At 34.9% G+C, this 115,343-nt stretch carries 108 protein-coding genes, 2 tRNA genes and 1 pseudogene (2 of these 111 only partly in view); 69 read left to right on the forward strand and 42 right to left on the reverse strand.

Features of this window, described 5'->3' with window-relative positions:
* The 4 genes from PF026_RS02675 to hisD form a co-directional block, all read left to right on the forward strand.
* Positions 1-42 carry the 3' end of an OmpA family protein gene (locus PF026_RS02675; protein WP_270864228.1) on the forward strand. The gene continues 1,011 nt to the left of window position 1, outside the view, so 42 of the gene's 1,053 nt are visible here — the last part of the coding sequence; its start codon lies off the left edge, out of view; it ends in the stop codon at positions 40-42.
* Positions 17-934, forward strand: a complete 918-nt coding sequence (locus PF026_RS02680; RefSeq protein ID WP_270864229.1) for a 1-aminocyclopropane-1-carboxylate deaminase — start codon at positions 17-19, stop codon at positions 932-934. Before PF026_RS02675 ends, PF026_RS02680 begins: the two co-directional genes overlap by 26 nt.
* Before the next feature lie 96 nt (positions 935-1,030).
* The gene (locus PF026_RS02685; RefSeq protein ID WP_270864230.1) at positions 1,031-2,041 is read left to right on the forward strand and encodes a hypothetical protein; all 1,011 of its coding nucleotides are present in this window, start codon (positions 1,031-1,033) and stop codon (positions 2,039-2,041) included.
* Between the two features lie 199 nt (positions 2,042-2,240).
* On the forward strand, positions 2,241-3,527 hold the full coding sequence (gene hisD / locus PF026_RS02690; protein WP_270864231.1) for a histidinol dehydrogenase: 1,287 nt from the start codon (positions 2,241-2,243) through the stop codon (positions 3,525-3,527).
* Positions 3,528-3,583: 56 nt separating this feature from the next.
* Here the strand turns inward: hisD and lptB are convergent, their stop codons facing one another.
* Genes lptB through PF026_RS02705 form a run of 3 tightly spaced genes read right to left on the reverse strand, consistent with a single transcriptional unit; the run spans position 3,584 to position 4,953 of the window.
* Entirely contained in the window at positions 3,584-4,321 is a 738-nt protein-coding gene (gene lptB / locus PF026_RS02695; protein WP_270864232.1) for an LPS export ABC transporter ATP-binding protein, read from the reverse strand.
* Positions 4,302-4,724, reverse strand: a complete 423-nt coding sequence (gene tsaE / locus PF026_RS02700) for a tRNA (adenosine(37)-N6)-threonylcarbamoyltransferase complex ATPase subunit type 1 TsaE (protein WP_270861241.1) — start codon at positions 4,722-4,724, stop codon at positions 4,302-4,304. The genes lptB and tsaE overlap by 20 nt, the downstream gene beginning before the upstream one ends.
* Positions 4,696-4,953, reverse strand: coding sequence for an RNA-binding S4 domain-containing protein (locus PF026_RS02705; protein WP_270861263.1), 258 nt, complete (start codon positions 4,951-4,953; stop codon positions 4,696-4,698). Before PF026_RS02705 ends, tsaE begins: the two co-directional genes overlap by 29 nt.
* 846 nt (positions 4,954-5,799) lie before the next feature.
* On the opposite strand from PF026_RS02705, the pseudogene PF026_RS07950 reads away from it, so the two are divergent.
* The 17 genes and pseudogenes from PF026_RS07950 to PF026_RS02790 form a co-directional block, all read left to right on the forward strand.
* Positions 5,800-7,005, forward strand: a pseudogene (locus tag PF026_RS07950) (McrB family protein); the annotation flags it as partial.
* The gene (locus PF026_RS02715; RefSeq protein ID WP_270861239.1) at positions 6,998-8,245 is read left to right on the forward strand and encodes an McrC family protein; all 1,248 of its coding nucleotides are present in this window, start codon (positions 6,998-7,000) and stop codon (positions 8,243-8,245) included. The pseudogene PF026_RS07950 and the gene PF026_RS02715, both read left to right, overlap by 8 nt.
* Before the next feature lie 84 nt (positions 8,246-8,329).
* Positions 8,330-9,556 (forward strand): argininosuccinate synthase, encoded by a 1,227-nt coding sequence (locus PF026_RS02720; RefSeq protein WP_270861238.1) that lies wholly within the window; start codon positions 8,330-8,332, stop codon positions 9,554-9,556.
* A gap of 18 nt (positions 9,557-9,574) precedes the next feature.
* Complete coding sequence (gene rplI, locus PF026_RS02725; protein ID WP_270861237.1) at positions 9,575-10,018, forward strand: 50S ribosomal protein L9; 444 nt, start codon at positions 9,575-9,577, stop codon at positions 10,016-10,018.
* Positions 10,018-10,563, forward strand: coding sequence for an ATP-dependent protease subunit HslV (hslV, locus tag PF026_RS02730; RefSeq protein WP_270861236.1), 546 nt, complete (start codon positions 10,018-10,020; stop codon positions 10,561-10,563). Before rplI ends, hslV begins: the two co-directional genes overlap by 1 nt.
* A complete protein-coding gene (gene hslU, locus PF026_RS02735; RefSeq protein ID WP_270864233.1) occupies positions 10,564-11,883 on the forward strand; it encodes an HslU--HslV peptidase ATPase subunit in 1,320 nt (439 codons plus the stop codon).
* Positions 11,883-12,752, forward strand: a complete 870-nt coding sequence (era, locus tag PF026_RS02740; protein ID WP_270864234.1) for a GTPase Era — start codon at positions 11,883-11,885, stop codon at positions 12,750-12,752. Before hslU ends, era begins: the two co-directional genes overlap by 1 nt.
* A 263-nt stretch (positions 12,753-13,015) precedes the next feature.
* The gene (locus PF026_RS02745; RefSeq protein ID WP_270864235.1) at positions 13,016-14,329 is read left to right on the forward strand and encodes a hypothetical protein; all 1,314 of its coding nucleotides are present in this window, start codon (positions 13,016-13,018) and stop codon (positions 14,327-14,329) included.
* Positions 14,329-15,399, forward strand: a complete 1,071-nt coding sequence (locus PF026_RS02750) for a hypothetical protein (protein WP_270877195.1) — start codon at positions 14,329-14,331, stop codon at positions 15,397-15,399. The genes PF026_RS02745 and PF026_RS02750 overlap by 1 nt, the downstream gene beginning before the upstream one ends.
* On the forward strand, positions 15,377-16,945 hold the full coding sequence (mshL, locus tag PF026_RS02755; protein ID WP_270870490.1) for a pilus (MSHA type) biogenesis protein MshL: 1,569 nt from the start codon (positions 15,377-15,379) through the stop codon (positions 16,943-16,945). The genes PF026_RS02750 and mshL overlap by 23 nt, the downstream gene beginning before the upstream one ends.
* The gene (locus PF026_RS02760; RefSeq protein WP_270864238.1) at positions 16,938-17,777 is read left to right on the forward strand and encodes an ATP-binding protein; all 840 of its coding nucleotides are present in this window, start codon (positions 16,938-16,940) and stop codon (positions 17,775-17,777) included. The genes mshL and PF026_RS02760 overlap by 8 nt, the downstream gene beginning before the upstream one ends.
* Positions 17,770-18,756 (forward strand): tetratricopeptide repeat protein, encoded by a 987-nt coding sequence (locus tag PF026_RS02765; RefSeq protein WP_270864239.1) that lies wholly within the window; start codon positions 17,770-17,772, stop codon positions 18,754-18,756. The genes PF026_RS02760 and PF026_RS02765 overlap by 8 nt, the downstream gene beginning before the upstream one ends.
* Positions 18,753-19,292: a hypothetical protein gene (locus tag PF026_RS02770; RefSeq protein WP_270864240.1), complete on the forward strand. Its 540-nt coding sequence runs from the start codon at positions 18,753-18,755 to the stop codon at positions 19,290-19,292. The genes PF026_RS02765 and PF026_RS02770 overlap by 4 nt, the downstream gene beginning before the upstream one ends.
* A gap of 5 nt (positions 19,293-19,297) precedes the next feature.
* Positions 19,298-21,046, forward strand: a complete 1,749-nt coding sequence (locus tag PF026_RS02775) for a GspE/PulE family protein (RefSeq protein ID WP_270864241.1) — start codon at positions 19,298-19,300, stop codon at positions 21,044-21,046.
* Positions 21,043-22,290 (forward strand): type II secretion system F family protein, encoded by a 1,248-nt coding sequence (locus PF026_RS02780; RefSeq protein WP_270864242.1) that lies wholly within the window; start codon positions 21,043-21,045, stop codon positions 22,288-22,290. Before PF026_RS02775 ends, PF026_RS02780 begins: the two co-directional genes overlap by 4 nt.
* Positions 22,291-22,431: 141 nt before the next feature.
* Positions 22,432-24,561, forward strand: a complete 2,130-nt coding sequence (locus PF026_RS02785) for an FtsK/SpoIIIE family DNA translocase (RefSeq protein WP_270864243.1) — start codon at positions 22,432-22,434, stop codon at positions 24,559-24,561.
* Positions 24,562-24,682: 121 nt separating this feature from the next.
* Entirely contained in the window at positions 24,683-25,324 is a 642-nt protein-coding gene (locus tag PF026_RS02790; protein ID WP_270864244.1) for a hypothetical protein, read from the forward strand.
* A gap of 74 nt (positions 25,325-25,398) precedes the next feature.
* On the opposite strand, the gene rpoD is transcribed toward PF026_RS02790, so the two are convergent.
* Positions 25,399-27,261 (reverse strand): RNA polymerase sigma factor RpoD, encoded by a 1,863-nt coding sequence (gene rpoD, locus PF026_RS02795; RefSeq protein ID WP_373567001.1) that lies wholly within the window; start codon positions 27,259-27,261, stop codon positions 25,399-25,401.
* Between the two features lie 224 nt (positions 27,262-27,485).
* On the opposite strand from rpoD, the gene PF026_RS02800 reads away from it, so the two are divergent.
* From PF026_RS02800 to PF026_RS02865, 14 genes are all read left to right on the forward strand, one after another.
* Complete coding sequence (locus PF026_RS02800; protein WP_270864245.1) at positions 27,486-28,079, forward strand: LysE family translocator; 594 nt, start codon at positions 27,486-27,488, stop codon at positions 28,077-28,079.
* A gap of 58 nt (positions 28,080-28,137) precedes the next feature.
* Complete coding sequence (locus PF026_RS02805) at positions 28,138-28,614, forward strand: 3-isopropylmalate dehydratase small subunit (protein WP_270861221.1); 477 nt, start codon at positions 28,138-28,140, stop codon at positions 28,612-28,614.
* 11 nt (positions 28,615-28,625) lie between these two features.
* On the forward strand, positions 28,626-29,696 hold the full coding sequence (leuB, locus tag PF026_RS02810; protein WP_270861220.1) for a 3-isopropylmalate dehydrogenase: 1,071 nt from the start codon (positions 28,626-28,628) through the stop codon (positions 29,694-29,696).
* On the forward strand, positions 29,693-29,929 hold the full coding sequence (locus PF026_RS02815) for a hypothetical protein (RefSeq protein ID WP_270861219.1): 237 nt from the start codon (positions 29,693-29,695) through the stop codon (positions 29,927-29,929). The genes leuB and PF026_RS02815 overlap by 4 nt, the downstream gene beginning before the upstream one ends.
* Positions 29,926-30,939, forward strand: a complete 1,014-nt coding sequence (locus PF026_RS02820) for a CiaD-like domain-containing protein (protein ID WP_270870489.1) — start codon at positions 29,926-29,928, stop codon at positions 30,937-30,939. Before PF026_RS02815 ends, PF026_RS02820 begins: the two co-directional genes overlap by 4 nt.
* Positions 30,899-32,026 (forward strand): CCA tRNA nucleotidyltransferase, encoded by a 1,128-nt coding sequence (locus tag PF026_RS02825; protein WP_270861217.1) that lies wholly within the window; start codon positions 30,899-30,901, stop codon positions 32,024-32,026. Before PF026_RS02820 ends, PF026_RS02825 begins: the two co-directional genes overlap by 41 nt.
* Positions 32,027-32,240: 214 nt before the next feature.
* A complete protein-coding gene (locus PF026_RS02830; RefSeq protein WP_270861216.1) occupies positions 32,241-32,627 on the forward strand; it encodes a hypothetical protein in 387 nt (128 codons plus the stop codon).
* 59 nt (positions 32,628-32,686) lie between these two features.
* Positions 32,687-33,526 (forward strand): formyltetrahydrofolate deformylase, encoded by an 840-nt coding sequence (gene purU / locus PF026_RS02835; RefSeq protein ID WP_270861215.1) that lies wholly within the window; start codon positions 32,687-32,689, stop codon positions 33,524-33,526.
* Positions 33,527-34,000, forward strand: a complete 474-nt coding sequence (locus PF026_RS02840) for a tRNA (cytidine(34)-2'-O)-methyltransferase (protein WP_270861214.1) — start codon at positions 33,527-33,529, stop codon at positions 33,998-34,000.
* Positions 33,997-35,394 (forward strand): endonuclease/exonuclease/phosphatase family protein, encoded by a 1,398-nt coding sequence (locus PF026_RS02845; RefSeq protein WP_270870488.1) that lies wholly within the window; start codon positions 33,997-33,999, stop codon positions 35,392-35,394. The genes PF026_RS02840 and PF026_RS02845 overlap by 4 nt, the downstream gene beginning before the upstream one ends.
* Entirely contained in the window at positions 35,391-35,525 is a 135-nt protein-coding gene (locus tag PF026_RS02850; RefSeq protein WP_270864253.1) for a hypothetical protein, read from the forward strand. The genes PF026_RS02845 and PF026_RS02850 overlap by 4 nt, the downstream gene beginning before the upstream one ends.
* Positions 35,509-37,527, forward strand: a complete 2,019-nt coding sequence (gene glyS / locus PF026_RS02855) for a glycine--tRNA ligase subunit beta (protein WP_270864254.1) — start codon at positions 35,509-35,511, stop codon at positions 37,525-37,527. Before PF026_RS02850 ends, glyS begins: the two co-directional genes overlap by 17 nt.
* A gap of 21 nt (positions 37,528-37,548) precedes the next feature.
* Positions 37,549-37,938: a DUF4878 domain-containing protein gene (locus tag PF026_RS02860; RefSeq protein WP_270864255.1), complete on the forward strand. Its 390-nt coding sequence runs from the start codon at positions 37,549-37,551 to the stop codon at positions 37,936-37,938.
* 8 nt (positions 37,939-37,946) lie between these two features.
* Positions 37,947-38,612 (forward strand): YiiX/YebB-like N1pC/P60 family cysteine hydrolase, encoded by a 666-nt coding sequence (locus PF026_RS02865; RefSeq protein WP_270864256.1) that lies wholly within the window; start codon positions 37,947-37,949, stop codon positions 38,610-38,612.
* A 58-nt stretch (positions 38,613-38,670) separates the two neighbouring features.
* Here the strand turns inward: PF026_RS02865 and PF026_RS02870 are convergent, their stop codons facing one another.
* Positions 38,671-39,456 carry a lipid-binding SYLF domain-containing protein gene (locus tag PF026_RS02870; RefSeq protein WP_270864257.1) on the reverse strand — a complete coding sequence of 262 codons (786 nt, stop codon included), beginning with the start codon at positions 39,454-39,456 and terminating at the stop codon, positions 38,671-38,673.
* 108 nt (positions 39,457-39,564) lie between these two features.
* Between PF026_RS02870 and PF026_RS02875 the strand changes: the two genes are divergently transcribed.
* Positions 39,565-40,380, forward strand: a complete 816-nt coding sequence (locus tag PF026_RS02875) for a M23 family metallopeptidase (RefSeq protein WP_270864258.1) — start codon at positions 39,565-39,567, stop codon at positions 40,378-40,380.
* Between the two features lie 63 nt (positions 40,381-40,443).
* Here the strand turns inward: PF026_RS02875 and PF026_RS02880 are convergent, their stop codons facing one another.
* Positions 40,444-40,803 (reverse strand): diacylglycerol kinase, encoded by a 360-nt coding sequence (locus tag PF026_RS02880; protein WP_270861206.1) that lies wholly within the window; start codon positions 40,801-40,803, stop codon positions 40,444-40,446.
* Between the two features lie 112 nt (positions 40,804-40,915).
* Here PF026_RS02880 and PF026_RS02885 point away from each other — a divergent pair, with 112 nt between their 5' ends.
* The 3 genes from PF026_RS02885 to PF026_RS02895 are packed head-to-tail and all read left to right on the forward strand — an operon-like array spanning position 40,916 to position 43,256.
* Entirely contained in the window at positions 40,916-41,431 is a 516-nt protein-coding gene (locus tag PF026_RS02885) for a DUF1104 domain-containing protein (RefSeq protein WP_270864259.1), read from the forward strand.
* A 27-nt stretch (positions 41,432-41,458) separates the two neighbouring features.
* Positions 41,459-42,121, forward strand: coding sequence for a response regulator transcription factor (locus PF026_RS02890; protein WP_270861204.1), 663 nt, complete (start codon positions 41,459-41,461; stop codon positions 42,119-42,121).
* The gene (locus PF026_RS02895; protein WP_270864260.1) at positions 42,111-43,256 is read left to right on the forward strand and encodes a sensor histidine kinase; all 1,146 of its coding nucleotides are present in this window, start codon (positions 42,111-42,113) and stop codon (positions 43,254-43,256) included. Before PF026_RS02890 ends, PF026_RS02895 begins: the two co-directional genes overlap by 11 nt.
* Before the next feature lie 56 nt (positions 43,257-43,312).
* On the opposite strand, the gene PF026_RS02900 is transcribed toward PF026_RS02895, so the two are convergent.
* From PF026_RS02900 to PF026_RS02935, 8 genes are all read right to left on the reverse strand, one after another.
* Positions 43,313-43,801 (reverse strand): DUF805 domain-containing protein, encoded by a 489-nt coding sequence (locus tag PF026_RS02900; RefSeq protein ID WP_270864261.1) that lies wholly within the window; start codon positions 43,799-43,801, stop codon positions 43,313-43,315.
* A 22-nt stretch (positions 43,802-43,823) separates the two neighbouring features.
* A complete protein-coding gene (locus PF026_RS02905) occupies positions 43,824-44,951 on the reverse strand; it encodes a TM2 domain-containing protein (protein ID WP_270864262.1) in 1,128 nt (375 codons plus the stop codon).
* A gap of 106 nt (positions 44,952-45,057) precedes the next feature.
* Positions 45,058-45,588 (reverse strand): molybdopterin adenylyltransferase, encoded by a 531-nt coding sequence (mog, locus tag PF026_RS02910; protein ID WP_270864319.1) that lies wholly within the window; start codon positions 45,586-45,588, stop codon positions 45,058-45,060.
* On the reverse strand, positions 45,585-47,297 hold the full coding sequence (locus PF026_RS02915) for an AAA family ATPase (RefSeq protein WP_270864263.1): 1,713 nt from the start codon (positions 47,295-47,297) through the stop codon (positions 45,585-45,587). The genes mog and PF026_RS02915 overlap by 4 nt, the downstream gene beginning before the upstream one ends.
* Positions 47,260-48,501 (reverse strand): tRNA (N(6)-L-threonylcarbamoyladenosine(37)-C(2))-methylthiotransferase MtaB, encoded by a 1,242-nt coding sequence (gene mtaB / locus PF026_RS02920; protein ID WP_270864264.1) that lies wholly within the window; start codon positions 48,499-48,501, stop codon positions 47,260-47,262. Before mtaB ends, PF026_RS02915 begins: the two co-directional genes overlap by 38 nt.
* A complete protein-coding gene (locus PF026_RS02925) occupies positions 48,498-50,096 on the reverse strand; it encodes a mechanosensitive ion channel domain-containing protein (RefSeq protein WP_270864265.1) in 1,599 nt (532 codons plus the stop codon). The genes mtaB and PF026_RS02925 overlap by 4 nt, the downstream gene beginning before the upstream one ends.
* Entirely contained in the window at positions 50,093-51,127 is a 1,035-nt protein-coding gene (aroB, locus tag PF026_RS02930; RefSeq protein WP_270864266.1) for a 3-dehydroquinate synthase, read from the reverse strand. The genes PF026_RS02925 and aroB overlap by 4 nt, the downstream gene beginning before the upstream one ends.
* Before the next feature lie 30 nt (positions 51,128-51,157).
* Positions 51,158-52,594, reverse strand: a complete 1,437-nt coding sequence (locus tag PF026_RS02935; RefSeq protein ID WP_270870487.1) for a TrkA C-terminal domain-containing protein — start codon at positions 52,592-52,594, stop codon at positions 51,158-51,160.
* Between the two features lie 36 nt (positions 52,595-52,630).
* On the opposite strand from PF026_RS02935, the gene tgt reads away from it, so the two are divergent.
* The gene (gene tgt, locus PF026_RS02940) at positions 52,631-53,794 is read left to right on the forward strand and encodes a tRNA guanosine(34) transglycosylase Tgt (RefSeq protein WP_270864268.1); all 1,164 of its coding nucleotides are present in this window, start codon (positions 52,631-52,633) and stop codon (positions 53,792-53,794) included.
* A gap of 220 nt (positions 53,795-54,014) precedes the next feature.
* Here the strand turns inward: tgt and PF026_RS02945 are convergent, their stop codons facing one another.
* From PF026_RS02945 to glmS, 3 genes are read right to left on the reverse strand one after another with little or no spacing between them, the layout of a single operon-like run.
* Positions 54,015-54,539 carry a hypothetical protein gene (locus PF026_RS02945; protein WP_270864269.1) on the reverse strand — a complete coding sequence of 175 codons (525 nt, stop codon included), beginning with the start codon at positions 54,537-54,539 and terminating at the stop codon, positions 54,015-54,017.
* A gap of 4 nt (positions 54,540-54,543) precedes the next feature.
* Positions 54,544-55,533, reverse strand: a complete 990-nt coding sequence (locus PF026_RS02950; protein ID WP_270864270.1) for a hypothetical protein — start codon at positions 55,531-55,533, stop codon at positions 54,544-54,546.
* A gap of 11 nt (positions 55,534-55,544) precedes the next feature.
* Positions 55,545-57,362, reverse strand: coding sequence for a glutamine--fructose-6-phosphate transaminase (isomerizing) (gene glmS / locus PF026_RS02955; protein ID WP_270864271.1), 1,818 nt, complete (start codon positions 57,360-57,362; stop codon positions 55,545-55,547).
* Positions 57,363-57,506: 144 nt separating this feature from the next.
* Here glmS and mqnE point away from each other — a divergent pair, with 144 nt between their 5' ends.
* The 7 genes from mqnE to PF026_RS02990 are packed head-to-tail and all read left to right on the forward strand — an operon-like array spanning position 57,507 to position 64,116.
* Positions 57,507-58,598, forward strand: coding sequence for an aminofutalosine synthase MqnE (mqnE, locus tag PF026_RS02960; protein ID WP_270864320.1), 1,092 nt, complete (start codon positions 57,507-57,509; stop codon positions 58,596-58,598).
* A gap of 28 nt (positions 58,599-58,626) precedes the next feature.
* Positions 58,627-59,919 (forward strand): NCS2 family permease, encoded by a 1,293-nt coding sequence (locus tag PF026_RS02965; protein ID WP_270864321.1) that lies wholly within the window; start codon positions 58,627-58,629, stop codon positions 59,917-59,919.
* A gap of 11 nt (positions 59,920-59,930) precedes the next feature.
* A complete protein-coding gene (locus tag PF026_RS02970) occupies positions 59,931-60,386 on the forward strand; it encodes a phosphoribosyltransferase (RefSeq protein ID WP_270864272.1) in 456 nt (151 codons plus the stop codon).
* A gap of 12 nt (positions 60,387-60,398) precedes the next feature.
* Complete coding sequence (locus tag PF026_RS02975; RefSeq protein ID WP_442868021.1) at positions 60,399-61,562, forward strand: MFS transporter; 1,164 nt, start codon at positions 60,399-60,401, stop codon at positions 61,560-61,562.
* Entirely contained in the window at positions 61,537-62,751 is a 1,215-nt protein-coding gene (locus tag PF026_RS02980; RefSeq protein WP_270864274.1) for a hypothetical protein, read from the forward strand. The genes PF026_RS02975 and PF026_RS02980 overlap by 26 nt, the downstream gene beginning before the upstream one ends.
* A gap of 48 nt (positions 62,752-62,799) precedes the next feature.
* Positions 62,800-63,447, forward strand: a complete 648-nt coding sequence (locus PF026_RS02985) for a pilus assembly FimT family protein (RefSeq protein WP_270864275.1) — start codon at positions 62,800-62,802, stop codon at positions 63,445-63,447.
* Positions 63,448-63,474: 27 nt separating this feature from the next.
* Positions 63,475-64,116, forward strand: a complete 642-nt coding sequence (locus PF026_RS02990; RefSeq protein ID WP_270864276.1) for a pilus assembly FimT family protein — start codon at positions 63,475-63,477, stop codon at positions 64,114-64,116.
* Positions 64,117-64,149: 33 nt separating this feature from the next.
* Here PF026_RS02990 and truA read toward each other — a convergent pair whose 3' ends face one another.
* The 8 genes from truA to glmU form a co-directional block, all read right to left on the reverse strand.
* Positions 64,150-64,887 (reverse strand): tRNA pseudouridine(38-40) synthase TruA, encoded by a 738-nt coding sequence (truA, locus tag PF026_RS02995; protein ID WP_373567000.1) that lies wholly within the window; start codon positions 64,885-64,887, stop codon positions 64,150-64,152.
* On the reverse strand, positions 64,871-65,902 hold the full coding sequence (locus tag PF026_RS03000; protein ID WP_270864277.1) for an LptF/LptG family permease: 1,032 nt from the start codon (positions 65,900-65,902) through the stop codon (positions 64,871-64,873). Before PF026_RS03000 ends, truA begins: the two co-directional genes overlap by 17 nt.
* Complete coding sequence (locus PF026_RS03005; RefSeq protein ID WP_270864278.1) at positions 65,902-66,663, reverse strand: prepilin peptidase; 762 nt, start codon at positions 66,661-66,663, stop codon at positions 65,902-65,904. Before PF026_RS03005 ends, PF026_RS03000 begins: the two co-directional genes overlap by 1 nt.
* A gap of 134 nt (positions 66,664-66,797) precedes the next feature.
* Positions 66,798-67,880 (reverse strand): acyltransferase, encoded by a 1,083-nt coding sequence (locus PF026_RS03010; RefSeq protein WP_306558759.1) that lies wholly within the window; start codon positions 67,878-67,880, stop codon positions 66,798-66,800.
* Entirely contained in the window at positions 67,834-67,956 is a 123-nt protein-coding gene (locus PF026_RS03015) for a hypothetical protein (RefSeq protein ID WP_270864279.1), read from the reverse strand. Before PF026_RS03015 ends, PF026_RS03010 begins: the two co-directional genes overlap by 47 nt.
* Complete coding sequence (uppS, locus tag PF026_RS03020) at positions 67,956-68,633, reverse strand: polyprenyl diphosphate synthase (protein ID WP_270864280.1); 678 nt, start codon at positions 68,631-68,633, stop codon at positions 67,956-67,958. The genes PF026_RS03015 and uppS overlap by 1 nt, the downstream gene beginning before the upstream one ends.
* The gene (coaBC, locus tag PF026_RS03025) at positions 68,634-69,812 is read right to left on the reverse strand and encodes a bifunctional phosphopantothenoylcysteine decarboxylase/phosphopantothenate--cysteine ligase CoaBC (protein ID WP_270864281.1); all 1,179 of its coding nucleotides are present in this window, start codon (positions 69,810-69,812) and stop codon (positions 68,634-68,636) included.
* Positions 69,812-71,107 (reverse strand): bifunctional UDP-N-acetylglucosamine diphosphorylase/glucosamine-1-phosphate N-acetyltransferase GlmU, encoded by a 1,296-nt coding sequence (gene glmU / locus PF026_RS03030; RefSeq protein ID WP_270864282.1) that lies wholly within the window; start codon positions 71,105-71,107, stop codon positions 69,812-69,814. The genes coaBC and glmU overlap by 1 nt, the downstream gene beginning before the upstream one ends.
* Positions 71,108-71,311: 204 nt before the next feature.
* On the opposite strand from glmU, the gene PF026_RS03035 reads away from it, so the two are divergent.
* The 4 genes from PF026_RS03035 (at position 71,312) to PF026_RS03050 (ending at position 76,297) form a co-directional block, all read left to right on the forward strand.
* Positions 71,312-72,505 (forward strand): efflux RND transporter periplasmic adaptor subunit, encoded by a 1,194-nt coding sequence (locus tag PF026_RS03035; RefSeq protein WP_270864283.1) that lies wholly within the window; start codon positions 71,312-71,314, stop codon positions 72,503-72,505.
* Between the two features lie 2 nt (positions 72,506-72,507).
* Positions 72,508-74,436, forward strand: a complete 1,929-nt coding sequence (locus PF026_RS03040; protein WP_270864284.1) for a MacB family efflux pump subunit — start codon at positions 72,508-72,510, stop codon at positions 74,434-74,436.
* Positions 74,437-74,439: 3 nt separating this feature from the next.
* Entirely contained in the window at positions 74,440-75,903 is a 1,464-nt protein-coding gene (locus PF026_RS03045; protein ID WP_270864285.1) for a TolC family protein, read from the forward strand.
* A gap of 82 nt (positions 75,904-75,985) precedes the next feature.
* Complete coding sequence (locus PF026_RS03050) at positions 75,986-76,297, forward strand: hypothetical protein (RefSeq protein ID WP_270864286.1); 312 nt, start codon at positions 75,986-75,988, stop codon at positions 76,295-76,297.
* 107 nt (positions 76,298-76,404) lie between these two features.
* Here the strand turns inward: PF026_RS03050 and PF026_RS03055 are convergent.
* The 4 genes from PF026_RS03055 to PF026_RS03070 form a co-directional block, all read right to left on the reverse strand.
* A tRNA-Leu gene (locus PF026_RS03055) sits at positions 76,405-76,491 on the reverse strand.
* A gap of 127 nt (positions 76,492-76,618) precedes the next feature.
* Positions 76,619-76,909, reverse strand: a complete 291-nt coding sequence (locus PF026_RS03060; protein WP_270861176.1) for an HU family DNA-binding protein — start codon at positions 76,907-76,909, stop codon at positions 76,619-76,621.
* 166 nt (positions 76,910-77,075) lie between these two features.
* Positions 77,076-77,813 carry a peroxide stress protein YaaA gene (gene yaaA / locus PF026_RS03065; protein WP_270864287.1) on the reverse strand — a complete coding sequence of 246 codons (738 nt, stop codon included), beginning with the start codon at positions 77,811-77,813 and terminating at the stop codon, positions 77,076-77,078.
* 28 nt (positions 77,814-77,841) lie between these two features.
* Positions 77,842-77,918 (reverse strand) — tRNA-Arg (locus tag PF026_RS03070).
* Positions 77,919-78,087: 169 nt separating this feature from the next.
* Between PF026_RS03070 and PF026_RS03075 the strand changes: the two genes are divergently transcribed.
* From PF026_RS03075 to murG, 5 genes are all read left to right on the forward strand, one after another.
* Positions 78,088-79,530 carry an acetyl-CoA carboxylase subunit A gene (locus PF026_RS03075; protein WP_270864288.1) on the forward strand — a complete coding sequence of 481 codons (1,443 nt, stop codon included), beginning with the start codon at positions 78,088-78,090 and terminating at the stop codon, positions 79,528-79,530.
* A 1-nt stretch (position 79,531) separates the two neighbouring features.
* Positions 79,532-79,768 carry a hypothetical protein gene (locus PF026_RS03080; protein ID WP_270864289.1) on the forward strand — a complete coding sequence of 79 codons (237 nt, stop codon included), beginning with the start codon at positions 79,532-79,534 and terminating at the stop codon, positions 79,766-79,768.
* Positions 79,768-80,493 carry an arginyltransferase gene (locus PF026_RS03085; RefSeq protein ID WP_270864290.1) on the forward strand — a complete coding sequence of 242 codons (726 nt, stop codon included), beginning with the start codon at positions 79,768-79,770 and terminating at the stop codon, positions 80,491-80,493. The genes PF026_RS03080 and PF026_RS03085 overlap by 1 nt, the downstream gene beginning before the upstream one ends.
* Before the next feature lie 126 nt (positions 80,494-80,619).
* Complete coding sequence (locus tag PF026_RS03090) at positions 80,620-81,789, forward strand: FtsW/RodA/SpoVE family cell cycle protein (RefSeq protein ID WP_270864291.1); 1,170 nt, start codon at positions 80,620-80,622, stop codon at positions 81,787-81,789.
* A gap of 10 nt (positions 81,790-81,799) precedes the next feature.
* A complete protein-coding gene (murG, locus tag PF026_RS03095; RefSeq protein WP_270870486.1) occupies positions 81,800-82,813 on the forward strand; it encodes an undecaprenyldiphospho-muramoylpentapeptide beta-N-acetylglucosaminyltransferase in 1,014 nt (337 codons plus the stop codon).
* 12 nt (positions 82,814-82,825) lie between these two features.
* Here murG and PF026_RS03100 read toward each other — a convergent pair whose 3' ends face one another.
* The 3 genes from PF026_RS03100 to PF026_RS03110 all read right to left on the reverse strand — a co-directional run bounded on the left by PF026_RS03100 (position 82,826) and on the right by PF026_RS03110 (position 85,303).
* Positions 82,826-83,425 (reverse strand): DedA family protein, encoded by a 600-nt coding sequence (locus PF026_RS03100; RefSeq protein ID WP_270870485.1) that lies wholly within the window; start codon positions 83,423-83,425, stop codon positions 82,826-82,828.
* Between the two features lie 74 nt (positions 83,426-83,499).
* Positions 83,500-84,375: a peptidylprolyl isomerase gene (locus tag PF026_RS03105; RefSeq protein WP_270870484.1), complete on the reverse strand. Its 876-nt coding sequence runs from the start codon at positions 84,373-84,375 to the stop codon at positions 83,500-83,502.
* Positions 84,376-84,526: 151 nt separating this feature from the next.
* Positions 84,527-85,303, reverse strand: a complete 777-nt coding sequence (locus tag PF026_RS03110) for a MetQ/NlpA family ABC transporter substrate-binding protein (protein ID WP_270870483.1) — start codon at positions 85,301-85,303, stop codon at positions 84,527-84,529.
* A gap of 218 nt (positions 85,304-85,521) precedes the next feature.
* On the opposite strand from PF026_RS03110, the gene PF026_RS03115 reads away from it, so the two are divergent.
* Positions 85,522-86,166, forward strand: a complete 645-nt coding sequence (locus PF026_RS03115; RefSeq protein WP_270870482.1) for a ferritin family protein — start codon at positions 85,522-85,524, stop codon at positions 86,164-86,166.
* 65 nt (positions 86,167-86,231) lie between these two features.
* Here PF026_RS03115 and PF026_RS03120 read toward each other — a convergent pair whose 3' ends face one another.
* The 7 genes from PF026_RS03120 to pbpC all read right to left on the reverse strand — a co-directional run bounded on the left by PF026_RS03120 (position 86,232) and on the right by pbpC (position 99,731).
* Positions 86,232-86,996: a methionine ABC transporter permease gene (locus PF026_RS03120; RefSeq protein ID WP_270864297.1), complete on the reverse strand. Its 765-nt coding sequence runs from the start codon at positions 86,994-86,996 to the stop codon at positions 86,232-86,234.
* Positions 86,993-87,958: a methionine ABC transporter ATP-binding protein gene (locus tag PF026_RS03125; RefSeq protein ID WP_270864298.1), complete on the reverse strand. Its 966-nt coding sequence runs from the start codon at positions 87,956-87,958 to the stop codon at positions 86,993-86,995. Before PF026_RS03125 ends, PF026_RS03120 begins: the two co-directional genes overlap by 4 nt.
* 114 nt (positions 87,959-88,072) lie before the next feature.
* Complete coding sequence (locus PF026_RS03130) at positions 88,073-89,056, reverse strand: diaminopimelate dehydrogenase (RefSeq protein ID WP_270864299.1); 984 nt, start codon at positions 89,054-89,056, stop codon at positions 88,073-88,075.
* Positions 89,057-89,171: 115 nt separating this feature from the next.
* Positions 89,172-89,540, reverse strand: a complete 369-nt coding sequence (locus PF026_RS03135) for a DMT family protein (protein WP_270859445.1) — start codon at positions 89,538-89,540, stop codon at positions 89,172-89,174.
* A 42-nt stretch (positions 89,541-89,582) separates the two neighbouring features.
* Positions 89,583-92,201: a valine--tRNA ligase gene (locus PF026_RS03140; protein ID WP_270864300.1), complete on the reverse strand. Its 2,619-nt coding sequence runs from the start codon at positions 92,199-92,201 to the stop codon at positions 89,583-89,585.
* A gap of 145 nt (positions 92,202-92,346) precedes the next feature.
* Positions 92,347-97,479, reverse strand: a complete 5,133-nt coding sequence (locus PF026_RS03145) for an alpha-2-macroglobulin family protein (protein ID WP_270864301.1) — start codon at positions 97,477-97,479, stop codon at positions 92,347-92,349.
* Positions 97,480-97,553: 74 nt separating this feature from the next.
* The gene (gene pbpC / locus PF026_RS03150) at positions 97,554-99,731 is read right to left on the reverse strand and encodes a penicillin-binding protein 1C (RefSeq protein ID WP_270864302.1); all 2,178 of its coding nucleotides are present in this window, start codon (positions 99,729-99,731) and stop codon (positions 97,554-97,556) included.
* A 64-nt stretch (positions 99,732-99,795) separates the two neighbouring features.
* Here pbpC and PF026_RS03155 point away from each other — a divergent pair, with 64 nt between their 5' ends.
* The 5 genes from PF026_RS03155 to PF026_RS03175 all read left to right on the forward strand — a co-directional run bounded on the left by PF026_RS03155 (position 99,796) and on the right by PF026_RS03175 (position 105,528).
* The gene (locus tag PF026_RS03155; RefSeq protein WP_270864303.1) at positions 99,796-101,823 is read left to right on the forward strand and encodes an ATP-dependent helicase; all 2,028 of its coding nucleotides are present in this window, start codon (positions 99,796-99,798) and stop codon (positions 101,821-101,823) included.
* Positions 101,824-101,884: 61 nt separating this feature from the next.
* Complete coding sequence (locus PF026_RS03160; protein WP_270864304.1) at positions 101,885-102,787, forward strand: hypothetical protein; 903 nt, start codon at positions 101,885-101,887, stop codon at positions 102,785-102,787.
* 152 nt (positions 102,788-102,939) lie between these two features.
* Positions 102,940-103,509: a low molecular weight protein-tyrosine-phosphatase gene (locus tag PF026_RS03165; protein ID WP_270864305.1), complete on the forward strand. Its 570-nt coding sequence runs from the start codon at positions 102,940-102,942 to the stop codon at positions 103,507-103,509.
* A 105-nt stretch (positions 103,510-103,614) separates the two neighbouring features.
* The gene (locus PF026_RS03170) at positions 103,615-104,166 is read left to right on the forward strand and encodes a cytochrome c3 family protein (protein WP_270861154.1); all 552 of its coding nucleotides are present in this window, start codon (positions 103,615-103,617) and stop codon (positions 104,164-104,166) included.
* 15 nt (positions 104,167-104,181) lie between these two features.
* Positions 104,182-105,528: a multiheme c-type cytochrome gene (locus PF026_RS03175; RefSeq protein ID WP_270861153.1), complete on the forward strand. Its 1,347-nt coding sequence runs from the start codon at positions 104,182-104,184 to the stop codon at positions 105,526-105,528.
* Positions 105,529-105,863: 335 nt separating this feature from the next.
* Here the strand turns inward: PF026_RS03175 and PF026_RS03180 are convergent, their stop codons facing one another.
* From PF026_RS03180 to PF026_RS03190, 3 genes are all read right to left on the reverse strand, one after another.
* Entirely contained in the window at positions 105,864-107,102 is a 1,239-nt protein-coding gene (locus PF026_RS03180; protein ID WP_270864306.1) for an ArsS family sensor histidine kinase, read from the reverse strand.
* Positions 107,099-107,785, reverse strand: a complete 687-nt coding sequence (locus PF026_RS03185; protein ID WP_270864307.1) for a response regulator transcription factor — start codon at positions 107,783-107,785, stop codon at positions 107,099-107,101. Before PF026_RS03185 ends, PF026_RS03180 begins: the two co-directional genes overlap by 4 nt.
* Positions 107,786-107,887: 102 nt before the next feature.
* Entirely contained in the window at positions 107,888-109,303 is a 1,416-nt protein-coding gene (locus PF026_RS03190; RefSeq protein WP_270864308.1) for a Do family serine endopeptidase, read from the reverse strand.
* Between the two features lie 177 nt (positions 109,304-109,480).
* On the opposite strand from PF026_RS03190, the gene PF026_RS03195 reads away from it, so the two are divergent.
* The 7 genes from PF026_RS03195 to PF026_RS03225 all read left to right on the forward strand — a co-directional run.
* Entirely contained in the window at positions 109,481-110,371 is an 891-nt protein-coding gene (locus PF026_RS03195) for a J domain-containing protein (RefSeq protein WP_270864309.1), read from the forward strand.
* Positions 110,372-110,381: 10 nt separating this feature from the next.
* A complete protein-coding gene (locus PF026_RS03200; protein ID WP_270861148.1) occupies positions 110,382-110,759 on the forward strand; it encodes a heat shock protein transcriptional repressor HspR in 378 nt (125 codons plus the stop codon).
* Between the two features lie 14 nt (positions 110,760-110,773).
* Positions 110,774-112,414 (forward strand): cation:proton antiporter, encoded by a 1,641-nt coding sequence (locus tag PF026_RS03205; RefSeq protein WP_270864310.1) that lies wholly within the window; start codon positions 110,774-110,776, stop codon positions 112,412-112,414.
* A gap of 196 nt (positions 112,415-112,610) precedes the next feature.
* A complete protein-coding gene (locus tag PF026_RS03210; RefSeq protein WP_270861146.1) occupies positions 112,611-113,294 on the forward strand; it encodes a F0F1 ATP synthase subunit A in 684 nt (227 codons plus the stop codon).
* Between the two features lie 82 nt (positions 113,295-113,376).
* Positions 113,377-113,514 carry a hypothetical protein gene (locus tag PF026_RS03215; RefSeq protein WP_270864311.1) on the forward strand — a complete coding sequence of 46 codons (138 nt, stop codon included), beginning with the start codon at positions 113,377-113,379 and terminating at the stop codon, positions 113,512-113,514.
* Positions 113,515-113,566: 52 nt separating this feature from the next.
* A complete protein-coding gene (gene gatB, locus PF026_RS03220; RefSeq protein WP_270864312.1) occupies positions 113,567-114,985 on the forward strand; it encodes an Asp-tRNA(Asn)/Glu-tRNA(Gln) amidotransferase subunit GatB in 1,419 nt (472 codons plus the stop codon).
* Positions 114,986-115,034: 49 nt separating this feature from the next.
* Positions 115,035-115,343, forward strand: partial view of an MBOAT family O-acyltransferase gene (locus tag PF026_RS03225; RefSeq protein ID WP_270870481.1) — the 5' end (the start) only. It continues 1,128 nt past the right edge of the window; the window shows 309 of its 1,437 coding nt (coding positions 1-309); the start codon lies at positions 115,035-115,037; the stop codon falls past the right edge of the window.

Below are 115,343 nucleotides of genomic sequence, written 5' to 3' on the forward strand. Positions count from 1 at the left end.
CGCAAATTTTTAGAATATGACGGAAACAAAACAGCAAACTAGCCTAAATTTCGGCACTTTGCACGACCATGCCTTTGAATTTGAAAATCCAAAAATAGAGCAAATTTGCATTGACGGCTTTAAATTTTGGCTTTTGCGGGACGACCTGCTCGGGCTTTTTAACGGTAACAAAGCCAGAAAACTGCACTACTATCTAAACGCCGATTTAAGCAAATTTAAAAAAATCATCAGCTACGGCTCATCTCAGTCAAATGCGATGTATTCATTAAGCGTTTTTGCTAGGCTAAAAGGGCTTGATTTCGAGTTTGTAGTTGATCACATAAGCGAAAATTTAAGGCAAAATCCGTGTGGAAATTTCAAATTCTCGCTTAAAAATGGTATGAAAATTTATGAAAACAAAAATCGCCGCCAATTTGCGCTTAGTCTTTGCGATGAGAGTGCGATTTTTATCGAAGAGGGCGTTGCGCAGAGTGAAGCTGAGTTTGGTTTTGTCGTGCAGGGCGAATTTATCGACAGATTTGCCACCACGCATGAAAAAGAATTTGACATATTTTTGCCAAGCGGAACGGGGGCGAGTGCGTGTTATCTAGCCAAACATACCAAATTTAGCGTTTTTACCACACCTTGCGTAGGCGACAGGGCGTATCTAAAAGAGCAAATACTCGCCCTAGATAAAACTTCAAAAGTGCAAATTTTGCCACCACCACGCAAATTTCACTTTGCAAAACCTTACGCCGAACTTTATGAAATTTGGCATAAAGCAAAAACGCAAACAGGCATAGAATTTGATCTCATCTATGACCCCGTGGGACTTCTCACGCTTTTAGAAAATCGCGAAAAATTCGCAAACGAAGTCCTGTATATCCACCAAGGCGGAATTCTCGGCAATATCTCGCAACTGCAAAGATACAAATATAAATTTAAAAATTTATAAATTTACGCTTTCCGTTTTTTTAAACGAAATTTAGCTAAAATTTGTGTTTTTAAATTTATCAAGTTTGTCTAGTTTAAAAATTTCAAAGGATTTGTGGTGATAAAACAAAAAATTTTTATTATTTTGTTTATGACTTATCTGAATTTATACGCTTATGAAACGCTAAAAAATCCAGTTTGGGAAATGAATTCAAAAGAACTTTATGATTGGTGTGTAAGCCACAGTTTTGTAACTAATGAGATGATTTTGACCGGTTGTAAATGGGGTTCGCAAGGCAAATTTGCTTTTATAAATAAAAATGGATTTTTAATCAATCGTATCTCGCTAGTAGATGATAGGCTTAATGGCACAGTAGCCCAAACAAAATCGCATTTGATTTTGGGTAATTACATATTTGATAAATTTGAAAGTAGAGATAATTTAAAAATTATAAAAACACTACCTTATAAATTTAGGCATATTTTAGTTTTAGGATACGATTTTATCGCAACTGACAGCCAAAATGTGGTGCGATATTTTGATAGAAATTTAAATATAAAATACGAAATTTATCAAACTGACGAAATAAAAAGTATCCTTAAAAAAGATGAAACACTTCTGGTTTTGGTGGAAAATGAAGGGCTTTATAAATACGATTTAAAGGGCAATTTTATAGATAAAAAAGAGATAAATGTCAAATTTATAGATTTTTTAGCTTTTGATGATTTCTTTTTTACATTAGAAGAAAAATATTTTTATCAAAATTTTCAAACAACAAGAGAGATAAAATTGATAAAATATGATTATGACGGACATAAAATTTTTGAAAAAATCGTAAGTTCGGATTCTAATAGAAATGAAGTTAAAATCGTTAAATTTAATGAGAATTTACTATTTATAACAAGTAATGAAAATGGAATAAATTTGATTGAATTTAATCAAAACGGCGATGAAATAGATAAAAATATTGCTTATGGTTATTCAAAAGAAACCATGATAAATACAGCTGTGAAATTAGATAGCGGCGATATTTTGCTTGGCGGAACAATAAATTATAACGCATTATTTATCAAGATTTCAGCCGATTTGCCACTTGGAAAACAAAAAATACGACCATTTGACGAATAGTTTATGAGACAATAGACTGCGATAATTTGTTTCTACTATCATTGCGAAAATTTGCCTAATCTGTCATCGTCAGACCACGAAGTGCTCAAAGCAATCGCCAGTGGTAAAATAATCAGTTTGCAAATTTGCAAATTTTATTAAATTCAAAACTAAATTATGCTATAAACTAAAATTTATAAAAAATTTAAAGGGTCAAAATATGAAAATTTTAAAATCAAACGAAGCAGGTTTTAAAGCCGAATTTAAAAAGCTTGTCAATCGCTCCGATATGGATATGAAAAGCGTTATGCCGATAGTTACGGGCATTATCGACGATATAAAATCTCGTGGCGATGAAGCCTTAAATGAGCAAATCGCCAAATTTGACAAATGGGAAGTTAAGGGAAATCTCGCTATCACACAAGACGAGATGAAAAAGGCTTTTGATGAGCTCTCAAACGAGCTAAAAAATGCCTTACAAGTGGCTTATGAACGAATTTTTGCCTACCACGAAAAGCAACTCGAAAAAAGCTGGATCGAATTTGGCAAATACGGCGAAATGCTAGGACAAAAAATCACGCCTGTTGATCGTGCAGGGCTTTATGTGCCGGGCGGAAAGGCGGCGTATCCGAGTTCGCTTTTGATGAACGCAATCCCTGCAATCGTCGCAGGCGTGAGCGATATAACCGTCTGCACCCCTGCTGTGGGCGGAAGCGTAAATTCACTGCTTCTTGCCGCCATGCATGTGCTAAAAATCAAAAAAGCCTACAAGGTTGGCGGCGCAAGTGCCGTTGCGGCGATGGCGTATGGCACAGAAACGATAGAAAAGGTCGATGCCATAACAGGTCCCGGAAATATCTTTGTCGCGACGGCTAAAAAACTAGTTTTTGGCGATGTAAATATCGATATGATCGCAGGTCCTAGCGAAGTGGGCGTCCTAGCCGACGGCTCGGCAGACGCCTATCACACGGCTGTTGATTTGCTTAGCCAAGCCGAACACGACGAAATCGCAAGTAGCATAATGGTTACAGATGATGAAAAATTTGCCCTTGCCGTGAAAGATGAAATTTATAAAATTTTGCCTACATTAGAGCGCGAGAGTATCGCTAGAAAGAGCATTGACGATAAAGCGGCGATTATCATCGCTAAAAATTTTGACGAAGCGATAGATTTGATGAACGACCTAGCTGTCGAGCACCTTGAAATCGCCACCGACAACGCTTATGAGATACTACCACGCATAAAACACGCAGGGGCGATTTTCTTAGGACACTATACGCCAGAAGCTTTGGGGGATTATTTAGCTGGTCCAAACCACACGCTGCCGACGGGCGGCAGTGCGAGATTTTTCTCGCCGCTTGGGGTTTATCACTTTATCAAACGAAGCTCTATCATAGCGATGAATAAAAAAAGTGTCGATGAGCTGGGCGCAGCTTGTATGGCGTTAGCCGAAGCAGAGGGCTTAACGGCACATAAAAAGTCGGTGGAAATTCGTTATAAAAAATAAAAATTTAAATTTCGCATTTTATTAATAATTATTAAAATGCGAAATTTTAAGTTTTATCATTGTAATTCGCTATCAAATTTAAAATTATCACCAAGATAGTATTTTCGCACATTTTCATCGTTTGCGACCTGTTTGGCTGTGCCGCTAGTGAGCAACTCGCCGTCTTTTATGACATAAGCTCTATCGCAAATCGCCAAAGTTTCGCGGACATTGTGGTCGGTTATCAAAATCCCGATGTCAAGCTCTTTTAGGCTTCGCACGATGTTTTGTATGTCGCTAACTGCGATAGGATCGACCCCCGCAAACGGCTCATCAAGTAATAAAAATTTCGGCGTTATCATTAGACTTCGCGCGATTTCGCAACGCCTTCTCTCGCCACCGCTTAGGCTCACGCCTTTTCGCTCCCTTATTGGCTCGATATTTAGCAAATTTAGCATTTCATCGACTTTCTCGGCAGCTGTTTTTTTGTCTTTATAGGTGATTTCAGCGGCAAGCATTAAATTTTCTTCTACGCTTAAATCCTTAAAAATGCTACTTTCTTGCGGCAGGTAACCAATGCCAAGTTTGGCGCGTTTGTGAAGCGGGACATTGCTAATGTCCTTAAAATCAAGAAAAATCGCACCGCTCGTGCTAGAAATAAGCCCACAAATCATATAAAATGTCGTTGTTTTTCCTGCGCCATTTGGTCCTAGCAAGCCCACGACTTCGCCGTTTTGCACTTCGAGCGAAACGCCTTTTATGATTTGCGTTTTTTTTATCGTTTTTGTTAAATTTTTAACTTCTAGTATATGCATTATTTACCTCGTATTTGCGTTTGTTGCCGTTGATTTCGATTTTTACGATACAAAAATCAAGCAAATATTTTTTTAACAGCTCGATTAAATTTTCATCTGCCCACTCGACGATATGAAGCCCCTCTTCAAAAAAATTCTCAAAAAGACCGTTTTTAAGTAGTCCTGACGAGCCGTCATTGTAAATGTCATAATGATAAATTTGCCCATATTTTTGCATAATCGAAAATGTCGGCGAATTTACGATTTTTTCGTCTATGCCGTGAAATTTGGCGATTGTCTTAACTAGCGTTGTTTTGCCACTAGCTAAATCGCCCATAAGCAGTATTATCCCTTTTTTTGGCAAAATTTCTGCGATTTGCGAAATTTCGCTAAGGCTAAGGACAAATTCGAACTTCTTTGACATATTTTTCTTGCTCACTTTTTGGCGTGTTTTTTGTAGTCGGAAAGCTCAAAACTTGATAACTTTTATCTTTTTCTAAAAATTTTATTGTGATGACATCGCCGATTTTAAGCATTTTACTAGCTTTTGCTAAAACGCCGTTTATATAGACAACGCCACTTTTACACATATCTTCGCTGACGGCTCTGCGTTTTGTGATATTTACTGAATTTAAAAATTTATCTACTCTCATAGGCGTTATAATACTAAATTTCATCTTATATTTTGCCAAATTTAGGTAGAATTTGGAGTTTTTAGTTTTTCAAAATGGGGAGATAAAATGGCTAGTGATAGAGAATTATTAAAATTCACACAAGAACAAAGAGAAATTTTAAAATCTGCTGTAAGTGAATTTGTAAGGATAATTGATAATCGTAAGGAAACAGATAAAACAACAGGAATACCACAACAAATAGAACCAATAAAAGAAAATTTGAAAACAAAATTTGATAATATTGTAGTGGATATTGGTGTTGGTAGCGGTAAGTTAAGTAAAACTCCAAATATTTGTTTTTGTAGAAAAGATATTTTGCAAAAATATTTGGTAAATACAGATAATTTCACTCAAAAAAAAGGATTTTATGTAATTTTAATATATAATCATAATGATAAAAAATTCTATACTATGATAGGTGGAGCAATAGCAAACGATATATATTGCAATGCTTATAATTTATTAAACCAACGAGATAAAAAAGAAAATTTCAAAGGTAAAAGAACGGCTTGGTATCAAAAAGAATTTAATGAAATATCAGATGATATGATTACAGAATTAGAAAATTTAATAAATATTTTTAATGAATTTAGTGTTGATGATTTTAGACCGATACAAAATACTAATCAAAATTTAAAAATACAACCAAATAGTGAAAATAAAGGGGAGAAAATGAAATTCCCACTAAATCAAATTCTTTACGGACCTCCGGGGACTGGTAAGACTTATGAAGTTGTAAATTTGGCTTTACAAATTTTGGGCGAAAGTCCTTCCGAAAATAGAAAGGCTAAATTTGATAAATATCGCCAAAACGGACAAATCGAGTTCATAACTTTTCATCAAAGTTATGGCTATGAAGAGTTTGTCGAAGGCATAAAGCCTGTGTTTGATGATAAAAATTCCCAAAGCGGCGAGTTAAAATACGAGATAAAAAACGGAATTTTTAAAGAAATTTGCGAAAGGGCAAATTCTATACAAAATTTAGACAAAGAAAAAACTTTATGGAGACTTTATACGCTTCCTAACGGCGAAAAAGAAAATGATTATTTTGATGAGTGTATAGAAAATAAGTATGTTTATACTTTCAAGAATTATGGCTATGATGAACTTAAAAATTCGGCTCAAAATGGACATTATATAGTTATCCCAACTTCTACAAATGGCAAAAGTAAAACAATACGAGCATTTGGCATTATAGAAAATATTATAAAAGAAGAAAAGGAAAAAATTTATAGAAAAATTAAGTGGCTTTGGTATGCAAAAGATACGGATAGCTATATAAAATTCGATGAAGTTAATTTTGGCATAAAAACATTTCAACAAGTAAAAACAAATAAAAATTTAATTATCGAAGCCATACAAAGAATTAAACAAGAGCCATATATCCTAATCATAGACGAAATCAATCGCGGAAATATCTCAAAGATTTTTGGCGAGTTGATTACGCTGATAGAAGAAAGCAAACGCATAAAAAATCCCGAAGAATTAAGGGTTGCGTTGCCGTATAGTGGCAAAAAATTTGATAACGGCAAAGGTTTTGGAGTGCCAAAAAATCTTTATATAATCGGCACTATGAATACAGCGGACCGCTCTATCGCCTTAATCGATACCGCTCTTAGAAGACGATTTGAGTTTGTGGAGATGATGCCAAAAGCTGAAAATTTAAGCGAAAATATCGACGGCGTAAATTTGCAAAAGCTTTTAAATGCGATTAACGAAAGAATAGAATTTTTGCTCGATAGAGAGCATACAATCGGTCATGCTTATTTTATCGGCGTTGCGAATTTAAGCGATTTGCGAAAAGCCTTTAAAAATAAAATTATTCCGCTTTTGCAAGAATATTTTTATGATGATTATGAAAAAATTCGAGCTGTTTTGAACGATAATGGTATGATAACCGACAAACCAAAGCCTAAATTTAACGGAGAATTTAGCTTTATCGATGATGGTAAAATGGTTTATCAAATTTGCAAATTTGATGAATTAAATGATGAAAAATTTATAGAAATTTGTAAAAATATTTATGAATAGTTTGCAAATTGCCGAGTGGCAAAGATTTGGCGAAAATGAAATATCTGGCGTAATTGGAAGCGAAAAAGCTAAAAAAGCCTTTGCTGAGCTTGTGGATTTCGCTCACGGCTACGGCAACGATAAATTTATCGGTTTTGTAAATTCGCATACCTTAAAAGCTAAAAATTTCGTCGGCTTAATCCAAACCAAAAGCGGTTTTGTTTTGGAGATTTTGCCAAAAATTTTTGAAAAAGATGATGAATTTGATAGCAAAAAATCCCGAGATTTGCTTTTTAAAATGCTAAAAACGCTTAAAAATTCGCCGTTTAAACGGACACAAATGGCAAATTTAAAAGCCAAAAACTTTCCGCTCTTAGAAATTTTTGCAATTATGTTCTTAGATGAACTTGATATAATCATAAAAAGTGGTATCAAAAACAACTATGTCGAAATCAGCCAAAACAGGCACTTTTTAAAAGGAAAATTACTTTTTAACGAGCATTTAAAGGCAAATTTAATCCACAAAGAGAGATTTTATACAAACGCCGATGAATTTATAGCAAATATACCTGAAAATCGCATTATCGTAAGTGCGTTAAATTTGCTTTTTAAATTTGGTTTTAGCGCTAAAACAACGGCAAGATTAGCAAATGCGAAATTTGTTTTTTCTGATATTTTAGAGAGCAAAAATTTAAGCGCAGATTTCTCAAAATGCCAAAGCTCACGCCATTTTAGCAGATATGAAATCGCCCTTGCGTGGTGCAAAATTTTCCTAAAAAACGAAAGTTTTACGCAGTATAGCGGAAGCGATAAGGCTTTTGCCCTGCTTTTTGATATGAATTTGCTTTTTGAGAGCTTTGTGGCGGACTATTTTAAAAAACATAGCGAATTTGAGATAAAAACGCAAAATTCGAGTAAGTATCTTTTGGCGGATAACGGCGGAGAGAATTTGTTTAAAATGCGACCCGATATTTTGGCGATTAAAGGCGAAAATACTATAATTTTGGATACAAAATGGAAAATCATAAAAAGCATAAAAGATGATATTTCGCAGAGCGATTTGTATCAGATTTTTGCTTATGCCGAAAAATATAAAAGTCAAAAAAATGTTTTGATTTATCCAAAAATAGGGAAAAAAGATGATTTAAAATACTTTTATAAAGCAAATAAAAAGGAATTGCAAATTTTGTTTTTTGAAATTTTTGATGAAAATGCGATAAATTCACAGATACAAAAAATTTTAAATACAGAAAAAATGTAAAAATTCCAATATTAATAAATTTCAGAAGTTTTAAACAAAATTTTGGCTAAAATAAGCAGTTAAATTTACTTAAAAGGTTTAAAAATGGCAGAAAAAAATAGCGTAAAAAAGGTAGTTTTGGCATATTCCGGTGGGCTAGATACTAGCATTATTTTAAAATGGCTTGGCGATAACTATGGTTGCGAAGTGGTTACTTTCACAGCAGACATCGGTCAGAACGAAGACCTAGCGCCCGTAAAAGACAAAGCCCTAAAACTAGGCATAAAAGCAGAAAATATTTTTATCGAAGATTTGCGAGAAGAATTCGTCCGCGACTATGTTTTCCCTATGTTTAGGGCAAATGCGATTTATGAGGGCGAGTATCTGCTAGGAACTAGTATCGCTAGACCGCTTATTGCAAAAAGACTTGTCGAAATCGCAAATAAAACAGGGGCTGATGCTATCAGCCACGGAGCTACCGGCAAAGGAAACGACCAAGTCCGCTTTGAGCTTGGAGCTTATGCGTTAAAACCTGATATAAAGGTTATCGCACCATGGCGTGAGTGGGATTTAAATAGTCGTGAAAAACTTTTAGCATACGCTAGCAAACATGGCATAGAAATCGTAAAAAAAGCAGGAAAATCGCCGTATTCGATGGATGCAAATTTGCTTCATATTTCGTATGAAGGACTAGTTTTAGAAGATCCAAACCACGCCCCGGAAGATGATATGTGGCGATGGACAACCGATCCTAAAAAAGCACCAAATGAGAGTGAAATCATCGAAATCGAGTATAAAAATGGCGATCCTGTCGCATTAAACGGCAAAAAACTAAAACCACACGAAATGCTAAATGAGCTAAATAATCTTGGTGCAAAACACGGCATAGGCAGACTTGACATCGTCGAAAATCGCTTCGTCGGTATGAAAAGCAGGGGTTGTTACGAAACTCCGGGCGGAACGATAATGCTAAAAGCTCACAGAGCGATTGAAAGTATTACGATTGATAGAGGTGCCGCTCACCTAAAAGACGAACTTATGCCAAAATATGCCGAGTTAATCTACAACGGCTTTTGGTTTAGCCCTGAACGCATTATGCTTCAAGCTTTGATAGATAAATCGCAAGAGTGCGTAAATGGCACCGTTAGGCTTGAACTTTACAAAGGAAGCGTAAGCGTAATAGGCAGAGAAAGCAAAAGTGATAGTCTTTTCAATGTCGATTTTAGCACATTTGAAGAAGATGCAGTTTATAACCAAAAAGACGCAGAAGGCTTTATCAAACTAAATGCTTTGCGTTTTATCATCGCAGGAAAAAGCGGTCGAAAATTCTAAATTTAAAAGGAAAATTTGATGAAAGTTTTACTTATAAAAGATGTCAAAGGGCTTGGAAAAGCAGGGGAAATCAAAGAAGTAAAAGACGGATACGGAAATAATTTTTTAATCGGAAAAGGCTTTGCACTGGCTGCTACAACCGAAGTTTTGCGTAAATTTGAAGCAGGAAAAAGAAAAGAAGCCGAGCTTAAACAAAGTGAAATCGAAACACTAAATTTGCTAAAAACTCAGCTTGAAAAAGTGCGTGTAAAGGTGGCAAAACAAGTCGGCGAAAATGGCGGACTTTTTGGAGCTGTTACCAAAGATGACATCGCAAATGCCCTAAAAGAGCAAAAAGGCTTTGAAGTCGATAAAAAAATCTTGGAATTTGGCACTATCAAAACCACAGGAATTTACGATGTGAGTGCTAAATTTAAACACGGCATAAGTGCTAAATTTGAAATCGAAGTGGTAGGTTTGTAATGTTTGAAGCTACAACCATACTTGCCTACAAAGGCAAAAATGCTTCTGTTATCGGCGGAGACGGGCAGGTTACATTTGGAAACACCGTTTTAAAAGGAAAAGCGACCAAAATTCGCAAAATAGGCAAAGATGAGAGCGTTTTAGCAGGGTTTGCAGGAAGCACGGCTGATGCGTTTAATCTTTTTGATATGTTTGAAAAATGCCTTGATAACGCAAAAGGCGAACTTTTAAAAGCCGTTGTCGAATTTAGCAAAGAGTGGCGAAAAGATAAATATTTGCGAAAACTTGAAGCCATGATGATAGTTATCGATAGAAAGCATATTTTCTTACTAAGCGGCACGGGCGATGTCGTCGAACCGGATGACGGAAAAATCGTCGCAATCGGAAGCGGTGGAAACTACGCTTTAAGCGCAGCTAGGGCTTTAGATAAATTTGGAAATTTAAATGAAGAAGAACTAGTCAAAGAGAGCCTAAAAATAGCGGCTGAAATTTGCATTTATACAAATGAAAACATTAAAACTTATGCAATCTGGGACAATAAATAAATGATGACACCAAGAGAAATAGTAAAAAATTTAGACGATTATGTAATCGGTCAAAGTAAAGCCAAAAAGGTTATCGCAGTAGCACTTCGCAATCGCTATCGCCGAATGCAACTAGATGATGAGATGAAAAATGAGATAATCCCAAAAAATATCTTAATGATAGGCTCGACGGGCGTTGGAAAAACTGAAATAGCGCGAAGACTTTCAAAGATGTTTGGTTTGCCTTTTATCAAAGTCGAAGCTAGCAAATACACAGAAGTCGGCTTTGTGGGACGAGATGTCGAATCTATGGTTAGGGATTTGGTAAGTGCAGCTATAAATTTGGTGCGAAGCGAAGAATTTGAAAAAAACAAAGAAAAAATCGATGAATATATAGAAAAGAAAATTTTAGAAAAACTTCTTCCGCCACTACCGCGTGGAGCAAGTGAAGAAAAAAACGCTGATTATGCTAAAAGTTATGAAAAAATGGCAACTAAATTTAAAAACGGCGATTTAGATGATTTGATGATTGAGATTGAAATCAGCGAAAATACATTTGAAGCAAATTCAAATTTACCGCCTGAAATGGCAAATATGCAAGAAAGTTTTATCAAAGTCATCGGTATAAGCAGTAAAAAAAGCAAAAAAGAGATGAAAATCAAAGACGCAAAAGTGGCTCTTAGAAACGAAGCAAGTGATAAAATTTTAGATATAGAGCGCATAAAGGCAGAAGCCGTGCGAAGAAGCGAAAATGAAGGTATTATTTTTATCGACGAGATCGATAAAGTCGCTGTAAGTGCAAATTCAGGCTCTCGCCAAGATCCTAGCAAAGAGGGCGTTCAAAGAGATTTGCTCCCGATAGTCGAGGGTTCAAGTGTCAGCACGAAATACGGAAATATAGACACAGATCACATTTTATTTATCGCAGCGGGGGCATTTCATATAAGCAAACCAAGCGATTTGATTCCTGAGCTTCAAGGTAGATTTCCTTTGCGTGTAGAGCTTGATAGTTTGGACGAAAATGCGCTTTGTGAAATTTTAACAAAACCAAAAAATTCGTTAATCAAGCAATATATCTCTCTTCTTGCCACAGAAGGTGTCGAGCTTGAATTTAGCGATAGCGGAATAAAAGCGATTGCAAAAAATGCCGCAAAAACAAACGAAAAAGTCGAAGATATAGGCGCTAGAAGACTGCATACGGTAATGGAAAAAGTGCTTGAAGACATTAGCTATGAAGCCGACGGATTTAAAGGTCAAAAAGTGGTAATCGATGATAAATTTGTCGATGAAAAGCTTGATGAAATCGTCAAAGACGAAGATTTAGCGAAGTATATATTATAATGAAAAGTGGATTTGTTAGTCTAATCGGTCGCACAAATGCAGGGAAAAGCTCGTTTTTAAACTACATTTTGGGCGAAAAAATTTCGCTTGTGTCGCACAAAGTAAATGCAACGCGCCGTAAAATCAATGGCATAGTTATGCACAGGGAAGATCAAATTATATTTGTCGATACGCCGGGACTGCATGAGAGCAATAAAATGATGAACAAAATCATGGTTGAGGTTGCGCTAAATGCGATTGGGGATAGCGATTTGGTGCTATTTTTAGCACCAATCCACGATAGCACCGAAATTTATGAAAAGTTTTTAAATTTGCATAATGGTGTAAATCATATCGTGCTTTTAACTAAGATTGATGAAGCAAATGACGAAAAAATCGTGAAAAAACTAAGTGAATATCAAAAATTCCAAGATAAATTTGGCGCAATAATACCTATAAATATCAAAAAAAATGTTTTCAAACGCCAAATTTTAGATGAAATTTGCAAATTTTTGCCAGAACATGAGTATTTTTATGACCCTGAACTCATAAGTAGCACGAATTTAAGGGATATTTATAGGGATTTTATACTTGAAAGTATCTTTGAAAACACAAACGGCGAACTTCCGTATTCGACAGATGTTATCATAGAAAAAGTAAATGAAACTCCAAATTTAATTTCAATTTATGCCAAAATTATAACTGATACGCAATCTCATAAACAGATTTTAATCGGTAAAAACGGCGATACAATCAAGCGAATAGGCATAAAATCGAAAAAGTTAATTTCAGCTTTTTCTAAGGTTAAAATTTATGTCAAATTAAGCGTTTTTGTTAAAAAATCGTGGAAAAGCGACGAAAATAGCATAAAAAGCCATTTTATCTATTGACATTTTGTTTGTTTTTGATTAAACTATAAGCAAATTTCTTTATAAAGTGGATGAAGATGGCTAAAAATAGTAGTAATGCAAACTCTATAGTTGCAATTAACAAGGTCACACAGACCATATTTGGGTTAAGTGGCAACGAGATCTTTGAACACGATTTCGGAAGATCTAGCCGAGCAAAAGAGACCTATATCTCTTATATTCCTTTTAAAGACATTATAACGACAACCGTCGAGATTCCGCGATCTGTTGAAGATGCAGATTTGTTGGATGCTATCGTTATTAAGGTCTATGAAGAGCTTGGGCTTGATGCTACTTTGGATTACAAGATTACATATCTTGAAGTTGTCGGTGCAAGTAGCGACGAGAGAGCATTTAATGTTTTCGTCGTCGATAACCAACTTTTAAATACTCAGTTTGATGCGATTGCGGCACGAACTGGTTATCTTGATTATGTTGCGATTGCGCCTTTCTTGTATGAAAGTCTATATAGCAGAGGGCTTTTGACAAAAGAAGGGACAGATTGTTTTATCTATTTGCAACGAGATGATGCGTTTTTGGTTGTGTATCAAAACGGCGAATATTTCCAATCTCGCCAACTAAGATATAATCTTAAATTCTTAAATGATAAATTTGCAGAATTAACTGGAAGTAAGCTTGAAGAAAACACATTTAATATGATGTTATCTACTTACGGTGCAAATTTGGAAAGTCCAGCTGAACGAGATTATATGATTCAAATTTTTGATGATATGTTCTATTATATTAACGATATTATCAATTCTTTGAATAAAATTTATAATATCAGAATACAAAATATATATTTTGGTAGTGATGTTGGTAAGATTCCGGGTATTGAAGTTTTTGTAGAAAATACGCTAAATTTAACATATAAAGAATTTAATTTTAGTGTTGCAAAAAATGCCAAAGAATTTGAGCTTACACAGCTTGATACTTTGATGTTTTTAACAGCTCAAAATTTCCTTGCCAATAAAGACGAAGAGCATAACTACTCTCCATTTAAGCGACCGCCACCTATAACACAAAGAACTAGTGGTAAGCTTTTTGGTTATATCGCACTTGGCCTGTTGCTTGGTGCGGCTTATCCTTTGTATCAATATGGTCATGGGTACTACAATAGCTTGATTTCAGATCAAAAAGAAGCAGAGTATGCGCAAGTAAATGCTGAACTTAATAAAGTCAAGGGTATTGATGAAAATTTAAATAAACAAATTACGCAAACAAGAGAAGATTTTGCAAGAGAAAATAAAATATTGACAGATAGGCTTAGTTTGTTGGATGGAATTTTTGATAAAAAGATAAATTATGCGATGAAGGCAATTGCTATTCATGATTTATCGAATATGGTTGTTGGTAGTCAAGGCAATATTCAAAGCATCAAAACAGATGATAGAAACTTAACGGTAAATGTCAATACTAGAAATGATAAACAAATGACTGAGCTTTTGAAGAATATTAGTGAGACTAGACCATATTCTGTTTATACTAGATCCATTATTTTAAATGAAAACGAACAAACAGTTGTTTATGATAGTAATGTCAGTGTGGAGGTAGAGTAATGAGAAAACAAACTACACTCGATAAGATTGATTCTTGGTTTGAGAGTAAAGGGAGTAGTGCAAATACTTATCTAGTGTTAGCTTTATTGCTTTCTGGTGGTCTTGCTTATTTGGCATTATCTCCTAGCGCACAAGAGTATTTTGATAATGAGCAAAGCAGATTAAATAAAGCTACACAAAATCTAAATGATGCTACAAATGGCTTAAATGCCTTTGGCCCATTGGGAAACGGAACTTATAGTCAAATAAAAAACAAAGAGATAGCCTTAAAGGGCGAACAAACAAGACTTAATGAAACAATTGATTCAAATGAGTATGTTGATAATAAGCTTCGCGAAGTCTCCAATGTAACATACAATAGAGAAAATTGGGCTGAATTTTTGGATAGTTTAACAGAAATGGCTGTAAAAAGTAATGTCAAAGTTTTTGCTATAACTAGCGAAGAAAAAAATATAGATCAAAATAAATTAGTCCTAGAACCACAGGCTATGCTTGATGTAGGCGTTGTAATGGAAGGAAGTTATCATAATGTTTTGCGCTATATCAATGCCATTGAAGAATCCAAAATGGTGGTTGATGTAAATAAACTGGATGTTAATAAATCTACGACTGACGGTAAGATTGGTGGAACTATCGGAATATCTATATGGGGGGGTAAGATATCAATGAAAAAGATAATTTTATTTTCTCTTTTTTCTGTATTATTGTGTAATGCAGAAGGTATTGATAAAAAACTATATGATGATAAATTTAATACATTGGGTAAGCCAAGAATCGGTTTGTCTGATGATAAAATTACGGCGCTTAAAGATCCCTTTTATCCGTTAAAACCAAAAGCAAAAGAAGGTGAAGCCCAAGTTGTTGTAGATAAAACATTTGATTTACAACTTCGTGGAATTTTAGGCGACAAGGTTAAACTAAATGAAGCTTGGTATGAAATTGGCGATTATATCGGATCATATCAAGTCGTTGAGATAAAAGAAAATAGTGTTTTGGTTGCAGATGGCGACAATAAAATTGAACTAAAAATGAATCAAGGAAAGAAAAATGTCATTATTTCATATAAGTAAAAAAGTTAGTATAGCGGCATTGCTTGCTTTATCGATGACAGCATCTAGTTTAGTTGCAGCACCTGCAACTTCTTCGGATTGTGAAAGAAGGGCTCTTAATATCAAAGTTAATGATACTGTTACACTAAATGAGATGTTATCTCAGCTTTCTGATATGTGTAAATTTTCTTTTGTTGCAAAAGATGCTATGGCTTCAGAAGAACTTAATAAAGAGCTTCAAGGTATAAGCATAAAAGATATGTCTTTAAGAGAAGTGTTTAATCTTTTGGTTTCAGAAAATAATTTAGATTACGAGTACTCAAATGGAATTTTAAAAGTTTCTGCTTTAAATACTAAAACTTTTAAAGTTGATTATATAACTTCTGTTAGAGAGGGAACTGCTATTACTAAATCAAGTGTAGATTCAGCTCCTATTGAAGTTGGTAATGATATAGATGATGAAAAATTACAAGAAAATATGATTAAAACACAAGAAAAATTTGATTTTTGGGAAAAGATTAGTGAAGAAATTACTCTAATTTTAAATAACGGAACAGAAAAATATGTTGCCGTTGCTCCTATTATAAATCAAAATGCGGGTTTGGTAACAGTAACTGGTATGAAATCACAACTTAAAAGAGTTGAAGCGTATCTAAAAGGTATGCAAAAAAGGCTTAGTAGACAAGTTTTGCTTGATGTAAGTATTGTCGCAGTTGAGTTAAACAACGACTACACTACAGGTATTGATTGGTCAAGATTTCAACTTGGTTTCTCATCTTATATTGGCAATCCATGGGGTGTAGCAAAAGATTTATCTACTGGAAGATTAGTGAATGCAGACTATGCTTGGACTGGTTATAGCAATGGAGATTTTGGTCATCGTGGCAGACATACTGGCGAAAAGCATGATAGTGCCACTTGGACATTTGGTGCTGGTTTGAACTTTAATATCGATGGAATGATAAATTTCTTAGAAACAAAGGGTAAAACTAAGGTTATTTCTAGTCCAAAGGTTACCACTATGAATAATCAACCCGCTATTATCTCAGTTGGCGATAATATCAATTACCGTGTTTTAAAAGAAAGTAGCAATAATAACTCTTTAAGTGGTCAAACCAGTATAACATATACCCAATATTCTACATTTATTGGTATTTTGTTAAATATCTTGCCTGAAATTTCCGATGAAAATAAAATTATGCTTAGAATTAATCCAAGTTTAAGTAGCTTCAAATACGAAGAAGAAAATGTTAAACAAACTGGTATTAGAGAGATTGCGCCAGATACTTTGCAAAAGAAAATTTCAAGTGTAGTTTGGGTAAATAATGGCGATACTGTTATTCTTGGTGGTTTGATTGGTCAAACAAAAACTAAAGATAATACAAGCGTTCCAATGCTTAGCTCTATTCCTTTTGTGGGCAATCTTTTTAAAAGCACACATGATAAGCTGTCTACAACTGAACTCATTTTTGTTGTGACTCCTAGAATTATTGATGATACTAGTGTTCCGCTAAGCAAATCGCTTAAAGAACTTGGATATTCAAAATCGATTTATGAAAATGAGTAATACAAATAATTATACAAAAATAAAGGATATTTTTGTCGAGGATAACGAAGTTACAAACTTCGTTAATCTCGATAAATCCACGCTTGCTTACCACAAGATTTTAAATGCTTTGCAAAAGCCGTTAAAGCTTATATTGTTTTATGGAAAGCCAGGATGCGGGAAAACTTTTTTGTTAAATAAAATAAAAGTCGATTTAGAAAAAAAGGTAAAAGTAGTTTTTTTGCCACAGCCATTTTTTGACGAAACAGAGTTTTTCTTAGAGCTTTATTTTCAAATTTTTGGTGCTTATCCTAATGAAAACATTGATAACTATGAGAATTTTATGCGAGCTTATAGGGAAAAAACGCAAATTTCTGAGAAAAATATTCCTAGTGTAAGTCAGGTTGTTATTTTGCTTGACGAGGCTCAGCTTTATCCAGGAAATTTGATAGAAAAAATTCGCCTTATGGCTGATACAAGGCTATTTAAATTTCTATTTACTGTCCATAAAACGGATGAAGAAGATAGACTTGCAAAGGACTATTTTAAAACTAGAATTTGGGAAAGTATCGAGCTTCCAAATTCAAATTTGAGTGAAATTAAACTGTATATTGAGAAAAAATTGGTTTTTCAAGGTTTTCATCAGTACTTTCTGATGTTTGGCGATGAAAATTTTGATTTGATTTTAGAGCTAACGGACGGAAATTTAAGAAATATCAACAAACTTATGTATAAAATGTATGAGTTGTTTGAATATTACGAAGTTAATAAGCCAACTGAGATTAGTTTGTCTCAGATCAATAACAAAATTATAGAAATGGCAGCAATTAGTGCGGGGATTATAAATGCTTGAATATTATGAAGTTAGTGAATTGGAAAAACGCTGGGAAGAGTATGATAAAAAAAGGAGGCAGTTTTCTTTTTTAAAAAATAGTAAATCTAGCAATACTTCATTTAAATTTGATAAAACTATTTTAGCGCTTTTGCTTTTTATTTCAGTTGCAATTGGAGCTATTTTTTGGATTTTAAAAGATAGTAATGATGATAAGATTTCGATGGCGCAAATAAATCAAAATAGCGTTGAAGTTCAACCTGAAACTCAAATTCAATCACAAAGTTCGCAAAATAGTCAAGTTGCTATTGCAAATCAAAATGAGAATATAGTATATACAAAATCTGACTTTAATATGAGTGCGCCTATTGCTTCGAATTCTAATGCTACGAGTACCGAGCGACCTACTTTAAATTTAAACGATGTAGGAATTCATTCTAGTGAAGATTCTGCGGGATTTAGTATTACAAATAATTACCAAAATAATAATTATCCAAATAATAATTATCAAAATTTTCCACAACCGCAGTTTGTTCCGCAACAACAAAATCCTATTTTTAATTCGGTTCCACAAAATGAAATCATAGATTTCGGCAATGCTCCTGTATCGCCTAGATCAAATTCGGTTGCAAACACTCAGACTGCTCCAAAACGGCCTACGAGTCCGATTTCAAGTAGAATTCAGATAAGCACTTCAAGGCTTGATCCTAATAAACAAAATTTAGAGAGCAAATTCTATGCTACAAAAAATATTGAATATTCATTAGCATTGGCCGAACAAGCTTACAATAAAAAAGATTACGACGGTGCTATTAAATGGGCTTTAACATCAAATGAGTTAAATAAAGATAATGTTCAAAGCTGGATGATTTTTGCTAAGGCAAATTATAAAAAAGGTAGAAAAAATGATGCTTTATACGCACTTGAAACATTTAATTCAAGGGCAAATGATAAAGATATAGCAAATTTGATTTCACAGATTAGAAATGGATCGTTATGAGATTTATAATTTCATTTTTAGTTTTTGTCGGTTTTGCTGTTGCTGTCGATATTGAAGATGTCAGAAATTGGGATCAAATTGGGCAATACAATAGAATTTGTCAAGAAAGTGTTCGAAATTTATTTATTGAGCAACAAAACGATTCGTTAGCAAATACTTATGCAAAAGCTTGTCTGAAAATGGATAAAATAAACGAGCTTATTATCCCGACTGTTATGCTTTATAAAAATAAAGAATCGCGAGAAAATGCGTCTTTATATTCGACTATTTTATTTCAGAAGAAAATGCTATATTTGGCACTTTGTGATAATGTTGATATAAGTTATATTAGAACGCCAAAGATTAATTATATTTTGTCTGAAATTTTTGATAAATTTGTAGAAAAAGATTATGTAAAAAAGAGTGATACATATATCTTTACTTTACAAAACGGAGACAGGGCTGAGCTTTTCATCAAAGATGAAGGTGACATAAAAAAAATGGTTGTTGCCCTTTATGTTGATGACAAGGTAAATTCTATTAAAATGTATTGGTGATATGTATGACAAAAGTTGAAGAGTATATTATAAAAATTCTTATTAAAAACGGAGTTTTGACTCCCGATATCATTCCTGAGATTAGCGAAAAAATGGATATTGGGCTTACACTGGGCGAGGTTTTAATTGGTGATAACTATATTGATCAAGATCAATTTGCCTGTCTTTTGGTAGATATTTATAGACGAAAACAAATCACGCTTGAAGAGATTAATGAAAAATTTTATATCGACACAAAGACTTTTTTGCAAAGTTTAGCTGGTAAATTTAAGATGACTTATATGAATCTTGATGATGTGGATGTAGATTTTAGAATTTCAGAAAAAGCACCTACTGCTCAGCTTAAAAAATATGGTGTTATTCCTGTTAAAGAAGATGATCTCAATATGTTTGTTGCATTTTCAGATCCTTTTGATATGGATGCTCAAGATAGAGTTCAAGGAATTTTTAATAAAAAACTTGTAAAAATCGTAGTTGCTGACCCTAATCAGATCAAAAAATATCTTAATAAAATAGAGCTGTCTGATAGCATTAGGGGCTTGGTTAATGAAATTCGTAAAGAGCTTACAAATACAGGCGGCAGCGGTAAAGACGATGATAGTTCGGCTATTTTGCAACTTATTGAAATGATAGTTAAACAATCAATTATCTCTCGCGGTAGCGATATTCATATTGAGCCGTCTGAAAATAATTGTGTTGTGCGAACTAGAATTGACGGTATGCTAACTGAAATTTTTATCTTTGATAAAGATATTTATCCGCCTTTGGTTTCAAGGCTCAAACTTCTTTCGAATATGGATATCGCAGAGCGTAGAAAACCGCAAGACGGTCGTTTTAGTATGAAAATTTCTGGACGAGAGTATGATTTTCGTATTTCAACGCTTCCTATTATCAACGGCGAATCAACCGTTATGCGTATTTTGGATAAATCAAAGGTTATTATTAGTCTTGAAAAATTAGGTATGCACCCGGAAAGCTTTAAAAAATTTAATAACGCAATGCATGCTCCTTATGGTGTTATATTAGTTACCGGGCCAACCGGTAGTGGTAAATCAACTACGCTTTATGCGGCACTTAATGATGTAAAAAGTGTTGATACGAAGATTATTACCGTTGAGGATCCTGTTGAGTATCAGGTAAATTTGATCCAACAAGTCCATGTTAATGAAAAAGCAGGGCTTACATTTGCTGCGGCTTTGCGTTCTATTTTGCGTCAAGACCCTGATATTATAATGATCGGTGAGATTCGTGACCAAGAAACATTGCGCATAGCTATTCAAGCGGCACTTACTGGACACCTTGTTTTTTCAACACTTCACACAAATGACGCAATTAGCGCGATTCCTAGAATTGTAGATATGGGTATTGAAAGTTATCTTATAAGCGGTGCGTTAATTGCGGTTGAAGCACAACGATTGGTGCGAAAACTTTGTCCAAAATGCAAACAGCCAACAATGCTTCCAAAATCTATGCTAGATACTCTTGCGCCGTATTTACCTGAAAAATATACATTTTATAAGCCTGTGGGTTGCGATGAATGCGCAGGAACTGGGTATGCAGGACGAGAGATGATAAGCGAGATTTTACCTATTAGTGATAGTATGCAAAGTTTAATAGCAAATGGTGCCTCTAAGGACGAAATGAAAGAGTTGGCTCTTAAAGAAGGTTTTATTGATATGTTCCACGATGGCGTAATCCGTGCGGCAAGGGGAGCAACAAGTATTGAAGAAATTTATAGGGTGGCAAAACAATGAAAAATTTTGAAGTAGAATATATTGCAAACGGAAAAAAACAAAAAATGTTTTTAAAGGCAGACAATAAAGTTGCTGCTAGGAATTTGATTAAACAAAAAAACGGTGGCGTTATAACTAAAATAGGCGAAACACAAACTAGTAATGTTAGTGCTTCATTGGGAGATATTAAAACGCAAGTTACAAGGCTCATGGGGGCCAGTAGTAGAGTTAGAATTCCTGCACTTGTAGCTTCTATTAAGCAACTTTCGGTTATGACAAACGCTGGTATTTCTATTCACGATTCCATTAAAGAGGTTGCAAATGCAACAGAAGATAGAAAGCTAAAAGAGATTTTTTCTGCTATGAACGATGACCTTAATGCCGGTCTTAGCCTGACAGAGTCTTCTGCTAAATTTAGGGGCGAGTTGGGTGATGTTGTTCTTGCTATGATTAGCCTTGGTGAAAGCACAGGTAATATGGCTGAATCTTTGGCAAAACTAGCTCAAATGCTTGATGAAATTTGGGAAAACCAAAGAAAATTCAAAAAGGCTATGCGCTATCCTATGATACTTATGATAGTCATGGCGATTGCTTTTTCTATTTTGATGCTTTATGTTGTTCCTAAATTTCGTGAAATTTTCGAAGAACTTGGTGCAGAGCTACCACTTCCTACACGAATTTTGCTAGGAATCGAATCTGTTTTAAGTAATTATGGTTTATATGTTTTAGCAGGTATTATTGGTATTATTTTTGCTCTAAAATGGGCGTATAAAAATAACGATGAATTTAAGCGAGGCTGGGACAAGGGAATTTTAAAAGTTTATCTATTTGGTAAGATTATTTTTTATTCTACTATGTCAAGATTTATGCTTATTTTCACTGAGCTAGTCCGAGCCGGTATTCCGATAGCAGATGCACTTGATACTGCTGTTTTGATGGTTGATAACGAAACGCTAAAAGAAAAACTTTCTACCATTAAAGTTGCAGTGCAACAAGGTGTTAGCTTAACCGATGCTATGCGAAATACCGGGCTTTATGAAAGTATGCTTATTCAGATGATTAGTGCCGGTGAGCAATCAGGTAGTCTAGATAAAATGCTAGGAAATGTAACTGATTATTACAAAGAAAAATTTGACGATATTATCGATAATATTTCAAGCTATGTTGAGCCGATTATGCTATTTTTTATGGCAGGTATGGTTTTGCTACTTGCGCTTGGTATCTTTATGCCTATGTGGGATCTTGGAAAAGCCGTCAAAAACTAATAACAAATTTAAACGCCCGAAAACTGAGAATTCGGGCGTTTTCAAATTAAATTTTAATTCTAAATTCGTTAAAATGCTTCGTTTATAAATTTAAAAGGATTTATTATTTTAAGAGAATTTTATTTTATTATCTGTTCGGCTTTGCTTGTTTTTTTTGGACTTGCGACTATCGCTCCGGATTCCGCGTTAGTCGGTAGTATCGGAAATATCATACGCGCGTATAATACCGCACTTTTTGGTTATTTTGCAAATTTATATCCGTTTTTGCTTTTAATTCCGATTTTTATCGGTTATAAATATTTTAAAAAATTTGATCTACGCCTTGTCGAATTTATCGCAGGGATTATTTTGCTATTTTTCACTATTCTTTGCATACAGGGTGCTATTTTTGGTGAAGATGGCGGTGGTGCTATCGGCGCAGCTCTTATCGGCGAACTTCGCGCTATGATAGGTAGCGTTGGTGTTTGGATTTTTAATATTACCATTTTTATTCTCTCACTTGTTTTGATTTTTGAAGATAAATTTACAAATATCGTCAAAAATTGGTTTATTATCCAACGCAAGCCAAAAGAAGAAATTTATGAGCAACCGACCTTTTCGCAGCCACAAAAATCGCAAGAAACATCGACTAAAAAAACTCGCCTTGCTTCAAAAATGGCAAAAGAAAAGATAAATAAAGCACAAGAACGCATAAAAAAAGAGCAGGGCAAAAGCCTATTTGACGATGTCCAGAGCGACGATAGCGAAACACAAAGCGAAAGTAGTTCTTTAAAATCTAGCAAATTTGCAAATGTCGAGCATTTAAGAGAAGTAGCTGAAAATAAAATGCTACTTGATCAGCTCGAAAAAGGCAAAATCGCAAAGCCTGATGATTTTATTTTGCCGCCTTTGGATTTTTTAAATTCTGCACCGAAAAAACGCACTAGCATAGACGAAAGCGAAATCGATAAAAAAATTTACGATTTGCTCGATAAACTTCGCAAATTTAAAATCGACGGCGATGTCGTGCGAACATACTCGGGTCCTGTGGTTACGACTTTTGAGTTTCGCCCTGCGCCAAATGTCAAAGTCGATCGCATTTCAAATTTACAAAACGATCTAAAAATGGCTTTAAGAGCCGAAACGATAAGAATTCAATCCCCAATTCCTGGCAAAGATGTCGTTGGAATCGAAATTCCAAATAAAGACATAGAAACGATTTATCTACGCGAAATTTTTGAGAGCGAAATTTTTAAAACTGCTTCAAGCCCCTTAACTGTGGCACTTGGCAAGGATATTGTAGGCCAGCCATTTGTAGCAGATCTTAAAAAACTTCCGCATCTGCTCATCGCAGGAACCACAGGAAGCGGTAAAAGTGTCGGTGTAAATGCGCTTATTTTAAGCCTTTTGTATAGAAATTCGCCAAAGACTTTGCGTTTGATAATGGTAGATCCAAAAATGGTCGAATTTAGCGTTTATGAAGATATTCCACATTTGCTAACGCCGATTATAACAGAGCCTAAAAAAGCTATAACTGCTCTTGGAAATGTCGTAGCTGAAATGGAACGCAGGTATCGCTTGATGGCAGATAATAAGGTCAAAAATATCGAAAGCTATAACGAAAAAATCGCAAAAGAGCACGGCGAAATTCTGCCTTATATCGTGGTTGTCATCGACGAATTTGCTGATCTTATTATGACGGGTGGAAAAGATGTTGAATTTAACATTGCACTTTTAGCGCAAAAGGCTAGGGCGTGCGGAATTCACCTAATAATCGCCACCCAACGCCCAAGTAAGGAAATTGTAACAGGCTTAATCAAATCAAATATGCCAAGTCGCATTAGCTTTAAAGTTCGCTCATCTATGGATAGCCGTATAATTTTGGATCAAATGGGCGCTGAGAGTTTGCTAGGGCGAGGCGATATGCTCTTTACGCCACCGACCGGGAGCGTTACTATTCGTTTGCATGCGCCGTTTGCGACAGAAGATGAGATAAATACGGTCGCCGAATATTTGCGTTCGCAACAAAGCGTGGTTTATGATGATAAATTTATCACCGAAAGTGAAGATGGCGGCGAAAACGGCGAATTTGGGCTTGATAGTAGCGAGATCGATCCTTTGCTTGATGAAGCAAAAGAGATTATAGCTAGTGACGGCAAAACTTCTATAAGCTACCTGCAACGCCGTCTTAAAATCGGCTATAATCGCGCTGCAACTATAATCGAACAGCTAGAAATGACAGGTTTTTTAAGCAAACCTGACGCCAAAGGTCAAAGGGAAATTTTAAGGTAAATTCAAAGCGAATTTGCACCAGCGTAGTGATAGCTATTTAAATTTGCAAATACTATATTTGTGCTATCTTACGCTATTATCTATTTTCTTGTATAATCTATTTTCGCTAAAAGGATTAAATTTGGAAAACAATGAGAATTTAGAAAATTCAAACAATCAAAATTTAAGAGAGAAAAACAGGGTTATTTTTGATGAAATGGCTAGGGTAAATTATGATATTCCAAAATCAAAACAAATACTTTTAAACATAAAAAGCTTTTTGCATGATTGGTTTGTTATTATAACTTTTTTTGCGATTTCCTTATTTGCCTTTTTAAGCTATTTTGATTACCCAACAGAACTGAATTTAAGTAAAGCAAAAACACATATAGGCAAAGTAGTGGATATAGAAATCCCAATGTCTAAATTTGGTAGGCAACCATACCATAATTCGGATTCTTGTTTTATACACTTTGAAAATTTAGACGGAACGAAAGAAAAACTAATAGCTAAAAATTGCACTCATAAAATAATTCCAAAAATTTGGAAAGCCAAAGAAATTAAAATTTATGTAACTCCGATTTTTGGTATGCATTTTATATACCAAATTTCAAATGATGAAAACAGAATTTTATACAAAATAGCAAAATCAGAATTATTGGAAATGGGCAGTGATAAATTATATATTTTGCAAATATCAATTATTACATTTTTATTTGCCCTATATTGTAGTTATGTAAATTTTAAAGAAATAAAACTTAAAAATAAGAATTCAAATGTTTGAAAGAAAGTAGGGTGGACATCCTTGCCCACCAAAATAGCAAAAGGGCAAGAAAGCCTTGCCAGTCAAAAATAAATTTACCCTTCGATATAGTTTTTAAGTTTTCGTCCGACTTTTGGGTGTTTTAGTTTTTTGATTGCCGAGCTTTCGATTTGGCGAACACGCTCTCTTGTTACATTTAGCTCTTTGCCGATTTCTTCAAGTGTTCGGTCGCTTTCATCGTCCAAAAGCCCAAATCTCATACGAATAACCGCTTTTTCGCGTTCATTTAGCTGATCTAGCACTTCATCGATTTGCTCTTTTAAGTCTGCTTTTAAAATTTGATCTATCGGCGAAACCGAGCTTTTATCTTCGACAAAGTCGCCAAATTTGCCGTCGTCTTCGTTTCCGATAGGCGCTTCAAGGCTGATTGGCTCTTTTGTGATTTTTATCACCTGTTTTACTTTATCTATGCTAAGCCCAACTTCATTTGCGATAAGGGCGATGTCAGGCTCTTTGCCTTCTTCTTGCATATATTTTCGCGTGATTTTGTTTATTCGGTTTATCGTTTCTATCATGTGGATTGGAATTCGAATCGTTCTTGCTTGATCGGCTATCGCCCTAGAAATGGCTTGACGAATCCACCATGTCGCATAGGTAGAAAATTTATAACCCCGTTTGTATTCAAATTTATCCACGGCTTTCATAAGCCCGATATTTCCTTCTTGGATCAAATCCAAAAACGGCAAACCACGATTTGTGTAGCGTTTTGCGATACTGACGACTAAACGCAAATTTGACTTTGCCATACGAGCTTTTGCGTCATCTGAGATTTTTTTGCCCCGTTTGATTTGCTCTAAAATCACTTTTAGCTTTTCAGGCTCTAAGTCAAAGCCTTGCTTGCTAGCTTCTTTTGTAAGGAAAAGTTTTTTAATATCCACATAGGTTGATACCATTGTAGCTTCCGGGACACGCGCGATAATGTCTTCTTTGCTTAGTTTTGTAATATCTTTTAAAATGCTTTGGTGATTTTTTTTCAGTTCTGCGCTAAACATAGGAAGTTTGTATTCTAAGCGTTTTAGCTCTTTTTCAAATTCGCTATCGCTTTTTAGTGCTGTTTCCATTGATTTTACGATTTCTGTGATAAGTTTGCTAGTCGGACCTAAATCCATTAGTTTTTCTTTTAAAACTTTCTTTTTGAAAGCTAAATTCAGTTTTGCCGAGATACTATCGCTTTCTTGAATTTCGATTGCATTTTTATCGGCAAATTTTTTCCAGTCTTTTTTTGCTTTTTCGAGTGCCTTAAAGCTTTCTATAACCTTTTCAGCTCGTTTATCGTTTTTGCGATTTAGTTTTTTCTTTTCTTCTTGATTTTCTTCTTCGTCTTCGGCATATTCGTCTATATCAATGTCTTCTTCTTCGTCTTCTTCGCCTTCATCAAAGCTTTTAAAAAGCTCTTTTACGCGGCGTTCTCTGTTTATCAAAGGTTCTTTATATTCTAAAATAAAATCTATCAAAAACGGCACAGAGCAAAAAGCATCGATGATAATATCTTCGCCAAGTTCGATTTTTTTGCTGATTTCGACCTCTTCTTCTTTTACTAGAAGCGGAATTTGTCCCATTTCGCGTAGATACATACGCACCGGGCTATCAGAACGGCTCCACTCCATAAGCTCACTATCGTTTGTTAGGTCAAATTCGCCGTCTAATTCGTCATCAAGTAGCTTTCTTTGGGCGTCTTGGCTGTTTTTAGCGTCTTCAAGGTTTTTGATTTTTGCTACTTCTGCCGATGAGATTAACTCAACATCAAATTCTTTTGCTAAAATTTCGATTTTTTTAACATTTGTCGCAGTCGGTGCTTTGTCAAAAAATTTGATAAGTCGTTCGTAGGTAATGTAACTTTTTTGGTTTTCGCTGAAAAATTGTTCCACTTTTGAAAAAAAATCTTTGGAAGTTGCCATGTAAGATTGCTCCTTTTTTGCAGTAAAAAAAGCGTATTATACCGAAAATTTTTTAAATTTTGTTGAATTTATGAAAATTTAGGAATTTAATATGAAATTTAAATTTTTAAAATTTATCAAATTTAGTGATAAATTTAGCAAATTTAAATTTTTAAAAGGTTATAAAAAATTAAGTTCAAAAGTGTTAGAATTCGCCGAATTTTTACCGGAATTTGGCGGAATTTATGGATTATTTTTTATTTATTGCAACTTATGCTCTTATTTCGATTTTGCCCGGAATCAATATGATGTTTGCGATGAGTATCGGACTTAGTTTTGGCTTGAAAAAAGCCTTGATTGCGATATTTGGTCTGCTTATATCACTTGGAATTTTATCTTTTATCTGTGGCGTTGGTATCGGTGTGTTGATAGTAAAAATTCCGATTTTTATGTTTTTGATTAAAATTCTAGGCGGGGCGTATCTTTTGTATATGAGTTATAAAATTTATAAAAGTTCTGCAAATTTGACGCTTCAAACTATACCAAATTTAAGCAAAAAAGAGCTTTTTACGCAAGGATTTATCTGTAATATGGCAAATCCAAAAGCGTGGATTTTCATCGGTGCTTTGCTTCCGAAATTTTTAGATAGTCAAAATATTTTAAGCACAAGGCTTTTTATTTTAATCGCAATTATGCTTATAATCGAGTTTTGCTCGTTGATGATTTATGCTACGGGCGGGGCAGCATTTCGCAAATTTATGAGCGATAAAATTTCTATTATAAGCAAATTTTCTGCGATTTTAATCGCACTTGTAGCGATTTTGTTAATTTTTGAGTAGAATTTAATATTTTTTTAGTTAGAATAGTTGCCGAATTTTAAATTTATAAGGTTAAAAAATGTCAAAAGTTTGGAAATTTAAAGACAATATCGACACCGATATTATCATTGCGGCTCGTTATTTAAACACTTCTGATCCTGCGATTTTAGCAAGTCATGTTATGGAAGATGCAGATAAAGATTTTTCTAAAAAAATTTCACCGGGCGACATTATCGTCGCAGGGGAAAATTTTGGCTGTGGAAGTAGTAGAGAACACGCTCCTATCGCTTTAAAAGCAGCAGGAATTTCGTGCGTCATAGCAAAGTCTTTTGCTAGAATTTTCTACCGAAATAGCTTTAATATGGGATTACTTATTTTAGAATGCGACAAAACAGATGAAATCGGCGAAGGCGATGAGCTAGAAATCGACCTTGATAATGGCATTATCAAAAATTTAACGACAAAAAAAGAGTATAAATTCTCTCCAATGCCGCCGTTTATGCAAGAACTTTTGCAAACGGGCGGTTTGATAAATTATGCAAAATCAAAAATGTAAAAGGAAAATTTGTGAAAACTTATAATATTTGTGTTATCAAAGGCGACGGAATCGGCCCTGAAATCATCGAAGAGGCAATTAAGGTTTTAGATACCGTAAGCCATAAATTCGGCTTTGAGTTAAATTATGATTACAAGCTAATGGGCGGAGCAGCGTATGATGTTTTTGGTGAGCCACTCCCTGATGAAACGCTAAATGCAGCAAAATCAAGCGACGCCGTGCTTTTTGGGGCGATCGGTGGCGAAAAATGGGACAATTTACCACGCCATTTGCGACCTGAAAGCGGTCTTTTAAAAATTCGAAAAGAGCTCGGCGCGTTTGCGAATTTACGCCCTGCGATTATTTTTGATGAGCTTGTAAATGCTTCATCATTAAAGCCTGAAACAGTTAGCGGTGTTGATATTATGGTTGTTAGAGAGCTAACGGGCGGAATTTATTTTGGACAACCACGCGAAAAACGCGAAAACGACGCATTTAACACGATGGTTTATAGCCGTGATGAAATCGTGCGTGTTTCAAAAGTCGCTTTTGAAAGTGCGATGAAACGAAATAAAAAAATCACAATGGTCGATAAGGCAAATGTGCTAGAAACTAGCCAACTTTGGCGTGAAGTAGTAAGCGAAATGGCAAAGGATTATCCGCAAGTGGCATTAGAATTTATGTATGTGGATAACGCTGCAATGCAGCTTGTGCGCGATCCAAAACAATTTGATGTTATTTTAACAGAAAATCTTTTTGGCGATATTTTAAGCGATGAAGCAAGTATGGTTTGTGGCTCGATCGGACTTTTGCCAAGTGCTAGTATCGGTGGCAAGGTAGGAATTTACGAGCCTATTCATGGCTCAGCGCCTGACATAGCCGGACAAGGAATAGCAAATCCAATTGCGACTATTTTAAGTGCTGCGATGATGTTAAGATACGCATTTAACGAAAATGAAGCAGCAGATGCGATAGAAAAAGCGGTAAAAGCAGTTTTAAAAGACGGATATAGAACGAAAGATATTGCGAGATTTGACGCAAAAGAGGTCTGCTCGACAACTGAAATCGGCTCTATAATCGCAGATTACGCAAATAAAATATGAACGAAATAATTTTAAAAGCACTTAGGTGCGAAGCAAACGGCAGATTTTACGAAGCTTTGGCGATTTACCGAAGTTTGATTCGTCGTGGAGACGAACAAGCAATGCAGTATTTTGATAAACTAAAATCAAAAATGCTTATGAAAAACAAGGTAAATTTAAAAATGCTAGATCTTTTTATGAGTAGCGATAAAAAGGATACTAGCGAGTTTAAAAGGTGGCTTTTACAACTATGAAACTAGAAGACATTGCAAAAACCGTAATCAAAGATTTAGAGAATTTGGAGCAAGAAAAAAAAGGTTTAAATGAAAATTTGCAAGTTAAGAATTTTGAGCAAAATTCGGCGAATTTTAGTCAAAATTCAGCAAATTCTAACGATAAATTTTTAGATGACGATTTGGAAATTTATTCTGATATTGTGTTGCCAAATACCAAAAAAAGCGACCTAATAGCTTTTAATTTTCATTTTGAAAGCCTAAATTTTGGCTCTTCAAAAGATGAAGAAAAAAATCAAAACAAAAACAAAAGCTCAAATCTTGAAAATTCGAATTTAGCAGATGAAAAATATGATTTTGCCGATGAAAAATATGATTTTGCCGATGAAAAATATGATTTTGCCGATGAAAAATATGATTTTGACGATGAAAAAATAGATGAAACTTTACAAAATGTAACCCAAATTTCAAAAGATGAAAATTTGCAAAATGAGTTTGAAATTCCAAAAAACGAAAGTTTAAAAAGCGAATTTGAAATTTTTGAAAATGAAGATTTTAGCGAGAATTTAAGCGATAAAATCCCAAATGATTTTGCCTATGAAGAGCTAGAAATCATAAGAGATGATAGTCTTATAAATTCACAAAATAGCAATTTTGAAAATTCAAACGATACAAATTTTAAGATTTTACAAGATGAAATTTTGCAAACAAATCAACTTTCTAATGGCGAAAATTTGCAAAATTTTACGCAAAATTCTTTGCATAAAGAGCAAAATTTAGAAAATTTGCAAAATTTAAATGCCGAATTGTCTGCTTCTATATCGAAAATCAACGAGCTTTTGGCAAATTTGAGCGAAGTTAAAAACGACGAAGTTCAGTTTTTAAGCGCCTTAAAAGAGCGAATTTTAGTGCTTTTTGAAGGCTTAAATGCTTTTGAAGGCGATTTGGAAGCTAGGGTTGAATTAAGTATCAAATTTATGGAATTTTTACTTGCAAGTATCGACAACAGAGTTGAAAATTTATCAAAATAGCGATTTTAAGGCTATTTTCAAACTTTTAAAAAAACACACAAAAAGAGCGTATTTTGTCGGTGGTTTTGTGCGTGATTTTTTCTTAAAGCGTGAAACCAGCGACATTGACATTGAAGTTTATGATATAAATCCCCAAAAATTCGATGAGATTATGAGTGAGCTTGGCGCACAAGGCGTAGGAAAAAGCTATTTTGTCTATAAATTTAAAAATTTTGACATTTCCCTGCCACGCACCGAACGCAAGGTCGGAGTAGGGCATAAGGCGTTTGAAGTCGAAATCACAAATGACGAAAAAATCGGTGCTAGGCGTAGAGATTTTACCATAAATTCGATGATGATAAATATTTTTTCGCTCGAAGTGCTGGATTTTTACGGCGGCGTGGCTGATTTGCAAAACCAAATTTTGCGCATGGTCGATAGCAAAACCTTTGTGGAAGATAGTTTGCGCGTATATCGTGGCGTGCAGTTTGCGGCAAGATTTAATCTAAAAATCGAACAGCAGAGCTTTAAATTTATGCGTAGTATCGATACGAGCGATTTAAGTGTCGAGCGAATTCGGGGTGAGCTAATGAAGCTTTTTGGTGCTAAATTTGCTGGTTTGGGGCTAGTAATCTTGCATGATTTGGGGCTTTTTGAGAAAATTTTTGGCGTGAAAATTTCTGGGGAGCAATGCGAAAAAATCGCAAAATTTATCGACAACGGACGAAAATTTGTAAAAGATGAAGCGTTTTTTTTATATGCTGTTTTAAATTTGCTAGGCTTAGACAAAAAGCAAATTTTAGAAAATTTAAAGCTAAATTCGCATTTCAAACGCATTTTAACCGAGCCGTTTCATAAAAAAATCGACGATGAAAAACTAATGCAAATCGCCTTGCAAATGCCTATAAATTCGTGGCTTGGAGCATATAATAAAACTCGCATAAATCGCGCTAAAAAACTTGGAATTTATGAGAAAAAATTTGCTTCAAAAGTAGGAAGCGAAGCCGTTATAAACGACGGATTTAAAGGTAAAGAAATCGCAAATGAAATCAAACGCCGTCAAGAAATAGAGATAAATGAGTATTTGAAAAATGTCAAATTTTTCTAAATTTTTATTTTATAGTGCTTACTCCATATATTTTTTAGCTATTTTGGCTTTATCCGCGATTGCTTTTATTGCAGTAGCTATATTGCTATTTTTTACAATCTATATAACAAGCATACATGAAACCAACTTTGTTAATGTAAGGCATAATAATTTATATGAAATTCGGCAATTAGGTAATTATAATCCAAAAGAACTTCTTTTGTATCGCAGAAAAATGCCTTTTAAACATGATAATATCAAAATTTGCTATGTAAGTTATATAAAATTAGATAAAAAACATGATATAGTGTCATCTAAACTGGAACAAAATGGTTTCGTGCAAGTTGAGCGGTCGGATTGTGTTGCAGATGCCAATGATTTGGCAAACTTAAATTCGAGTTTTATTACTCCAAATTTTCACTATTTGGGAACCGATGCGTATAAAAAAATGTTTTTAGTCTATGGTTCCATGAAAAATTTAAATATTACTTCCATTAGCGATACAAAAATACAAATTTGGCAGAAAAAAGGTTATGAAATTATATTTTATCCACAAAAAGATATTATTAGGGTCAATCGATTTGGCTTTGATTGTTTTAATCCGTCTGGTCTATGCGACTAAAAGCGTAAATTTAGCCTTTTTTAGCTAAAATAAAAGCTTTGTAAATAAGGGCAAAAATAATGAAAAAATATATTTTAAAAATCGATTGCAATGACGAAAAAGGCTTGATTTATCGTATCGCTGATACTGTTTTTAAATTTAATCTAAATATCGCAAAAAACCACGAATTTGTCGATCACGGCGTGGGGCGATTTTTTTTTAGAGCTGAGATTGACGCTGATGAAAAGCTCGATGTAGCAGGATTTTGCGGACTTTTAAATGCAGTGCTTGGTGGAAAAGCAAACATTAATTTCAAAGAAGCAAAAAAGAAAAATATCATCGTCCTAGCGACCAAAGAAACGCACTGCTTGGGCGATTTGCTTATCAAAAATCAAAGCGGCGAAATAAACGCAAATATCCTAGCGGTCGTGGCAAACCACGATGATTTGCAAAGCTTAGTTGAAAAATTTGAAATTCCGTTTTTTTGCGTTAAAAGCGACGGCATTGAGCGAGAAAAGCACGAAAAAATGGTGCTTGAAGTGATGAGCAAATTTGATTTTGATTATGCAGTTTTGGCAAAATATATGCGAATTTTAAGCCCTGAGTTTGTCAGCCATTATGAAGAAAAAATCATAAACATACACCACTCGTTTTTGCCTGCTTTTATCGGTGCAAACCCTTACAAACAAGCCTACGAACGGGGCGTGAAGATTATCGGTGCGACGGCTCATTTTGTCAATAACAACCTTGATGAAGGACCAATCATCACCCAAGATGTCGTGCGTGTTAATCACGAGATGAGCTGGCAAGAAATGCGTCGAGCTGGGCGAAATGTGGAGAGAAATGTCTTAGCAAGCGCGTTAGATCTTGTTTTTGATGATAGAATTTTTGTTTATAATAACAAAACGGTGATTTTTTAGATGTTTAATATAGTCTTAGTTAGCCCACAAATTCCGCAAAATACAGGCACTATCGGGCGTTTGTGCGTAAATGCAAATTTGAAACTGCATATCATTAAGCCAACCATTTTTGATTTAAGCGATAAAGCTGTAAGAAGAGCAGGGCTAGATTACTGGAAAAAGCTAAATCCCACTATTTGGGAGAGTTTAGACGAATTTATGAGTGCGAATTCGCATAACCTGCACCGATTTTTTTTCGCCACGACCAAAAGCGAAAAGCCTTATTTTCAGGCTGAATTTCAAAAGGGAGATTTTTTGTTTTTTGGCGGTGAAAGCACGGGACTTCCAATGGAGCTAATGCAAAAAAACTGGCAAAATGCCATAACAATCCCAATGGGAAAAGACGGCAGAAGCCTAAATTTGGCTATAAGTGTAGGTATTGTGGCGTATGAAGCGATAAGACAAAATTTTAGCGAATTTGGAGCAAATTTATGAAAAAGATTATCGTTTTTTTGCTTTTTAGCGTTTTTGCGTTTTGTGGTGAGCTAAAAATTGCAACCTACAATGTCGAAAACCTTTTTGACGGCGAAAACAACGGCAACGAATACAGCGATTATAAAGTTTGCAAAATCAAAACAAAAGAGTGTTTTTCCGAGTGGGACGAAGCAAAATATAATAAAAAATTAAAGCAAACTGCCGAGATAATAAAAGAACTAAATGCCGATATAATCGCACTTCAAGAGATAGAAAACAAAGCAGTTTTAAAAGAGTTGGCAAATTTAAGTGGTTATGAATTTTATGAATTTTCAGCTTCTAAAAATTCGCCAGTTGGCGTTGGATTTTTATCAAAAATAAAACCTAAAAATAGCAAATTTTATAGAAGCAAAGAGATAAAAACAAGAGATATTCTAAGGCTTGATTTTGAGTTTGAGGGCGTGGAAATCGCCGTATTTACGACACATTTTTTAAGTGCGAAAAACTCATTTTTAGATCGACGAAAAAATACGATTTTCTTAGGCGATAGCGTAAGCGGTATCAAAAATGCCGTTATTTTGGGCGATTTTAATACAGATTATGGTAAAAGTTCGCTTTTAAGAGAGATTATCGATACGCAAAATTATACTGATTTGTGGGATTTTATCTGGTTTAAAAAAAGCTCACATATCACAGGCAGGGCGTTAGATCATATTTTGCTAAGTTCTGAGCTTTTTGGTTTTGCAAGACTTGGCTATAAAAAAGATAGTTTTAAGGTTTTTAGAAGTAGCAACAACTCTTCCGATCACGACCCGATTTATTTTGTTCTAACGAGCGATAAAGATAAGGTTGTCAAAAAAGAATTTAAACAAATCATAATTGATGAGCAAAAAACGCAACCAAAAAAGGAATTTTCGTTTTTCAAAAAATCGCCAAAAAGTGTAAATATCGATGAAATTTACGGACAAGCGAATTTGAAAAATGAAGTTAAAATTCAAAATGCTGTGGTTAGTTTCATCGACAAAAAAGGCTTTGCTATCGCAAAAGACGGACGGGGCGTTTTTGTTTTTGGCGATAATAAAGCCGTGCAGGTTGGCGATAAAGTCGATATTTTGGTAAAAAAAGCTAAAATTTATAATTCAAATTACGAAATAAATGAATTTGAAATTCTTAAAAATCACGGAAATGACGGCGATTTAGAAAAGCATTTATTTAAAGGCGATTTTGCGAATTTGCGAAGCGGCGATGTTGTTGGCAAACTAAAAGGCGATGTTGAAAATGGAGTTATAAAAACCAAATTTGGCGAATTTTTGATTTATGGAAAAAACGGAAAGGTAAAAAACGGCAAAAATTTTGAATTTGAAAACGCATTTTTTACGATTTATAAAGGCAAAAAGGAATTTATTGTTCGATGATACATAAAATTTTACTGATTTTATTTGTGATTTTTATGATTTTTATGGTTGTGGGTTTTAACAAACAGATGATAGAAAAAAACGAAAAACGAAAACAAAATAAAAAGGACGAAAATGGAACTATTGATTGAAATCGGAGTTGAAGAGCTCCCTGCGATTCCCTTTTTAAAGGAATTGCCAAATATCGGCGCTAAATGGGAGCAAATTTTGGATAAAAATTCGCTAAAAAGCGAGTTTGAATTTGAGTATTCGCCGCGCCGTCTTGTGATTTTTCACAAAGATTTTATGGAATTTGCTCCCGATAAAGAGATAGAAAATATCGGTGCGCCAAAGGCTGTGGCGTTAAAAGATGGCGAATTCACAAAAGCGGCACTCAGTTTTGCCACAAAATGCGGAATAAGCCAAGACGAGCTTAAATTTAAAGAGATTAACGGCAAGGAAGTTTTGTATCATAAATCGATTCAAAAAGGCGCAAAAAGCCGTGAAATTTTGCCTGTTATGATAAATGAATTTTTGCAAAGTTTAAATTTTGGCAAATCTATGCGCTGGGGGACGGGCGAGTTTGAATTTATTCGCCCTATACGAAGTGTGGCTTGTCTGCTTGGAAGCGAATTCTTAGACTTTGAAATTTTTGGCGTAAAGTCGCAAAATGGCTTTTTTCCACACAGAAATTTTGGCTACGATTTGATTAAATTTAACTCTTCTAGCGAATATTTTTCGCTTTTGGCTAAAAACGGCGTGATTTTAAAAGATATTATGCGAAAAGCAAAAATTTTAGATGAATTTGAAAAAATAGAGCAAGAAACTGGCTTTAAAATCGAAATCGATGAAGATTTGCTTGATGAAGTTGTAGCTATTACTGAGTATCCGACTGCCCTGCTTGGGGAGTTTGAGAGTGAATTTTTAAGCGTTCCAAAAGAAGTAATTATCACTTCGATGAAGGAAAATCAACGATATTTTCCTGTGTTTAAAAACGGCGAGTTAAGTAACCACTTCGTCGTCGTCAGCAACGCAATCAGCGATGATAGCGAACTTATCGTAAAAGGAAATGAAAAGGTTTTAAGAGCGCGTTTGAGCGATGCGAAATTCTTTTGGGAGAGCGATTTAAATGCCGAATTTAACGCAGAAAAGTTAAAAAGCGTGGCTTATTTAAATGAGCTTGGTAGCGTTTATGATAAAGAGTTGCGTGAAGTAGCTGTCGCAAAAGCTCTTGCTGGGCGTTTTGATAGTGAGCTTAGGGCTGAATTTGGTGGAGATTATAAAGAAGCGTTAGAGCGAGCCGTAATGCTTAGTAAAGCAGATCTTACAAGCACAATGGTTGGCGAATTTAGCGAACTTCAAGGCATTATGGGCGGATACTACGCAAAAGCGAAAAACGAACACGCTCTTGTGGCAAAAGCTATAAAAGAGCAGTATCTGCCTAGTGGCGAAAATAGCGAGTTGCCAAGTGGAATTTTTAGCTCGGTTGTGGCAATGGCGGTGAAATTTGAAACACTTTTTGCGCTTTTTAGCATTGATAAAATTCCAAGCGGAAACAAAGATCCTTACGCGCTTCGCAGGGCAGCTTTGGGGATAATAAAAATAGCGTTAAACTCAAATTTAAACTTAGATATTAAAAGCCTAAGCGATGAAGTTTTGGCTGGTTATAAAAAATTTGATACGCAAAAACTGCTAAATTTTATCAAAGATCGCCTTTATACGCTTTATGATTTTAATCCGTCTGTGGTAAAAGCGTGTATAAATAGTGGCGAAAATGATATTAAAAAACTTGATAGCGCGATTAACGCGCTTGGCGAGATTAGCGTTAGTAGCGAATTTAAGGACAATTTCGCCACTTTCAAACGCCTTGCAAATATCATAAAAGATGAAAAAATCGGTTCGCTCGATGAAAGTTTGTTTGAAAATGATGCTGAAAAGGCGTTAAATTCGGCATTTGACGAGATTAAATTTAACGGCGATTATAAAGCTTATCTAAATTCTCTTTTTGGCTTAAAAGGCGTGATTGACGAGTTTTTCGATAAGGTTATGATAAATGCAAATGACCCAAAAATCAAAGCAAATCGCATAGCAAATATCGGTCAAATTTACAATGCGTTTTTGAAAGTCGCTGATATTAAAGAGATTAGTTTTTAAATTTTTAATAAAGGAGCAGGTATGAAAAAGCTATTTTTAGCAATTGTTGCAATGCTGTTTTTAATCGGTTGTGGCGGCGGTGGTGCCGAAGATGTGGCAAAAAGCTTCATAGAAGCTGCTTATAAAGGCGATACCAAAACAGCTGTTAGCCTGATTTATCTTAGTGAAAAAGAGATGAAAGATGAAAGCGTCAAACCTGCGCTCGAAGGTAAAATGGGTATGATGGTTAGCGAAGCGATGAAAAGAGCTAAAAATCACGGCGGTTTGCAAAAAATCGAGATTGTCGATAAAACTATCGGCGAAGACATTGCAGAGATTAGCATGAGTGTAGTTTTTAAAGACGGCTCGACACAAAGCGAACATGCAAAACTTAAAAAAGATCACAAAGGCAAGTGGAAGATTAAATTGTAAGTTAAAAAATGTCGAAAAAAGGGACTTTCTTTTTTAGATTTTTGTTTTTTGTTTGCGGGGTTATCGCGTTTGTTTTGGTGTTAGTCCCGCAAAACTTGCATTTTAACACTCTTTTTGGTGAATTTAAAGCCATAAAAACGCAAAAAATCAAAACTCTAACTCGTGTCGATTTGGTAAATTTGCCAAATTTGGAGCTTGGAGATTTGGTTTTTCGCTTAGGCGATGAATTTGATAGCGTTTTGATTTCACAAGTCAGCGATTTTAAATATTCTCATATCGCAATCGTTGTAAATTTAGAACCGATCACATTGTTACATGCGACCACAAGTGGCGAGAGCGGTGGCGAAAATGCCGTGATTTTAAGCGAATTTGATGAGTTTTTATCTCACGCTAGAAGTCTTGGCGTGGCACGGATAAATTTTTTAAGTCAAACGCAAAAAAACGAGCTTGTGCAAAATTTAAAAGCCAAGCTTGGTGAAAAATTTATTTTAGCAAAATCAACTGAGCCAAATTTATACTGCACCACGCTCATTGAGCGTGAAATTTTTAAAATTTATCCAAATTTTACCCCAAAATATACACAAATTAATGCACCTATTTTTAAAGGTTTGTATCTTACACCAAAGGCTTTTTGGGAATATGACGGAGTGGAAATTTTATACGAGAGTTGGTAAAAGAAATAAAAAAAGCCGAGATTTCTCTCGGCTAGATTTATAAAACGATAAAGGAAAATTATTTTCTTACGCCTTTGTTATATGGGCGATTTGAAACAATCGGCTTTCCGTTTTGATATTTTTTAGCAACGGTATTTATAGGTGCTACGGCTTTTGCGTCACCTACATTGTAAGCCTGAGCGTTTGAAATATATTTTCTAAGTGTATCTTTTAAATTTCTAGTATATTTTGTAGCTTTTGGAGAATCATTTAAAATATCTTCATAATCATAAATTCTACCATAATAATCATTTGTTAGTTGATCGTCGATTACGATTTTAGCGTGATCTAGTGAAGCACCAACAAAAACACCTGTTTGTTCGCCAGGACTTACCATCCATGCTGAAATGTCAGGTAAATCAGTCGCTGCACCATTTCTATAACCTTCACCGATAGTTGCACCAGCATTTACTTCTAATGTTTCCATACCGTTAAAAATATCTTGGTAAGATTTTGTAGTTTGGAAAAGCATTACAACATCACTTGTTTCATATCCTGCTTGAATTCCTGCGCCAAAACCACGATATTTAATGAAAATCGGAGCGCTCCACTCGCCGTCTTCGCCTTTTACGCTAAAAATTCCGTCGCCGTATTGGATAGAAGCGCCGGCTGCAAGGCGTTTAACATCGGTTAAAATAGCAACGGCTTTTGCATTTTTAATATATTGTGCAGAAACCCCAAAATTTTTGTCATGTGCAAACGATTTTACAACATTTGTAGCTGCAATTACTTCTTGGTTTGCACTCACATCTGCGTGCAAGTAACCACAAAGAACTAAGATTGTAGAAAGTAAAAGTTTTTTCATTTTTAATCCTTTTAAAATAATGCTTTCGCTATTATAGCAGTAAATTTGCGTTTTTACGCCAATTTTTGAATAAAAATTCAACAAAAAATAACGAATTTAGGAAATTTTATGAAAAATTTAGTGATTTTAGCCCTTTTTTTAGTAAATTTGTTTTCGCACGAGATTATAAACGGCGATGTTTTGATACTTAAATTTGACAAAAAAAGTGTCAAAAGTGCTTTTTTAGACAAAAAAAAGATAAATTTGACGATAAATCCGCAAAACGATAGCGAATTTATTGCGATTTTACCTGCAAATTATCGCCAAAAAGATGATTTAAATTTAAAAATCACTACGATTTGGGGCGAAGAAAATGAAATTGTTCATTTAAAACAAGGTGAGTATAAAAAAGAAGTTTTAAGTGTCGAACCAGCCAAAGTAAATCCACCAAAATCCGTTCAATCTCGCATAAAAAAAGAGTATGATGAAGCTGTGGCGATTTATGCAAAAACAACGCCAAAATATCTATTTAACGAGCCTTTTATCGTGCCTTTGGATAGCAAAATCACTTCGAATTTTGGTAACGGACGCATTTTTAACGGAAGCGTAAAAAGCTATCACTCAGGAACCGATTTTCGCGCTGCTGTCGGCACCGAAATCATCGCTGCTAATGACGGCGTAGTAAAAATCGCAAAAGATAGGTATTATGCGGGCGGTTCTGTTATCATCGATCATGGCGGCGGAATTTATTCACAGTATTATCATTTAGATAAAATTTTGGTTAAAGTTGGCGATAGCGTAAAAAGGGGCGATTTAATAGGACTTAGCGGTGCAACAGGGCGTGTGAGCGGTCCTCATTTGCATTTTGGTATCGCCATAAACGGAACTAGTGTCAATCCGATAAATTTCGTGGAAAAAATCAATAGAGCGATTTTTGAAGAGTAAATTTGCTAAATTTTAAATCAAATTTGTAAAATTGTAATAAATTTGGCAAATTTAACGCTAAATTCAGCTAAAAATCAAATTTGCTAAAACCAAAACCCAGCAAATCACGGCGATTGTAATGCTTAAAAAAACCCCTGCCGAACCGGCGTCTTTGGCTTTCCCTGCTAGTTCGTTCCACTCGGGGCTTACTAAATCTACAATCCGCTCGATAGCAGAGTTTAAAATTTCAGTTATTAATACGCCAAAAAGTGCCATTTCAAGCACTAAATGAAGCGTTAAATTTATCGGCAAAAATAGATTTACAATGCTAAAAATCACGACAAAAACAAGCTCTATGCGAAAGCTCATTTCCGTTTTTAAAACATCGCCCAAGCCCTTCATAGCATAGCCCCAGTTTTTAAAAAATTTATATTTTATCTTCATAAAGTTTGCCTTTTTTAGGTCGAATTATAGCAAAATTTCGATTTTAAACACTTAACCGAGCTTTAACAAAAATGATTTATAATTCGACTAATTTTTTACGAAAGGATAAAAAATGAAAACAAAATTTTTAGTTTTAGCTGCCGTTTTGGCTACTTCGTTAGTTGCGGCTGATTTTAGTGGTAAAACAAATGCACAAATCATCGCTTCAACAGATAGCAAAAGTCCTGCTTCACTAGCAAATTCGGCTTTTGAGCTAGATAAAAGAATTGGTGCTCAAAAAAAGGAAATAATGGAGACTTGTTTTAAATTTCATAATTTAATGAAAAATGAGCTAAGTGGAAAAAGCCCAGAAGAAAAGAAAAAATTTATAAGCGAATTTAAAAAAGCCTATAATGCACAACTTGATTCGCTTTCAAGTGCCGAAAAAGCAGAATTTAATACACAGGCTTGTAAGTTTGGTTCAAAAAATGATAAAATAAAACATTTTAAAAAGGACGGTAAAGGCGGTTTTGGACATGCGCCAAAATTTGGAAAAGATTTTAACGGCACGAAGCCGGTAAGACCAAAATTTGGTAAAGGAGAAGCTGAAATTCCGCCACAACCAAAACCAAAACTTGAACCAAAATAAGGCTAAAAATTTAAAAAGGAGACCGGGATGAATAAAATTCTTGTCTTGGAAGATGAAAATATGTTAAATGATATGATATGTGATTATCTATCATCAAAGGGTTTTGTTGTAACAGGGTGTAAAAGTTACGATGAAGCCCTTGACTTGGCTTACGAAGGAAATTTTGATCTGTGGATTTTTGATGTTAAGATTATCGGTGGAAACGGCTTTGAGCTTTTGCGTGAGCTAAGAGATGCCGAAAAACTCACACCTTGCATTTTTGTAACTTCCTTAAATAGCTTGGACGATTTAAACAAGGGCTTTTTAAGTGGTTGTGATGATTTTTTGAAAAAGCCGTTTGAGTTAGCCGAGCTTTTGCTTCGTGTAAATAATCTTTTAAAGCGAAATTTTGCTCACAAAATCAACAAAAAAGATGATTTGGGCGACGGATATGTTTTTGATATTTACGACAAGATTCTCTACAAAGACGGAAAAATGATAAAACTATCCAAAAAAGAGCTTGATTTGCTTGCGCTTTTGCTTCAAAAACGGGGACAATTTGTCAGCAGAGACGAAATTTTTAATGCCATTTGGAGTTACGATGAAATTCCAAGTGAGTTAAGTTTGCGCGTTTATATACGCAATCTTAGGCTATATCTAAAAGATAAAATCGTATCTAAATCAAAGGTCGGTTACTCTTATGCAGATTAGAAAAAATCATGCTTTGCCGATATTTTTGTTATATATTTTGACAAGTTTGGTGTTTTTGGTTGCTTGTTCGTGGTTTTATTACTCATCGGCAAAACAAAATATCCAAAGAGAATCGGCAAAAGAGATTTTAAGTGCGCTTAGAGAAGTCGATATAGGGCTTAAAACCGGTGGAATAGAAAATATAAATTATGACGAGATTGATGATGACTTGCGTATTGATATAACGCCTAGTTCAAAAGAAAGCCCAAAACTAGGGCGTTTAAGCAAGGACGAATTTAAAAAGATAAAAAAATCTGAAAGAACCGATAAATTTAGAGTGGAAGACGGAAAAATGACCTTTAAGACATTTATTCCGCTTAGGCACGGCAGTGGTTATGAAGTCTATATTGAAGATAGCGAATACGGCGAAGAAATTCGCGAAGTAATCGCTCAAATAGCTATTTTTGCGGTGGTTTGCGTGGTAGCATTTTTGCTTATTTCATATTTTATTATTCGTCTTTCGTTTCGTCCGCTTTATCATCAAATAAATTCGCTAAAATCGTTTATCACGGACGCTACGCATGAAATAAATACGCCGTTAAGTGTCATTTTAATGAGCGTAGAAATGTTTGAAGCCAATCCAAAAAAATATCTTGCAAACATAAAAACTGCAAGTAAAACGCTTTCAAATTTGTATGATGATTTGGTAAATTTAAATCTTAAAAACGAGCCAAATGAGTTAAAATCGGTTGATATTAAGGCTTTGATAGAAGAGCGAATTTCGTATTTTAATATTATGCTAAATGATAAGAAGTTGCAAATTAAAGCAAATTTAGAAGAGCTAAATTTACAAACCGATGAGAATAAATTTAAGAAAATTTTTGATAATATTTTATCAAATGCCATAAAATACTGCGACGAAAACAGCGAAATTTGCGTGAATTTGACAAAGAAATATTTTGAAATTCAAAACACAGGCGAAACCATCTCAAAAGAAAATCAAGCTAAAATTTATGAAAAATTTGCCCGTTTTAATAAAGAAAAGGGCGGTTTTGGCATAGGACTAAGTTTGGTTAAAAAATACTGCGACGAGTTAAAATTTAAAGCAATCTGTCAAAGCGAAAATAAGATTACAAAATTTAAAATTGAGTTTTAAATTTAATGTATTTGTCGCAAGAATTTGCTAGTTTGCGAATTCTTGCGAGATGAAATTTAAAATATACTTGAATTCGAGTTTGGATTTAGCGGGTCTGGTCCGTAGTTGTTTGTGCCGTTGTCGCCTTTTAGAATTTCCATAACCAAAATATAAATCGAAAATCCTATACTTGCAACAGCTAATATTAGCGCTAAAATAGGAATTCCGGCAAGTATCGAAGCAACAATCAAAAGAATAAACGGCACAAATATATACCAGCCGGGTAAATTTCTATCATGCAATCTTCTAAAAGTCACGGCAAAGCATGGCAGAAGTAGTGCTAAACTTACGATAGTGGTGATGATGCCAAGTATTTGTGGATTTCCGTATTTATCCACACCAAGTAAAATCTCCGTGCCAAAAACAGCGTCCAAAATGCTAGTTACGATACCAACTAAAACCATAAAAAGCACAAACCACCAATACTCGCTTCTACTAGCTCTGCCGCTAAAAGTAGCGAATTTTTCTCTTAGGCAAACCCTAACTGCCTGAGTAAAACTCATCATTTTTCTCTCCTTATGTAAAAAATTATCTATTAAGCTCTGAAAAGTGAAAACTTAAATTTTTTAAATAATAGCTATTGTTTGAAGCGCTAAATTCATCGCTTTCTTTTGTCGCTGCGATGATAAAGAGCGAATTTACGATACTAGCAACGCCAGATAAAATAAGAGCTAAATTCGCGTTAAAAATGCACAGCGCAAAATGGGCAATCGTAAAAAACGCACATACAAAAAACGCCTGAGTGAAAATTTTGCGCCCCGAGCACTCATATAGCTCTTTATAAATAAACATTTCATAAATCACTATTAAAATGGTAAAAATCGCTCCAAAAGCTAGATATATCGCACTTTTATCGCCAAATAAAATCATCATCAAAGGGACTATGTTTATTAGTTCGACTATATTTAAAATGATAACATTTCGCATAAGTGTGCGAGAGCAAATTATATCGCTCGCAAACCAAATTCCAACAGCACAACACACATAGCCGATGATTTGCGTAAATTTAAGAGTTTGAATTTCTATGTTAAAAAGCCCCAAAATAGCCATTAAAATCAAAATTCCACAACCGATATAAAGCAAAGTTTTAGCTGAACTTAGTTTGTTTTGCGTTTCATTTTGGCTGAATTCATAGTGCAAATTTTGCAAATTCTCACTCGTCTTAACCACGCCTTTTTGGGCATTTGATTCATTTACCATATTTTCCAAACGAAAAAAATCGCTAATAATCCAAAGCAAGTAGATTAAATTTGGCAAGGCAAAGACGGTGGTTGATTTGATAATCTTACTTACGAATTTTTTATCTTCGGGGTTATTTAAATCAAAATTTAAATTAGGAATTGTGCTATTTAAAAATTCGATTGTATCGGGACTTGAAAATAAAAAAGCCACAAAAATTAAACCACTCCAAATCAAAAATCCAAATGCGCCTAACATTTGAAAAACTGCACTCACCGGACGACCCAAATAAAATCTATGTGCGCTAAAAAATCCCAAAAGCAAGTAAAACATATAAGCCGTATTTAGGCTATATGGCGCTGGATTTTGAATTTGTTGGCTTTGAATTTGCGAGTTTTGATTATTTTTGTCAAGGGGCAAAGAATTTTCTTTATTGTTATCAAAGGACAAAGAGTTGCCCCCGTTTTGCTCGTGCATTTGACTTCCTTTTTGTATTAAAGGCGAAATTCTAGCAAATTTGTAGTTTGAAATATCTTAAAATTTTTATTTACTTCAATGCAAATTAATTGTCAAATTTAAAAATTTACTTCTTTTTCGGTCTAAAAACTTTCATTTTGCTCTCGTCGGTAGTTATGTAGGCTCCGCCGATGAGGTCTATGCAGTATGGCACAGCTGGGAAAATAGGCTCTAAGCATTCTTTTATCGCTTTTGGCTGACCGGGTAGATTTATGATGAGCGATTTGCCACGCACTCCTGCCGTCTGGCGTGATAAAATCGCCGTTGGGACGAATTTTAAACTCTCACTTCGCATTAGCTCACCAAAGCCGGGTAGAATTTTATCGCACACGGCGACGGTCGCTTCGGGCGTAACATCGCGTGGTGCAGGTCCTGTGCCGCCTGTGGTAACAACCAAATCACACCCAAATTCATCGCAAAATTTAATCAAATTTGATTTTATACTCTCAAAATCATCGCTGATGACTTCGTAAAAATACTCGTGTTCGCTGACGAGCCACTCATCTAAAATTCGCTTTATTTCTGCTCCACCCAAGTCTTCGTAAATGCCCTTGCTGGCTCTATCGCTTGTGGTTAATATGCCGATTTTTACCATTATTCATCGCTTTCTTTTTGATTTTCAATTTCATTAGTGAAAATTTCTTTGACTTTTTCGTAGTCGATATATTCATAAACAAAAATTTGCTTTGAAATTTGAGTTAGTTTGCTTTGTGAATTGCGTAAAATTTCGCTGACTTCATCAAAGCACTCATATAAAATTTTTGTTACATTTTCGCCGTTTGGTATGAAACTATCGCCCATTGCGTATTCAAAAACCATTTTTTGGGCTAGGTATGTTGCGTATTTTATATCTTCGCTTCCGTTTGTAAATGTGTCGTTTTTATGAATTTTAAGTGCCGCGACACCGCTAAGTAGGACTTTTATTTGATTTAGTATTTGCGTTTTTGACTCGATTTCGGCTTCAAAGCCTATGATTTTATCTTCCAAAAGCCCGATTCTATCAAAATCAAGCGAAAACCAAAACGCACTTAAAGCCTTTGCGCCTTGGTAAAAGCTTTGAATTTCCTTTTCGTATTCGCTTAAAATTTGCGACTTTTTGCTACCGAAAAGCACCTTTGTTTTTACATTTTCAAAATCGATTTGCTCGATAGTTTTGCTTTTGCGTTTTAGCGCGTTTATGGCTGCTTCATTGACAAGTGTGGCAAGTCCAGCCCCACTAAAACCGACACTCATACGGCTGATTTTTTCCAAATTTACATTGCATTTTTTATCTTTTAGATAAATTTTCAAAATCTCAATGCGATCGTGGTAGTTTGGTAGAGAGATAAAAATTCGTCTATCAAATCTGCCTGAGCGAAGTAGGGCTTCATCGATCATATCGATTTTGTTTGTTGCGGCGATGACGATAACTCCGCTGTTGTCTTCAAAGCCGTCCATTTCGGTTAGTAGCTGATTTAGCGTAGTTTCTCGCTCGTCGTTGCGACCCTCGCCACGACTTTTTCCCACGGCGTCGATTTCATCGATAAAAATGATAGAAGGCGCATTTGCTTTTGCTTTGGCAAAAAGCTCTCTAACTCTTTTTGCGCCAACGCCTACATAAACTTCGGCAAATGTCGCTCCGCTTTGGTAAAAAAACGGCACCCCGGCTTCGCCTGCGACGGCTTTTGCGATGAGAGTTTTTCCAACTCCGGGAGGTCCAGCCATAAGAATTCCTTTTGGAAGTTTTATGCCGAAATTTTTGTATTTTGACGGATTTTTTAAGAAATCAACGATTTCGATAAGCTCGTCTTTAACTTCGCTAATGCCCGCAACATCTTTAAATTTAACTTCTGAAATGACGGAATTTATGACGGTAGTTTCGCTATTTTTCATCATTTGCGATTGAATTTTTTCCATTTTTGCCATTTCTAGCTTTCGGCGTTTTGCGTTTATCGTTTCAAAATAATAAATCATTAAGAAAAAGAAAAATGTTATCAAAATGAGTTCAAATATCAAATACGAAGCATCCGAACTCTCGCTTTTTGTGATTAAAACATGATTTCCAAGCTCTTTTAAATCAACAATATCTTTTAAAATCGAGTATTTTCTGCCGTTATAAACGATTTGCAAAGTATCGCCGTCAATGTTGGCTTTTTCAATCAAATTTGATTCAACTAGCTTTTGATAATCTTCAAATTTTATATAATTTGTATCATTTTTAAAATAAACAATGCTAAGTAAAACAACTAAAATAAGGGAAAAAAATAAAATTATGTTTAATTTGTTAAACCTAAATTTCTGCCAAATTTGCGTTAGTTGTGATTTCATATTTTTTAATCTCCACCCATTTTTTTGCTAAATTTTGATTAGATTTTACCAAAATTTTATTATAAAATTGATCAAAACCTTCGTAAAATTCACCATTTTTACGCTCGATTAAAACATCTAAAAATTTATTATAATGTTTTTTTCTGAATTCTAAATTATTTAAAAGCACGATATTTTGAAGCATTTTTAGCCGTTTTTTAGCCGTTTCGCCGTTTATGTCGTGCGGAAGTGTCGCCGAGTGCGTGTTATCGCGTGGCGAAAAGATAAAAGCGTGGATATGCGTTATCGGAAATTTTTTGAAATTTTCGACTGCTTCGTTCCAAATTTCTTCGCTTTCTCCCGGGTGAGCGACGATAAAATCAGTCCCAAGAGCAAATCCAAGCTCTGCTAACTCGCAAAAAAGCTCTAAGTCTTTTAGCGCTTTATTTCTACGGCGCATTATGCTTAGCATTTTTTGCGAAGTGTGTTGAAGTGCGATGTGTAGGTGCTTTTCAAACCAACTCTCACGCAAAATTTCTCTAAAACTGCTATCGATTTGACTTGGCTCAACGCTTCCAAGACGAATTCGTTTTATGTCTTGAATTTTGCCCAAATTTGCAATAAGTTTGCCAAGAGTGGAGTTTTTATCTTTGCCGTAACTGCCGATATTTGTGCCTGTTAGCACGATTTCAGAAAAACCATTTGCGACTAGCTCTTTTGCTTCGTTTATGATTAAGTTTTCATCGATACTGCGAGATTTGCCACGCACGGACGGGATAATGCAGTAAGCGCAGTTAAAATCGCAACCTTCTTGAATTTTTATAAAGGCTTTTGTGTGATTTTCGTAGCTTGTTACCAAATTTTTATCGCTGAATTTTAGATTTCCAAGCTCAAAAAATTTCTTTTGTAAATTTACAAATTCGCCGACTTTTTCCTTTTCGCTCATACCAAAAACGCCAAAAACGCTACCTTTTTCAAAAAGCTCTTTTCCGCGACTAACTACGCCACAACCGGTTAGTAAAACCTTTTTGCCAAGCCGATTTGCTCTGTTTATGTAGTTTCGCACATCGCTATCTGCGCCGTTTGTAACGGTGCAAGAATTTACGATGATAATGTCGGCTTCCTTTTCATCGTGCGTTAAAACGGCACTTGTAAGCTCTTTTTTTATAAGTTCGCTATCATAAATGTTTGTGCGACAGCCAAATGTTTTTACAAAAACTTTCAAAAGAGCGTTCCCATATTTTCAGACATTTGCGCTATTTCAGGCGGAATTTTTTCTTTTTTTCCACGCCAAAGTGTGTAAGACGGATAAGCGATAGTTATGTCATCTTCTTTTTGTAAGGCTTCTAGGATTTCGCTAGAAATATTGCTTCTAAGTCCCAAAGTAGCGTATGAATTTGTCATATACCAAACTGAAATTTGAATTCCATAAGGCTCAAAAAAGCTAAAAATTCTAGGCTCTACATTTGGATTTTTTATGCTATATTGCGAACGCAGTTTTGACATTTGTTTTTTGGCTATATCGGTGTAACCTTTTGAATATTTTCTTGCTATATTTTTTATTATATACATTGCTTTTTTGTGATTGCTATCGAAAGTTAGCATTATATCAATGCCGTCCCAAACGGTTTTCATACCGCTATGAGAATAATTTGAAATAAGATCTGTAAAAATATAGTTATTTGGTATAAAAATTATCCGTCCGGCTCTTTTGTTTTCCTTCCAAGTCGTATAGGTAATATCTTCATAAATGGTAATCCTAAGCACGGAAATATCGATAATATCGCCGACATATACAACTCCGTCTTTTTTGACCTTTATGCGATCGCCGACCCTAAATTCGCCCCCAAAAACGATAACAATCCAGCCAAGCGAACTCATAAACATATCTTTCATCGCAATAGCTAAACCAGCAGATGCAAAACCAAGCACGGTTACAAAATAGCTCATATTTTCGATATACGAAAGCAATAAAATAAGCGCAATTACCGAGAAATTTATGACATTTATGATTTTATTTGCGAGATAGAAATTTTCGTTATCTTTGATATATTTTTTCGCAATCGCCTTAAATAAAAATGATATTAAAATCGTTGCGATTATCAAAATAGCGATATTTAAAGCTCTTTTTGCCTGAGTTTTTATATCGCTTGTAAGAGTTGAAATTTGTTCATCGATTTTCTTTTCATACACGCTGTAAGTGGTATTTCCAAGCCTAAGAGCCGATTTAAATTCGCCAAGTTCAAATTTTAAATCCGAGTATGCTTTTGAATTTTGAGAATTTGGTTCAAATTTAAGCAGTTGAGCAAAAATTTCTTCTTTTTGTTCTAGTCTTTCAGTTACTTGTTTTAGGCTCTCTATGCGCGATTTTTGTTCATTTTTAAGCGATTGTAAATTTTTGATATTCGAATAACCTGAAATAATAGCAAAAGGGTTTTTTATGCGTGAAATTTCATCGATTTCGGGCATTTGCACTACGCTTGAAAACGGCGTTTTCTCAAATTCGCTAAGAAGCGAAATTTGCTCTTGTAGATTTTGAATTTTGCGTTCTAAATCCGCTGTTTCTTCCTTATCTTTAGTGATTTCAAGTTTTTTTTGGCTTTCATTTAGAGAGTTTTCAAGCTCGTGATAGTTAGAAAAATTTGCAAATCGTATCAGCCAAACATCATCTTTTAGCTTTTCATCTATCGCTTCTATTTGTGTTTTTAATTCAGAAATTTGCGTAGCATATCTATTTTGCGTATTATCGCTTTGATTTTCATCGGCGTATAAAAAACTAAAAAAAATCAGACCAAAAAATATAAATTTCAATGCTCTCATGCAAAATCTCGCAATACTTCTTTTACTAAAACTTCGCTAATATCGTCTTTTATGATGAAATTTCCTATGCCTTGCGGCAGGATAAATTTGATTTTTTTATTCTCGCTTTTTTTGTCTAAAAAGAATAAATCATAAAATTCATCGACATTTTTAACCTTAAATTCGGTCGGCAAATCAAATTTTTGCAAAACTTTGCAAATTCTTTCACACTCATTTTGCGTGATTAAATTTAATTTTAAAGCCAGGTTATTTGCCATTACTATGCCGATTGCGACTGCTTCGCCATGCAGAAATGTTTTGTAATTTGTCAAATTTTCAATCACATGAGCAAATGTGTGTCCGTAGTTTAAAACGGCACGAATTCCAGCTTCTTTTTCATCTTTTTCGACGACACCGGCTTTGATTTTAACGCATTTTGCGATTAAATTTGCGATTTGCGAACTATCTTTTAAATCGGATTTTTCAAAAAATTCAAAAAATTCTTTATCAAACATAACTGCCATTTTAACGGCTTCGGCTATTCCTGCTCCAAATTCTCGCTTCGGTAAGGTAGATAAAAATCTGCTTTCGCAAAAAACGGCTTTTGGTTGATAAAACGAGCCGATTAAATTTTTGCCAAATTTGCAATTTACGCCTGTTTTGCCACCCACACTGGCATCGACTTGCGCTAAAAGCGTTGTTGGGATATTTATAAAATTTATTCCCCTTTCATAAATACTAGCGCAAAATCCAGTTATATCGCTGATAACGCCACCGCCAAGAGCGATAAGTGTGCTTTTTCTATCTAAGCGAGAGCTAAAAAGTTGTTCTAAAATTTGGCTAACGCTACTCATGTTTTTATACTCTTCGCCGTCAGGAATGCTAATGATAAATTTTTCATCGCACTTTAAATTTGATAACAAAAAATCAAGCCACAAACCGCTTACTTTGGGATTTGTGATGATTGCGACTTTGCCTTTAAGTTCTAAATTTTTAAACTCATCTATAAAAACGCTGTATGAATTTTTGCCTAAATCTATTTTAACTTCCATTTTTATGCCTTAAATTTTAACAAAATTGTATCATAAATTTTCATATTCATACCCACTTGGGATAAAAATTTGATAATTATTTTTAAGTTTTGGATACATTAAATCCAAATCCTTGCTAAATGCTGCTGTTAAATTTTTGCCTAAAATTTTCTCATCAAACGGGACGAATTGTAAAAATTTACTATCTTTGCATAGTGTTAAAATCGGATTTTTGTTGCTATCATCGCAGATATGAAGCTTTTGTCTAAAAAGCTTTGCTAAATTTTTATAATTTTCTATAAAAGCCTGTTTTGTATTTAAATTTTGATTGAAAAAATATAGATAAATATCTAAATTTAATTGAGCACTAATGTCGAAAATAACGCTAGATTCCTCCGTTGCGTTTGCTCCTGCTGTAACTACAACGCTTTTTGTAATATCCTTAAAATCGCACTCGCCGGTTGTTAAAATCGGTATGTTTAAGATATAAAATTTATCTTTAAACATTTCAAATAGCGAATTTTCTGTGATAATCAAACCGATGTTGTATTTTTGTGTTTCATTTAAAAAATTTAGCTTTTCTTTTGTGGAATAATCGATTAGAATTTCGATTTTATCATTATCTTTAAGCATTTTTAAATTTTCAAATGTTTCATTTATGGTCGGATTTAAAATTCGCACAAAAAGCTTATGATTTTGTAAATTTTCGTTTAAAAGTTGTGCTGTTTGTAAAATTTTTTCGATTTGAGATTTGCTCATATTTTTCATATCAATCAGTGCGTATAAATTTAGCCCAAAAGGCGAAGGAAACTGCCCGATTTGCTTTTTAATCGTTCTAAATAGCGTCCTAAGCGCACTTGGCTCGCCCACAACCAAAATGCTATCATTTGGCATAATGACTGTGTTTGCGTTTGTTACGATATAGCTATTGTGGCGATAAATCATAGGAATTTGAAATTTTCCCTGAGCCGTCAAAAGTCCAACTTTTTTATAAGCATACGAGCTTCCGATTGGCACTTTTACTTCCATTATCTCGCCCTTTCCTATGCCTATATTATCGGCATAAACGGGGCTATCTGGTAAAAAGCCGATTAGGCGAGAACTGCAAAGCGAAAGAGCGTTTAAAACTTTTATATGATCTTCATTTTTATACTCTTTTGCAAAGCCCCAAAAATCGACTATATAAAGCTCTAACTCAGGCGAGATTTCTTTTAAATTTGCAGTGGTTATTTTAGTATCAAATTCGCTCTCCATAACAACAATACACTGCATAAATTCGCTCTCAATTACTATTTGGCGCAGTTTTTCAATGCTTGTAGGATCAAAGCTATGAATTAAAAAATTTTCACTATCTTTTAACTTTTGTGGCACAAATTCGTCGCTTTTTGCGATTATTACATAATTATGCAAAACATTTTTTATCTTAAATACTCTTTCTAAGAAATGTTTTGCTAAAATACCGTCGCATATAATTAAAATTTGCTTCATAAAAACTCCAAAAAATAAAGGGAAATTATACAAAAAATGGAATTTAAAATAGATAAAACCGACGGAAATGCAAGGGCTTGCACTATTAAAACTGCTCACAGCGAGATTTTGACGCCTGTTTTTATGCCTGTGGGGACAGTCGGAGCCGTAAAAAGCCTAGATGCCTTTGATATGAAAGAAATTTTAGATGCAAAAATCATTTTAGGAAATACTTATCATCTTTATTTGCGACCCGGTTCTAAAATAGTGCGTGAGTTTGGCGGATTGCACGGATTTTCTAAATTTGATAGAAGTTTTTTGACTGATAGCGGCGGATTTCAGGCATTTTCACTAAGAGCTAATACCAAAAACGATGACGGCGGGATTAAATTTAAAAGCCATATTGACGGCAGTTTGCACTATTTTACGCCAAAAAGCGTGCTTGATACGCAGTATGATTTAGGAAGTGATATTATGATGATACTTGACGATCTTGTCGAGCTTCCAAAAAATCCAAATTTACTTGAACCTGCTGAAAAAATAAAACTAAAAAAACGCATTGATTTAAGTGTCAAACGCACGGTATCTTGGGCAAAAGAAGCCATTGAATATCATAAATTTAATCAATCTCGTGGCATTGGCGTAAATCAAAATATTTTTGGCATTATTCAAGGCGGAACGGATTACGGGGCTAGAAAAATTTGCACCGAAAGTTTATGCGAAATGCCATTTGACGGACTAGCTATTGGCGGACTTAGTGTGGGCGAAAAAAATGAGATAATGTATGAAGTGGTCGAAAATTTAATGCCGTTTTGCGACACAAATCGCCCAAGATATTTAATGGGGGTCGGTACACCAGAAGATTTGGTCGAAAATGTGGAGCGAGGCGTTGATATGTTTGATTGCGTTATGCCTACAAGAAACGCAAGAAACGGCACTTTATTTACAAGTTTTGGCAAAATTTCAATCAAAAACGCAGCCTTCATAAACGACCACGAGCCAATCGATGGTGAGTGCGACTGCTACGCGTGCAAAAACTATTCGCGTGGGTATTTAAATCACCTTTTTCGTGCAAAAGAGCTTACTTTTTATAGACTAGCAAGTTTGCATAATTTGCATTATTATCTAAATTTAGCCAAATCTATGCGAGAAGCGATTTTAAATTCAAAATTTAGTGAATTTAAAAAGGAATTTTACGCAAAAAGAGCAAAAAACTCTTAATTTTAAATTACCTAAAAATGGTGGTTTGGAATTTAGGCAAAATTTTGCTAAAAATTTGCTTAATGCAACACCTATATGTGAATAAAATTCAATTTTGATAAAAACCCATTTTTAGGGCTTTTGTGTAAATAAATTTTAAAAATTTAGCGAATTTACGGGAAAGTTATTAACCGATTTATTCACATGTGAATATCTGAATTTTCTCTTAAAATTTTAGAATTTAGAAATTAAATTTTATGACTTTTATCGAATTTGCTAAACTTATGAAAAAATTTATGATAAAAAATATAAAAATAATAAACACAAGCGTTTTAAACGATTTTTTATTTTTTAAATTTTCGGATTGTTGCATATATTCTTGCGTTGATTTTTGCATATCATTTTCGTCCCAAAAGTCGTCATCTTCGAATTTATCGCTATTTTCTTTGTAGTCATTTAAATTTAGACTTTCAAAAGCGTTTTCTTTTTCTTTTTTGTCTGAATTTTCAAATTTATGCGAATTTAAATTGTCGTATCTATTTTGCCAAAGTTTTTCATCTGATGAATTTATCGCAGAATTTGGCTTTTGAGATGGGGCGGATTTTTCTATTAGTTTTGTTATTATCGCTCTGCTACCTTTTGGCGTAAATTCGACAATGTCGCCAAAATCCGCACCGATTTCGCGTAAATTTAAACTAGTGCAAAAATACTCTTTTTTATCATCTTGCGAGACGAGAGTGTTTTCGCCAATAATCTGTCCAAACAAAATCTTACCTTACATTCCAAATATTTCTGCTGTCATTTTCGATTTGATTAATCATTATATACGAAATAATATAAAGCAGGGTTGCAAGTATGATACCGCCGAGTGTAAAAATTTTGAATTCTTGATAAGTATTTAAAACTTCAATAGCTAAAAAACCAGCAACGCAAAGGAATTCAATCAAAATGGCGACAAAAAACAACCAAATTCCCGAAACTTTACTAGCTTTATAAAACATTTTTAATTTATAAAAATATGTCAAAAGCAAGAGTAGCGCGATACCGCCGACGACTTCGAGCGAACTCATTAGGCTATTAAATCCAAAATAATACCCGCATCCGATAATGGCTAAAAATGTAAGTATAAAAAACATATTGAAATTTACATTTTGCTTTAAAATCGAAGTATTTCTGGAAGCATACGAAAAATTTGCAAATGCTGAGTGTGAAGGTATGATATGCGATAAAATCACAACTAAAAAACAAATCGCAATAAGTGCCAATAAAACAAAACTTTCACTTAGCATACCGATGTAGGCTAAGCCAAATTTAATGACTTGCGTTAATTCGTCTATAAAAAAGAAAATCGCTCCGATACAAACAAGCGGTAAAATCACAGAAAAAATGCCAAATTTTTTAATATTTGAAATATAACTTTGAGTTAGAGAATTTTTCTTTTTATTGCGCTTTTGCGCTTTTTCGTCCATAAATTCAAATCCTGCAACCTTTGGATTATTGTTTGAATTTGTAAATTTTGATGAAACTTTTTGCGTAGAAGCATTTGGTGATGGTGCAAATGTATCTCTACGCGCAGCACTTGCTGTATCAAATTTTTCTATTTCAACAGCTCTTACACTCTGTGCTATAAAAGTTACTATATCGCCGTTTTTAAGCTCTTTATTTCCCATAACATCAGCTTGTGCATAAATATACATTTGATTGCCGTTCTCGCTAACAATCATCTTGCCATCAACTCTACCTCGCAGTTTTGTATCCACTTGTATATCCTTTATTCGACGGTTACGCTTTTTGCTAAATTTCTTGGCATATCTACATCGTTTCCTAAGCGAACTGAAATTTCAAGTGCAAAAATTTGCAAAATCAACATCATTTCAAAAAATTCGCTCATAGCATGATTTTGTTCGCTTGTTTTGATAAAATCATCGCTTAGCTTAAATTCGCTTGGAGAAATCGCCAAAATATAAGAATCCCTTGCGGCTAACTCTTCGACATTGCTTTTTGTTTTATCGTATAAAATATTTTTTGGCATTAAAGCGATTGTAAAAAGTCTTTCATCGGCTAGTGCGATAGGTCCGTGTTTCATCTCACCGCTTGGGTAGCCTTCGGCGTGAAGATATGAAATTTCTTTTAATTTTAAAGCGCCTTCAAGTGCAAGCGGATAAAAAATATCTCGTCCGATAAAGAAAAATCCATGTCCGTGTAAATAGTGCTTACTAAGGCGATGAATTTGATCGACCAAATCATCTTTTACATTTAAAATTTGCGGAATATGCTTCATAGCGGCGATTTCTTTTTTGATTTCGTCTTTGCTTATGGTTTTTCGCAAACTCGCCAAATACACAACCAACATCCACAAAACCATAACCTGCGTTGCAAAAGCCTTTGTGCTAGCAACCCCTTTTTCGATTCCTGCGCGAGTTAAGATTACGCTTTCGGCAAGGCGAACGATAGAGCTATTATCGACATTGCAAATAGCAAGAGTTTTTAGCCCTGCGTTTTTTGCGATTTTAAGAGCTTCGAGCGTGTCGGCAGTTTCGCCACTTTGAGAAATAACGATAAAAAGCGAGTTTTTATTTAAAAACGGCTCTTTATAGCGAAATTCACTAGCGACTTCGACTTTGGTGCGAATTTTTGCCATGCGTTCAAAAAGATAGCTTGAAACAAGTGCTGCGTGATAGCTTGTGCCACACGCACAAATGGTGATTTCATCAATATCATCAAACAATTTTTTATCAAGTTCATCAAATTTGATTTCATTTGTTTTAACGCGACCCATTTGCGTTTCGCCGATGACTTGACTTTGCTCGAAAATTTCCTTTTCCATAAAAAATCTAAAACCCTCTTTTTGGGCAAAACTTTTATCTTTTGGCAAATCCAAAAATGCTGTTTTAATCTCTTTTTTATCTTTAAAGATTTTGATTTCGTCGGCTTTTGCATAGCCATACATGCCGTCTTCAAGGTAGGTTGCTGTTTTTGCTAGACCGATGAGTGGCGCATCTGATGAGCTAAAAAATATTTCGTTTTTATCATCTTTGCCGATTATCATCGGAACCGCATTTTTAGCAAAAAATATAGTATCGCTTTGTGCTTTTGAGATAAGCAAAATCGCAAAAGAGCCTTTTAAGTGTCTAATCGTAGCTTCAAAAGCTTTAAAGGGATCTTTCATTTCATTATTAAATTTTTCAAAGCTATGCACGATGACTTCGGTATCTGTTTGACTTAAAAATTTAACGCCAATTTCTTCAAGTTCAGCTTTGATTTCTGCGTAGTTTTCGATGATTCCGTTGTGGATTACAAAGCTATATTCGCCTAAATGTGGGTGAGCGTTTAGTTCGGTTGGTTTGCCATGCGTCGCCCACCTAGTATGCCCGATGGCCACGCCAAAACCACTGCTAGAAAAATCTTTGGTTTTTTCTCTTAAATTGTCTAATTTTCCCACAGCTTTAAAATATTTTATCTCTTTACCTTTATCGCTCATTACGGCGATTCCTGCGCTATCGTAACCGCGATATTCAAGTTCTTTTAAACCATTTATTATGATTTCTTTTTTTTCATTTTTGCCGATATAGCCGACTATTCCGCACATATAAGACCTTTTTAACAAAAATTTGCTGTTATATTACTATGTTTAAAATTAAAAGTAAATATATCTAAAATATTCAAAAAATTTGCCTTTTTATAAGCAAAAAATGTATATAATTCCGCATTAAATTTTATAAATTTGGAAAAAATTTTGGAACTTATCGAAAAATTAGAAAATCAAGTTAGATTAAATTTTGACGAAGCTGTGAAATTATGGGATTTGGATTTGCTCCAACTAGCTAAATTTGCCAACGCTATTCGCACCGAAAAAAACGGCAAAAAGGTTTATTTTAACTCAAATCGCCATATAAATCCGTCAAATTTATGTGCCGATACCTGTAAATTCTGTGCTTTTTCGGCTCATCGCAAAAATGAGAAACAATCTTACACGATGAGCGAAGATGAGATTATGGCTATCGCAAGAGATGTCGCGGGGCGTGGCGTAAAAGAGCTTCATATCGTAAGCTCTCACAATCCAAACATAACGCCAGAATGGTATTTTGGAATTTTTAAAAAAATTAAAAGCGAATTTCCAAATTTGCATATCAAAGCTATGACCGCGGCAGAAGTTGATTTTTTCAAGCGAAAATGGAAAATGCCTTATAAAGAGACTTTGCAAAATATGATTGAAAGTGGCGTAGATAGTATGCCGGGTGGCGGTGCTGAGATATTTGATGAAGGCATTAGAGAGCAAATTTGCAAAGGAAAAGTTAGCTCAGAAAATTGGCTAGAAATCCACAAAATTTGGCATAAAATGGGTAGATGGAGCAACGCAACTATGCTTTTTGGGCATATTGAGAGTTTCGCTCATCGCACCGATCACATTTTGCGAATTCGCGCTTTGCAAGACGAAGCTCTTAAAAACGCGGGTGGCGGTGGATTTAACGCATTTATCCCGCTTGTGTATCAAAGAGAAAATAATTTTTTAGAAGTGCCAAAAGCTATGGGCTCGGCTGAGATTTTAAAAACGATTGCCATTTCACGCATTTTGCTTGATAATGTTACGCATATAAAAGCGTATTGGGCGACTTCGACGCTAAATTTAGCTCTTGTGGCACAAGAATTTGGTGCTGACGACATCGACGGCACTATCGAAAATGAAAGTATCCAAAGCAGTGCAGGGGCAAAAAGCAAAAAAGGTCAGAGCAAAAAAGATTTTATCGATATGGTGCAAACTGCGGGATTAATCCCGGTAGAGCGCGATAGTTTGTATAATGAAATCCAAATTTATGATAATTAAAAAATTTATTTAAGAAGGACAGAAAATGTTGAAGTTTTTTGAGTTGGACGAGAATAAAACTTCCGTCAAGCAAGAGTTAAATGCGGGAATTACCACATTTTTGGCGATGATTTACATCGTGCCTGTAAATGCCATTATTATGAGTGGCACAGGAATGCCCTATGAAGCGTTAATTACCGCAACTGCGCTGATTACTATTTTGGCGACACTTTTTAACGGGCTTTATGCGAATACGCCTGTTGCGCTAAGCGTTGGTATGGGATTAAATGCCTATTTTACATTTGGGCTTTGCAAAAGTGCTGAAATTCCTTGGCAAACTGCACTTGGAATTGTGTTTTTAAGTGGGCTTTTATTTACGATTTTATCTTTTACAAATTTCCGAATTTGGGTTATAAAATCTATTCCGCTTGATTTGCGTCGTGCAATAAGTGCTGGTATTGGTGCGTTTATTTGCTTTATTGGGCTAAAACAAATGGGTGTGATAGTCGAAAACCCTGCTACTTTGGTAGGTCTTGGAAATTTAAAGGATCCAAATGTTGCACTTGGAGTTTTTGGGCTTTTAATCATAATTGCACTTTTTGTTTTAAAGGTTAGAGCTTCGTTTATTTTTGGAATTTTGATTACTTCTGTTGTGGCTTGGGTTTTTGGAATTTCGCCTAAACCGGAAGGCTTAGTTTCGCTTCCGTCATCTGTGGCTCCTATTTTTGGGCAACTTGACATAAAAGGAGCGTTACAACTAGCATTTTTACCATTTATCATCACATTTTTTGTAACTCATCTTTTTGATAGTATCGGCACACTCACAGGCGTAGGAAATAGGGCAAAAATTTTTAGTGACGAAGATCCAAAAGGTATGAAAAAACTTGCACGAAATTTAACAGCCGATGCCGTTGGCTCAGTCGGTGGAGCAGTTATGGGAACTAGCACGGTTACGGCTTTTGCGGAAAGCGCAAGTGGTGTAGAAGCAGGGGGCAGAACAGGACTTACTGCTGTATTTGTAGCACTTTGCTTTATTTTGACACTATTTATGCTTCCGCTTTTTAAAGCAATTCCAAGCAATGCGATTTATCCGGTGCTAGTAATGGTTGGAATTTTGATGTTTTCTGAGCTTGGAAAGCTTGATTATAGCGATGTTGGAATCTTAATACCTGCGTTTTTCATCGTTATGCTTATGCCTTTTACTTACTCAATTACAAATGGTTTGAGCTTTGGATTTATAAGCTATTTGTTCGTTAGACTTCTTCAACGCAGATTTAGCGATATAAATTTGGGTGTTTTAGTCTTAGCAGGAATTAGTCTGCTTGTGTTTGCGGTCGCATAGGGAGTAGGGCGATGAGATATTATGGATTTGAAGAATTTGATAAAGATGTAAGAGAAATTTCAAAACGCGTCAGGGACGAATTCGCCCCTGATTGCATAGTTGCGATTGCAAGGGGTGGGCTAACTTTTGCTCACGGCATTTCAAATGCACTAAATTTAAGGAACATTAGCTGTATAAATTCTATTCATTACAGCGATGTTTATGAAGAGATGCGAAAGCTCGATACAATCGAAGTTTTTAATATCCCTGATCTTAGCAAATTTAATAAAGTCGTCTTAGTCGATGATATTATCGATAGTGGCGATAGCATGGTTGAGATCAAGCGAATTTTGTTGGAAAGATTTCCACATATTGACCTTAAAACGGTTGTGATTTTTTATAAAACCAATGCTTTGATTAAACCTGATTTTGCGATTAAACAAACGGACGAGTGGATAAATTTTTTCTGGGAAAATATAACGATTTAGCAAATTTGGAGTGTGAATTTGAAAAATTTTAATTTGCTCATTTTGTATTTTTGCACGGTTCTTACGATGTGCGTCATGTATGCCACGCAGCCGTTGCAACCACATTTTGAGCAAATTTTAGAGATTTCTAAATTTCAAGCCTCTATTTTTACAACTGCGATTTTAGTTCCACTTGCGTTTGCGTCGATTATTTATGGCTATTTTTTGGAAAAAATTTCTATACGAAAAGTGCTAATCGGCGTATTTTTTATATTTTCTGTGAGTGAATTTATCTTTGCATTTTGCGATTCATACGCTGTTATGATTAGCATTAGGATTATGCAAGGTTTTATCGTTCCTGCTACGCTAACAGGCATTATGAGCTATATTTCGCAAAGCGTCAGCCACACAAAAGTGGCTTCTGCAATGGGAGCTTATATCGGTATTACTATTGCCGGTGGTTTTATCGGGCGGTTTTTAAGCGGATTTTTTACCGATGTTTTTGGGTGGAGATTTTTCTTTATTCTGCTTGGAATTTTAACGCTCATTGCTTGTGTTTTATTGCTTAAAACGCTAGATGAAATAAAGACCAAATTCGTAAAACCGCGCCTTAGAAATATATCGCAAATTCTATCAATCCCACGAAATATCTATATTTATTTAGCGATTTTTGGCGTGTTTTTCGTTTTTCAAGCCGTTTTAAATATATTGCCTTTTGAGCTAGTCAGGCTTGATGGCGCATTTAGCGGATCAAAAACAGGCTTTATGTATGTAGGTTATATTATTGGGATTTTTATATCTTTTAATGTCGCAAAAATCGTAAATTTAAGCAAAACTGCGAGCAATGCTATTTTTATCGGCATTATTATTTATATTATTTCGCTTGGATTTTTGACGATAGAGAGCTTTTATGCTATCTTTGCTTCTATGCTTGTTTTTTACGCAGGAAGTTTTACTGCTCACTCGGTGGCAACGGCACATGTAAATAAAAAAGCGACTTCGCACAAAGGCATTACCAACGGACTTTATGTTAGTTTTTACTATGCAGGCGGCGCACTTGGTAGCTTTGTGCCGGGTGTGATTTACGAATTTGGCGGCTGGAATATGTTTTTGAGCGCATTGGCGATTTTGCTGTGTGTTTCGCTGTTTTTTATTTGGAAGTTGAAAAAATATGAAAAATCAAAAAATTTATCATAATGAAATTTTCGTAATTTCGCTTTTATTTATCGTTAGTTTTGGCTTTTTGCTTTTTGCGATTTCAAATTTAAGCATTAGTTTTTACGAAGCCGATATTTTGTATAACGAAAAAAGCCTTACTTCGCTAGTGGCGAATTTATCGTGCAAATTCTTTGGTTACAACGATTTTGCTTTGCGAATTCCTTTCATTTTCATACATTTTGCAAATTGTATTTTGCTTTATAAGATCTCCAAATTTATGCTAAAACGCAGATTTGATAGGGTTTTAAGCCTTATTTTGTATATGTGTTTGCCGGGCGTCCTAACAAGCGCAATCGTAGTAAATCCAGCAGGAATCGTTATTTTTATCACGCTTTTGATTTTATATTTTGAAAGCACAAATTTGCAAATTCCGCTTTTTATAACGCTTTTTATTTCGCTTTTTGTCGATAAATCTTTTTCTATTTTCTATATTTGTCTATTTTTGTATGCGGCGTATTATCGCAAAAAAGAGCTTGCGATTGCGTCGATTTTGCTTTTTGTAAGTAGCGTTATTTTTTATGAAGTCGGCACGAGTGGAAAACCGCGCGGGTATTTTTTAGATACGATCGGCATTTACGCAGCTGCCTTTTCCCCTGCCGTGCTTTTTATTTTTATTTATACGATTTATAGAATTTGGCTAAAAGATAGAAAAAATTTACTCTGGTTTGTCGTAAGCGGGACATTTTGTTTGAGTTTGATTTTCTCACTTCGTCAAAAACTAGAACTTGGGGGCCTGCTTCCTTTTTGCGTTATTTCAGCACCGCTTATGGTGCGTGTTTTTTTAAATTCATATCGAATTCGTCTGCCTGAATTTAGAAAACCACATAAAATTTCAGCCGTTATTGCGATTTTATTTTTGCTAATTAGTGCAAATTTGATTATTTTTAACCAAATTTTTTATCCTATTTTGTTTAAAGATAAACCACAAAAACATTTTATTTTTAAATATGACATTATAAAAGATTTAAGTTTAAAGCTAAAAAAGCACGGAATTTATGAGATAAATTGTCAAAATTATGAAACGCAGTTGCGTTTGAAATTTTACGGGATTGAAAAAAATCCAAATTTAATGCTTTTTGAAGATGAAGTAGATTTTTATGATAATAAGATTGAAGTGCGTAAATTTGGGAATTTGGTAGATGAATTTTATATCAAAAAGGCATTTTAATCATTTTTATGCTAAAATAGGGGGCAAATTTTTATAGAGGTAAAAATTATGAAAACTTTTAGAGCTTTTACGATGATTGAGCTTGTTTTTATCATCGTTGTTGTCGGAATTCTAGCCGCAGTTGCCATACCAAAGGTAGAGCGTAACGGCTTAATCGAAGCAGCAGATCAACTCTCTTCTCATATTCGCTATACGCAACAACTTGCGATGAATGATAATAAATTCAATGCAAATGATGATAATTGGCATAGGAAAGGTTGGAGAATTGAGTTTGACGGAACTAGATATTTTATTTATAGTGATATTGACGCTAGTGGAACCCCGCAAGCTAATGAATATGCAGTTGATCCGATGAATCCTGTAAAACTTTTAACATCATCAGGAGATGGAACTGACGCTACTAATCAAAATAAAAAATTAAATTTAGCAAGCACATATTCTATAACAAATATCGCTCTTGAAGGTGAAGGTGGTTGCGATGGAGAAAATCATATAATGTTTGATTTTAAAGGTCGTCCTATGGCTGATAATGCAAATTTATATGGTGGGCTATATACTGCTACTTGCACCATAACTTTGACAAATGCAGCAGGTGAAACTGCTGTTATTTTTGTTCAGCCTGAAACTGGCTATGTGGGCGCAAGTGCTGCGCAAAACCCTGCTGGTGGCGATATTTTATACACCTTTAATAACTAAAATATGAAACTTGCCAAAGCCTTTACGATGATAGAGCTTGTCTTTATCGTCGTAATCGTTGGCATACTTGCAGCCGTTGCGATACCTAAAATCGAACGCAACGGTTTAATCGAAGCAGCAGATCAAATCGCTTCTCATATCCGTTATGCTCAGCAACTTGCGATGAATGATAATAAATTTAATGCAAATGACCCAAATTGGCATAGAAAAGCTTGGCGAATTCAGTTTCACAACGGAAAAGTAGGCGATAAGCCAAAGTCTTGGAGATATACTATCTTTTGGGACAATGCAGTTACTGAACATGCAGGAAATCCAAACAGTGAAAACGAACTTGCCGTTGATCCAATGAATCCAAATAAATACCTAACTTCTGGTTTTGCAAACGAAGCTTTTAGTTTTAACCACGCAAAAATGAATAAAAAGCTTAATATAGGCGAAACTTATAGCATAACAAATGTAGTATTTGGCGGGGCTTGTGCTAGAATGACCACGGTGTCGTTTGACGCAAAAGGTCGTCCTATGGGGCAACTTACAAATTCTGCGATACCTTATGACAAGCTTTTTCATAGCGATTGCACTATCACTATTTCAAATGATAACGGCGATAGCGCCGTAATCACAATCACAAAAGAAACCGGTTATGTGGAGTATGCTTTAAATTTGAGATAAATTCATAAAATTTTGCGTAAAATTTTATGAATTTTAATAAAATATTCGCTCTAAATACAGCCCGTTTGGCGGCGCAGGTATGCGCGTGAGAGCTTTTTTGAAATTTATTTTTTGCCCCGAATTAAGCGATTTTAGGGCATTTGCCACCATTAAGCGAACCTGACTTCGCAAAAAGCCGTTTGCTGTAAATTTAATGATTGTGAGATTTTTATGTCTAAAAGCATAGGCTTTGTAAATTTCACGCACGGGAGATTTTATATCGCTTCCTGCTTTCATAAACACGCTAAAATCGTGTTCGCCTATAAAATTTGATAAAACCGAATTTAGCAAATTTATATCCAAATTCGGATAAAAATGACAAAAATCAGCCAAAAACGGATCAAATTCGCCGTGATTTAGTATATACCTATACGAACGGGCCTTAGCAGAAAATCTTGGGTGAAAATTCTCATCAACAAATTCAAGTTTTTTTACATAAATGTAAGGAGTAGCGTGGCGATTTATAAGCTCTTTTAAACGGCGTAAATCCCAAAAATCGGGGCAGGGCGTGGTGCTAACCTGAGAAAGCGCATGAACGCCTTTATCGGTGCGAGAACTTGTGGTTAGTGAGCCAAAAAGCCCAACATGCCCAAGGGCGTCTTTTAGGGCATTTTCTACGCTTAGTCCGTTTGGTTGGCTTTGCGAACCACAAAATTTTGCGCCGTTGTAAGAGTATGTGATTTTTAGCAAATTTTCGCCTAAATTTAGCGAATTTTTAGTAACGAGAGGCAATTTTAACCTTATAATAAATATATGAAGCAATCAAGCTTATAAAAAATGTTACAGGCACTGCAACTTGCGGTATCTTAGCTAGTATCATAATGAGTGCAAAATATACAAACAAAACGCCAAAAATTCCGCCATACACAAAGCCTTTTTCGTAGCGATAGGTTACAATCCCAAAGCTTAACGCAAAAAACACACTGGCAATCGGAAATAGCGAAACTAGCACATAAATGCTAAAATCTTTTTTGCGTTTTTGGCTGTTTTTCATATCTTTCCAATACTCCACAAAAGCACCGACTTCGCGGACACGAGAGTTCGCCAAAGTGCGGATAATTAGGCTTTCAAATTCTGTTATATGCCAATTATCATCTCGCATAGTGTAAGCTTTGCCGTCGCTCAGCTCAACCAAAAAATTTGCTTTGATATGCTTAAATTCGCCATTTTCAGCGATAATCATCTGCTCGTTTTCATTTTTTTTGCCCGGATTATACATAACTAAATTTTTGTAAATCGTGCGACCGTTTTCGTTTGCTTCATTTTCGATAAAAACGAGCCAGTCGCCGAATTTCTGCCCAAATTCGCTAGATTTGATATTTAGCGTTGCCCTTGCTTTTTTATAATCAATAAAATTCTCTTTTAAATTCTCCGCCATCGGCATCATCACAAGCGATATAAAAAGCAAAAAAGCAGATATTATAAACGCGACAAAAAAGAAGAACGAAGCGATTTTGCGTGTTTCGTAGCCGATGGTAAAAATGACGATAGTTTCATTTTCCTTTGAAAGGCGAAAAAGTGCCATAGTAAGGGCAACGAAAAAGGCAATCGGCACGGTAAAAATAAGAATTCTAGGAAGCATAAACAAATAAAGTTTTATAAGCTCGCTCAAATTTATCTCAATAAACGATGTAATGCGTGCGATTTGCAAAAAAAACACAATTGACATTATGATAAAAAGTGTGCTAAAAAGCGACGCAAACGAACTTACAAAATTCGAAAACAGATACTTTCTCGTTCTATCCATTAGATCAAAATTCCCACATCTTTTAAAAATGTAACGATTTTTTCGCCAAACATATAGGTTATAAGTAGCCCCAAAGCTAAAAACGGCACAAACGGAAGCTCATAGTTTTTTTGATTTGCAACGGCAAAGGCTGGAATTGTAAGCAATGCACCGATTAGTATGGCTAGTGAGCCTTGCGAAAGCCCTAAAATCGCCCCCATAACGGCGACTATGTAAATATCTGCTTCGCCTAAGGCTTGTTGTCCTTTGATTTTCCAAACGATTTTTCCAAGTAGCCAAAACGCAAACGCAAAAATCGCACCTGCGATAATGCCGTCAAAGCTAAATTCGAATAAAAGCGAGTAAATAACGGCAAAAACTAAACTCGCATAAAGAAGCGAATCAGGAACTGCTTTGTATTTAAGGTCGATCGCCGAAAGAGCTAAAAGCACGATAAAACAAAGCCCTAAAATCGCGGCTTTGATTAAATTTGGTTCAAAATAATATGCAATCCACATAAGCAAACCACCCAAAAGCTCGACAAGCGGATATTGAAAGCTGATTTTTTCTTTGCAAAATGCGCATTTTCCGCGTAAAAATATCCAAGAAAAGAGCGGAATATTGTGATAAAATTTCAAAGGCGTGTTGCAACTCGTGCAGTGCGAAGCGGGGAAATTTATGCTTTCTTCGCGTGGCAAACGATAAATCAAAACATTGCTAAATGAGCCGATACAAAGCCCTAAAATAAAAAAAACTACGCCGTAAAGTGTGTCTAATTGCATTTTTAAAATCCTAAATTTAGTAAATTCGCAAATTCTTAAATTTGCAAAATATTATTTTACAATGATTTGGCTAAATTTTGGGCAAATTTGGTTTTAAATTTGCAAATTTAATGCAAATTTAGGCTTAAAATTTTTCAGACCACTTTTCGTAAAATCGGAATTTTTGAGAGTATAAACGCTAAAAGTGCAGAAATCACAAAAACTGCCAAGCTTAAAAACGGAACCATTATTATAGGATTTGCGCTTATTGTCGTAATTTGCATTTTTTTAACTATAAAATCTAAAATCGCAACATGAATAAGGTAAATTCCAAAACTTAATGCCGAAAGTTTTGTTATAAGCTTTGCAAATTTGCCGTTATTTTGGAATTTTGCAAATAAATTTTTAAAGAAAATAAAAACGCCGAAACTTACAAACATAGTGTTTAAAAGCTTATAAGCATAGAAAAAATCCTTTTTCTTTTCGTGGTGCAGGGCAAATTCTGAATTTACATAGGTGGCAAAAATTAGTCCGATAATGGCAAAAATGTAAAAAATAGTTCTAGTTCTTTTAGAAATTTCAAAATTTGCAAAGTAAAATCCGGCTAAAAAATATATCAAATAACCACTGAATTCAGGGACATTTGAACGAAAATATAGAGTTTTATTTAGAAAAAATTTCAAAAATACATTGATAAAATCATAACCACAACAAAAAATCGCTAAAACAATGAGCAAAAGTTCAAAATCTTTTTTGCTTAAATTTCGCACCAAAACTTGCAAAAATGGAGCCAAAAAATAAAGTCCGATTATCATATATAAAAACCAAAGGTGATATTTTGTGCTTTTAAATAAAAAGTCGGTTAATTTGGTTGGGTCTGTGTTATATTTGCCACTTAAAAACATATCGAAATATATATAAAAAATACTCCAAACTATGAGTGTAACGGATAGTCTAAAAATATTTTTCTTTAAAATTCTGTTAAAATTTTCTCTCACGCTTTCACCATATCGCTTGAAATCAAGCAAAAACATACCGCTAACCATGACAAAAACAGGCACACACCAACGAACTAATCCGTCGTAAAAATTAAAAACCTGCCATTGGAAAGTATCTGGCTTAAAAGCATACCATTTATGTGCAACTACATGTAAAAATATAACCGCAAAAATCGCAAAAACTCTTAAAAAATCAGGATAAAAAACCCTTTGTGGTATGTGTGTGTGTGTGTGTGTCAGAAATGCTGTGAGTTTGCGAAGTGGTAGAAATTTTTAAATCTTGCAAATTTTGTGCGTTTTTCTCATTTTGTGGCATTATAGTCCCCCAAATCTGCGATTTTTGTTTTTAAATTCGCTGATGATTTGCGATAATTCTTCGTTAGAAAATTCAGGCCACAAAGTATCGCTAAACGCAAGTTCAGCGTAACTTACCTGCCAAAGTAAGAAGTTTGAAATGCGTTTTTCACCACCTGTTCGGATTAGCAAATCCACATCACCACTGCGCGCAGTATCCAAATGCGCTGAAATTTCACTTTCGCAAATTTCGCCATTATTTGCTAAAATTTTTTGGCAAGTTCGCACGATTTCATCACGCGCGCCGTAATTTATCGCCAAATTTAGATTTAAATTTGCACAATTTTGCGTAAAATTTTGTGTATTTTCAATCTTTTCTTTTAAATCATCGCTAAATTTCGCTATATCGCCGACTGCTTTGAAATTTATGCCGTTTTTTAAAAAACTCTCTTTTTTATCAACCAAAAATTTAGCCAAAAGTTTCATCAAAAAATCAACTTCGCTTTTTGGGCGCTTCCAGTTTTCGGTACTAAAAGCATAAAGCGTGAGATTTGGGATTTTTTCTTTTATGCAAAATTCGCAAATTTGCTCGACTACCAAAGCGCCTTTTTCATGCCCTTTGGTGCGAACGAGCGCGTGAGCTTTCGCCCAACGCCCGTTGCCGTCCATTATGATAGCAAGATGATTTAAATCATTCATTTACAGGCTTTTTGTAAGTTTTGCGATTTGAAATGCTACTTCATTTTTAGTTGCAGTTTTGATTTCGGTTTCGCCTGTTTTGGTTATATAGGTTATGCGAGTAACATCGCCGCCAAATTTAACCACATCGTCTAAGACATTTAAACAAACCGCATCAAGCCCTTTTTCGTTTAGCATTTTTTTAGCGCCGTTTAATGCGCTTTCTTTGTCAGTTTCAAGCTTAAAGCCTATTTTTTTAACTCCCATAGCTCTAAAACTGCTGATAATATCGTCATTTAAACCAAGCCTTAAATTCCAAATTTCGCCGATTTCTTCTTTTTTCATTTTTTCTTTATAGCGAACCTTTGGAATATAATCACTTACGGCTGCTGCCATAACCAAATATGAATTTTCTCTAAATTTGGTGCTTTCTAACGCACTTTTTAAACCAATCGAGCTTTCAAATTTAACAAGTTTGTATGGGAGTTCGTCGTATTCGATACTAGAAATTAAAATAACTTCCGCACCTAAATAATAAAACGCATCAGCCAAGGCTTTTGCTAATTTTCCGCTTGAAAAATTTGTTATACCGCGCACATTGTCGATTTTTTCGATTGTAGGTCCGCCTGTGATGACGACAAGTTTATTTTTATAAAATTTATCTTCATAAATAGCTCGTTTAATTTCACTAACAATCATCTTTGGCTCAGGCAATGCACCTTTTCCAAATTCGCCACACGCCAAAGTTTTTTCAACAGGATCTATAAAAATTGCATTTGTTTTATTTTGTAAAATCTCAATACAATTTTTTGTGATAGGATTTTCAAGCATTTTTGTGTTTGCGGCAGGTGCGATGACGAGTTGCGCTTTTGTCGCGATTAGGGTTTGCATAAAGACATTATCACAAACGCCCCAAGCAAGCTTATTTATAGTATTTACACTAGCAGGAGCGATTAATACCAAATCAACTTTGGCATATTCTATATGATTTACGCCCTCTTGCCAATCTTCCGTTTGAGAACAAAGTACGGGGTGATCGCAAAGTGCCTCGTAAGCTTTGTAATTAACAAATTTCAAAGCCCCTTCGCTAAGCATAACATAAACATCGAAATTTTCTTTTTTTAGCCTTGAAAGAATTTCAAAAGATTTATAAAAACTAATACTTCCGCAAACTGCCAGTAAAACCTTCTTTTTTGCCATTATTCACTCCTAAAAAATTTATAAAAAAACTCTTTTTTATTTTCTTGTTTTGTTCTTGAAATCGCCAAACTTCCCTTTGGCACATCACTCGTTACGGTCGTTCCTGCTGCGATTAAAACATCATCTTCGATTTTTACAGGCGCGACGAGTTGGGTATCTGAACCGATAAATACATTTTTACCAATGATAGTTTTATATTTTTTCTTGCCGTCATAGTTACAAGTAATCGTGCCGCAGCCAATATTTGTACCGCTATCGATTTCGCAATCGCCCAAATAGCTTAAATGTCCCGCTTTTATGTTATTTACTTTTGCTTTTTTTAGTTCTACAAAATTTCCGATATGGGTACCCAAAATCTCGCAATCAGGGCGGATATGAGCCATAGGACCAATGTCTGAATTTTTTATAACGCTATTTTCGATAACGCTACTACTTTTTATAATGCTATTTTCGATAACGCAATTTCCTATAATGCTAACATTTTCTTGCAACTCGCACTCGCCGATAAATTTAGCATTACAATCGATATAAATCGTATGCGGAAGTCGCATTAAAACACCTTGCTTCATCAAATTTTCTTTGATTTCATTTTGCATGATATTTTCTGCGATAGAAAGTGCAAATTTATCGTTTATCCCCATAAAATTTTGCTCATCGACCATTACGGCGTTGCACTTTAAGCCCATATTTTTGGCAATCTCAATCGTATCGGTTAGATAAAACTCTTTTTGCGAATTTTCATTTTTAATCATAGGTAAAATTTGCTTTAAAACTTCGGTTTTGAAGCAGTAGCAACCCGCATTTACCGAATTTACTGCTTTTTCGCTCTCGTTTGCGTCTTTTTGTTCGACGATTTTTTGGATTTCGCCATTTTTTATGATAACACGACCATAACCAAACGGATTTTTCGCTTCAAAAACGCTTAAATTTATATCAGCTTCCCCGCCAGAAAGTCTTAAAAGTTCAGCCGTTTTAATTAAGGGCATATCGCCACATACGATTAAGGTTTTTTTTGCGTTAAATTCGACATCTCTTAACGCTCCTGCGGTGCCGGGAAAATTCTCAATATCTTGTTTATAAATTTTAGTTTTTGGAAAATTTTTCAAGATTATCTCTTTGATTTCGTCAAATTGATGAGATAAAATAACGCTAACATTATCCGTAATTTCATACGATTTTTGCAAAATATGGCAAATCATTTCCCTGCCACAAAGTTTAAATAAAACCTTTGATTTGCTTGATTTCATACGAGTTCCAAAACCCGCAGCTAAAATTATTACTTCTAAATTACTCATATAAATTCCTAAAATAAATCTCACTATTTTACCAAAAAAAGGTATAAATTTATATAAAATTAGCAAGAAAAAGTGCTAAAAATCGGCAAATTTCTTATAAATTTTCAAAATTTATTAAATTTGAATTTAAAACAGCTAAACTTAACATAAATTTCAGTTTTTTATTTTAAAATTATCGTAAATTTTTTTATTAAAGAGTAAAAGATGAATAAAAAGGTTAAATTTATCATTGTTTTAGCTATTTTAGCGTTATTTGGATACTTTGTTTATTCTAAATTTTTTGTTAAAGTTGAGACTCCAAAGGTTATTACAACACAGCTTCAAAAAGGCGACATACGAAGCATAGTCAGTGCTAACGGCGAAGTTTATGCTAGGGATTTGGTCGATGTCGGCGCACAAGTCAGCGGTCAGATTAAAAAACTTTATGTCGGAGTAGGCGATGTCGTCAAAAAAGGCGATATGATAGCCGAAATTGATTCTGTAAAACAAGAAAATGAGATTTCAAGACAAAGAGCGCAACTTTTGATACATGAAGCAAATTTGGCTGCAACTGAGATTTCTGCCAAAAACGCCAAAGTTAAATACAATCGTGAGTTAAATTTGTATAATAAAAAAGCAACTTCTCTTGAGGCGGTTGAAAATGCTAAAAATACAGCCGCTTTGCAAGAAGCAAATTTAAAGCAAATTAAAGCGCAAATCGAGCAAACTAAGCTTGCCTTAAATACCGCAGAAACCGATCTTGGCTATACTAAAATAACAGCTCCAATCGACGGCACGATAGTTTCAGTTCCTGTTGAAGAGGGAAAAACGATAAATGCAAATCAAAGCACTCCGACAATCGTAAAGATTGCTGATTTAACAAAAATGGAGATTAAAATGGAAGTTGCTGAGGGCGATATTTCAAAAATAAAAAAAGGCATGAAGGTCGAATATACAATCCTTTCGGATTTAAAAAATGTAAAACACTCGGTAATTTCTACTATTGATCCGGGTCTTACTACGCTAAGTGACGGAAGTTATGGAAATTCAAATTCGGCAAGTTCGAGCAACAGCGCTAAATATTTTTATGTAAAAGTTTTGGTTGAAAATGACGATGATTTCCTAAAAATCGGTATGACAACAGAAAATTCAATCATCACAATAGAAAAAGAAAATACTTCATATCTGCCGACCTCTGCATTAAAAAGAGACAAACAGGGCGATTTTGTTTATGTATTAAAAGGTGCAAAAACCGAAAAAATTTATGTTAAAACCGGTGCTAGTGACGATTCGAATACCGAAATTTTGGAAGGTTTAAATGATGATGATATTATCGTTTTAAGTGGTGATATAGGCGGAGCTAAATTCGCAAGTGACGGACGGGGTGCCAGGAGTGGAACACCGCCGATGAGATTTTAAAAATGATAAAGCTAGAAAATATAAATAAAATTTTCACACTCGGTGAGAATAAAGTCCATGTCCTAAAAGATATAAATTTGCATATAAAAAAAGGCGAATTTATTTCTATCATCGGGCAGTCGGGTTCTGGTAAATCGACACTTATGAATATAATCGGTTGTCTTGATACACCAAGTAGCGGTAGTTATTTCATTGGCGGAAAAGATGTGGCTAAATTTAGTAGTGATGATTTAGCAAATTTACGAAGCAAAAAATTCGGTTTTGTTTTTCAACGCTATAATCTAATCGCAACTATGAGTGCAGCCGAAAATGTCGCTCTTCCTGCGATTTATGCAGGTATGGGTGCCGATGAACGAAATAAAAGAGCAAAAGAGCTTTTGGGTGGTTTAGAGCTTGGCGATAAAACGGCTAGTTACCCAAATAAATTAAGCGGCGGTCAGCAACAAAGAGTTAGTATCGCGCGCGCCCTTATGAACGGCGGAGAAATCATACTAGCAGATGAGCCAACCGGAGCGCTTGATAGCAAAAGCGGCGAAACCGTTATGCAAATTTTGTGTGATTTGCATAAACAAGGTCATACAATCATAATCGTAACACATGATAAAAATATCGCTGAATACGCAGATCGCATAATCGAAATCAAAGACGGCGAAATTCTAAGCGACAGAAAAAAATCAGAAAACATTTACGAACTGAAAAAAGAAAAAGTAGGTGAAAAAAATGCTTTATTTGCCTACAAGGATCAATTTTTAGAGAGCTTTAAAATGTCTGTGAGTGCGATATTTTCGCATAAACTTCGCTCAATGCTAACTATGCTTGGTATTATTATCGGTATAGCTTCTGTTATCTGCGTTGTCGCCTTAGGCAATGGCTCACAAGAGAAAATTTTAGCTTCGATTAAGTCTATCGGAACAAATACAATCACCGTTCAAGCAGGAAGAAGTTTTGGAGATATGCGAGCAGGGTTTGTTAGTACTCTAACCATTTCTGATTCAAATGCTTTGGCAAGACAGCCGTATATTGATTATTCGACGCCAAATGTAAATTCGAGTGGAACGCTAACTTATGCAAATTTTAACTCTCGAACCGAAGTTAGGGGCGGTGGCGAACACTCGCTTTCTGTTAGCGGAATAGAAATAGAAAGCGGACGAAATTTTAGCGCAGAAGATATAGAAAGCTCTGCTTCTGTGGTCGTGATAGATCAAAATACGAAAAAGCAGTTTTTTAAAAATGAAAATCCGCTTAGCAAAACTATTACATTTGCAGGAAAACCGCTTCGCATTATCGGCGTTGCGGCTGATGAAAAAAATGCTTTTGGTGTAAGCGAGAGTTTGCGAATTTATGTGCCGTATTCGACTTTGATAAATAAAATTTCAGGCAATCGCAGGATAAATTCAATCACCGTAAAAGTAAAAGACGATGTTGATCCGCAAATGGCAGAAGAGAGTATTACGCAACTTTTAATGCAAAGACACGGCACAAGGGATTTTCACACACGAAATTCAGATACTATCAAACAAACCGTCGAAAGCACAACAGGAACTATGAAAATTCTCATCTCATCAATCGCCGTAATTTCGCTCATCGTCGGCGGAATAGGGGTTATGAATATAATGCTTGTTAGCGTTACTGAACGCACAAAGGAAATCGGCATAGCTATGGCAATCGGTGCAAAAGAATCAAATATCTTACAGCAATTTCTAATCGAAGCCATTTTGCTTTGCTCTCTTGGCGGATTTATCGGCATTTTGTTTGCACTTGCGTTAGGGTATGGATTTAACAGCATTAGTAGCGATTTTACTATGAAATTTACAACCGCACCTTTTATCATAGCCTTTGTCGTTTCATCAGCTATCGGCATTATTTTTGGCTATTTACCTGCCAGAAATGCAAGTAAATTAAATCCTATCGACGCACTAGCACAGGAGTAAAAAATGAAAAAATTTATATTTTTGGGAATTTTGGCGATTTTTTTTATAGGTTGTAGCGTTAAGGGCGACTTAAAATACGAGCCGATTGACAATTATTATGATGAAAATGAAAGTTATATCATCGATACGCAGTGGTATAAAAAATACAATCAGCCATATTTAAATGAACTTGTAGATTTGGCTTTGCAAAATAATTACGATTTAAAAACAGCAGCCCTAAATATCGCCACGGCGTATGCAAATTTAGGTTTAAGTGAAGCTGATTTATTTCCGACAATAAGCGGAAGTTTGGGAGCTAGTGCTAGTAGAAATGTCGCTCACGGCGACGATTTTAGCAAATCTTATCGCGGTGGGCTAAGTGCTAGTTATGAGCTTGATATTTACGGCAAAATTCGCGCTAGTGTGAATTCTAGCCAGTGGAGTGCGATTTCTAGCGAATACACTTATGAAGATTTAAGGATAAGCATTATAAATTCGGTTGTTGGAGCCTATTTTCAAATGCTTTACTTAAATGACGCACTTAAATTTACGCAGCATAATTTGAAAAATTATGCCGAGTTAAAAGATATAGTTCAAGCCAAATATGACTACGGCAGGGGCGAATTTATCGATGTCGAACAAATGCAAATGAATATTTTAAGCCTAGAAAATAGGGTGCTAAATTTAAAAAGGCAAATTGAAAATAACAGGCTTTTGCTCAGAAATTTGGTAATCCCTGCGAGTGTGGAAGCAAATTTAGATAGAAGCGATAGTAAGGTTTTGGTGCCAAATTCGCAAACTGCTTTAAATTCGACAAAATCACCTTACAGCGTGGCTGGTGATAGATATTTGCAAATTTTAGAATTTGAAAGAAATCTAAATTCAATAAATAGTGTTAAATTTTTAGGCGTAGATTTAGAAGTGCCGTTTTTAGCTCTTTCAAATCGTCCCGATGTGCGAACTGCCTTAGCAAATTTAAACTCAGGCTTTTATAATTATAAAGTTTCAAAGCTAAATTTTTTCCCGTCAATCACGCTTGGGGCTGGACTTAGTGGAAGCGGCGCAGAAGTAAATGACGCTTTTGACTTAAAGCTTTTTAACGGCACGCTTAGTGTAAGTTTGCCGTTTTTGGACTATCCAAGACTAAAACAAAGGCTAAAAATTTCTGAACTTGCATTTGAAAAATCTCGCACTGCGTATGAAAAAACGCTTTCAAACGCAGCAAACGAAGTGAGAAATTTATACGAACTTTACGGCTTGGAGCTAAAAACGCTTAAAAATGCCGAAAAAACCTATAAATCACAAGCGCAAATTGCTGAAATTTATCGCACCAAATACGACGCAGGGGCTATCGAATTTAGAGATTTTATAAATGCCCAAACAAGTCGCGTAAATTCAATGATAGATATGCTTTCGCAGCGTTACAATATCCTAAACACCGAAATCGCAATCTATAAAGCAATGGCAGGGAAATTTAGCGCAAAATAGAATATGCATGTAAGAAAATAATGTTTGGCAAGCATATATTGTTTGCCAAGTCATATTTTAGCAATTTGAATTAAGGCGTATAATGCGAAATTTTTTGAAATTTCAAGGTCTGATGTTTCTAATTCTTCTTGTTTTTGATATTTGCTTTATTTTGATTTTTAGCCGTTATTTTGGTATAACTTTTTGTGTTATTATTTTAGGATTTTTGAATTTTGGCTTTGTATTTAAATTTTGCCTAGCTTTGTGGCAATTTTACAAAGGCACATATAAAGAGCAAAATTTTAGCTCAAAATTAGTTATAAAAGAGTTTGCATTGTATTTTGTAAAGGCTTTATTATTGGGATTTTGGCTTATTGTAGAAGCAATTTGTGCTCTTTTTTCAGCACTTGGATAAAATTTATTGGCAATTTAAAATATAAAAACTATCTTTTTTTAGCGCTACAAAGGAAATCATTTATATAGCAACGATTTTAAAAATTTCTAATGCATAAATACAATAAATGGTGCCCGGAGCCGGAATCGAACCGGCACGGAGTTGCCCCCGCCAGATTTTGAGTCTGGTGCGTCTACCAATTTCACCACCCGGGCAGTTTTGATAAATTTACAAATGTAAATTCAAAAAACAAGAACCAAATTATATATAAAAAAATTTAAAATAAAATAAAAAAGTCCCACACGAAGTGGGACTATGAAACATTTTTCAAAATGCTAGAAATTATTTTTTCTTTTTAGCTTTTGCAACAGCTTCTTTTAGTTGTTTTCCAACTTTGAATTTAACAACTTTTGTAGCTGGTGATTTGTAAGTTTTGTTAGTTCCAGGAACTTTACCTTCTCTTGCAGCTCTTTCAGCAACATTGAAAGAACCAAAACCAATAAAGCTAATTGAATCACCTTTTACAAGCAATTCAGAAACTACTGCCAATGCAGAATCCACAGCTTTAAGAGAATCTTTTTTAGAAAGACCCGCTTTTTCAGCAACTAGTTGAATAAAATCAGCTTTTTTCATAAAAAATCCTTTAAAAATAAAGTGTTTAACTCCGTCCATTTTACAACACTTTTTTAAAAAAAACAATACTTTTTTAACAAAAAATAGCCAAAATAGGCAAAAATATTCAAATTTTGCTATAAATTTGCCATTTTAAGCCATTTTCAAAACTTAAAATTTTATAAATTTAAAGTATATCGTATGTTATAAGAATTTGATTTTTTATCTTTTTTATATCTTTTAGTTGCAAATTTGTAAAATTATGCGCTAAAATCTTTTTATTTGTGTCAAGTTTGTGGATTGCAATCTCTTTTAGCACTTCGCCACGCAGTTGTTTTGCAAAATGGCTTAGAACTTTTCCGTTTTTTATAAATTTCATTGCCGAATACTCTTTTTTTGGTATGTAAAATTTTTCGTAAAATCCCGCACGCAGGTCTAAAATATCATCATTTTCTACAAATTTATCGATTTGAGTGCTAAAATTTTCAAGGTAAAACTCAGGAATTTCCAAATTTAAAAAGCTCTCGCCCTGTTTAAGTTTATAATCCGGTATCTCATCTTTTGCCGATACTACGCCAAATAGATTTGAAAAAATCAAAACGCTTTCATCTATAAATTTTTGCGAATTTGTGTCTAAATTTCTGTATTGTAGTGCTTTATATGCCGTTCCTGCGTATCGTAAAATGGCTTTTACGCAACCGCTTTTAAAAATATCTTTCCTATAATATAGCAAATCTTTCTCTTTTTTTGTGCCAAAGAGTTTGCAAAGTGCCTTCTCGTCGCCGTTTAAAATAAAATCATTATAAAGTGTTACGATTTGTAACCTTTTTTCATATAAATTTGGAAAAATAAAATTTTCTTTTTTTATAAATTTTTCACTTGCAATCCCGGTTTTTAATTCGCTTGGAGAAAATAGGATTTTCATTTGATTTGCCTTTGAAATATGGGGAAAATGGTGCGCCCGAAGGAATTCGAATCCCTGACCTTTTGAACCGCAATCAAATGCTCTATCCAGCTGAGCTACGAGCGCACGATATAAAAGAAACAAAAATTATACAAAAAGCCACCTTAAATTTAGCAAAAACTATCCAAATTTATAAATTCATATAAAAAATAAGATAATTTTTCTTTTAAAATTTAAACTTTTCATAACCGAAAATATAATAGTATATAAAAATTTTTTTTTCAAAAGGTCATTTATGATACACAAAATTCTTATCGCAAATCGCGGTGAAATCGCAGTTAGGATTATCAGGGCGTGTAGGGACTTACACTTAAAAAGTGTGGCAATTTATACAAAACCTGATGCGGATTGTTTGCATACAAAAATTGCTAGTGAAGCTTACGAAGTAGGCGAGGAGCCGTTAAAAGGCTATTTAGACGCTCAAAAAATCATCGAAGTAGCAAAAGCGTGTGGAGCCGATGCTATCCACCCTGGATATGGGTTTTTGAGCGAAAACTACGAATTTGCAAAAGCCGTTGAAGAAGCAAATTTGATTTTCATCGGTCCAAAACCAGATGTTATTCGCAAAATGGGAAATAAAAATATTGCTCGTTATCTAATGCGTAAAAACGGAATTCCTGTTGTTCCGGGGACTGAGAAATTAAACAACGAAACAATCGATACTATTAAAGATTATGCGCAAAAAATCGGTTATCCTGTTATTTTAAAGGCTAGTGGCGGCGGTGGCGGTCGTGGAATCCGCGAAGTTTGGAAAGAAGAAGATTTAGAAAGTGCCTATGAATCTTGCAAAAGGGAGGCAAAAGCGTTTTTTAATAACGATGAAGTTTTTATGGAAAAACTAGTCGTAAATCCACGCCATATCGAATTTCAAATTATGGGCGATAACTATGGAAACATTATTCACCTTTGCGAAAGAGACTGTTCTATCCAAAGAAGACACCAAAAAATAATCGAAATCGCACCTTGCCCGTCAATCAGCGAAAATTTACGAAAAATTATGGGCGTAGTTGCAGTTTCAGCGGCAAAAGCTGTGGATTATACAAATGTCGGAACGGTTGAGTTTTTGCTTGATGATTATAATAATTTCTATTTTATGGAAATGAATACAAGAATTCAAGTCGAGCACGGCATCACAGAAGAAATCACAGGCGTGGATTTGGTTGTTCGCCAAATTCGTATCGCAAACGGCGAGATTTTGGAGCTTGAACAAAGCGACATTAAACCACGCGGTTTTGCTATCGAAGCGAGAATTACCGCTGAAAATGTTTGGAAAGGTTTTGTTCCAGCACCTGGCACTATAACAGGATATTATCCTGCTTTGGGACCTTCTGTGCGTGTTGATAGTCATATTTATAAAGATTACAAAATTCCGCCGTTTTTTGATTCGCTTGTAGCAAAACTGATGATAAAAGCGACTGATTATGATTTGGTTGTAAATAAGCTTGAAAGGGCGTTAAAAGAGTTTAAAATAGAAGGCGTTAGAACGATTATTCCGTTTTTACTTGCTATTAGCCAAAGCAGGGAATTTAGACGCGGATTTTATGATACAAGCTTTGTTGAGACACACATGCAAAGTATTTTAGATAGCACAGACGACCCTATGGAGCCAAAACGCAACAACGAAGTTATCGCGGCTACTGCGGCTGCTTTAAAAGATTTGGAAATGCAAGGCGAATAAAATGGATTTTTTAGATAGCTTAAAAGACATAAAAAAAGATATGTTAAAAGAGCAAAAAGCTTCGGTCGCGCCAAAGCCAAAGCCAAAAAAACCAAATCCAAATCGCGACGAATTTAAAGATATTTTCAAAGATGATTTGGAAGCGGATTTTTCAAATGAGAGCGTAAATGGGCGAGAAAATCGCCTAAAAGATGAATTTAAAGAATTTATCAAACACGCAGGTGTTAAGAAAATTTAATGAAAATTATACCTTTTTCGACACTTGATAGCCCCTGTCCGTATCTTTCGGACAGGGCTAGTAGAACCGAATATCACTACATTATAAATTGCGATTTTGCACACAATTCAAATTTAGTTAAACACGGATTTAGACGATTTGGCAGATATTTTCAAAAGCCTGTTTGTTTTAGCTGTGATGAGTGCAAAAGTGTTCGAATCGATACATTTAACTTTAAATTTAGCAAGTCTTATCGGCGAATTTATCGCAAAAATGAAAAAACAAAAATTTTATATTCTCGTCCGATTTTAGATGACGAACATATCGAGCTTTTTAATAAATATCATGATTTTATGACGGCAAAAAAAGGGTGGCGAGAGCATAATATAGATCCGCAAAGGTATTATGAAATTTATGTTGAAGGTTTTGGCGAATTTGGCAAAGAGCTTTCATATTATGATGAAAACGGGCGGCTTATTTGCGTCGATTTGATCGATGTTGTCGATGACGGGTTGAGCGCTATTTATTGTTACTGGGACCCTGATTTTGCAAATTTAAGTCTAGGCAAATTTTCTCTTTTAAAGCAGATAGAATTTGCAAAAAATGCCGGTTTGCGCTGGATTTATCTAGGTTTTTTGGTAAAAGATTGCCCGAGCTTAAACTACAAAGACGAATACAAACCATATCAAACACTTTTGGATTACTGCGAAGTAGAAATTCCTGCAAAATGGGAGTTTTTAAAATAATAGTGTGAAAAAAATTAACAATTTATAGTCTAAGCTTTTTTGTTTCAAATTCGAAATTTGTAAATATTTATAAGTTTTAAAGCCAAATTTATGTAAAATCCGTAATTTTTAAAAGGGATTAGCAAGTTGAAAACCGACAAATTGCTTTTTTATTTTACAAGCGCACTTATCGCTATTGGCGTAGTTTTTTCGCTATCTCTTAGCGCATATACAGTGCTTTTATTTAACTATACAAATCACTTACACTTTTTTATTATGCAGTTTTGTGTCGGTATGTTTTGCATTCTTCTTATGTGGTCGATTTCAAGACTTAATCCTAATAAATTCCTAACTCCAATCGGCATAAGTCTTTTTTTACTTATGTTTTTTACTATGTTTTTTATGAATTTTTTGCCCCCGTCGATGGTAACGGAAGTAAATGGCGCGGCTCGTTGGATACGATTGCCCGGTTTTTCTATCGCGCCAGTTGAGTTTTTCAAAGTCGGATTTATATATTTTCTAGCATGGAGTTTTAATAGAAAACTTGATTATTCTAAAAAATCTATCGCCACAGAAATTGCCATACTTTTCCCGTATTTGGTGCTTTTTGGTATTATTGTGATTTTAATCGGCGTTTATCAAAACGATTTAGGACAAGTCGTCGTGCTTTCTTTGGTGCTGCTACTAATGTCTATGTTTGCCGGAACTAGTTTTAGGCTTATCGGTCTTAGTGCGCTTGGGATTATTTTTGCCGCATGGGTTTTTATCATAACTAGCGCTCATAGAATCGAACGCGTCAAATCATGGTGGGGCGGAGTACAAGATTTTGCGTTATCGCTGCCTTTTATAAGTCCGGAAGCCGCCGCAAAACTGCGGGTAGAAGATGCCGTTACGCCGTATCAAGTAGGACACTCATTAAATGCCATAAATAACGGAGAAATGCTTGGTAGGGGACTTGGGTTTGGAAGCTTTAAACTAGGATTTTTAAGTGAAGTTCATACTGATTTTGTCCTAGCAGGAATCGCCGAAGAAATCGGATTTGTAGGAATTTTATTGATTACGCTTTTGTTTTATGCGGTTTTATTTAGAATTTTTCAAATCGCTTCAAAATCCGAAAATAAGGTAAATTATCTGTTTTGTTTAGGAATCGGATTTATGTTTTTGTTTTCATTTATTATGAATGCATACGGCATTACTTCGATTTCGCCAGTAAAGGGCATTGCAGTGCCGTTTTTAAGCTATGGCGGAAGTCATCTACTAGCAGCTTCATTTGCCGTTGGATTAGTTTTAATGGCGTCAAAAAGAGCGAAATTTTAAAGGAATTTATATGATAGCAATCACAGGCGGCGGAACAGGCGGTCATTTAAGTATAGCAAGAGCTTTGGGAGCTGAGCTTAAAAAAAGAGATATAAAAGCAATTTTCATTGGTTCAACTCACGGTCAAGATAGAGCGTGGTTTGAAAATAGCGATTTGTTTGAAAAGGCATATTTTTTGCAAAGCTCCGGCGTGGTAAATAAAAAAGGTCTTGCAAAGCTAAATTCCCTTTTAAATATTTTTAAACTTGCTTTTTTCTGCCTTAAAATTTTTAAAACTCACGGCGTTACAAAGGTTATAAGTGTAGGCGGTTACAGCTCGGCACCTGCGTCATTTGGTGCGATTTTGGGTAGAAAAGAGCTTTTTATCCACGAACAAAACGCACTTACCGGAAAACTAAATAAACTTTTAAAACCTTTTGCGAAAAAATTTTATAGTTCGTATGAAAAGCCAAAATTTGATTATCCTGTAAATTCGATCTTTTTTGATACTTCTAGGGTGCGAGAAAGTGTGAAGACGATTATATTTTTAGGCGGTTCGCAAGGAGCTAGTTTTATAAATTCACTTGCTACCGAACTTGCACCAAAGTTAGTAAATTTGGGATATGAGATGATTCATCAGTGTGGCGAAAAAGAATTTGAAAAAATTTCGCAAATTTACAAAGAGCAAAATTTAAGCGATAAAATCACGCTTGTGGGTTTTTGCACAAATTTACACGAACTTATCGCAAAGGCGGATCTATGCGTAGGCAGAAGTGGCGCTAGCACACTTTGGGAGCTTTGTGCAAATGGGATTCCTGCGATATTTATACCATTTCCTTACGCAGCAGGAGATCATCAGTTTTATAACGCTAAATTTTTGCAAGAGCAAGGTTTGTGTGCTATCGTTCGCCAAAACGAAGCAGATGAAGAAAAAATTCTAAATTTAATCCAAAATTACGCCGTAAAACAAGTAAGCGAAAATTTACGCCATACTATCGATAAAAACGGAGCAAAAACCATAATCGACGATGTTTTGAAAGATTAAGTTGAAAAGGATTTATTTTCTTCTCTTGACAAAAAACAGATAAATCGCCGAACTTAGGACGATAAAGATAAACAATAAAATCGTGATTAAATGCAGTTTTTCTTTTATCAAATTTTCATTTTCGCCGATAAAATAGCCAAGAGCGAGTAAAATCGCTACCCAAATTCCAGCACCCAAGCCGGTAAAAATAGAAAATCTAAAAATATTCATTTTTGCTAAACCTGCCGGCAGGCTTATATACTGGCGAATTCCTGGAATCAAACGGCAGTTAAATGTCGAAATCTCGCCGTGGCGATTAAAAAAATCTTCAAATTTAGCAAATTTTTCATCCGTTATGCCAATAAATTTGCCGTATTTTTCTACTAAATTTCGACCGAAAAAATAGCATAAATAGTAGTTAAATATCGCTCCTGCTAGACTTCCGCCCACTCCACATAAAAATGCCGCCGATAAATTCATTTCGCCTTTACTGGCTAAATAACCAGCCGGAATCATCGCTACTTCGCTAGGAAACGGGAAAAAGCTACTTTCTAAAAACATCATGCAAAAAATTCCGATATATCCCCATGAGCTGACGGTTGAAACGATAAATTCGATAATTTGTGAGAGCAAATTTGACCTTTTTTGTGAATTTAAAAAGGCGAATTTAACACAAAAATAGCATTAAATTCGCAAGATTTTAAAAATTATTTTTTAGCAGGAGCTGCTTTTTCATCAGCCTTTGGCGCAGGTAAAGGCATTTTGTATTCAACTTTTGCTTTTTCAAATAAATCATCGGCTTTTTTATCCAATGTTTCTTTGAATTTTTGACCTTTTAAACCTTCTTTAATGCGCTCTTTAAGTCCGTCAAAAGGCATTTTTTCGGCTTTTTTGCTTCCTTGTTTATAGATTACATGGTAGCCAAATTGCGTTTTTACAGGCTCTTTTGAGATTTCGCCGTCTTTTAGAGCAAATGCAGCATCTTCAAATTCTTGCACAAAGATACCTTTGCGAACAGAGCCTAAATCTCCGCCGTTTTCTTTGGCACTTGGATCGATTGATTTTTCTGTTGCAAGTTTTTTAAATTCATCTTTTAAGCTCTCTTTTTTAGCTTTTACTAAACTTGCGATTAACTCTTTTGCGACTTTTTCATCTTCAACCAAAATATGGCTAACGCTTACTTCTTCCGGATTTGTGAAAATATCGCCGTTTTCGTCATAATATTTTTTGGCTTCTTCATCGCTTACGCTAACTTTTTTGAATTCATTTTCTTGCCACATATTAAAGATAATGCCTTCTTTTGCTAGTTCGATTTGTTTTTTAAATTCAGCGCTATCTTCGATACCGCTTGCTTTTGCTTCTTTCATCAATAATTTATATTTAATATAGCTATCAACTATATTTTTTTTGTCTTCATCTGTGATTTTGCCGGGTTCTGCGCCCATTGCGTGCATACTTTGTGCTTCTACAAGCGGAGCTATATCTTCATCGCTTACACTTATATCGCCTGCGGTTGCTAAAACTGCGGCATTAAGGCTCATTGCAACAGCCAAACTAAGAGTTGTGAAAAGAAATTTTTTCATTGTTATTCCTTAAATAAAAAATTCACGCTATTATAGAAAAATAGTTTAAATGATAATGCAATGCGAAGCGAAAATTTGGATTTTTTGTTAAATTTTGTATGAAAATTTGATAAATTTGCCCGAATTTTACGGGCAAATTTGGATTTTAAATTTAAAAAGCAGAGATAACTGCGCCTTTGTATTGTTCGGCGATGAAATCTTTTACTTTTTGGCTTTGTAAAGCTTCATTTAAAGCTTTGATTTTTGGAGCGTTTTCGTTACCTTCTTTAACTGCAACGATATTTGTGTAAGGGTTACCTTCTGCGCTTTCTAACACCAAAGAATCTTTAACAGGATTTAAATCAGCATTAAATGCGAAGTTTGAGTTGATAACTGCGATTTCGACATCATCAAGCGTTCTAGGGAGCGCAGGGCTTTCAAGCTCGATAATTTGCAAATTTTTTGGATTTTTTGTTATGTCGATTGGAGTGCGAAGTGCTACGCTTGTATCTACTTCAATAAGTCCTGCGCTAACTAGCAAATCCAAAGCTCTGCTTTCGTTTGTCGGGTCATTTGGCACTGCGACTTTTGCGCCGTCGCTTAGTTCGTTAATAGCTTTGATTTTTTTGCTATAAACTCCCATTGGCTCTAAATGAACGCCGATAGTTTTAACTACTTTTGTGCCGTTATTTGCGTTAAATTCGTCTAAATACGGCTCGTGTTGGAAGTAGTTTGCGTCCAAATCACCACTATCTGTGGCTTTATTTGGCGTAACATAGTCGTTGAAAACTTTGATTTCAAGCTCAAATCCCTTTGCTTTTAGATCGTCTTTTACAACCTCTAAAATTTCAGCGTGTGGAATCGGAGTAGCACCGACAACTAAACTTTCAGCCAAAGCCGAACTTACAAGGCTTGCACCAAGCAATGCTGTTAGAATTAATTTTCTCATTTTTTATCCTTTATTTAAAAAATTTCGTTATTATACAAAAAGCAAAAGTAAATGTCAAGTCTTTTTATAATATTTTTTATAATATTTCATAAAAATCCCTAAAATATGGATTTATAAAAATATATTATTTTACTATTTTTATATATAAAATATTTCTAAGCACAATTTAAATAGCTTTGAGTTATCATAAATTCCAAATTTTTGATAAAGGAGAGAGTATGAGACAATATGAAACATACAAATGCGACAAATGCGGCTGTGAAGTCGAAGTGCAAAAAGTAGGCGGTGGCACACTTTTGTGCTGTGGTGAGCCGATGAAATGTATCACAGAAGATTTAACGCAAGTAAATTTGATGAAAGCGTTTGCCGGCGAATCACAAGCTAGAAACAAATACGACCTTTACGGCGATTTAGCCAAAGAAGCAGGTTTTCACGCTATCGCAAGGCATTTTTACGAAGCAGCCGAAAATGAAAAATGGCACGCAAGAGCCGAGCTAAAAGCTCACCACGCAGCAGCTGGGATTCCGCTAGATAAAATGGATAAAAACCTAATCGACGCAGCAGCAGGAGAGCGATACGAGCATGAAAGCATGTATCCTGCGTTTGCTCAAATCGCCACAGAAGAAGGCAAAAAAGAGATCGCAAGGCTATTTAACGCTATCGGCAAGGTCGAAGTCGAACACGAACGCGAATACAACGAACTTCAAAAAATCTTGCTTGAAGAGGGATTTTTCGAAAGTTTTGATGAAGAAGTTTGGGTTTGCGAAGTTTGCGGCCATGTGCATCGTGGCAAAAAGGCTCCGGGTGCCTGTCCTTTATGCAAAGCTCCAAAAGAGTATTTCAAAAAACAAAGATTAGTTTGATTTAGAAAATTTCGTATCACTTTTGGGTGATACGAAATTTAAAATTTAGCTAAAAAATTTAGATTTTATTTTTTCGTAACCTTATAAAGCAAATCCCCAAAACTCTGTATTATTTGGACGATTACTATTAAAATAACAACCGTATAAGTCATAATATCAGGGCGAAAGCGTTGAAAACCAAATCGAATAGCCACATCGCCTAAACCGCCACCGCCCACAGTCCCAGCCATTGCCGTAAATCCGATGATGACGATCAAAGTTAGCGTTATGGCGTTTATAATCGACGGCAAAGCTTCTACAAACATCACGCGAAATATGATTTGGGCTTTACTCGCACCAAAACTCTTCGCAGCTTCGATGATACCACTATCAACTTCAAGCAGAGCATTTTCGATAAGTCTAGCGATAAACGGAGCCGAGCCGATTGTCAGTGGCACGATAGCTGCCGTCGTGCCGATACTCGTGCCGATAAGAAATTTGGTAAATGGAAAAAGCACGACAATGAGTATCAAAAATGGAAAACTTCTAAGCGTATTTACGACGACATCGAGCGAACTATAAATGGCTTTATTTGGCATAAGTCCGTCTTTTCGGGTCAAAATCAGCAAAATGGCAAGTGCTGAACCAATAATAAAAGCCAAAAGCGTAGAAGTAAAAGTCATATAAAGCGTGTCGATGACTGATTTTTGCAGTTCTGCATAAATTTTGTCATTAAATTTATAGCCTTTTAATCCCCAAAATTTTTCACTTCCAAAAAGCACCAAAAATGTAATAAATAGCGTTAAAGCGGTTTTAAAACCAAATTTCAAAAATAAATTTTTCTCGCTCATTTTCTCTCCACAATCTCGTAAATCACGCCTTTTTTGGCTACGAATTTTTCCACAGCTTCAAGCTGACTTGGTAAAACATTTATGACAAGGCTTCCCACGACGCTTTTATCAAGGCGTTCAAGCTTACCCCAAACTATGTTGAAATTTATGCCAAGCTCGTGCGCCATGTGCGTGATAATGCTATCAAACGCCACACTCGGCGGAAAGAAAAGCTTAACATTTATATTATTTTGTGGCAAAATTTCTTCTTCGCCCAAAAATTCCTTCATATTTTCATCAGGGTGCAAAAACAGCTCCACGATGTCGCCACTGCCCACGACAACGCCGTCTTTAAGCAAAATCGCACGATTTGCAATGCTTTTGACGACTTCCATTTCATGTGTCACCAGAACAATGGTAATGCCAAGCGTTTTGTTGATTTCTTTTAACAAATGCAAAATCTGCGTTGTGGTGTTTGGGTCAAGCGCAGAAGTGGCTTCGTCGCTAAGCAGGATTTGCGGTTTTAACGCTAATGCCCTTGCGATCGCCACTCTTTGCTTTTGACCGCCTGAGAGTTCGCTTGGGTAGGCGTTTGCTTTATCTTTTAAACCGACTAGTTCGAGCAGTTCGCCGACTCGTTCTTTTATGTGATTTTCATCAAATTTCCAAAATCTAAGCGGCGTGGCGACATTCTCAAATACCGTCTTTCGGCTCATCAGTGCAAAATGCTGGAAAATCATACCGATATTTTTGCGAAATTCACGGATTTCATCGCCTTTTAGGTTTGCGACTTCTTTGTCTGCGACTTTGACACTTCCTGCTTGGTAATCTTCTAGCCCATTTATGCAGCGAAGCAGGGTGCTTTTACCTGCACCACTATGCCCCACAATAGCGAAAATTTCGCCTTTTTTAATATCGGCTGAAACACCTTTTATAATCTCGTTATCGCCAAAACTTTTATGCAAATTTTCGATTTTTATCACTAGATTTTCCTTTTATGTCGCAAATTTATGTCTAAATTTGCTTAAATTTAGACATAAATTTGCAAATTTGCCGTGCAAATTCGCCAAATTTGGCATTTCGCACGGCAAGTAAATTTACAAAATCTCTTTTCTGAGCTGCTCAGGGGTTTTTGGCGAGATTAGCGCCGGTGCGATGTCAAAAATGCTAAACGCACCGCTTTTGCCCTCTTTATGCAGTCGGTGCGCCGCTCTTGCGTAAGCCACCAGCACGCTAGCCGTAAATTCGGGGTTTGAATCAAGTTTTAGGCTAAATTCGATTAGGTGTTTTGTCTCGCCATTTTCGCCTGTGCTACCGCTTCTTAGCACGAAGCCACCATGCGGGATTCCACCGTGTTCGCGTTTTAATGTCTCTAAGTCGATAAAATGCACGGTCGTATCATAATCAGCAAAATAATTTGGCATTGTTTTGATTTCGTTTTCGATTTTCGCCCTGTCTGCGCCGTCTTCGACGACCACGAAGCACTCACGCAAATGCTTTTCACGGGTGCTTAAATTTGGATTTTCTCCGGCTCTGACACTTGCTAACGCGCTTTCAATCGGCACAGTGTATTGTCTAGCATCGACTACGCCTTTGATTCGGCGGATAGCGTCAGAATGCCCTTGACTCACGCCTTTGCCCCAAAATGTGTAGCTTTCGCCACTTTCTAGCACGCTTTCGCCCACAAGGCGATTTAGCGAAAACAGACCCGGATCCCAGCCAATAGCGATAATACCGACATTTCCGCCACTTTTGGCTGCGTTATCGACATTTGCGAAGTGTTCAGGGATTTTGGCGTGTGTATCGAAGCTATCGACGACGCAGAAGTTTTTGGCAAATTCTGGCGTTTGAGTTGGCAAATCAGTCGCCGAGCCACCGCAAAGCACCAAAACATCGAATTTGCCCTTGAAATTTAAAATCTCATCTATGCTAAATACACTCGCGCCGCAGGTTTTCACACTACTTGGCTCACGCCTAGAAAAAACGCCAAAAACTTCCATATCGCTTGTGTTTCGCACGGCAAGCTCCACGCCACGACCTAAATTTCCATAACCTAAAATTCCTACTTTGATTTTACTCATTTTTTATCCTTTTTATTAAATTTTATTTCTGAATTTTGCCTATTTTTGGGCTTTCACGGCACCATTTCAAATCGCCAAAATCGTTTTGAAAAACCAAAAAATATCATAAAATTTCCTATTTTTTAAACATAAAATACACAGCCAAAACTAGGAAAACAAAGCTTATAATGTGGTTTATGCGAAAGGCTTCGCTTTTGAAAATCAGCAGTGCAAACACGCTAAAAACGCTAAGCGTGATGACTTCTTGCATGACTTTTAGCTGCCAAATGTCAAACGAACCGCCGTTACCGATGTAGCCGTATTTATTCGCAGGGATTAGCAGACAATACTCGAAAAACGCCACGCACCAGCCAAATAGAATAATCCCAAAAAGCCCAAGGTTGCTAAAAAACGGAATTTTGGTAAATTTCAAGTGCGCATACCACGCAATCGTCATCAAAACATTTGAAAAAATCAGTAAAATTATGGTGTAGTATGGTTTCATTTTATCTGCCTAAATTTTTAATTTTATACTCTTTCGCATTTTTCACTTCACTCCCAAATTTGCTAGTTCGGTGCAAACTTTTTCAAACTGCTCTTTTGCGTTTGCTAAGCCGTTGCGATTTGTTTCGATGACGCTAGCTGGGGCAGAAGCGATGAATTTTTCATTTCCTAGCATATTTTCTAGCTTTGCGATTTCTTTTTCAAGCTTGGTTTTTTGCGAATTTAGGCGATTTATGATAGGGTTTAAATCCACGCCTTCAAGCGCAACAAAGCTTTCTAAATTCGCACTCACATCACGCACGGCATTTGCCACAGGAGCGCTTACAAACTCGATTTCATCGCATTTAGCAAGGGTTTTGATATAATCTTTCGCCCCGCTTAAATCAAATGAGCTTAGCACAAAAGCTTTTGCGATTTTGGCATTTCCTAAATCAATCGTCGCTTTTGCTCGGCGAATGCTCACAATCGCTTCAATCACGCGCTCAAAAAGCTTTTCGATTTGCTCATTTTGCGCCGAAGTTTTTGGGTATCTCATCATGGTTACGGATTCTCCGTTCTCCAACGAAGTCCCGCTAAGCTCGTGGTAAAGATATTCGCTGATAAACGGCATAAAGGGGCTAAGAAGCTTCAAAGCTTCTTTAAAAATCATACCAAGCTCAGGGATTGCGGCTTTGTTTGCTTTACTTAGCTCAATCCCCCAGTCGCAAAATTCGTCCCAGAAAAATTTGTATAAATCAGTCGCAGCGTCGTTGAAGCGATACGCGTCGAGATTTGCCCTGACCGAATTTACACACGCCTTAAAACGGCTTAGCATATACTCTCCAAGCTTCGTTTGAACCAAATTTTCGTCCAAATCACCGAATTTAGCCGAATTTAAAAGCAAAAATTTACTTGCGTTGTAAAGTTTATTTACGAAATTTCGATAAATCAAAAGCTTATCGTCGCTTAGGCGTAGATCTCGTCCCTGCACGCACAAAACAGTCAGCGTAAATCGCAAAATGTCGGCTGAATATTCGTCGATTTTATCGAGCGGATCGACGATATTTTTGCTTGATTTACTCATTTTTTTGCCGTCTTTGTCCTTAACTAGGGCGTGGAGATAGACATCGTGAAATGGCAATTTAGAAGTAGCATTTTCGCATTGGAAAAACATTCTTGCAACCCAAAAGAAAAGTATGTCAAAGCCCGTAATAAGCATAGTATTTGGGTAAAATTCTGCTAAATCGCTCTCATGCCATTTTTCATCTTTTAGCGCGTCGCCGTTGCCCCAGCCAAGTGTCGAAATCGGCCACAAGCCGCTAGAAAACCAAGTATCAAGGACATCTGGGTCTTGCGTGAATTTCGCACTTCCGCATTTTGGGCATTGGCTAGGGTTTTCGCACTCGTCCGCCCACTCGTGTCCGCACTCGCAGTAAAACACAGGGATTCGGTGTCCCCACCAAAGCTGACGGCTAATGCACCAGTCTTTTAACTCTCTCATCCATGCATTAAAGCTATTTATCCAGTGCGACGGGAAAAACTCAGCCCCGCCGTCATTTACCATTTTTATGGCGTTTTTAGCGATGTCAGATTTGACAAACCACTGCTTTGAGATATACGGCTCGACGACATTTTTACAGCGATAGCAATACCCGACTTGATTTTCGTAATCTTCGATTTTTTCGATAAAGCCTAGCTCATCAAGTTTTGCGACGATTTTATCTCTGGCTTCAAGGCGTTCAAGTCCAGCAAATTCGCCACAATATTCGTTTAAAATTCCCTTTTCGTCAAAGATTGTGATAAATTCCAAATCGTGGCGATTGCCGACTTCGTAGTCGTTTTGATCGTGCGCTGGGGTTACTTTTACGCATCCTGTTCCAAAAGCCATATCGACATGCTCGTCGGCGATGATTTTGATTTTTCGCCCTATAATAGGGAGTTCTACAAATTTTCCGATTAAATTTTTATAGCGTTCGTCATTTGGATTTACCATTACAGCAGTGTCGCCGAAATATGTCTCAGGGCGAGTGGTCGCTACAACGATAAATTTATCTTTTTCATCGCAAAGGAAGTATCTCACATAGTAAAGTTTGCCTTTGTTTGCCTTGTGTTCGACTTCGACATCGCTTAGGGCGCCGTCGTGAGTGCACCAATTCACCATATAATTGCCTCGCACGATTAAACCCTTTTCGTATAAATTTACAAAGGCTTTTCGCACGGCGTTTTTAAGCCCGTCGTCCATAGTAAATCTCTCTCTACTCCACGCAGGACCCACGCCAAGACGCCTAATTTGCCTAACTATCGTGCCGCCGCTTTGCTCTTTCCATTTCCAAACATGTTTTAAAAACTCATCTCTGCCGATTTCTTCTTTTTTTATGCCACGGGCTAAAAGTTCTCGTTCGACGACATTTTGAGTGGCGATTCCAGCGTGATCGAGTCCCGGTTGATACAGCGCTTTGTATCCGTCCATGCGTTTATAGCGCGTCATAATGTCTTGGAGTGTGCAAGTCAGCGAGTGTCCTATGTGCAAAACGCCCGTTACATTTGGCGGTGGCATCATAATGCAAAAAGTTTTGCCATCTTCTTGGATATTTTTGTTACCGTCGATCTCAAAGAAACCCCGTTCTTCCCAAATTTTATAAAATTTTTCTTCAACTTCTTTTGGATTGTAAAAATCTGCCATTTTTTCGCCTTTTAAATTTTGTGAATTCATAATAAATTCGGCGATTTTATCAAAATTTGTATAAAGAGTTGATTAAAGCTGAATTTACGGATATTTTAAAGTGAATTTTGGCGAAAATTTATTTCGCCAAAATTTATAAATTTTTTCACTCGCTAACCTTAAATTTAAGCATTTCTAGGTCGTAGTCATTTAAACTTTCATCTTGCATATATTCAGCTTTTACAGCAGGAAGTGAGCATTCGCCACTTATGACGACATTTAACGGCGTAAAAATGGTAATCTCGCGCGTAAAATCATTTGGAAAATAAAGCACTCTATCAAATAGATACTCTTTGTGGTTAAATTTGGCTTTATCTTGCGTAAATTTTGTGCGAGTGCTAGGATAAAGTCTTTCATTTACCGTTTCAAAACAGCTGCTAACGGCTTCATCGATAGCTAAATTTCTCACCCAAAAATTCGAATAAACCTTAATTTTAGAAAAAATTCTATCGCCGACTTTTAGGCTATTTAGATCTACTTTTTTGCCGTTCGTATCGGTAAATTCTCTAAAAATTTTAAGCTCGGGATTAAATTTTGCAAAAGGTTTATCAAATTCGCTAGGATCGAAATCTTTGTGTTTTAAAGGCACTTTTTCATAACCAAATGATAAAACCGAATAAAACACGCCTTTTTCATCTTTTGGCAGAATCGAAATTTGTGGATTTTCAAGAGCAAATTGCCTTGAAATTTGAGCACTGAATTCATCTATTTTGCCGTCAAATTCGAGTGCAAAATTCGCCTTAGAATCGATATTTTTAAAATATTCATCAAAAGCTCTGACTATAAAAGCTCTTTCTTGCGTGCTTTTGATATTTTCAAAATTATTTGTTAAATAGTCTATAAAACTTAGCGAATTTTGGTTTGGCTCTAATGTTAAGGCATGGACAAAAAGTGCAAAAGCGATATTTCTATAACTACTATCAAAAACAACATCATCAAATTTACCAATATCGTTTAATTGCGAATTTATTTTTTGCAAAACAATATCAAATTCTTTTTGCATATTATTCGTTTTTAAAATGTGCGCCATCATATAGCGACTATGCAAACTTACATCGTAAATAAGGTTGTCAAACATAAAATTTATCTCGCTTACCGGTAGCTGTTTGTGGCGATTTAAAATAAAATTTGCATAGGTTTTTAAAAAGTTATTTTTGAAATTTATTTTCAAATATTTATATATCAGTTTGCGTTGATTTTCGCCGATGAAATTATATTTTTCATCAAATTCTAGCAAAATATCAGCTGCATAAACCGAAGCATACTCGTTTGTATGCCCGTAAGCCGACCAGTAGCCAAAACTGCCGTCATTTTTAAGACGAGAAATAACTACCCTTGCGTTATCTTTGATTTTATCTAGCGTTGTGGCGTTTTTATCTCTTTGATAAAGATGATTTAGCGCGACCATTTTTGAAGTGATTTGCTCGGTGCAACCATACGGATACGAGTTTAAATCTTGCACGAACGAAACGGCATTTGGCGTTGCCGAAACATTTATAAAGGCGTTTTTATAGCTTTCATCGCCTAGATTTAAATCTATTTTTGACTTCGCAAAGCCTGATTTAAAAAATTTACTTGCAGGGAATTGCGAAATAACGCTAAATTCGAGTTTGTTTTTATAGATTTTATCTTTATCTTGGACTATAAAATTTAAACTTGCATTTCCTAAATCACGCGCATTTAGGCTGAATTTTTCATGCGAATTTGAAAGCGCTTTAAGGTTTATATTTTTATTAAATTCTCCAAGGTTTAAATTTGGCGAATTTTCAATTTTTAGCGTTAAATTTTTATCCGAATTTGTCGTATTCATAAGCGTTAAAGAAAAATCAATCTTATCATTTTTAACCAAATATGTAAGCTCGGAAGGTTTTATAACCACTTCGTCTTTTATATCGATATATGAATTTGTCGAATTTATCGTGTTATCATCGACACTTAGGGCTGAAATTCTAACTTTTGAATTAAAATTGCTTGGGAATTTGAGTTCAAATTCAGCCGTTCCTTGTTCGTTTGTTTTTCCGCTTTTCATAATGACAAAAGAGCGTTCCTTGCGTTTTTGCACAGGACTTGCATCCCGTTTCATCGCAGCGAAATTTGCCATAACCATATCGCCGCCGAATTTAAGCTCATCGGCATTAGTAAAATATGTGCTTAAATCATTGTAAATATCATAATATCGCATTGCAAAATAAATCGGCGTATCAAAAGCCTTAAAAGCGTCTAGTTCTTGCTGGTTGATGATATTTAAAATTCCCATATCCGCGGCAAATAAAACAACTTTTGAGTTTGGTTCTGCGCTTACTATTATCTTTGTTGTTTCGCCGTTTTTGCTTGATTTATCGTGAAATAGCGAAATAGGGGATTTGTGAGATGAGTTATCGACCTTAACTGCTAAATTTGCAAATGTTCGTAAAGGCGCATTTGTAGGCGTAGCAGGGCGAAAAATAGAAGCTGAGATATGACCGCCTGTGAAGTTTTGCGGAACTTTTAGCTCAAATTCGCCACTGCCTTGTTTGAACTCTTTTACAACAAAATCAGCAATATCATCGCTAACTAACGAAACGCTTAAAATTCCATTTTCAATCGGCGAATTTATAATACCTTTTATGATTTCTCCCGGTTTAAAAGAGGTTTTTTCTAGCACTATTTTTGCCGTTGTTATGGATTTTGCATCAAGTTTGCCGTAGTATCCCCAGCCGCTAACATCGACTTTGATACTAGCGCTACTTCCGCTTAGATAATCATGGGCTACAACCAAATAATCGCCACCGCTTTTAAATTTATAATCAAATTGCGAATTTTTGGTTTTAAAACTATCCATAAGCACGAAATTTAGCTGTTCTGCGTAATAATCTCCGTTAAAAACATAATCGTAATCTTTTTTGTAAATTTCAATATCAATTTCACCGGAAATTGGCTTTTTAGCCGCGCTATCTATTAAAATAGTTTGAAAATTTACACTATCATCCGTTTTTGTAAAGCGTTTGTTTGCGCTAATGCCGATTATGCTTTTATATGGAAAATAGGCAACATCTTCATAGGCATTTACCATTTTTCCGCCGTCATTGACGCTGAAATTTAGCAAAATATCATAAGCATTTGACACATTTTGATCTTGCAAAGGTGCGATGATTAGCTCTTTTTCGCCGTTTTTATCAAGTCTAAAAAATATATTTTCAAATTCGGTATTACCGGCTTTTTGCAACAGCTCATTTTCAAATGAAAAATCTTTATATTCATCAAATTTAAGCTTTTTATCAAACATTGTAGCGATTAAATTTCCGTCCATATCGCTACTTGGAGCGCCCAAAAGGTAGTTAGATACGGCTTTTATTTTGATAAATTCATTTTCAAAATACTCTTTTTTATCCGTTATAATATCGTTTTTAATGCGATTTGGAATAAAATTTTCAACGCTGAAATTTTTACTTGCTATAATTTTGTTTTCGAAAATAGCGTCAATGCGATAAATTCCTGTCATCTCGCCCATTTTTTCATCGATTTCAACAACACCAAAATCATCGGTTTTAACGCCTTTGCTTAGAATTTCTATATTTTTTGGATCAAAAATGCGTAATTTTATCGGAACGCCTTTTAGGGCAGAAAAGTCGCTATTTTTTAGTATAAAAACGCCCTGAATTTGCTCGTTTGGATTGATTAAATCACTAGCTAGATACAAAAAGCTTCGTTTTAGATTTTTTGTCGGCTCAGACTCCATAACGGCATTATTAAAAATCAAAAATGCACTTTCTTTGCCGTTTTGAATAAAAATCGATTTTGGTTTTTTATCCAAAAAATCTTTATCGCTTATTTTTAAAATTCCGTTTTTATCGGTTTTGTCGTTATAAATTATTTCGTTAGTATCAGAATAAATCAAAACATTGGTTTTAGGCAAAATTTCGCCCGAACTTAGCCTTGAAGTCAAAATCAAAATTCCGTTTTGGCTAAGTGTCGCAGTCGCGCTAATATCGCTTAAATATACGATTCTATCGATAGTTTTTAGCTCTTCGCCGTCTTTATACGCGACTGAAATTTTGTAAATTCCGTCCGTATAGCCTTTAAAATCAAAATTTATTTTTCGCTCGATAACTTCATTTTTTGCCCCGCCGATGTCGAATTTTTGGCTTAAAATTTCTTTCGTGTATGGGTAGGCGTTGTCATCAAAATTTAAAAAATATCGCAAATTTTGATCCAAAAGTTTTGAGATCATTACATTGATTTCATTTAAATTTGAAGCTTTAAAGCTCACGACTGCCGACTTTGGCACGAATTTTTTCTCATCAGAAAAAGCGATAAAAGGTTTTCTATCTTGTGTTAAAATTTTAAAGTTCAAATCTTCTCTAAGCAGAGTGTAATTATCCCCAAATCCCTTTAATAGCGTGATTTCATAATTTTCATTTGGCAAAAATTCATCGCTTTTTATGTCTATATAGTAGTTTGCGTTTTGAGGAATTTGCTCTTTTATACTCTCATCATGGCGATAATATCCGCAATATGACGGCTCGGAAATGCTAAAATTCGAAACGCCTTTTATGCGAACAAATTTGCTAGAAGCTCTAAGCCAGTCTTTGAAATAAAGCCTAATGCCTAATCTTCCGTCATCATAGCTATATCCAGTGGCTGAAACTTCTGTCAAATTTATGGCATTTTTATTATCTACAAATGGCTCTTCGTCGGTTTTTAAAATCTTACCTGATTTGATTTTTACGCCGAATTTAGATTTTAAAGAATTTGAAATTTCAACGGCGATTTTATCCATTTTAGCGTTATAATCGATAAAAAATGTCTTGTAATCAGCCGTGCGAATTTCATGCGTTATGTCGTTTTTTGCCAAATTTTCCATTTTATATACAGTTAAATTTGATTTCAGCTCATCAATATCGACAAAATCGTTAAATTTAGCAACAACTAAACCGCTTTTTATTTTGCGAAATTCGCTTAGTCCAAACGAATTTGTAGAAAAGCTAAATTCGCCGCCGTCTGGAAGCGAACAATTATACTTTTTTCCTGCTATTAACGGAGTTTTTGGATAAAATTTGATTGTCCTAATTTCGCCGTTATCGATAAATTCATAAGTTCCGTTTATTTTGGGTTCGCATTTAAAAATTTCATCTTGTGTGATAGAAAATTTTTTATCCATGAAAATATCATCAAATTCGATATAATTTCCCTTTTGCACTACGCTCACACCAAAAGCCATGCCACATAAAAACGGCAAAATAAAAATTTTTTTCAACATTTTTTTCTCCGTAATTTTATTTGAACTTTAAAATTATATAGATTAAATGCTTTTTTATGAATAAATTTGCAAATTTATTCGGTAATTTCGAAGTTCGCGCGGATTAAATTTGAATAATTATCAAGGCATTTAACGCTATGTTTGCCTATGCTAAATTCCTTAAAAAACGGCTTTGAATTTGGTATCTGTGTGTAATTTCCATCGTCAAATGAGATAAAAATTTCATCGCCAAAAATCGCCGTGCAGTGAATTTTTAAATTTATTTTTCCGTCCGTTAAAGCTGGAAACTTTTTTTTATCAATATCGTTTAAAATAGGCTTTAAACTTTTAAATTTTGCACCACAACGCCCATTTTCAAGCTCTTTTGTATCTAAAAAATTATTTCGTAAAAGATAAAAAAGCTCTTCGTTTTTGTAAATTTCGCAACTTAAATTTCTATCGATACTTTCTATGACAAAATCTTCTTTTTCGTCCTTGCAATTATCTTCAAAATAAAAATCGGTGCAAATTTTGCGTTTTTGGATACCTTGTGGTGGGATAAAATTTGAAATTTCATAATTTTTATCCAAATAATCAAACATATTAAAAGCAACCCGTGCTGCGCTTATTCCGCCGCTTAAATCGCTTGTTTTGCTTCCGTCAAAATTCCCAAGCCAAACGCCAAGCGTGAATTTTGGCGTGAGTGCTACCGTATAAAGGTCTTTTGCGCCTGCACTTGTACCTGTTTTAAACATTAAATTTGGCTTATTTTCGGTATTTTTCCAAACTGAATTTAGGTAGCTTCGCGGGGCATTTTCTAGCATTTTTGTAACCAAATACGCACTTTGTGGCGTTAAAATTTGCTCGTTTTTCCCTATGATACGACCTGCTACTTCAAGCGGTTTTAATCTTCCGTCTTTTGCAAACACACTATAAAGGTGAGTTAAATCCAAAAGTGAAAGCGAAATTCCACCAAGAGCGATACCTGCGCCATAATATGCTTCATCAAAATCGGTTAAATTTGCCTTTTGCAGAGTATAAAAAAGTGAATTTTTTCCTAAAATTGAATTTAATTTTACGGCAGGAATATTTAACGAAAAGCCCAAAGCATCGGTTGCAGTGATGATACCATAAAATTTTTCATCATAATTTTTTGGAGTGTAGTTGCTAAAATAAAGCTCGGTATCAACTAGCTTTGTTAGTGGCGTTATAATACCCATTTCTAGGGCTTTTGCATAGATAAATGGTTTTAGGGTTGAGCCTACATTTTTTGATGATTTTACGCCATCGTTTTGACCGAATTTTGCATTTAAATCGTGGCTTCCCGCGTAAGCTATAACTTGCATTTTTTCATTATCAATTAGCACAGCTGCGCCGTTTGCAACGCTTTTTGATTTTAAATTTTCAATCTCATTTGTTAAAAAATTTTCTAACGCAGTTTGAATTTGTAAATCTAAATTTGCCTTTTTTACGCCGTTTGTAAAGGCTAAATTTGCATAATGCACCGCATTGTTTGCATAAGTTAGTCTTGTATTTTCAAATGGCTCATTTATGGCTCTTATTTTTTGGTTTTCATCAATTATTTTGCCCTTGTAAAGCTCGGTTATAAGGCGGTTTTTGAGCTTATTAACATTTGAAATTCTATCCAAGCGATTTTTATTTGGATTTTTTGGGATTACGCTTAAAAGCGCACTTTGAGCGATACTAAGCTCGTTTAAATTTTTACCAAAATAAAAATATGCCGCCGTTTTAACCCCTTCGATATTTCCGCCGTAAGGGGCGAGATTGAAATACATTGTCAAAATTTCATCTTTTGTGTAGTGAAATTCAAGCTGAAAAGCGTTAAAAATTTCGATTATTTTATTTGCATAGGTTCGTTCTTTTGGGTTCATCATTCGCGCTACTTGCATTGTGATTGTCGAACCGCCTAATCTTTGTGTAGAATTTTGCGTAAAATTATACGCAAAAGCTCTTAAAAGCGAGAAAAAATTTACTCCAAAATGGCTATAAAAATATCTATCTTCAAAAAACAAAACGCTTTGTTTGAGATTTTGCGGAATTTCATCGGAATTTGTATAAAATCGCCAAATGTCGTCTTTTGCGATTTTCATATTTATGATTTTATCGTTTCTATCAAGTAAAATTTGACTTTTTGGCTTATTTAACATCTCTAAATTTAACGGAAATAATCTATCTAAAATCAAAAAACCGCCAAAACATAACGCCAAAAAAATCAAACAAATTTTTGCAAATTTTAAAACTATTTTTTTCATTTTGTCATTATAAAAGAAATTTAATGAATTTAAGCTATAATTTGGCTTTTTTATAAGGATTTCTATGGACGCTCTTTCGAAACTAAATACCGAGCAATACACAGCAGCAACAGCCCCAAAAGGCTATAATCTAGTAATCGCAAGTGCAGGCACGGGCAAAACATCGACTATCGTTGCTAGAATTGCGCATTTACTAAATTTAGGAACGAAACCCGAAAAAATCCTGCTTTTAACCTTTACAAACAAAGCAGCAAGCGAGATGATAGCTAGGCTTTCGCGTCATTTTGATAAATCTATCACTTCAAAAATCGTAGCTGGCACTTTTCACGCAGTATCTTATACGCTACTTAGCAAGCTTGGCAAGGGCGTAGTTTTAAAACAACCAAGCGAACTTAAAACGCTACTAAAAAGCCTAGTTGAAAGGCGAAATTTTCATCATATAAGCGACATTAAACCTTACGGCGGGGCATATTTATACGATATTTACTCACTTTTTCAAAATAAAGAAATGAGCGCAAATTTTAGCGACTGGTTTGCTAGAAATTACGAAGATCAAGCCGAGTTTAGCGAAATTTACGAAGATATTTTGCGTGAATTTGAAGAAGAAAAGGCTAAATTTAATTACGCTGATTTTAATGATATTTTAATAAAAATGCGAGACGAGCTAAGAAATGGTGCAAAACTCGAATTTGACGAAGTTTTGGTCGATGAATATCAAGACACAAATTCGCTTCAAGGATCACTTATAGACGCTTTTGATCCAAAAAGTCTATTTTGCGTGGGGGATTTTGATCAAAGTATTTATGCGTTTAACGGCGCAAATATCGACATTATCGGCTCTTTTGGCACTCGTTATAAAAATGCAAAAATTTATGCGTTAAACATAAATTATCGCTCATCTTCTGCGATTTTAGCCCTTGCAAATAAAGTCATCGCAAACAATCCGCGTTTGTATGAAAAAAAGCTAATCGTCGGACGAGATGGCAAATTTGCTTCGCCAAAACTATTTATATATGATGAAATTATGGCACAATACGCAAGTGTAGCAAAATCTATCTCAAATTCGCCATTTCCGCATGAAAATATAGCGATAATTTTTCGAAATAATTCATCGGCTGATGCAGCAGAAGTTTCGCTTAAAGAGCTTGGAATTTCGTGCAAACGAAAAGGCGGGATTAGCTTTTTTGAAAGCCGTGAAATAAAAGCTTTTATGGATATTTTTGGAATTTTGGTAAATCCAAAAGACATAATGGCATTTATCAATACTTGCGAATTTGCTCGTGGCGTTGGAAATGCCGTAAGCAAGGAACTTTTTGACGCTTTTATGCTTTTGGGGCATGGAAGCATTTTGCAAGGATTTATGCACCCTGATGAGAGTGTGAAAATTTTTGAGAAAAAGAGAAAAAATGTAGGTCTTGGACTTTTTGAAGACATCGATACTATCGGCTCTGTAAGCCGTTTTAGCGAACTTGGTTTTGATGAATTTTTTAAAAGCCACCCGATTTTAAAATATAACAAGCTAAGTAGCGACGGGGCGGTATTTTTATATGAAATTTATAAACTTTTCAAAAAAGTCGGCACTAGCCAAAAATCGCTTAACATTTTAACTGAAATTAAAAATTCGCAAATTTTTGCTAGTATCGCCACGCAAATAGCGACAAAAAGGGCTACTTTAAAAAACGGCAAGGTCGATGAAGATAGAAAAAAAGAAGAGAGCGAGCGAATTTATAATAAGGTTGCGATTTTAAATGAAATCGCCGTAAAATACGCAAATGCCGAGAAATTTTACAACTTTTTGACAATGGGTTCAAAGGAAATGAGCGAGGGCGAAGGTGTGAATTTGCTAAGCGTTCATGCTAGTAAAGGTTTGGAATTCGATCAAGTTTTTTTGGTTGATTTAGCGCAAAATCGCTTTCCAAATTTGAAGCTAATGGCTATGGGCGGCAGTTTAGACGAGGAAAGACGGCTTTTTTATGTCGCCGTTACCAGAGCAAGGGACGAGTTGGTTTTAAGCTATGCCAAATTTGATAAAATTCGCAAAATTTCATACGAACCAAGCGTGTTTTTAAAAGAAGCAGGAATGGTAAAGTAAATTTATATTTATTAAAGTTTATTTATATAGCATAATGTAAATAATATCATAGGAGTCAAGCATGATACCAGAAAAATTTAATTATTTTTGGGCTTCTTATAAAAATTTAGAAGATAAAGTGTTAGAAGTAGCAAATTATATACAATTTGACGACAAGCAATCGACCGTATATTCTAACTATATTGCTGATTTATTGGTTATGACCGTTATGCAAATAGAATCTTTATCAAAGGAATTATATAGGCAAATGAATATAAACGATGATAAAGAATTAAAATTTGATGAAGATTGTATAAAATTTTTAGATGATATTTGGGAGATTTGTAAAAAAGAAATATTTATTTCATCTAATAAAATCTATTTTGATGAAATAAAGATAGCTCCATTAAAAAATGCTAATAAAAAAGGAAAAAATACATGGAAGTGTGCATATCAAGCTGTCAAACACGACAGAAAAAAAGAAATAACAAAAGGTAATATTAAAAATTTAATTTTTGCAATGGGTGCTTTGTATATTTTAAATCTTTACTATAAATACGATTGTGAGAGCTATATGGAAGAAAAAGAGTTTGACCATAGATTAAATTCAGAAATTTTTGCAGCCACTGTTTCAGATATTACAACAAATACTAATTTTTTAGATGACGAAAGCATATTAAATTCACTAAAATGTTCTTTATTTGTTTTGAAATTTAAAGATAGCATATGGTCAGAAATAGAAAATGACATAAAGAATACTGATAATATTATTAGGGAAGATTTATTAAAAAATGATGAATTTAAAGAATATATAAAACACCATGATATTCACAATGAATCTTTAACTGAACTAGCATACAAATTTTTGGGAAAAGAATATTTATTTACAAATACTTCCAACATTGTGAAAAAGGTAATTTCTGGAAAAAAAGTGGTAATGATAAACAAAAATAAACCAGTGGTTATATACGGCAAAGATAATTAGTAAAGTTTTTTAAAAGAAGCAGGTATGGTGAAGTAATCGAAATTTGATTGAATTTTCAATGTATTACTAATTAATGTTTTCAAAAAATTTAAATTTAAAATTTATTTGTAAAAATTTATCAAAATACCATATAAAAAGGAGAAAATTTTAGTATGAAACGCCTTGTATTCGTATGTCACGGCAATATCTGTCGTTCGCCGATGGCTGAGTTTGTGATGAAAGATTTGGTTGAAAAAGCAAATTTAACTGATGAATTTTTTATAGATTCAAAGGCAACAAGCACCGAAGAAATCGGCAATGGTGTGCATTACGGCACGATAAATGAATTAAAAAAACATGGCATTAAAATTTATCCACATACTGCAACACAAGTTACAAAAGATGATTATCAAAATTTTGATTTTTTGATATGTATGGATAAAAATAATATTCGTAACCTTTCCCGCATTATGGGAACTGATGTAAATAATAAAATTTTTTTGTTACTAGAATTTTCAAATTTAGATAATAATGAAAATGTAACACAATTTATCAAAACACAACAAAATGCAAATGAAAATAAATGCAGTTTTAATGACAATTTACGACAAATTTTAACTCAAAATAATTCGAATTTGAATTTAGAAATTGATGATCCGTGGTATAGCGGAAACTTCGCTAAAACCTATATTGACATTAAAAAAGGCTGCGAATCATTATTAAAAATTTTGAGAATGATTTGAAAAAATAAAAAAAAATTGATTTTTCTCATTTGTTTTTACCCCAAAATTTGGTATAACTCGCAAAATAAATTGTAACAAAATACCTAAATTAAAAAGGACTTAAATTTGAAAACCTCAAAACTTTTAATCTTTTTGGTTTTTATACTTGGCGGTTTGATCGGTCTTGGTATTGCATTAGCGAGTGCCGAGATGATTCATAAAACAGGAGATGACAAATTTTGTAGTAGTTGCCATGTCATGGAGCCTATGAGAGATTCTTATTTGCAAGATACTCATGGCGGAAATAACGCAATGGGCGTAAAAGCAGAGTGTGTGAGTTGCCACTTGCCACACGATAGTGTTTGGAATTATACATACAAAAAAGCTATGAACGGCATTAGCGAAGCTTGGCAAGTTGCGTTTTCAGATCCTGAAAATAACGATTGGGAAGCAAATCGTAGAAATAAAAAAGAATTTGTTTATGATAGCGGTTGTATGAGCTGTCATGAAAATGTCAAAAATGCAACAGCTTCAAATATGAAGTCATTTTTACCACACCGTGATTATTTTAACGGCATTTCAAATAAAACTTGCGTTGAATGTCACGAAAATGTTGGTCATAAAAATTTAGGCTTTCATTTAAAAGAGAAATTTAGTAAAGTAGAAAACACCAAGTAAAAGAAAGGAGAGAACATGTTCAAAAAGATTTTCTTGGCAGTTGCCTGTTTGTCCGTGATGTGTTTTGCGGAAAATGTAGGCGATGTAAATCTTATGAAGGGCATGAAAGTTGATCGAAAACTTTCTGCTCAGGCGGTTGAGTGTATCGAGTGCCATACAAAAGAGAGTCCGGGCATTGTAAATGACTGGAAATCTTCTCGTCACGCTCATGCTGGTGTAAGCTGTGTTGATTGTCACAATGTCCCTGCTGACAACCCAATGGCAATCAAAGCTGCTCACCCAAAAGATAGCACTAACCATGTAAGTATGTTGGTTAGTTCAAAAACTTGTGCGAAATGTCACGAGAAAGAAGTTGCTGAGTTCAACCAAAGCGGTCACGCAAGAGGCGGCGTTCAAATGTTCGCTAAAAAGCCTATGCTTGAACTTATGTATCACTATGAAGGTGCAGATCACCCTGATTTAAAAGATGCTCCTGCAATCACAGGCTGTATCCAATGTCATGGTTCTGTTATCAAAATGGATAGCGCAGGAAAACCTCTAAAAGAGACTTGGCCAAATTTTGGTATCGGTACTGCATATCCTGACGGCGGAATCGGAAGCTGTGTTGCTTGCCATAGCAGACATAAATTTGACATAGTAGAAGCTAGAAAACCAGAAGCTTGTGCTTCATGTCACTTAGGACCTGATCATCCAAACATTGAAATTTTCAACAACTCAATGCACGGACATATATACAACACAGAAGGCGACAAATACAAATTTGACAGCGCACCTGATACATGGGATGTTCCTGATTATAGAACTCCAACTTGTGCAGTTTGCCACATGTCAGGTATCGGTGAGCTAAAAACTACTCACAATGTTAGCCTTCGCTTGAAATGGAACCTATGGGCTCCGCACAGCAATCAAAGAAGCGGTGGATTTGACACTGCTGCAAAAGAGTGGGCAGAGGGCATGAAACTAACAACAGGTAATGCTCTTGCAGGTCACCCAGACGGTGCTGATGCAGGTAGAAAAGAGATGGCAATGGTATGTAAATCATGCCACACAAGCACATTTACAACTAACTTCTTCGAAATGGGCGATAAGCATGTAATGCTTTATAACTTCTATCACGATGAAGCTATGAAAATGCTAAATGAGCTAAAAGAGAAAAAGCTTCTCAAAGATGATGAGTGGAGTGATGAATTCCAAAGAGCATACTACTACTCATGGCACCATGAAGGTCGCCGTATGAGAATGGGTGCGATGATGGGTGCTCCTGACTATGCTCACTGGCATGGTGTATTTGATGTTCAACAACAAATCAGAAAAATGAGAACTATTTACCAAAAACGAATTGAAACTGGTAAAATAGAATAATCTGATTCTTGTCGGATAAATTTGCAGGCGTCGCTATTTGGCGACGCCTTTTTTGTTTTAAATTTTTAATTGTACTCTAATTTCTATGAATATATTAAAATTATGTTGTCATTTTTTAAAAAAATTATGCTTTACTTTGTTACTTTTTTTGCTCACAATAATATAATTTTAGGTAAAGTTAAAAAAGAGATCTAACAGTTTAAAATATAAAATCCAAATTTAAAAATTCATTGCTTTTTTAAATTTAAGAAAAATTTTTTATTTAAAGGTAATAATATTATAAATAGTAAAGTAAATATAGTTCGATGCTTATTCGGATAATTACAATATTTATGTTAGAGTATAATACTACTACTAATATTTTCAAAACTAAAAATATTTTCGCCGTTTTCGTGTCGATATGTTAGCTCTAAGCCGTGAGCTTTTAAGATACTATCTACGATATAAAGTCCAAGTCCGAAGCTTTGTTTGGCATTTTCACCTTTCGCAAAAGGTTCTATATAAAATTTAAAATCCTTACTTAGTGCTTCGCCTTTTGTGATAAAATTCAGGCTTTTTGCGGTTGCGACTATGCGAATTTTTTTATCGCTACCATATTTTAAGCCGTTGTCGATGATATTTTTAACGGCGATTGAAAATAGCTTAAAATCGACATTTATACTAAGTTTGAGTGGATTTTCTAAATTTACTCTCTCTTTGTCGCACATTGCTAAATCAATGGCTTCATTTACTATATCTTCAACGCTACAATCTATAAAATTATCTAAATTTATCCCAGAAGTTGCCCTTTCAACAGCGGCAAATTCGTTAATCAAATTTTCTAATCTTTCAAAAACCGAAATCAAACGATCTTTGTTTTTGCTTTCTTCTATCATCTCGGTTGCGATTCGTCCCTTTGTAATGGGCGTTTTAAGCTCGTGCATAATGTTTCGCAAAAACAAATGCCTAGATTCATTTAATTTTTTAATCTGCATAACCGAATCATAAAATGCTTTTGAAACATCGGAAATTTCGTTATTTCCAACGCTAACATCTTTTATATTTAAATCTCCATTAGCAAATTTATTAATCTCTCTTTTTAGTTTGCGAAGTGGTTTGATTTTTCGTATCGTAAAGATATAAGTTACCAAAAGTGTAATTAAAACGGCAAAATAAATCAGCCTAAAAAAGTCATAACGATAAGGTTGATACTCTGAATCATAAAGTAAAATAAGTTCATTTTTTCGCTCGATTTTTAAATAATGTTTTTTTTCAAAATATAAAATAGCTCCTGAACCCAAGCTTGTCGCCATTTCATATAAATTCTCGCTTTTAGTTAAAACTTCATTTTTTGTTGGTTCGTCTTGGACTTCGGGAATTTTAAAATTTTGCATTTGGCGTTTAAATTCGCTCTCACTGATTAAGTTATTCATTTTATAAAGATATAAATTTGTTACGATTTCATAGCGAGTATTTAACTCTCTACGGTAGTTTTCTTTGTCGTATCCGATAAGCCACCAAAACATTATCGAAATAGCCACGATAGCCAAAACAAATATGAAAGTTATCGTAAAAAAAATCGAATTTCGTCTCATTGGATTAGTTTGTATCCTACTCCGCGAATAGCGTGGATATATTTTGGATTTTTTGGATCTTCGCCTAGTTTGTGGCGAATTCGCCCGATAATGACATCTATGCTTTTAATAGTCGAATCTTCATCGATTGAAGCGCAGTTATAAATAAGCTCTTCTCGTGTGATTGCGCCACCTTCTTTTTTTATTAAATAGCGTAAAATGTCATATTCTGCAACCGTCAAATTTATCTCTTTGCCTTTTAGGGTTATGATATGTTCGAATTCATTTAGCACCAAATCTTTATTTTGCGGTACCAAATTTGACGCTACGCCTAGGCTTTGTTGGCGGCGGATATGGCTTTTTATCCTAGCTAGTAACTCTTTTGGATCATAAGGCTTTGGCAGATAATCATCAGCCCCAAAATCAAAAGCATTTATTTTATCGGTTAAATCGTGTCTTGCACTTGAAATGATAATTGGTATATTGTTTGTTTTGCGAATTTCTTTGCAAACTTCAAGTCCGTCCATACCCGGCAAAGTCAAATCCAAAATAATCAAATCAAAATTTTCTAGCTTTGCTCTTATTTTAGAAAGTCCGACATAAGGATCTTCTACGATAGTAACTTCCATATCAAAAGGGGTTAAATAATCAGATAAAATCTCGGCAAGCTCGGTATCATCTTCAATCATTAAAATTTTTATCATTGTTTTTTCCTTTTTTGGACTTGATTATAGCAAAATAAGAATTAAATTTAAAATTTGTAAGAAATTCGGAGCAAATTTGCTCCGAATTAGTGTAAATTTGGATTATTTTATAACTAAACCTTGTGGAATTCTATTTCTAATAACCCAAACAAGTGTTTTTTGACCATTGTAGTCTTTTATGAGTTTATTAAAATCTTCCATATTTTTTACATCTTTTTGACCGATTTGTATTATGACATCGCCAGTTTTAAATCCAAATTCCTCTGCTTTTGAATCGTCTTCAACGCCTGTTACCAAAACTCCATTAATATCGCTATCAAGGCGATATTTTTGGCGAAGCTCATCATTTAGATTGCTAAGTTTAAGTCCGTCGATAGCGCTTCCGCCTTTACTGCTAGAACTTTTTTCATCGCCACTCATACTATCTAGCTTGATTTTAGCTGTTTTCATAGTTTTGTCACGCTCAAATTCGACTTCGATAGTTTTATTTGGCGGCATTGAGCCGATTAAATTTTTTAATTCATTTGAATTTTTGATTGTTTTATCATCAACTTTTGTTATCAAATCGCCTCTTTTGATACCTGCTTTATCGGCAGGAAGATCTTTTTCAACACCTACGATAAGAGCACCTTCTGTATTTTTATAAATTTCTTTTTGATCTTTTGTAAGATCGCCTATCATAACGCCGATATAACCGCGTTCAATTTTGCCGTCGCTAATTAATTTTTGTGCAACATCTTTTACCATATTTGACGGGATTGCAAAGCCTATGCCGTTATTTCCGCCGCTTCTGCTAAGAATAGCTGAATTTATGCCTATTAATGCGCCACGACTATCGACTAACGCACCACCTGAGTTTCCCGGATTTATCGAAGCGTCTGTTTGGATAAAATTTTCATATTGGTTTAAGCCGATATTATTTTTATTTAGTGCTGAAATTATGCCTTGCGTAATCGTTCCGCCCACGCCAAAAGGATTTCCGATAGCAAAAACTATATCGCCTTCCATTAAGTCGTTTGAATTTGCAAATTTGATAGCTGAAAGATTTTTTTCTTCTATTTTGATGATCGCTAAATCGGTCTTAGAATCTGTGCCGATGATTTTGGCTTTATACTCTTTGTCATTATCAAGCAAAGTCACCAAAACTTCGTCTGCGTTTTCGACTACATGGTTATTTGTGACGATATATCCGTCATTTGATATAATAACGCCTGAACCAAGAGAGCTTGATTTTCTCTCTCGTTGTGGCATATCAAAACCAAATCCGAAAAATTGTTTAAAAAACGGATCGTCAAACAGCTCACTCATCGGGTGTTGAGCTGATTTTAGCGTTTTGCTTGTCGAAATATTTACGACCGATTTTTTGGCTTCACTTATTGAACTATGAAAAGATAGCACTACATCGCCGTTGTAAGCCGGATTTAGTCGATCAAATTTGCTCGGAGCTTCGTTAAAATTTATACTAGCACCAAAAAGCAAACCGGCTGTCAATGCTGAAAACATAATAATTTTTTTCATTAAATTTTCCTTATAAAAAATTTTGGTAAATTATATTTTTTTTATCAAAATATTTTTTTAATGAATTCTAATTTTTTTCCCAAGTTTAAAGCAAATTTAGTTTAAACTTGATTGACATAGACTAAACTTTTATGATAAAATATATGTTAATAAATTTACAAAAATAAAGGAAGGAAAATGGCTGACAATAAAAGCCTTTACGATACTTTGGGCGTTTCAAAGGACGCAAGTAGCGAAGAGATAAAAAAGGCTTATCGCAGACTTGCTAGAAAGTATCACCCAGATATAAATAAAGAAGCAGGTGCAGAAGATAAATTTAAAGAGATAAACGCAGCGTATGAAATTTTAAGCGATGAAAATAAACGAAAACAATACGACACATACGGCGATAATATGTTTGGCGGACAAAATTTCGGCGACTTTGCACGAAGTGCCGGAAATATGGAAGACTTAAACGAAATTTTAAAAAATATTTTTGGCGGTGCATTTAGCGGTGGTTTTAGCAGTGGAGGAAGTTATCGCAGTAGCGGCGGTTTTGGCGGATTTGATTTTGGCGGTTTTGGTAGCGAAAATTTAGATATAAATGCAAATTTAAATATTCCGTTTGAAACTGCCGTTTTAGGCGGAGAAAAAGAAATTTCTATAAATAATCAAAATATAAAAATTCGCATTCCAAGCGGAGTAAATAACGGCGAAAAACTGCGAATTCGTGGCAAGGGCAGGGTTTCAAGCAGAAACGGAAATGTCGGAGATATAATTTTAAGTTTAAATATCGAAGAAAGTAGCGAATTTAAAAGGCAAGACGATGATTTATACAAAAATATCGAAATTCCGCTTAAAACTGCACTTTTTGGCGGTAAATTTGAAGTGGAAACTTTCAAAAAACCAGTAACCATAAAAATCGCACAAAATACAAAAAACGGACAAAAAATTCGCCTAAAAGGCTACGGTGTGCAAAATCGCAAAAGCAAAATTTACGGAGATTTGTATTTAGTTGTAAATGTGGTTTTACCAAATGTCGATGAACTTGATAGTGAAGTTCGAAAAATTTTAGAAGAAAAGCTTTAAGGAGGCTAAAATGCAAGGATATGATGAACCTGTTTATCTTATAAGCGTTGTGGCAAAGGTGCTAAATTTGCACCCGCAAACGCTTCGTCAGTATGAAAGAGAAGGTCTAGTCGAACCCGGTCGCACAGAAGGAAAAATGCGACTATATTCGGAGCGAGATATTGATAGAATAAAAATGATTTTGCGTTTGACAAAGGATTTGGGCGTAAATTTAGCGGGAGTTGATGTGATTTTGCAACTAAAAGAAAAGATTGATGAATATGAAAAAATCATCGATGAATTAAGAGCCGAGCTTGATAAATTTAACTCATCAAATTCACGCAAAAATCAGCTTGTCAAGCGAAAAAGTAGTTTTGATTTGATTTTTTTTGAAAGCGAAAAAGAGTAAATAAAGAGTAGGGCATGGAAATTTTTATCGAACTTTTTCTTATTGTTACTGCATTGGCTGTTGTTTTAAATGTGATTTTTAAGGCATTTGATATTCCTACGATTATCGGTTATATAATAGCCGGAATTTGCCTTTCACAAATGGCAAATATCACTCACACTAAGATTATTCACGCAGAAGAAATAGTTCATGTCGCCGAATTTGGCGTAGTTTTTTTGATGTTTACTATCGGATTGGAATTTAGCTTTAAACACCTAATGAGCATGAAAAAGGAAGTTTTTTTTAACGGCTTTCTTCAAATGTCCGCTTGTGGTATAGTTTTTTCTATGTTGATAGAAAATTTCTTTGATATAAATATCAAAACAGCCGTTATAGTGGGGTTTGCACTCGCGCTTTCATCGACCGCGATTGTGTTAAAAATACTAAACGATACAAAAGATATAAATCAAAATTACGGCAGAAAAGCTCTTGGAATTTTGCTTTTTCAGGATTTAGCTGTAATTCCTATTTTGCTTATGATTGATATTTTTGCAAGTGCTGATAATACGCCTGTAAATTCACTCATTTTTAAAACTGCCGTAAGCGCAACTATCGTTTTGCTTTTACTTTTTGTTTTGGGAAAATTTGTCTTTAACAAAGTCCTTTATTTTGTCGTTAAAACCGAATCAAAAGAGACATTTATAGCTACTATTTTATTTATCGTTGTGGGTGCTAGTTTTTTAGCTCATATTTTTGGATTTTCTTATACTTTGGGTGCTTTTATCGCAGGAATGCTGATTGCAGAAACCGAATACAAGCACCAAATGGAAGCCGATCTTATCCCATTTAGGGATATTTTACTAGGTCTATTTTTTATCACAATCGGTATGCAGATAAATTTCGACACGATTTTAAATCATTACGGTATGATTTTGGTTTTAATCGTGCTTACAATGGCAATAAAAACAGGCGTTGTTTATGCGATTTTGATTTTGGCTAGTAAAAAGCGAGTTGCGCTAAAAGCGGCACTTTCGATTTGTCAAATCGGCGAATTTGCATTGGCGATTTTTGCGATTTTGATTTCAAGAAAGATGATTTCTGGCGAACTTGGGCAAATTTTAATCACCGTCGTAGTTGTAACTATGATTTTAACGCCGTTTATCTTAAAAAATTTAAGCCGTCTAGCAAATCGCATAGAAAGCGAAGTTGAAGGGCTTGATGAAGAAGCCGGGTTTAATTTATCAAATTTGAAAAATCATATCATAGTCGCAGGATACGGACGCATAGGACAAGAAGTTGTGCGAAGATTGCAAAGTGGCGGATTAGAATATGCCGTCATCGATAGCGATGTCGAACTTGTGCATTTAGGACAGAGTAGGGGAGAAAAAATTTATTTTGGAAATTTAACGCAAAAATCAACGCTTGAAGCATTAAATATAAAAGAGGCAAGTGCGATTATTTTAACCATTTCAAACGAACAAAAGTTAGAACTCGTGGCAAAAATGATAAATTCTATGAATTTAAAAGCTGATGTCATAATTCGCTACACAGGAATTGGCAGAAAAAAAGAGCTTGTGGGTGAATTTGGCGAAAATTTTGTCTTTATAAAAGAAGAACGAGCCGTCGCAAATGCCCTTATAAACGAAGCTTTACAAAGCAGAATGAGTAAAATTTAAATTTGCTAATTTTTTTTTTCTTAAATAGAACAAATACGCATTTAAATAATTAAATTTACGCAAACATTCGGATTTTTTCTGAATGTTTGCATGTCTAATTGCATAAAGAAATCGCAAATTTATCAAGTTTTTAAATGAAATTTAATCAAATAAAAGATAAAATAACAGCTGAATTTTTTACTTTAAAAGGCTTTTTATGTTAAAAGATATGTTTCTTTTTGCGGGTAGTTTATTTACTTACAATCACACTTTTATCTACATTTTTCACCTATTGTTGGCTGTGGCGATTATCATAGCGATTGCATATTTTTCTACTAGATCTATGCAGCTTGTTCCACGCGGTATCCAAAATGTAACCGAAGCTTATCTTGGCGGTGTTTTGAATATGGGAAAAGATACAATGGGAAATGAAGAACTAGCTAGAAAATATTTGCCATTAATCGCAACTATCGGTTTGCTTGTATTTGTGGGAAATGTTATGGGTATAATCCCGGGTTTTGAATCTCCGACTTCAAGCTTAAATTTGACCCTTGCTTTGGCACTTTGTGTGTTTGTTTATTACCATTTTGAAGGTATTCGCAAAAACGGCATTGTAAAATATCTAAAACACTTCATGGGACCTGTTGCGGTTTTGGCTCCGTTAATGTTTGTTGTTGAAATCATCTCTCATTTTTCACGCATTATTTCGCTTTCTTTCCGACTTTTTGGAAATATCAAGGGCGATGATTTATTTTTATTAGTTATGCTTTCTTTGGTTCCTGCGTTTATACCAATGGTTCCGTTGGCATTGCTAACATTTATGGCGATTTTGCAGTCTTTTATTTTCATGGTTTTAAGCTATGTTTATTTAGCGGGTGCTGTTGTGATAGATGAGCATTAATCTCAAATTTAAAAGAAATTTTCTTTATTTTATATTAGGTGCATCGTGGGGGATTTTCTTTCTCGGTGCATTTTATTTTTTTATGCATTTTTTACCTTTTGGACTTAAATTTCTCTTTGCTTGCACGCTTCCGGGCATTGTTTTAATAGTGATTTTATCGCTTATAATCGATGTTTTTGATTTAAAACACAAAGACGAAAGCTATCAGTGGGAAGAGTAAATTTAGGCAAAAAGTTGTAAAATGTTGCAAAAATTTTTGAAAAAGGTTCGTTATGTTTGAAACTATAATCGGTTTAGAAGTTCATTGTCAGTTAAATACTAAAACTAAGATTTTTTGTTCGTGTGCTACTAGCTTTGGCGAAAAGCCAAATACAAATGTTTGCCCGACTTGTCTAGCACTGCCGGGAGCTTTGCCTGTGCTAAATAAAGAAGCGGTTATTAAAGCTATTAGCTTTGGCACAGCCATAAATGCGACCATAAATGAAAAAAGCGTTTTTGATAGAAAAAACTATTTCTACCCTGATTTACCAAAAGCGTATCAAATTTCGCAATTTACCGTGCCGATTGTAGAAAATGGCGAACTTTTTATAAATATCGACGGAAGTGAAAAACGCATAGGTATCACAAGGGCGCATTTAGAAGAAGATGCTGGTAAAAACAGCCACGAAGACGGACGAAGTTTGGTTGATCTAAACCGCACAGGAACGCCACTTTTAGAAATCGTAAGTGAGCCAGATATGCGTTCTAGTGATGAAGCTGTGGCATATCTTAAAAAACTGCACTCGATTTTGAGATTTTTAAATATAAGCGATGCAAATATGCAAGAAGGCTCATTTCGCTGTGATGTAAATGTCAGCATTCGTCCAAAAGGCGATGACAAACTCTACACAAGAGTTGAAATCAAAAATCTAAATTCGTTTAAATTTATCCAAAAAGCCATTGAATACGAAGTAGATCGTCAAATTTCAGCTTGGGAAGACGGCAAATACGACGAGCTAGTTTATCAAGAAACTAGACTTTTTGATACGAATAAATTTGTAACCAAATCAATGAGAAGCAAGGAAGATAGCGCAGAATATCGCTATTTCCCTGATCCTGATTTGCTAACTGTTATCATCGACGATGATATGATGAAAACTGGTCGCAAAATACCTGAGCTACCTGATGAAAAGAAAGTTCGCTATGTCGAAAAGCTTGGCATTAAACCAAAAGATGCAGAAGTTATCATCTCAACCTATGAAAATGCAAAATATTTTGAAGATTTGATAAATGCAGGATTAGAGCCAAAACTTTGCGTTACTTGGCTAAGTGTGGAGCTTCCGGCTCGTCTTAAAAACGGCATGACTATCGAAAATAGCCCTGTTGATAGCAAAAAAATGATTTCTCTTTTGGGGCGAATTAGCGACGGCACAATCAGTCAAAAAGCGGCAAAAGATGTGCTTGATTTCTTAATGGAAAATGATGAAAGCGTCGATAGTGTTATCGAAAAACTTGGCTTAAAACAAGTTAGCGATGACGGCGCGATAATCGCTATAATAGACGCAGTTTTAAACGCAAACGCCGATAAAGTCGCAGAATATAAAAGTGGAAAAGATAAACTTTTTGGCTTTTTTGTAGGGCAGGTGATGAAGGAAGGCAAGGGAGCGTTTAATCCTAGCAAGGTTAATGAGCTTTTGAAGCAAAAGCTTTAATAATATTTTTCAAAATTTGAGCGTTTTTAAAATAATTTAAAGGAATATTATGCTCTTTAACAGCCCTGTTTTTATCTTTGCATTTTTGCCGATAGCATTTTTTGTATATTTTTGGCTTAATCACAAAAGATTAAGCGAAGCGGCAAAAGCTTTTTTGGTCGTGGCTAGTCTATTTTTTTACGGCTGGTGGAATCCTGCGTATTTGCCACTCATTTTAGTTTCTATGGTTTTTAATTTCACGATTGGTTCGTATTTATCAAGGAATTTTGGCAACGCAAATTTAAAAAAGCAAATCTCGCCAAAAACGCTTCTTATCATCGGAATTTGCGGAAATGTCGCACTTTTAGGCTATTTTAAA

The sequence above is a fragment of the Campylobacter sp. CS_NA3 genome (genome assembly GCF_027797495.1).
In the GTDB taxonomy this organism is placed as follows: Bacteria; Campylobacterota; Campylobacteria; order Campylobacterales; family Campylobacteraceae; genus Campylobacter_B.

Coding starts and splice junctions, on each gene's coding strand:
- PF026_RS02680 (WP_270864229.1), top strand. CDS start 17: ATGACGGAAACAAAACAGCAAACTAGCCTAAATTTCGGCACTTTGCAC.
- hisD (WP_270864231.1), top strand. CDS start 2,241: ATGAAAATTTTAAAATCAAACGAAGCAGGTTTTAAAGCCGAATTTAAA.
- lptB (WP_270864232.1), bottom strand. CDS start 4,321: ATGCATATACTAGAAGTTAAAAATTTAACAAAAACGATAAAAAAAACG.
- tsaE (WP_270861241.1), bottom strand. CDS start 4,724: ATGTCAAAGAAGTTCGAATTTGTCCTTAGCCTTAGCGAAATTTCGCAA.
- PF026_RS02705 (WP_270861263.1), bottom strand. CDS start 4,953: ATGAGAGTAGATAAATTTTTAAATTCAGTAAATATCACAAAACGCAGA.
- PF026_RS02715 (WP_270861239.1), top strand. CDS start 6,998: ATGAATAGTTTGCAAATTGCCGAGTGGCAAAGATTTGGCGAAAATGAA.
- PF026_RS02720 (WP_270861238.1), top strand. CDS start 8,330: ATGGCAGAAAAAAATAGCGTAAAAAAGGTAGTTTTGGCATATTCCGGT.
- rplI (WP_270861237.1), top strand. CDS start 9,575: ATGAAAGTTTTACTTATAAAAGATGTCAAAGGGCTTGGAAAAGCAGGG.
- hslV (WP_270861236.1), top strand. CDS start 10,018: ATGTTTGAAGCTACAACCATACTTGCCTACAAAGGCAAAAATGCTTCT.
- hslU (WP_270864233.1), top strand. CDS start 10,564: ATGATGACACCAAGAGAAATAGTAAAAAATTTAGACGATTATGTAATC.
- era (WP_270864234.1), top strand. CDS start 11,883: ATGAAAAGTGGATTTGTTAGTCTAATCGGTCGCACAAATGCAGGGAAA.
- PF026_RS02750 (WP_270877195.1), top strand. CDS start 14,329: ATGAGAAAACAAACTACACTCGATAAGATTGATTCTTGGTTTGAGAGT.
- mshL (WP_270870490.1), top strand. CDS start 15,377: ATGTCATTATTTCATATAAGTAAAAAAGTTAGTATAGCGGCATTGCTT.
- PF026_RS02760 (WP_270864238.1), top strand. CDS start 16,938: ATGAGTAATACAAATAATTATACAAAAATAAAGGATATTTTTGTCGAG.
- PF026_RS02765 (WP_270864239.1), top strand. CDS start 17,770: ATGCTTGAATATTATGAAGTTAGTGAATTGGAAAAACGCTGGGAAGAG.
- PF026_RS02770 (WP_270864240.1), top strand. CDS start 18,753: ATGAGATTTATAATTTCATTTTTAGTTTTTGTCGGTTTTGCTGTTGCT.
- PF026_RS02775 (WP_270864241.1), top strand. CDS start 19,298: ATGACAAAAGTTGAAGAGTATATTATAAAAATTCTTATTAAAAACGGA.
- PF026_RS02780 (WP_270864242.1), top strand. CDS start 21,043: ATGAAAAATTTTGAAGTAGAATATATTGCAAACGGAAAAAAACAAAAA.
- rpoD (WP_373567001.1), bottom strand. CDS start 27,261: ATGGCAACTTCCAAAGATTTTTTTTCAAAAGTGGAACAATTTTTCAGC.
- PF026_RS02800 (WP_270864245.1), top strand. CDS start 27,486: ATGGATTATTTTTTATTTATTGCAACTTATGCTCTTATTTCGATTTTG.
- PF026_RS02805 (WP_270861221.1), top strand. CDS start 28,138: ATGTCAAAAGTTTGGAAATTTAAAGACAATATCGACACCGATATTATC.
- PF026_RS02815 (WP_270861219.1), top strand. CDS start 29,693: ATGAACGAAATAATTTTAAAAGCACTTAGGTGCGAAGCAAACGGCAGA.
- PF026_RS02820 (WP_270870489.1), top strand. CDS start 29,926: ATGAAACTAGAAGACATTGCAAAAACCGTAATCAAAGATTTAGAGAAT.
- PF026_RS02830 (WP_270861216.1), top strand. CDS start 32,241: ATGCCTTTTAAACATGATAATATCAAAATTTGCTATGTAAGTTATATA.
- purU (WP_270861215.1), top strand. CDS start 32,687: ATGAAAAAATATATTTTAAAAATCGATTGCAATGACGAAAAAGGCTTG.
- PF026_RS02840 (WP_270861214.1), top strand. CDS start 33,527: ATGTTTAATATAGTCTTAGTTAGCCCACAAATTCCGCAAAATACAGGC.
- PF026_RS02845 (WP_270870488.1), top strand. CDS start 33,997: ATGAAAAAGATTATCGTTTTTTTGCTTTTTAGCGTTTTTGCGTTTTGT.
- PF026_RS02850 (WP_270864253.1), top strand. CDS start 35,391: ATGATACATAAAATTTTACTGATTTTATTTGTGATTTTTATGATTTTT.
- glyS (WP_270864254.1), top strand. CDS start 35,509: ATGGAACTATTGATTGAAATCGGAGTTGAAGAGCTCCCTGCGATTCCC.
- PF026_RS02860 (WP_270864255.1), top strand. CDS start 37,549: ATGAAAAAGCTATTTTTAGCAATTGTTGCAATGCTGTTTTTAATCGGT.
- PF026_RS02865 (WP_270864256.1), top strand. CDS start 37,947: ATGTCGAAAAAAGGGACTTTCTTTTTTAGATTTTTGTTTTTTGTTTGC.
- PF026_RS02870 (WP_270864257.1), bottom strand. CDS start 39,456: ATGAAAAAACTTTTACTTTCTACAATCTTAGTTCTTTGTGGTTACTTG.
- PF026_RS02875 (WP_270864258.1), top strand. CDS start 39,565: ATGAAAAATTTAGTGATTTTAGCCCTTTTTTTAGTAAATTTGTTTTCG.
- PF026_RS02880 (WP_270861206.1), bottom strand. CDS start 40,803: ATGAAGATAAAATATAAATTTTTTAAAAACTGGGGCTATGCTATGAAG.
- PF026_RS02885 (WP_270864259.1), top strand. CDS start 40,916: ATGAAAACAAAATTTTTAGTTTTAGCTGCCGTTTTGGCTACTTCGTTA.
- PF026_RS02890 (WP_270861204.1), top strand. CDS start 41,459: ATGAATAAAATTCTTGTCTTGGAAGATGAAAATATGTTAAATGATATG.
- PF026_RS02895 (WP_270864260.1), top strand. CDS start 42,111: ATGCAGATTAGAAAAAATCATGCTTTGCCGATATTTTTGTTATATATT.
- PF026_RS02900 (WP_270864261.1), bottom strand. CDS start 43,801: ATGATGAGTTTTACTCAGGCAGTTAGGGTTTGCCTAAGAGAAAAATTC.
- PF026_RS02905 (WP_270864262.1), bottom strand. CDS start 44,951: ATGCACGAGCAAAACGGGGGCAACTCTTTGTCCTTTGATAACAATAAA.
- PF026_RS02915 (WP_270864263.1), bottom strand. CDS start 47,297: ATGAAATCACAACTAACGCAAATTTGGCAGAAATTTAGGTTTAACAAA.
- PF026_RS02925 (WP_270864265.1), bottom strand. CDS start 50,096: ATGAGAGCATTGAAATTTATATTTTTTGGTCTGATTTTTTTTAGTTTT.
- aroB (WP_270864266.1), bottom strand. CDS start 51,127: ATGGAAGTTAAAATAGATTTAGGCAAAAATTCATACAGCGTTTTTATA.
- PF026_RS02935 (WP_270870487.1), bottom strand. CDS start 52,594: ATGAAGCAAATTTTAATTATATGCGACGGTATTTTAGCAAAACATTTC.
- tgt (WP_270864268.1), top strand. CDS start 52,631: ATGGAATTTAAAATAGATAAAACCGACGGAAATGCAAGGGCTTGCACT.
- glmS (WP_270864271.1), bottom strand. CDS start 57,362: ATGTGCGGAATAGTCGGCTATATCGGCAAAAATGAAAAAAAAGAAATC.
- PF026_RS02970 (WP_270864272.1), top strand. CDS start 59,931: ATGAGATATTATGGATTTGAAGAATTTGATAAAGATGTAAGAGAAATT.
- PF026_RS02980 (WP_270864274.1), top strand. CDS start 61,537: ATGAAAAATCAAAAAATTTATCATAATGAAATTTTCGTAATTTCGCTT.
- PF026_RS02985 (WP_270864275.1), top strand. CDS start 62,800: ATGAAAACTTTTAGAGCTTTTACGATGATTGAGCTTGTTTTTATCATC.
- PF026_RS02990 (WP_270864276.1), top strand. CDS start 63,475: ATGATAGAGCTTGTCTTTATCGTCGTAATCGTTGGCATACTTGCAGCC.
- PF026_RS03000 (WP_270864277.1), bottom strand. CDS start 65,902: ATGGATAGAACGAGAAAGTATCTGTTTTCGAATTTTGTAAGTTCGTTT.
- PF026_RS03005 (WP_270864278.1), bottom strand. CDS start 66,663: ATGCAATTAGACACACTTTACGGCGTAGTTTTTTTTATTTTAGGGCTT.
- PF026_RS03015 (WP_270864279.1), bottom strand. CDS start 67,956: ATGCCACAAAATGAGAAAAACGCACAAAATTTGCAAGATTTAAAAATT.
- uppS (WP_270864280.1), bottom strand. CDS start 68,633: ATGAATGATTTAAATCATCTTGCTATCATAATGGACGGCAACGGGCGT.
- coaBC (WP_270864281.1), bottom strand. CDS start 69,812: ATGGCAAAAAAGAAGGTTTTACTGGCAGTTTGCGGAAGTATTAGTTTT.
- glmU (WP_270864282.1), bottom strand. CDS start 71,107: ATGAGTAATTTAGAAGTAATAATTTTAGCTGCGGGTTTTGGAACTCGT.
- PF026_RS03035 (WP_270864283.1), top strand. CDS start 71,312: ATGAATAAAAAGGTTAAATTTATCATTGTTTTAGCTATTTTAGCGTTA.
- PF026_RS03040 (WP_270864284.1), top strand. CDS start 72,508: ATGATAAAGCTAGAAAATATAAATAAAATTTTCACACTCGGTGAGAAT.
- PF026_RS03045 (WP_270864285.1), top strand. CDS start 74,440: ATGAAAAAATTTATATTTTTGGGAATTTTGGCGATTTTTTTTATAGGT.
- PF026_RS03050 (WP_270864286.1), top strand. CDS start 75,986: ATGCGAAATTTTTTGAAATTTCAAGGTCTGATGTTTCTAATTCTTCTT.
- PF026_RS03060 (WP_270861176.1), bottom strand. CDS start 76,909: ATGAAAAAAGCTGATTTTATTCAACTAGTTGCTGAAAAAGCGGGTCTT.
- yaaA (WP_270864287.1), bottom strand. CDS start 77,813: ATGAAAATCCTATTTTCTCCAAGCGAATTAAAAACCGGGATTGCAAGT.
- PF026_RS03075 (WP_270864288.1), top strand. CDS start 78,088: ATGATACACAAAATTCTTATCGCAAATCGCGGTGAAATCGCAGTTAGG.
- PF026_RS03080 (WP_270864289.1), top strand. CDS start 79,532: ATGGATTTTTTAGATAGCTTAAAAGACATAAAAAAAGATATGTTAAAA.
- PF026_RS03085 (WP_270864290.1), top strand. CDS start 79,768: ATGAAAATTATACCTTTTTCGACACTTGATAGCCCCTGTCCGTATCTT.
- murG (WP_270870486.1), top strand. CDS start 81,800: ATGATAGCAATCACAGGCGGCGGAACAGGCGGTCATTTAAGTATAGCA.
- PF026_RS03105 (WP_270870484.1), bottom strand. CDS start 84,375: ATGAAAAAATTTCTTTTCACAACTCTTAGTTTGGCTGTTGCAATGAGC.
- PF026_RS03110 (WP_270870483.1), bottom strand. CDS start 85,303: ATGAGAAAATTAATTCTAACAGCATTGCTTGGTGCAAGCCTTGTAAGT.
- PF026_RS03115 (WP_270870482.1), top strand. CDS start 85,522: ATGAGACAATATGAAACATACAAATGCGACAAATGCGGCTGTGAAGTC.
- PF026_RS03120 (WP_270864297.1), bottom strand. CDS start 86,996: ATGAGCGAGAAAAATTTATTTTTGAAATTTGGTTTTAAAACCGCTTTA.
- PF026_RS03130 (WP_270864299.1), bottom strand. CDS start 89,056: ATGAGTAAAATCAAAGTAGGAATTTTAGGTTATGGAAATTTAGGTCGT.
- PF026_RS03135 (WP_270859445.1), bottom strand. CDS start 89,540: ATGAAACCATACTACACCATAATTTTACTGATTTTTTCAAATGTTTTG.
- PF026_RS03140 (WP_270864300.1), bottom strand. CDS start 92,201: ATGGCAGATTTTTACAATCCAAAAGAAGTTGAAGAAAAATTTTATAAA.
- PF026_RS03145 (WP_270864301.1), bottom strand. CDS start 97,479: ATGTTGAAAAAAATTTTTATTTTGCCGTTTTTATGTGGCATGGCTTTT.
- pbpC (WP_270864302.1), bottom strand. CDS start 99,731: ATGAAAAAAATAGTTTTAAAATTTGCAAAAATTTGTTTGATTTTTTTG.
- PF026_RS03155 (WP_270864303.1), top strand. CDS start 99,796: ATGGACGCTCTTTCGAAACTAAATACCGAGCAATACACAGCAGCAACA.
- PF026_RS03160 (WP_270864304.1), top strand. CDS start 101,885: ATGATACCAGAAAAATTTAATTATTTTTGGGCTTCTTATAAAAATTTA.
- PF026_RS03165 (WP_270864305.1), top strand. CDS start 102,940: ATGAAACGCCTTGTATTCGTATGTCACGGCAATATCTGTCGTTCGCCG.
- PF026_RS03175 (WP_270861153.1), top strand. CDS start 104,182: ATGTTCAAAAAGATTTTCTTGGCAGTTGCCTGTTTGTCCGTGATGTGT.
- PF026_RS03180 (WP_270864306.1), bottom strand. CDS start 107,102: ATGAGACGAAATTCGATTTTTTTTACGATAACTTTCATATTTGTTTTG.
- PF026_RS03185 (WP_270864307.1), bottom strand. CDS start 107,785: ATGATAAAAATTTTAATGATTGAAGATGATACCGAGCTTGCCGAGATT.
- PF026_RS03190 (WP_270864308.1), bottom strand. CDS start 109,303: ATGAAAAAAATTATTATGTTTTCAGCATTGACAGCCGGTTTGCTTTTT.
- PF026_RS03195 (WP_270864309.1), top strand. CDS start 109,481: ATGGCTGACAATAAAAGCCTTTACGATACTTTGGGCGTTTCAAAGGAC.
- PF026_RS03200 (WP_270861148.1), top strand. CDS start 110,382: ATGCAAGGATATGATGAACCTGTTTATCTTATAAGCGTTGTGGCAAAG.
- PF026_RS03205 (WP_270864310.1), top strand. CDS start 110,774: ATGGAAATTTTTATCGAACTTTTTCTTATTGTTACTGCATTGGCTGTT.
- PF026_RS03210 (WP_270861146.1), top strand. CDS start 112,611: ATGTTAAAAGATATGTTTCTTTTTGCGGGTAGTTTATTTACTTACAAT.
- PF026_RS03215 (WP_270864311.1), top strand. CDS start 113,377: ATGCATTTTTTACCTTTTGGACTTAAATTTCTCTTTGCTTGCACGCTT.
- gatB (WP_270864312.1), top strand. CDS start 113,567: ATGTTTGAAACTATAATCGGTTTAGAAGTTCATTGTCAGTTAAATACT.